The sequence below is a fragment of the Pseudomonas sp. JDS28PS106 genome, from assembly GCF_036706555.1.
Lineage (GTDB): Bacteria > Pseudomonadota > Gammaproteobacteria > Pseudomonadales > Pseudomonadaceae > Aquipseudomonas.
Map to the genome: position 1 here is coordinate 115344 of NZ_JBAJGT010000002.1, position 109984 is coordinate 225327.

Genomic DNA, 109984 nt, shown 5'->3' on the forward strand with positions numbered 1-109984 from the left:
GTTCGACCGATGGCATGGGCATCTGCCACAGCTATACGCCGGACGGGCGCTGTGTGTCGTTGCTGAAAATCCTGCTGACCAATTTTTGCCTGTACGACTGCCAGTATTGTGTCAACCGGCGTTCCAGCGACGTGCCGCGCGCGCGCTTCAGCCCCGAAGAAGTCGTGACCCTGACCCTGGACTTCTACCGCCGCAACTGCGTGAGCGGGCTGTTCCTGAGCTCCGGCATCATTCGCTCGGCCGACTACACCATGGAACAACTGGTTGAAGTGGCCCGGCTGCTGCGCGAAGAGCATGAATTCCGCGGCTACATCCATCTCAAAACCATTCCCGACGCTGACCCCGCCTTGATCGAGAAGGCCGGGCGCTACGCCGACCGCTTGAGCGTCAACATCGAATTGCCCACCGACCATAGCCTGCAGACCCTCGCCCCTGAAAAGGACGTGAAATCGATCAAGCAGGCCATGCGCACCATCTATACCGGCGAGGAGACCGTCCGCAACGAGCCGCGCGCGCCGCGTTTCGCACCCGCCGGACAGAGCACCCAGATGATCGTAGGCGCGGACGCCACCGATGACAGCACCATTTTGCACAGCGCGCAGACCCTCTACAGCAACTTCAAGCTGCGCCGCGTCTACTACTCGGCCTTCAGTCCGATCCCTAACAGCCCCGGCAGCGTTCCCCTGGCCGCACCGCCGCTGATGCGCGAACACCGTCTGTATCAGGCCGATTTCCTGCTGCGCGGCTATGGGTTCACGGCCGGCGAACTGCTCAAGGGTCCGGGCGACCTTGCACTGGACATCGATCCCAAACTGGCGTGGGCGCTGGACAACCGGCAGGTATTTCCGCTGGATCTCAACCGGGCCGACCCGTCGCTGATTGCGCGTATTCCGGGCATCGGTATCCGCACCACCCAGCGATTGGTGGAGCTGCGCCGCCAGCGCCGGATCCGCTACGAGGACCTGACCCGCCTGCGCTGCATTTTGTCCAAGGCCAAGCCGTTCATCATCACCAGCGACTATCGCCCCTCCCAGGCGGAAACCAGCAGCGAGTTTCTGCACCAGCAACTGCGCGATCGTCCGCAGCCCCAGCAGATGGGCCTCTGGGGATGATCTGTCTGGATTGCGACGACCTGTTCGAGACCTGGCGGCAACAGGCGCGCTGGCTGCTCAGTCATGGCGTCGATCCCAGCCGGGTCAGCTGGAAGGCGCCGGATGCCGCCGACCTGTTTTCCAGTGACGAAGCCTTGCCACCCGACAGCGGGCCCTTCCAGGCACGGGTTCCGCTGGAGCTGCTGCAAATGCTCGAAAGCGCGTCTAGCTACCGCGGTGAACAGCGCTGGAGTCTGCTCTATGAAGTGCTGTGGCGTGTCAGTCACGGCGACCGTACGGCCATGCTGGCGGGCGACAGACTGGGCAGTGAGTTGCATCGCCGGATCAAATCCGTCAGCCGCGAAGCGCACCATTTGCACGCCTTTCTGCGCTTCATCGCGTTGCCCGGCGCCGAGGACGACGCGCAGACTTTGCGTCCCGAGTACGTCGCCTGGCATGAGCCGGCCCATGACATTCTCCATTCCGCCAGCCAGCATTTCATCGGCCGCATGGGGCGCCATCGCTGGCTGATCGCTACACCTCAGGATGGCGTCTACTACGACGGCACCCGCTTGATCCACGAACGGCGCTGTCCGCCGGAATGGCAACAGATGGCCCGTCAGGTGGAAGACCCTCACGGTGAACTGTGGCTGACCTACTACAGCCACATCTTCAACCCGGCCCGCCTCAACCCCAAGGTCATGGAAGGTCATCTGCCGTCCCGCTTCTGGAAAAACCTCCCGGAGGGACCGCTCATTCCAGCGCTCATCACCCAGGCGCGGACCGGCAAGCAGCGCGATGGTCAGGCGAGCGACATCGGGGCCAGGCGCGGCAAGAAAGTCGCCGGCCGTCCCAATGTGCCTCCGCGCGCGGGATCTGGCGCAAGTCCGGAAGATTGAACTTGCACCGAGCTGCCGCCCTCTGCTGCACAGTGCGAACGCCGCAGCCGGTCAGCCACCAAGGAGATATCCATGTCCGCCAGCGATTCACTGGAAAGCTTGTGCCAGTTCATGGGCCAGGAGCCTTTCCTGGTACTGACCGGCGCAGGGATCAGCACCGCATCGGGCATTCCCGATTATCGCGACAAGGACGGCGTGCGGCGCGGCAGGCAACCGATGATGTACCAGGAGTTCGCCGCCAACCCGGCCGCCCGACAGCGTTATTGGGCACGCGCCATGCTGGGTTGGCCGCGTATCCGCGCGTCACAGCCCAATGGCGCCCATATGGCGCTGGCCAGATTGCAGGCGCATGGCGCGATCAGCGGTCTGATTACACAAAACGTCGATGCACTGCACAGCAAGGCGGGCAGCCCGGAGGTCATCGAGCTGCACGGCAGTCTGCAGGGCGTGCGCTGTCTGGATTGTCAGCAACGTCTGGATCGCGCCGAGGTCCAGCACACCCTGTTGGCGCAGAACCCGTATCTGGCCGGGGTAGATGCGGTCCAGGCTCCGGACGGAGATACCCTGCTCGACCCGGCGTTCGAGTCGTCTTTCAAGGTCCCGCATTGTCCCTATTGCGCGGGCGAGCGCCTCAAGCCGGACGTGGTGTTCTTCGGCGAAAACGTGGCAGCGCAGACGGCCGCCGACGCCATGAGCGCGGTGGAACGTTCGGCCGGGCTGCTGGTGGTCGGCAGCTCGCTGATGGCCTGGTCCGCGTTTCGCCTGTGCAAGGCAATGGCTGAACGAGATCGTCCGGTGATCGCCATCAACTATGGCAAGACCCGCGCCGACGAGTTGCTGGCGCTGAAGATCGAAGAACCTTGCGAGACATTGCTGCCCGCCCTGGCGGACCGTCTGGCGCCGCAAGGCTAGAACAGCCCCATCTGGCCGCCGATCAGCGTGCTGAAATCGTCGCCCACGAATGGCAGGATCGCATCGGCGAGCGGCTGCAACTGGCGGGTCACGTAGTGATCGTAATCGATGGCGGCACGCCGCACTTCCAGAGGTTCCGGACCGGCAAGCGTCATCACGTAGCTGATCCAGCCGCCGCGCTGGTACTGCCGCGGCCTGCCAAGCTGATCGTTGTACTCGTCCGCCAGTCGTGCCGCCCGGACATGAGGCGGCACATTGCGCTCGTAATCGTCCAGACGCCGCCGCAGACGCTTGCGGTAGACCAACAGATCATCCAGCTCGCCGGCCAGGGTGCGGCGTACGTAATCACGCACATAGTCCTGATAGGGCTGGCGCTTGAAAATGCGAAGATACAATTCCTGCTGGAAAGCCCGGGCCAGAGGCGACCAATCGGTCCTGACCGATTCGAGCCCCTTGTACACTACTTCCTCTGTTCCGTCGGCAGCTGTGACCAGCCCCGCGTAGCGCTTCTTGCTGCCTTCCTCGGCTCCACGCACGGTCGGCATCAGGAAACGCCGGAAATGGGTCTCGTACTGCAATTCAAGCGCGCTGCTCAAACCAAATTCGCGTTCGAGATGTGCTCGCCACCACTGGTTGACCCGAGCCACCAGAGCGCGACCGATCTCGGCGGCCTCCTGCTGGCCGTGGGCCCGACCGAGCCAGACGAAGGTCGAGTCCGTGTCGCCGTAGATGACGGTGTAGCCCTGCTCCTCGATCAGCTCGCGGGTCTTGAGCATGATTTCATGCCCGCGCAGGGTGATGGAGGACGCCAGGCGCGGATCGAAAAACCGGCAGCCGCTGGAACCCAGCACCCCGTAGAACGCATTCATGATGATCTTCAGCGCCTGGGACAAAGGCGCGTTGGCCTCGCGTTTGGCCGCCTCACGGCCCTCCCAGACGCGCTCGACCATGGCCGGCAGACAGTGTCGGCTTCGTGAAAAACGCGCGCCACGAAAACCGGGTACGGACTGCTTGGAGTCCGGCTCCCGAAGACCGACGACCAGCCCGACCGGGTCGATGAGAAAGGTGCGGATGATCGACGGATACAGGCTCTTGTAGTCCAGCACCAGCACCGATTCGTAAAGGCCGGGCTGCGAATCCATGACGAAGCCGCCGGGACTGGCTTCCGGAAGCCGTTCGCCCAGATTCGGGGCGACGAAGCCCTGGCGATGCATCAGCGGAATGTACAGATGACAGAAGGCGGCGACCGAACCGCCGCTGCGGTCCGCCGGCAAACCGGTCACGGTCGCGCGTTCGAGCAGAAAGCTCAGCAATCCGGTCTTGGCGAAGATCCGGGTGACCAGTTCGCAGTCCTTGATGTTGTAGCGGGCCAGCGCCGGCTTATCCTCGGCGAACATGCGGTTGATTTCGTCCATGCGCTGGTACGGCGTATCGATGGCCTTGCCGTCGCCGAGCAGCGTCCGGGACACGTTTTCCAGGCTGAAGGAGGGGAAGCTCCAGGTCGCCGAGCGCAGGGCTTCGACACCATCGATCACCAGCCGCCCGCTCACTTCGGCAAAGAAATGATTGTTGCGGCTGCCATGTTCGCGCCAGCCCATCTCATCGCCGCCGCGTCCCAGACGCAACGGTACCTGCAGGCGTTGCGCGTGTTCATGGAGCACGCGCAAATCGAACTGAATGACGTTCCAGCCGATGATCGCATCCGGGTCATGCTCGGCCAGCCACTGATTGAGCCGTTCCAGCAATTGCGCCCGGGTGTCGCAGTATTCCAGCGTGAAGTCCAGCGGTTCATTGCCGCCGTTGGGCGGTCCGAGCATGTACACCTGGCGCTGGCCGCAGCCTTCGATGGCGATGGAATACAGTTCGCCGCGGGCGGTGGTTTCGATATCCAGAGATGCCAGCCGCAAGGTCGGCCGATAGTCGGAGGCTGGTTTGATCTGCGCATTGCACAGCACGCCGTCGGCGTCAGGCGTGCCGCTGAAGGACACAGGCGCGGTGATAAAGCGCTCCATCAGATAGCGCTCGTGTGGGCGAATGTCCGCCTCGTAGACGTCGATATTGCCCTTGCGCAGCACCTTCTCAAGGCTGAGCAACTGCCGATACTGCCGGCAATAGAGTCCCAGCACCGGTCTGTGGCGAAAGTCGGTCAGGTTCAGCTCGCGCAGCTCGACACCCGGCTCGTCGCGCAGCAACGCCTTGGCACGGTCACCCTGCTCCATCGGGATGAACGCCACCGAGGGCTGCGGCGGCAGACGGATCTGACGCGCACCCCGGTCCGTCGCCAGCCACAGCTCTATCTCGGTACCCTGCGGGGTGTCACGCCAGTGCCGACTGAGAATGAAACCGTGCTCCAGCTCCAACGCCATGACCTCGTTAAATTTGCGCCATTGTACGGTGCATCGCGGCGCCCGGCACGCACCCTCAAGAAGCCGGTCATGACGCCGATATGACGGCAGAGCGTACCGTGTCTTTCAGCCGCGACGTCGCTCGGTCCAGGTCCCGTCCACGGGACTGCCCTCATCTTGAGAGTTCAGATTTCCGGAATGCCCACCATGACGTCGCCGACACCCGAGCCGGGCCATGCGCCGGGTTTCTCCCACATGTTTTTCGCACGGCGAACGATCTTTGCCGTGGTGGCGTTGCTGGTGGTGGTTTCGCTGATCGTGGTGGGCGCGATGCTGTACGTGGCCGCGCAACTCAACCAGCATGAGGCCGCCCATAGCCGGAATATGGTCGAGCAGGTCTGGCAGTCGCGCCAGAAAACCATGATCGCCACCGTGCGGGACAACGCATTCTGGGGCGACGCCTATGCACACCTGCATCTGCGCACCGACAGCGACTGGGCTTACGTACGCGGTAACCTCGGCGCCTCGCTGTTCAGCGATTTCCAGTTCGAAGGGATTTTTGTCGTCGACGGTCAAGGCCGCACGACCTATTCAGTGATCAACGGCGAGCTTGTCGAACGTCCGATCGAGCACTGGCTGGGCGCCCTCCCCTGGTACCTGATAGAACAGGCGCGTCAGGGTGCCGGTGAGGAGAAGGCGTTCAGTCGCATACAGCCCCTGGGCGAACATCCGGTGTTTCTGGCCGCCGCTGCGCTCACGCCCGGCGACAGTCCGGACGTCGATGCCACTCAAGGACCGCCGTCGGTGCTGATTCTGGCCTGGCGCCTGACACCGCTCAAACTGGCCCGGCTGGGCAGCGATTACGACATCGCCGATCTGCGTACGCCACGCGATGCCCGGGACGCCGCGGCGCAGCCGGTACTGGACACGCCCGAACTGACGCTGCGCTGGGACCCCGAGCTTCCAGGGGCAAAACTGATCAAGGGGCTGCTGCCCGTCCTGCTGGCGTTCCTAGCGGCGTTGGCGGTCGCGGCGTTCATCCTGTTCCGCAAGAGCTTTCACAATGCGCGCCTGATGGACGCGCAACTGCAAGTAATCACCGAGGGACAAGCCGCCCTGCTCCACCTTTCCCGGCACGACACCCTGACCGGGCTGGCCAATCGAAGTTATTTGCGGGCATTTCTGCGTGCGCGACTGGAGCGCACGCCGCATCCGGATCGCCCGCTGGTGATGTTCAATCTTGATCTGGACAACTTCAAGAATATCAACGACGTGTTCGGTCACAGCGGCGGCGACGCGGTGCTGCGCGAAGTCGCGGCCCGACTTCTGAAATGCGTGTCGCCACATGATTTGCTCGCCCGCCAAGGCGGCGACGAATTCATTCTGGTCGCGACTCGCCTGACCGGCACCCAGGCGGCCGCACAGCTATGCGAGTGCCTGATCGCGCGCATCGCCGAGCCTTTCAGCCTCGACGGTCAGGACATGTTCATCGGCCTGAGCATCGGCATTGCCGTCTGCCCGGCCGACTCATCCGACGCCGATGACCTGCTGAAATTCTCCGACATGGCGCTCTACGAGGCCAAGAAGGAAGGTCGCAATACCTGGCGCTTCTACGAGCAGGCGATGACCGCGCGGATTCTCGAACGGCGGGCTCTGGAAGAGGACCTGCAGGCCGCGATCGGCACAGAGCAATTCAGCCTGCGCTATCAACCGCGCTACGACATACCCACAGGGCGGATTGCGGGCGCCGAAGCCCTGATCCGCTGGGATCACCCTCAGCGTGGTCTTTGCATGCCGGACAAGTTCATTGCGCTGGCGGAAGAGAACGGCTCGATCCTGGCCTTGAGCGACTGGGTCATGCACCGCGCGTGCAGCGACGCGGCGGACTGGGACGACGCCCTGGTGGTTTCGGTGAACATTTCCGCGGTCGAATTCCGCAGCCCGGGACTGGTCGAGCGCGTGCGCAACGTACTGAACGCGACCGGGCTGCCCAGCCACCGGCTGGAACTGGAAATCACCGAACGGGTGATGATCGACGACGCCGAGGTCGGCCTGAGAGTCATGACCGAGCTTAAAGCCCTGGGCGTCAGGCTGTCGATGGACGACTTCGGCACCGGATACTCGTCGCTCAGCTACCTCAAGACCTTCCCGTTCGATGCGCTCAAGATCGACCGCAGTTTCATCAACGAATTGGACCAGAGCACCCAAAGCCAGTCCATCGTGCAGGCCATCATTCAGCTGGGCCGTTCGCTGGAGCTGAGTATCACCGCCGAAGGGGTCGAGACGGCACAGCAACTGGCCTGTCTTGAACGCTTTCACTGCGATGAAGCCCAGGGCTATTTCCTGAGCAGACCCATGCCGCTCGCCGCATTGCTCGACACACTGGCCGAGCAGAGCGTGCCGGCAAGCGCCGACGTCCCCGCCTGACAGAGGCGAATAACCCGGCTCTGCGCCAGCGGTCGCCTACACTTTCGGGGGTCCCTGCATTGGAGAGAGCCATGACCACCGTTGCCCAACTACTGAAACTAAAAGCCGAGCATCATCAGCAGGTCCATACGATAGGCCCGGAGCAAATGGTGCTCGACGCGCTGCGACTGATGGCGGACAAGAATATTGGCGCCTTGCCAGTGGTTGCCAATGGCGAACTGGTGGGGGTCGTCAGCGAACGGGATTACGCCCGCAAGGTGATCCTCATGGGCCGTTCTTCGGTGGGCACGCCGGTCAGCGCCATCATGAGCAGCAAAGTCGTCACCGTCGATTCGCACCAGAACATCGCCACCTGCATGGCGATCATGACCGACAACCGCTTGCGTCACTTGCCCGTCCTTGAAAACGGCGAACTCCTGGGCCTGCTGTCCATCGGCGACCTGGTGAAGGAGGCGATCGCCGAACAGGCCGGACTGATTCTGCAGCTGGAACAGTACATTCGCGGCGACGTATGAGGGCTCAGTCGTCCAGCGCTTTACCCTGAGCGCCCTTGGCGGCCTTGGGCGCTTTCTCGGCGGGCGCGGGCTGCGGTTCGGGGGCCGGCGCGGGAACGGCGGCTTCCCGTTCGCGCATCGGCATCTGGTCAATGGTCGCGAAAACCTCCTTGGGATCGACGGCACCGGACTTCTCGATCTTCTTCTCGCCGTCCTTGCCGACCAGTATCACCTTGGTCTGCGCGCCCGCTCCAAGCTTGAGTTCACGGATCAGGGCCATGGTCGACTGGGCATCCATCGCCTTGCCGTTACGCTCACCGATAGTGTTGACCACGGTGTACAGCACCATATTGCGCTGGGCGAACGCCTCACGATTGGCCGGCTCTTCCAGCGCTTTCTTCAGGTTGACCAGAGCCGGGTCGACGCTGCTGGGCGCGATGATAATCAATGGACGTGTCCTGCCGCGCTCCTGGGCCAGCGGCGCGTCGCCTTCAGCCGCCGTGGCAGACCCCGTCGCCAAGAGCAAGGCAGCGAACGCCAGCGCGCGGGTGAGCAGTGTCCGGGTGTTCATAGGGGGCTCCTGTTGTCCATGGGTGAACGTACGCACTGAAGACCTGGGCTGTGCAGTGCCGTTCTACCCTATATGTGTCCAGACGTTATAGTCCAGCATCCGTCGCTCTCCCAGCACCCTGACCTGCCTGGGGCCGCTAACGCCAGCCGCTTCCCCACCCCCCGGTCGCCCGCAAGAACGCCTGGTGAAGGTCAGATGCCTGCGCCTGCCGTTCGTGAGGGTCCAGCACCAGCGCGCGGTGCAGCATCGAGCGGCACGCCGCGGGCAGGCTGGCCGGCATGCGCAGGGAGCGATCCAGCCGTTCGGCCCGGGCGCGCAATGCGTCGAGGCGCATGAACGGATGCGAGCCACAGGCCAGTTCGTAGACCACGCACGCGGCTGCGAAGACATCCGTCAGCGGCGTCAGACGACCGCCCTCCATCAGCTCGGGCGCCGCATAAGCCGGCGTCCAGGCATCGAAGTGCTGACGGCGCAGCTCGGGCAGCCCCGTCAGCACACCCGCCAACGGCTGAGCGAGCCCGAAGTCGAACAACCGCAGGCCCTGCTCGGTGAGCATGACGTTACCGGGCTTGATATCCCCGTGAAGAATGCCCCGCTCGTGGATGTAAGCCAGGGCATCGAACAACTGGACAGCGATCTCGCGCAGCTCCCGCCAAGGCAGACCTTCCGGGCGTTCGCGCTTGAGCTGAGCGAGGTCGAGGCCGCGCATGAGCTCCAGCGTGAAGAACGGATAACCTTTATCGGGTTCGACGTCGAAGCGCATGGCCCGCACCACGTTGCGGTGGTGCAAGTGGGCGGTCAGCGCGTACTCGCGGTGCAACAGCACACTGGCGTCGCTGGCCTGTGCCTGCTCGTCGCCCAGCACCTTGATTGCAACGAAAGGGTCCGGATCGCCCAGCTGCCGGCTCAGCAGATCGCAGGCCCGGTAGACCCGGCCGACGCCACCGCTGCCCAGCAGCCGCTCGACACGGTAGCGGCCCAGCACAACTTCGCCCGGGACCATCACAGCTGCGCCGGCAAGCGGAAGCGCCGCAGCGCGGTCAGGTCGAACGGGTTCGGCGACCGCTGGGTCATCAGCAGATAGTTCGCGCGCAAACCACCCACGTCGGCCTTGACCATCAGGACGTCACGCCCATGCAGCGGTTCGGTTTCCATCAGCTCCAGCAGCCGGAAAAACGACCAGACACCGGTGTTTTTCTCGATACCCAGCGGCCGACCCTGCTGGCGGTCCAGCACCAGGGCCGCCCGGCCGCCGTCCGCCGTGGCAGGCCATTTGAACGCACTGGCAACCACCGGTCCGTGGCGATACTCGGCAATCTGGTCCCCCATGCGAAACTCGGCACGGCTCACCGCCGAATCCAGGGTGTAGGGCTCAAGCCTGAAATTCACCTGCGGCTCGTCCCCGGCATTGGCGAAGAAGCTTCTGCGCACTGCTTGCACATGACCCATCTGGTCCAGCCACGCCCGGCTCATGGGCACGCTGTAGCCGTCCACGGAACGCAACCGGTAACGGCCCGGTTCGCCACTCACGAAAGGCTTGAGCCAGGTTTCAAAGAAACGCTCGGCAATCCCCCGAGCCTTGAAGAACTCCCTGAAGTCTTCGAGGGCGACGTCGCTACCGCTGTGGGCGTGGAACGGATAGCGTTTGTCCAGCGCCTGGGTATAGAAGCCGTAGACTTCATCCTGATAACGCTGATTGAGATGCTTGTAGGTCTCGCGCAGCACGAATGCCCAGCTGTCTTCGGCCAGCCTGTTGAACCAGTTCCCCACCGGCTGCGGCAGACGGGCCGCGCCATCGCGCAGAGCGCCGAGTGCATCGCGCTGCCCGTTCATCCGCGCGCGTGCCATCTCGAAAGCCGCCACCTCGGGATGGCCCGAGCGCCCCAGCCCCGCCAGCTGCTGCTGCACGTCGTTGACCGATTGCAGCACCGCGACCAGATCGACCGCTGGGCCGTTGTCCTCATCCAGCAAACGGTGCAATGCCTCAAAGCGGCGCTGCAGGGCTTTTTTTGCGGTGTTCGGCAGCAGCTGGACAGCAGCGTCCTTGGCGCGATCGGTGACTGCCGTGATAGCGCTGGCAGCCGGTTCGTCCGGTGAGGCCGCGGGCGTCGCCGCTTGCACAGGCACGACGAAACGCGTGTTGTCCCGCACCTCGCGCAACAGCTGCAACACAGGCGAATTCGCAGCAGTGAGTTGCCCCATCGAGACGGCAGCCTGCCGGGCGCCTTCGAAAGGCTGCGTCATGACCCGCCCCAATGCTTCGCTCCAGTGGTCGGCATAGTCGCGAAAGTACAGCTGCTCCAGCTCGCCCAGCAACCGGTGCAGCGCCATCGGCCCGAGGTCACCGCTGTCGCCGAGCACCCAGTTGTCTTGCAGAATGTCGGTGATCGCGCTCGCCCCTTGGGCGATGAAATAACGCTCGTACCCATTACGCGTGTAGAAACCGGGGATCGCATGATCGGTGCCGGCCAGCACGGCCCCCTGCCCGCCAATGCGCGAAGCCAGACGGTACTCGGGCATGCCGCGCGCCTGCTCGCGCAGTGCGCGATACACCACGCCGGCCAGTGACTCATTGCGCAGGGCGTCCCGCGCCTGCGCCACCAGCCCTTGGTCGAGCGCGTGTTCGAAGGGTTGTCCCAGCAGTCGTTGGAAATGGCCGTTCAGCTGGGCCTGTGCCGAGCCGTGCCCGGCGTAAAGCTGCGCCCAGTGGCGCGTGACGCGCGCCTGCAGCCAGGCGCGATCACGGTGCTCGCTCGACCCGAGCATCAGATAGGCCCTCAGGTCCGCCAGTAATTCGTCGCGCTCGTCCAGACTCGCGGCCATCGAGCGTTCCAGTTGCCGGGCAAGCCGTGGCAGCAGCTGGCTACGCAGCTCGCCATGATAGGCGGTCAACAGCACGCTGTTGACCGCCTCGCCCTGGTACAGACCGTCGCGCTCGCCGAGCGACACCCGTTGCTCGTCAGGAAACACTTGAGTGGCTTGGTACAGGGTTTCGAGAGCAGGCAACACCGCCAGGAGTTCATCCTGATCAGTAGACGCCGAACGCTGCGCGCTCCACTGCGCCGCCATGCCGCGTAGCGACTCCAGTCGCTCGTGGTTCGCGGCAAAACCGTTAGCCCACAGCGCACCGCAAGCCAGCAGCACGCCTGCCACCGCACCGAACCCGGCGCGCTGCACCCAGCCCAACCGGCGGCGCAGCGGCTCGTCGAGGGTTGCCTGCCCTGCCTCGGCGAAGATCACCCGGCTCAACAGGTTGCGAATGAAGCGTGCCCGGCCGGTATTCAGCACCGGCAGCCGAGCGTTTCCGGCGACCGGCAACACTTCGTCCTGCGCCGGCTCGTCCCCGCGCGCGAATTCGACCTGGGGCGCGCGGGTCAGATAATAGCCGCGCAGCCGGCTTGCGCACTGGTAACGATTGCCGGCGAAAGCCAGCTCCACGAACAGGCACAGGTTATGGGAGATGCGTCCCAGCTGGCGGGGAAAATCCAGGACCAGTCCGCGTCGGGCCGTACCCCGCTCCTGGTGGACGCGTGTCAACGTCTGACCATTGAGGCGCGACAACAAGGCGTCGAAGGTTCGCCTGATCACCCGGACATCGGTTCCGTCTTCTGTCTCGTTGAAGGTAGCGCCAAGCACCTGTTCGGTTTCCTCCCGCGACAAAGGCTCGAAGAATTCATCGAAGCCCGGCACGGCATCGGCGCGGCAAAGGATCAGATACACCGGCACCTCTACACCCAACTGCTCACGGATTTCCCGCAAGCGGTCCCGCATCGTCGCCGCCAGCTGTTCGAGTCGCAGCTCCTGAGTGCCGAACAGCTCCTGGACCGGAAGCGTTACCAGCACGCCATCGAGCGGCCGTGTCCGCCGCCGCGCGCGCAACAGCGCAAGCAGATTCAGCCAGGCGCCGGCATCGGCGCGGCGCTGTGGCTGGGTGAAATAACGGCCGGCGGTGTCCAGCACCACGGCCTGGTCGGCGAAATACCAGTCGCAGCCGCGGGTGCCACGGATGTCACGGGTCAGCCGGCGTTCTTTGCGATTGAGCGGAAAGTCCAGGCCCGAGAAGTCGAGCAGGCTTGTCTTGCCGCTGGCCTGCGGACCGATCAGCAGATACCAGGGCAGCTCGCGACGCGACAGGGAGTTCTGCCCGGTATAGAGCGCCGACTGCGACAACACGCGCTCCGCATCCTGGAACCCGATGCGCAGTTCGTCACGCTCGGCCGCGATAACGGCGTTTTCCAGGTTCCGCTCACGTTCCGGCTCGCCAGCTTCTGTATCGTTCGCACGAGCACCGCCTCGCGCCCCGGTAAGCGCCATCGCCAGCCCCCAGGCCAGCACCAGGACACAGATGACCAGCAGGCGCGAGGTCGCCTCTTGCAGGATACGATGCTCGGCGACCGCCAGCAGCGGCCCGGCGAACCAGATGAGCAGGGCCAGCAATGATAAAGCCAGCAGCGTCCAGACCCAGGTCCGGCGCAGCAGACCCAGGAGTCGTTTCAAGTTTTTTTTCATGATGAATCTCGGTCAGGTACGGCGGTCCGGTTCGGCCACGACGGCCTGCTGGAAAGGTTTCAAAACGAGGTCCCGGTGCTTGCCCAGAACCGACGCGAAGCCGGTGTACATCGCAGCAAGACAAATGGCAGTCACCAACCACAACTGCCAGCGCGGTACGCTGCGCAAGGCGCTGCCCCTGGGCGTCTCGAGCGCCTGCCATTGTGGTGAGAGCTCGCGGGCGACCTCGCCGCGCAGGTGGCGGATCTGCCGGAACAGCCCTTCGCGGATGTCGTCCAGCTCCACCGCGCCGCGAGGAATCGCCCGGTATTTGCCTTCGAACCCCAGGGCGAGGCAGAGATACATCAGTTCAAGCATGTGCAGATGTCGCGCGGGATGAGTTGAAAGCCGCTCCAGCAGTCGGAAGAACTTTTCCCCGCCCACCGTTTCCTTATGGAACCGGCTCAGCAGGCTCATGCGCGACCAGTCGCTCGCACCGCCCCATGGCGTGCCAAGGATGGTCTCATCGAGCACAGTGCAGAGCACATAACGGGCGGCGACCGCCTGCTCGGCGGGTATGCACTGCTGGGCGGCGCGCAATTCGAAGATTTTTACCTGGTCGACCAGAAAGCGGTTCAGCGCCTCGACGTCACCGGCCTCGGCGGCAGCCAGGCGAACCACCTCCGACAACAGGTCGGCGGCGGTCGCGACCAGAGGATTGAGGTGCACGTCGGCGTGTTCCCGCAGGCCGGGCAACGCGCAATGATCAAGCTGCGCGTCGAGGCGTTCCAGGTCTTGCGGATCATCGTGGCCGGTCAGGGAGCCCATTGGCTCTGCCCCGCGGCCTGCGAGGTATGTCGGGTCAAGTGACCATCGGTCTGTCATGCATTCAGCTCCTGATTGCCCAGAACTTCAGTTCCAGCCCCGCGAAATCGCCGGACATGTGCAGGGCGAACCCGCCGGATTTGCGGACATCCGCGGTCTCGGCGGCGTCCATTTCGAGCACGAAGTAGCATTTGTTGGCGTGATAAGGGATCTGACGCGGCGCCACCGGCAACGCCTTGAGGCGCAACCCCGGCAAATGCAGATTGACCAGTTGCCGAATGCCTTCCACCGAGCCGACCTTGAGGTGCGCGGGCAAGCGATGACGCAGCTCGTCGGGTTCGCAGTTCGCCGAGGCGGCCACCACAAAGGAGGCTGATCCCAGCAGCTGCGGGTCGACTTTAGGTGAAACCAGCACACCGTACTGGCGAGGTTCCAGCGCAAGCTCCAGGGCATGCTGCTCAAGAACCATCGAGAGCATCTGTCGCAGGGCCTGCATCAGGGTCCGGAAGCTGGCGGCCTGATCGCTGTGTCGATAACCGCCACTGATCTTCGGACGCTTGTCCTCCGCGCTGTAAGTCGCCAGCTCGCCGAGCATCCCCAGCAGCATCCGGTACAGTTCTTCAGGGTGCACGTCCTTGATGTCCAGATAATGCTGAAGCAAGAGTTCGGTGCGGTTGAGCAACTGCAACATGAGAAAGTCACCCACCTCGGCGCTGCCGCTTGCTCCGCTGGATTTTATTCGCCGGGCAATCGCCTCGCCCCTGTGGCCCAGCATGCCGGTCACTTCCTTGAGACAGGCCATCAGATAGCTGGAACCCCGGGCGGTGATGAACGGAGCGACAAAGTCTGGCGACAGGTTGATTGCTTTGTCGGGACCTGTGGCGAGCACGTGGCAGACCTTGAGTTTCACATAGGACTGTTCACTGGCCGGCTCGCCCTGCAACAGCCGGAACTCCGGTCGGGCGCATTGCAGCTGAGTCGCGGTGCCCTCCCCGGCATTGGAATCGGCGACCATCACCGGGCAAGCGGTATAGCGCGCCAGCACATCGTTCTGCTCCTGGCTGCGTACTTCGACACAGTTGCCCGCCACCAGCGGAAGGGCCAGATAGACCGCGACCTCTGCGCTATTGGCGGGCATGTCCAGAACCAGCGGAGCGCGGCGATCGCGCAGATCGAACAGGGTTCCGTCCGGCAGGATCCCGGCCGCCAGATTGAGCACGATCTGTCCAGACCCCAGAAACTGGGGGTCCAGTTCCAGTTCGGTGAAGCCCCAGTTGAAAGCTCGCGACAGCCGGGTACGCAGCCGCAGCTGCTGATCGTAATAGCGATCGTGGTGCTGGAAGTGCTGGGGCCGTAACAGCATGCCTTCCTGCCAGACGACTTTATGGACGTCCAGGATCATCGCAGCTCTCCGATGGGGTGATTGAGCCGGTGGATACCGTCGTCACTGAAGCTCAGGTCGGCGCGGGTCAGGTCCTGCGCGCGCAGTTCGATCACGTAACGCCAGCGGGTTTCGGGCAGATCACGGTAGGCCGCCAGGACGCCGACGAAGCGTCCGGCGGGCGTGGCATGCAACTTGAGACGTTGCGACTCGCCTGGTCTCAGCTCGAGCTCTTCGGCGGCTATCAGATCCTGGCCCAGGGACTCGCTGCCGCGCCCGTACAGGGTGAAAAAATCCTGAGTCTCGAAACTGACCGGATTTCTCAGCTCCAACAGGCGGACGACGACAGGCGACGGACGCCCGTTGATATCCGGGTTCAACAACTCATTGCCGGTCAGCGTCAGCTCAAGCCGGGTCTGGGCGGAGTAAGGCGAAAGTGCCGAACAGCTGGCAAGCGCAGGTATGGCGGCCAATAACAGCAGACCTGTAAGTCGAGGCATGGTCATCCTTGGAGATCCAGATGCAAAGTGTTTATCAGGCGAAGCTGATCCTGGTAGGCATGGGAGAAATGGCGGGCGAACAGCTCGTCGCTCCAGTCATCGGTACGGCTGAGGGCATGGTGAAATCGCAGATACGCACGCCATCGGCTTCCGGCGGTGTTGATCACCGGCCTGCTGGTGTCTCGCTCGAACTCCCAATTGAGCTGCTGGGGAGAGAAATGCGCCAGAGCCGCCCGGGCCGTTGCCCGCCCGCCAGCCACCAACGCAACCTCATGGGCTTGCAAGTGCCGGAATGTTGCGCGGATACGAGGTTCGGGCTCCAGCGAGGCCGGTTCCGCGGCGAGCAGTTGGCGCAACAGCTCTTGAATATCCGCGAAGGGTTCGAGAACCTGTCCAGCGCCCGCCGCGTCTACGCCGATATCGGCACGCAGGTCCGCACAATGTCTCAGCGCAAGTTGCAGGCCGCCGACGCACTGTCTGAACTGGCTGGCAAGTTTCAGCATTGCAATATCGCGCTCCTCAGGCCTCATTGAATCCAGGCCGATCCCGAGCACCGCCTCCAGTCTTTGCCAGAGCGTTTCAGACGTTTTAGCCGGCTGCTGATACTCGGCATGGTCGGATGCCGGCTCCCGCTCGGATACCAGTCGGGGTATCAGCAGATGATCCCGGTCGGCAGGCGCGCTGTCGGACCGCTGCGGTGTGTCAGCGTGATCGGACAGGCTCGCAAGTTCGTCCATGACGGCATAGGCGCAGTCCGGATTTTCGTCCAGTCGTAGCGGATCCGGATCAACGAGGTCCAACGCTGCGGGTGCGTCGGATCCGAATACATGCGCGATGAGCTCCAGCTCGCCGAACCGGAATTCCTCACCATCCTTTATCTCGACCTCCTGGTCCTTGACCAGCGCCCTGCCGTCCAGTCGTGCGATGCCGTTACGGCTGATATCGGCGAGCAAAAAGCGTCCATCGCAGTAGACGACCCGCGCGTGATGAGCCGAGATGAATCGCAGATCGTCCTCAATGCTCCAGTGGCAGCCCGGATGACGTCCAATGACACCGCCCGATTCGCCGAATGCCGGGCTGCATGGACTGCCTCGGCGCAGGCGCGCCGTCGCCCGCACCTCGAATACCAGTTGCATAGCGCTTCCTCGTCCTGTCACTGGCCACGTCGCGCCGACGCCGGGTCGCCCAGCGCGCGATATTCGTCGTCGCTGAATTTGAACGGGCCGCTGCACGCGATCAGGCACAGCGCCGCGGCTGACAACACACAGACGAGCCGTCTTGTCGGGGTCATGGGTAATTTCCTTGATGTAGTGAAAAACGTGTCCTGATTCATCACCGCCCCTCGGCGAAACGTGGAGCGATATTCAGGTGTGCCATGCGATAGAGCAGTGTGCGTCTCGCCACTCCCAGCTGACGCGCGGCCAGGCTGCGGTTGCCCCCTGCATTGCGCAGGCTCTGCAAGAGCATGTCGCGCTCGAACGCGTCCATCCGCTCACGAAAGCTCGAGCCGCCGGCGTGATCGGTCGCTGTGGCGGACAGACTGAAGTCCTCGGGACTCAAGTGCTCGCCTTCGCACATCAGCACGGCTCGCTCGACCATCCCTTTAAGCTCGCGAACGTTGCCCGGAAAGCTGTAGCGGAGCAGCGCGTTCTCTGTGTCTCTCGTCCACCGTAGCGGGGTTCGGTTCCCGGCCGCGCAGGCCTCGGCGGCGAACTGTCGGGCGAGCGCCATGATGTCCTCGCCACGCTCGCGCAGCGCCGGCAACTCGATGGGAAAATGCGCAAGCCGGTAATAGAGGTCGGCGCGAAACCGGCCTTCGGCAATCATGGCTTGAAGGTCACGGTGCGTGGCGGCGATGATCCTGACGTCGACCTTGCGTGTCACGCTGGCCCCTAGCGGACGCACCTCTCCTTCCTGCAAGACGCGCAGCAGCTTGGCCTGAAGCGACAGCGGCATGTCGCCGATTTCATCGAGCACCAGCGTGCCGCCATCCGCCGCCTCGAACAGACCCGCCCGATCATGATCGGCGCCGGTGAAGGCCCCTTTGCGGTATCCGAACAGCTCACTCTCCAGCAGGCTTTCCGCAAACGCCGCGCAGTTCTGCACCACGAACGGCCCGGACCGACGCGAACCCTGTTGATGGATCGCGCGGGAAACGACTTCCTTGCCCGTTCCGGTCTCGCCGGTCAGCAGCACTGTGTGGTGGGTGTCAAGCACCTTGCCGATCAGTCGCCGGACATGGGCCATGGCTGCGCTTGTACCGACGAGACCCAGATCGCCGCGCTCCCGACCGGCTGTGCGAGCGCTTGGCGAGGATGAGCGCAAAGACGTTGAAACCCGCCTTCGGGACAAGGCGAAAGCCCCAAGTGCCGCCAGCGACGGCGCGAACATGTCGAGCGCTCGACCCCGGCTCGTTGCACACAGCACCAGCCCCGCTACCCGGCCATCAGGATCGACAAGCGGCTGGCAGAGAATCGAACGCCAGGCGTGTGGCCCTGCGGGAAGAAATGTGGTGTCGTATAGCTCGCCATTACCGTCGGTCACACTGACCGTACGGTTGTCGTCCAGGCTCGACCGCAGCAACTGGCAGCGGTCGTAATGTCTGGAGTTCCGCGGCTTGCCGCGCTGAGAACGACCCGGTGCAAGCTGAGCCAGCAGGCACAGCTCGCCTGCGGCCGGGTCTTGCCCGAACAACATCGTCAGCTCGCAGCCGGTCAGCGTCGCCGCTGCCTGCGCCATCCGATGATCCAGGGCCTCGGCGTCCGTGGCGGCACACAGCGAGGCGTAATGCATGCAGAGCTGCTCGGCGTATGCCAAAGGCTCGGGGATCTGACTAAACAACGCAGTCATATCAAGCGAACTCACATATGATCGCGCCAGATGCATCGACCGTGGCGTGTACCCGGCCCGGTTGCTCACCACCGGCCATGGTCGCCAGCAAACGGTCGGCGATGATGGAAACGAGGTGCTGGTCGAGCAACCGGTCGGCCAGCCGGGCGCCGGTGTCGCTTCGTTTGCAGCGTTCGCTCAGGCAGGCAACCAGAGCGTCCGAGTAACTGAACCGCAAGCCGCGTCCTTGCAGCCTATCGGCGAGGCGCTGCAGCTTGAGCTCCAGCAACTCAGACAGGACTTCGTCGCCGATCGGGTAGTACGGCACGACCTGCATGCGCGCCAGCAGCGCGGGCTTGAAATGCGCGCTCAGCACCGGGCGAATGCTCTCTTCCAGACTCTCGGCCGACGGCCTCGCCTGATCCTGACAAAGGCGCTCGATCCGCTCGCTGCCCAAGTTGGAGGTCATCAGAATGAGCGTATTGCGGAAGTCGATCCCCCTCCCCTCGCCGTCATTGGCCATGCCTTTGTCGAAGATCTGATAGAACAGATTCATCACGTCGGGATCGGCCTTTTCGACTTCGTCCAGCAGCACCACCGAATATGGCTTCTGGCGCACTGCTTCGGTCAGCATCCCGCCTTCGCCGTAGCCCACGTAGCCGGGCGGTGCGCCTATGAGTCTGGAAACTGTGTGTTTCTCCTGAAACTCGGACATGTTGATGACGGTCAGGAAACGTTCGCCGCCGTACAGAAGATCGGCCAGCGCCAGGGCCGTTTCGGTTTTGCCGACGCCGCTTGGCCCCACCAGCAGAAATACACCGACCGGCGCATCCGGCTTGTTGAGGCCCGCTGCTACCGCGCGCATGGACCGGTCGAGCGCCTGGATCGCCTGATCCTGCCCGCGCAGACGCTTACGCAGATCAGTGGCGAAAGTCGCGACCGTGGCGCTGTGCTCCCGGGCCAGTTGCGTAACCGGCACGCCGGTCCAGGCGCTGATTACCTCGGCGATCAGCCTGGGGCACACCTCGATGCTCACCAGTCGCTCCGTTTTCTGTGCTTCGGCAAAGGCCCGCTGGGCTTTGGCCAGGTCGTCCGTCGCAATCGCAGCCTCGGATTCAGAAGCGGCGCCGACCCGTTGCCCGCGTAGATCAAGTACTCGCGTGGCGAGCGCGCGCTGGGTATGCCATTGCTGCTCCAGCGCCTGAAGTCGTTCGGTGGCCTGCCCAATCCGGCTCTCAAGGGCTTCAAGCTCAGAGCGCGCCACCGCCAGGCCGGTGGCGGCGTCACGCTCCAGGGCCCGCAGCTGGCGCGTGTCCGCGGCGACCTGTGCACGCTCGGCCTCAACACGCGCCGGCGCGGCATTCAGGTTTATACGTACCCTGGCGCACGCGGTGTCTAGCACATCGACCGCCTTGTCCGGCAACTGCCGGCCGCTCAGATACCGCGCGGACAATTGCGCCGCCGCCACCACCGCATCGTCGCGAACGTACACGCCATGGCTCTTCTCATATACACCCGCAAGGCCGCGCAACAGCGTGATCGCTTCGGAAATCGACGGCTCGTGCAGCCGGACGGGCTGAAAGCGCCGGGCCAGGGCCGGGTCTTTTTCGAAGTACTTGCGATACTCGCTCCAGGTCGTGGCTGCGATGGTTCGCAACTCTCCGCGCGCCAGGGCAGGCTTGAGCAGGTTCGCCGCATCGCTCCCGCCGGGCTGACCGCCCGCGCCGATCAGCGTATGGGCCTCGTCGATGAACAGAATGACCGGACGGGCGCAACCACGCACCTCGTCGATCACCCCTTTCAAACGCCGTTCGAACTCCCCTTTGATACTCGCCCCGGCCTGCAGCAGCCCCATGTCCAGCGAGAGAATGTCGACGTTCTGTAAATCCTCGGGCACCTCGCCGCTGACGATTTTCAGCGCCAGTCCCTCGACCACCGCGCTTTTGCCCACACCTGCCTCGCCGACCACGATCGGGTTGTTCTTGCGACGTCGCGACAGGATATCGATCATCTGCCCAAGGGCATCGTCACGACACAGCACCGGATCTATCCTGCCTTCGCGGGCCTGCCGGGTCAGGTCGTGGGTGAACCGGGCGAGCAGCGACTCGGATACGGACCCGGCGCCGGCCGGCTCAGGCTGCTGCGAACGGGCAAAATCGCGCAGACGCTCGGCGTGGATCCGGCCCAGCAGCGGTTGGTAGGCGGTTCCTGCGTATTTCAGCGGGTGACGGAGCAAGGCCAGAATCAAGGCGGCCTGCTCGATATGGCTCTGGCCAAGCTCCAGGTTGGCAACCAGCAGTGCGTCCTGGAGCCATTGAACCAGTTCTGGCGCGAACACGGGATTGCGCGTCGCGGTCGACTCGACCGGAGGGCGCAGCGTGGCGGCGAAGTCCGCTAATGAAACGCCTGCATCCAGCAGCGCTCTGTGCAGCAGGCCTTGCGGGCATTCCAGCAATGCCAGCAGGAGGTCCTCGACCAGTATCCGACTGCCGCCGCGTTCGATGCAGCGCCGGGCGGTATCTTCCAGCGCTCGGCGCGTAGCGGCTTCGAGCGTACCGATGAGTTGTTGCAGGTCAACATTGATCATGAATGTCCATCCTTGATGAAGGCGCTGTCCAGCGTGATGACGCCGTCTGCGTGCTCGTGTCCCAGCCAGCTGGTCCAGCCCAGACGGCAGGCCGTCAGCGCACCGATGTGGAGAGGCTTGATCTCCTCGCGCAGCAGGTGCAGACGGATGTCGTAGTCGAGATGGTCGCGCTGGACGAAACGCACCAGCGCGTTCAGCGGCCCGTACCCGTCTCCGATGGGCAGAAACCGGTGAAAGCCGTCCCAGTCCAGTTCGCGGATATGAATCCGGAATCTCGCGCCACGATCCCGCACCCGCTCGCCGAGCACGGCGTCGTCGCCCAGCCGATGGTTGGCGAGGCCCAGCCGGTTGCGCTGGTTGCCGCTGATGAGCACGGACCGTTCAAGGCATTGCTCGATGAAAAGATGAGCGTGGTTGAAGTAATACCGCAGCACCGCTTCGATCAACGCCGCGGAATGGGCGCGCAGGCTCAGCAGCCCCAGGTACGGGAGCAGCCGCTTCCAGTTGATGTCTCCCGTCTCGCGTATGTGCTCGGCCCCAAGGCCTATCAAGGCAAACAGCCGTTGCGAGAACGGGTCGGTGGCGCCGCTGGTATAGCGAGCGTGATAACGATACTTGCGCCAGATGGGGCGCAGCAGGCGCAGCAATCGGTGGTTGAACACATCGAGGAAGTCACGGGTGGTGACAGCGCCTGGCTCGTCTCCCAGTGCCTGTTCGCTGTAGAACACCGGTAACGGCGAGGTGGCGCCGACCAGACCCATCACGTTGAGCTCCAGGCACACGGATTGCGCACCCGCGTCGTCGTCCCAGGCCAGGGACTCGATGTCGCTGGAAGCGAAACTCAGACTCGGGTTGGCGCGCAGCTCAAGCAGGTCTTCGAGCTGCTCGTCGTCGAGTTGGGGATGACGCACACGCAGCTGCTCGAGCAATAGTGCGACGGCCTGGTACAACGAGTATTCCCGTATGGACGCTTGCAGATGCTTCATATCAGCGGCTGCTGCCCCACGCGCGGTGTCCAGGAGTAGACACTGCCCTGCGTGCTGGTGACGTGAAGTTCATGAAACGAATTGAGACTTGCGTACAGGGCAAGGAACTCGTTCAGGACCGAGCCGAACAGAAACAGATTGCCCTCCCCGCCGGCATCCTGCGGGTCGACCAACAGGTGGGTTTTTACGCCACGGACCGGCAGGCCTTGAAACAAACGGTCGGTGGGCTGGTGACTGATGCTCCTGAGGCCCTCAAGCAGTTTACGGCTGACCCTTTCCGCTTGTTGGTCGTAATAACGAGGAAGATCGTAAGTCTTCAGGACCACTCTCAACGCATCCAGATTGATCAGCGAGAGATAGTTGAGCGACATATTGCTGATCAATTTCCAGAGGTAATCCCGGTCCATCGGCGGGGGAAAACTTCTTGTAGCTGGAACAATACTCCTGAACTCAACGAAATCCGGGCCACCTTCCGCGAAATGGCAGATTCCGCCAGCGGGAATCTGCAAAGGCAGATTGTTATTGGTGCAGGTCAGTTCGACCGACAGGGTTTCGTGCTTTTCCAGCTCGAACGTATCGAAGCCCAGCCAGGTTTCCAGTCCTTCGTGATCGATGGCGCTACGTTGTCGAACGCTGTACCAGGGGCGTGCCTGATCGATGTCGAAGCTTGGATCATGCTCGAATGACTCGAACGCCACGTAGTCTTGATAACCTAGCGTTCCCGGGCGCCATCCCGTCACCTTGTCGACGCAGTACACACTGCAATGCTCACGGTCGTGTTCGGCGGGCAAGACCAGATATTCATCCTGCTTGCCATCGAGACGGATCGGCACTGCGTCCTGTTTGAACAGATTGACCACAGGCGTACAGTAGAGCTTGAAGTTATCGAGCGTCGGCCGCAGCAGTTGCAGATCGGGACTGGCAAGCACCATGCGCAAGGTGCAGCCCCGCGTCTGACGCAACGTTTCCTCGGGTAGCGCCCCCAGGATGTCCAGCCCCGACAGGTCGACGAACAGGAATTTGTCGGGGAACGCGAAATACTCCTGCAGATACCGATAGCCGCGGAACGTGTTGAGCGGATACGGCATCAGCGCCTCATCTTCGGCAAAGCCGACAGGCTGGACATGTTCGATCGGTATCGCCATGTCGTTCGAAGCCGGCAACGGGAGGCCGGCGGCATCCAGCGGGACCAGCGTGATACTGACCAGCTGGCGCAGGAGCCCCAGGTACAGCGCGCGACTCACGGCACCTTCGCCCGCGAGGTGCAGGCGCAGTGCGCTCAACCGCAACTCGCCGAGGTGCCCTTCGGCTGTCATCCGCAAGTGGAGGTCGAGCGTGACTTCATCATGGCGAGGAGCGAAGTCGAGCGCGCTGATCCCGAGTGGCAGGACCTGGGTGGTATAACAGGTTCGAAAACCGCAGGTCACGCCCGCGACCGGCTGGCTCTTGAGGGGGGTGTTGCGCGGCACCAGGACGCCCGCCCCTGGCTGGGTCGAGGCATCGAACTGCACCATGCTCATCGCCGGAAACGGCCGCAGGTAGTTTGGCCAGAGCATTTGGGTCAATGAATGAGTCAGCTCCGGCAACTCATCGTCGAGCTTCTGGCGCAGGCGTCCAGTCAGGAAGGCGAACCCTTCGAGCAACCGCTCGACATCCGGATCACTCCCTGCCTGCCCAAGAAAAGGCGCGAGCGCGGGATTTCTAGCGGAAAACGCGCGCCCAAGACGGCGCAGCGCGGACAGTTCCGTCTGGTAATAAGAGTTGAATGACACGTCGTGATCCCTGACAAATAAAACTTTATTGCTCGATGAAAGTTATCGATAGTTCAACTGACCCGTAGCCGGATAACAGCCCGCTTGCGCAACATCAATATTCGTGTGGCTGGACTACTAACTGGCCATTGGCTTTCAAGTGCGCATTGAATTCGACGGGGTAGCGTTTACTTCCGTCGAATAAAACCCCTTGTATCCGAAACTTCAGCTTCAGCGAGCTTTCATCTTCAAGCATGTTCACGGTCACGTCGGATAATCTCGGTTCGTACCGCTGCACAAATGTCTCGATGGCCCGGCACGAGTCCACCAGCACATCGTGAAGGCTCCGCCGGCTGTCGTTGAAATCCGGCAACCCGTAGTCGGGCAGCGTCTGCACACTGCCCGCCCGGGTACTCAACATCTTGCTCAGGTGCGCGGCGACCGAGGCCACAAGGCGTTCGTGGGGAGTCCTCCCTGAACGGCATGGCGCAGAGCCTGCGAGACGCTCGAAAAGGCTGCCGTCAGCAAAGGTCGCCACGCCGTCTTATTCCTTGTCCAGTTTGCCGACCAACGACAAGGTGAAATCCGCGCCCATGTATTTGAAGTGCGGACGCACGTTCAGATTCACGCGATACCAGCCTGGTTCGCCTTCAACATCGCTGACGGCGATGGTCGCGGCCCGCAACGGACGCCGACCCCGTACTTCGGCACTCGGATTGTCCTGGTCAGCGATGTACTGACGAATCCATTTATTGAGTTCCAGTTCCAGATCGGTGCGCTCTTTCCAGGAACCCAACTGCTCGCGCTGCAAGACTTTCAGATAATGCGCCAGCCGGTTGACGATCATCATGTACGGCAGCTGGGTACCCAACTTGTAGTTCAACTCGGCAGTCTTGCCTTCGGCGCTGTTGCCGAAGAACTTGGCCTTCTGTACCGAGTTCGCGGAGAAGAAGGCTGCGTTGTCGCTGCCCTTGCGCATGGTCAGCGAAATGAAGCCTTCGTCCGCCAGTTCGTATTCGCGGCGGTCGGATACCAGCACTTCGGTCGGAATCTTGGTCTGGATATCGCCCATGCTCTGAAAGTGATGGAGCGGCAGATCTTCGACGGCCCCGCCGCTCTGCGGCCCGATGATGTTCGGACACCAGCGATACTTGGCAAAACTGTCCGTCAACCGGCTTGCGAAGGCGTAGGCCGTATTGCCCCAGAGGTAGTGCTCGTGGTCGTTGGCGACGTTTTCCCGGTACGCAAAGGTCTTGACCGGATTTTCCAGCGGGTCATAGGGATTGCGCAGCAGGAACCGCGGCACGGTCAGCCCGAGATACCGAGAGTCCTCCTGCTGCCGCAGGCTCTGCCATTTGGCGAATTGCGGTCCTTCAAAGTGATCCCTCAGATCCTTGAGATCTGGCAGCCCCGTGAAACGGTCCAGTCCGAAAAAAGCAGGACCGGCAGCCGCAACGAAGGGCGCGTGAGCCATACAGGCCACGCTGGACACATATTGCAGTGTCTTGACGTCGGGCGCGCTGGGGGAAAAATAATAGTTGGCGATAATCGCGCCGACGGGATTGCCGCCGAACTGACCGTACTCAGCCGTGTAGACGTGCTTGTAGAGGCCTGACTGCATCACTTCCGGCGAATCGTCAAAGTCTTCCAACAGGTCTTCTTTGGACGCACTCAAGACTTCGATCTTGATGTTCTCGCGAAAATCGGTCCGCTCCACCAGAAGCTGTAGCCCGCGCCACGCCGACTCCAGCGCCTGAAATGTCGGATGATGGAGGATTTCATCCATCTGGCGGCTGAGCCTGGCATCGATCTCGGCGATCATGCGATCGGCCAGCGCCTTTTTGACCGGCTCTCCCTCGTTATGAGGCTTGAGCAGCTCGGTGATGAACGCCGCGACGCCACGTTTGGCGATGTCATAAGCCTCATCCCCCGGCATCAGCCGGGTTTCCGCGATGATCTGATCCAGAACGCCGCCTTCAATTACCGCGCCGGTTTGTGTCTGTGCAGCATTATTCATCGTTCTGGCTTCCCGAAACGGTGGCATTCAAAGAATCGGCAGAGTTCAGGCCCAGTTCGCTCAGAACACGATTTCGCGAGTGCTCGTCGCTGAGAACGCTTTCGATAGCTCTGCGAAACGCAGGCGCATTGCCCAGCGGCCCCTTGAGTGCAACCAGCGCATTACGCAGTTCCATCAGCTTGTGCAGCTCCGGTACTTGCTCGATGATGTTCGCCGGATTGAAATCCTTCATCGACCTGACGCCGATACTGACCGGCAGTTCGTCAGCGCTGTCCGTGTCCCTAAGTCGATCCGGAACACTCAAGGTCACGGATATTTCCTGCTTGGCAATTACATCATCGAAGTTGTTCTTGTCGATACTGACTGGCCGGCGATCCTCAAGCTTTCGGTCATCCGTGCGGTGAACGAAATCACCGAGCACCAGCAACTTCAAGGGAAGTTCTATTTCTTGCTGCGCATTTCCGGTGGCAGGTTTGAACGTCACGTTTATACGTTCCTTGGGCGCTACCGAGCCTTCTTTGGCCATTGCCATTCTCCTGAGTTTTTTATGGCCGGGCCGGCCTATGCTAATACCGCTTCAATGTCCAGATGACAGAGCCTGCGGTATATCTGATCCTGGTATTCACGAACGACGGTGCTTTGCGGCATGGACTGGCAACAGCTGTAAAGAAGCCGCAAAACCTGCAAGTTAAGTTCGGGCTCCCAGTGAGCCAGTACGGAGCCTTTCATCTGCTCATCCAGTGCTTCCAGTTGATGCCTGGCAAGTTCGTAGCTTTTTGCCTGAAGGCATAACCGGGCCAGACTGAGCCGCCAATGGAATCTTGCGCGCTCGCTCCTGGCGGTTCGAATACTGTCTGCGAACATCCGTGTGGCAACTTTCAGGCCGCCCACTGACAGTTCGTTCGTTGCTTCGACCAGAGCAACTTCCCACTCCGGCGTGGTACCGCTCTCCCGGACAGTTTCGGGCTGAGGCTCGGCAGGTACGTGAGGCATGACCTGGTTCTCGATCCACGCCCGCGTAGCCGGACCGGCAAAGGCGCGCCCATCCTGAAACCTGAGCCGGACAACTGTCGGAAACCGTTCCAGAAACCGTGCCAGCTGGCTCTCTACTTCCTTCGCCGCCGCATCGGCGTTCAGCCCCAGCAGGCATTCCCAGACCATGTGCTGCCCGTCGAACCAGAACGGCGCCTGGGCAATGCGGCCCTCGAGATCCACAATCAAATCCGCGTACTGGCCCTGCTGAAGGCGCGCCTGATAGCCATCCACTTCGTCGGCGCTCACCCCGCGCAGACCGGTAATGTCATCCGGATTGCAATCCGGCATCTTGTCGATCGCCAGCCAGGCGACGGCGCGATTCAACCGCAGTGCGCGCAGGTCCGAAGCTTTGCTGCGCAGCCACCATGCGCTCAGAAGCCTGGCCGTGTCCTGCAGAGCCTTGAGTGCGCTGCGCGCCTCTTTTTCATTGTCGATGACGGTAACGGGCGTGATCAGTCTCGCTGCCACCTGTTTGACCTGCTGCACCAGCGTTGCCGGCACAGGCTCTACCTTTTGCGCCTGTTCGATCATCGCACTCAGGCGCCGCCGCAACGGCAGCAACAGCGGCGCCTCATCCCTGAGGTTGTCGATCAGGACTTTATCGAGGTTCTCCAGGTAGACCGCCAGCGCCTGGAACAACGGTAGCTGTTCCTTGACGGGCACGTCTTCAGCCAGCGCCTTGTCCAGTCGTGCTATCAACCAGTCCAGTGCGGCGCCGCGAGTCCTCGACTTCAGCGGCCACACACACTCCCAGCGCTCACGACAGAGGTAGTCGATCACTGCGCACCCGGACAGCAGTCCTGCAAAGGATTCCGTGCGGTAAAGCGCCCAGGTCAGCCAGCACACGACACGCAGGTCCTTCGACTGCGATTCGAGGATGACTTCCGCCTCTTCCCTGACTCTTGACCAGTCGACGGGAGCAGCGCCATGCATTGACCGGGCCCTGGCAAGTTCTTCTTCAAGCGCTTCGAACTGACTGGAAAAACGCACTTCCTCACCCGCATAGCTCTGCACCGACACGGGCCGCTTTATGAGTGCAATGTAATGAGCAAGCAGTTTTTCGGAGTGAGCCATGTAAGCGATTCAACTGGAGAAGACACGGACTTGCTGACAGCGGCAAGCACAAGAGAGGGTGTACACTAGTGATTTGATAATTTTTAAACAAGTAACGAAACGTCGAAAAGCGGCTTTTAGGAAATTTCCTACGCATCCAATCAAAACTTAGTAGGACACAGATATAAAATTATAAAAAAATGTTAAGCAACCAACACCCAGAAACGGATTCAACCCCCTCATGTAAATTCAGACAAAAAGGTCGCTCGGCAACTCTGTGACAACACCAGGAGGGCTGCGCAAAAAACTGCCAGCCCGAGCAACAAACTGCGCAGCCCCAGCCCCCTTCTTAGTTGCCAAGCCCAGGGAAAATTTCAAATAACCCGCACAGAGCCCGGACTTTATTGACTAAAGAATAGTTGGCACGGTTCTGGTATGGCAGATCTACATTCACGAGCCTGTCGTGGATTAAAAATTGCACCAGGAGATAAACAATGGCAATGCCCGCTTACATGTCAGTCATTGGCAAGACACAAAAGGAGATCAGCAAGGAGGCATCCAGCGAGGCCTCGCTTGGCCAGAGTTTTCAGCAAGAATATCTCGACCAGATTCAAGTGATCGCCTTTGAACATTCCATCAATGTACCGCGCGACCCGCTCTCGGGTTCGCCTACCGGCAAGCGAGTTCATGAGGCAATGCGCGTGACCAAACGGTTCGACAAGGCCTCCCCGCTGCTGATGCAGGCCCTGGCCAGGACCGAGATTCTTGAAAAAGTCACTCTCGACTGTTATCGGCCGTCCAACGAGGGCGCGCAACTTTACTACCAGATCATTCTTGAGGATGCCACGATCGTGAAAATCCGCGATGTGATGCCCGATTCCCTGGAGGCGGACCGCGGTCATCGCACCCATCTGCAAGAGGTCTCTTTCGCATACAAGAAAATAATCTGGAAGCATGAAATAGCAGGAACCGAAGCCGAAGACGACTGGAGCAAATCCACAGCAAATTGAAGATCGTGCCCACTGGCCACGCAGGCCAGTGGGCATTTTCATTCTCATAAGCACACTCGCATTTTCTGGAGGGCCTGGTGTGTCAGCACCCGCCAATCAAAACCGGTTCGATCTCAGTATCCTTGGGGTGAACCACGACTTTCAGATGCTTTCCTTCACCGGCCAGGAAGCCGTGAACGAACCGTTCCGCTTCGACCTCGAACTGGTCAGCAAACGCGGTATCGACGACCTGGAAGCGCTGCTCCATAGATCCGCATTCCTGCACATTGCAGGCAACGCTCAGGGCATTCACGGCCTCATTGACGCGGTTGCCGAAACCGATCAGCACGTCAATCTGCGCCGCTACTCGATAACCCTGCGCCCGCAGCTGGCGTATCTAGGCCATCGTCGCAATCACCGAATCTTTCAACGCCGCACAGTGCCCCATATCATCGCTGAGGTGCTCAAGGAGCATGGCATCGTCGATGACGAGATGTTTCATCTAGGCGGCGACTATCCGGCGCGTGAGTACTGTGTCCAGTACGGCGAATCGGATCTGCACTTCATCCAGCGTCTATGCGAGGAAGAAGGCCTGCACTTCCACTTCGAGCACAGCCGGGACGCACACCGGATCCTGTTCGGCGACGACCAGACGTCTTTTCCAGAGCTGCCGCCCATTCTTTACAAGCAGGGCAACGGCATGGCAGCGCCAGAACCCGTCGTCAGTCGTTTCGAGGTCCGACTGGAGACGCGCACCACTCGAACGTGTCGTCTGGATTACGATTTCGAGAATCCGCCTCTCGATCTGAGAAAGGCTGCCGGAGACAAGACCTCCATTCTTGAAGATTTTTCCTACCCAGGTCACTACACGGATCCCAAGCGCGGGCAGCAGCTGAGCAAGCTCGCTCTGGAGCGACACCGAACGGATTACCGGCTCGCCCAGGGTCAAAGTAATCGACCGGATCTTGCAAGCGGCCGTTTGATTACCTTGTCCGAGCATCCATCACAACCCTGCAACGGCCGATGGCTGCTGACCGGGATTCGGCATGAAGGGCACCAGCCCCAAGTACTGGAAGAGTTCACCGGCACCGCAGACGCACAGGAAATGAAGAACGGCTATTCGAACCAGTTCTCCGCAGTCCCCGGCGATGCTCCCTTCCGCCCGGCGTTGCGACATCCCAAGCCCCGAATCCTTGGTAGCCAGACCGCCGTCGTGACAGGTCCGAAAGGCGAAGAGATTCACTGCGACGCCTACGGCCGAGTCCGGGTGCGCTTTCACTGGGACCGGGATACGCATGAAACCGGCGCTACCAGCTGCTGGCTGCGGGTAGCGTCAGGCTGGGCGGGTAACGGTTATGGTGCCGTCGCGATACCCAGAGTGGGCATGGAAGTGCTGGTCACCTTTCTCGAAAGCGATCCTGATCAGCCCGTCGTCAGCGGTTGCCTGTACCACGCTGAACAGGTGCCGCCCTACCCTTTGCCCGAGAACAAGACGAGAAGCGTCTTCAAGACCCTCAGCAGTCCAGGCGGTAAGGGTTACAACGAATTGCGCATCGAGGACCGCAAGGGTCACGAGCAGATATTCGTCCATGCCGAGCGCGACTGGGATGAGAACATCGAGAACGATCAGAAGATCCGCGTCGGGCACGAACGTCACGACCGCGTCGAAGCCGGCAGTTTCAGCGAGTTCATGGCCGAGGAGCACAGGGTCACCCACGCCAGCCGCTTGAGCGAGGTTCGCGGGGACGACCATCTGACGGTGGGCCAGACGCAGCACACTCAGTTGGGAGCGTCTTATCTGGTTCGTGCGGGTCAGGAGGTTCATTTTGAGGCCGGTGAACAAGTCGTCATCGATGCGGGCATGGAGATCACGCTCAATGCCGGTGGCAGTTTCATCAAGATAGATCCAGGCGGGATCACGCTTTGCGGGCCGACTGTCAGGCTCAACTCGGGCGGCGCTCCGGGCATCGGAACACCTGCGGCCCCAGAGCTGCCGAGAGCCGTCAGAGACACGGACGGAGATACAGCGGGTGAGCCGCTGGTACCCGCCCAGATGACTGCATTCAAACGCCAACCGCGTTGCGAAGCCTGTGAGCGAGCGGCAGAGAAGTCCAAGCCATGACGACACGTGATTACCTGCTTATCGACGGCCTGTTGCGCCCCGACGCCATCAAACAGCTGTATCAACGTGGCGACGTCCTGCACATCAAGCCGCTGTATCTGGGAACTCGCTGGATGGCGCTGAAAGACTCCGGCCCTATCCTGGCGATGCCCGCTCACGGCTCCCGGCTCATGCAGGACTGGTGGATGTCAGCCGAGCAGCACCTGAGCGCATCAGGGTTGCACAGCAGCGCACCCGCGCAGGACATCGTCGACCATTTCCGGCGCTTCCTGTCGCCCAAGGATCACCTCGGACACTCCTGCCTCTTGCGGTTTGCCGATCCGGTCATCCTTCACTTCTGGTTGTCGAGCTACAGCCCCGAACACCTGGCTCGGATCCTGGGTCCGATCGAGCGCATCCGGGTACGGCGGCCATTGCACAGCTGGTATCCGCCGACCCAGGAACCGTTCTCCGATTTCGACCGTCCTGGCGCGGCGCCCGCCTGGGACGACAGTGCTGCCGTTCTCGGCGAGCCTCAGACCGCTGCGCTGGAGAAAGCTTTCCGCTGGCTGTTCATCGAACGCCTGTATGCATGGCTGCGAGGACTGCAACCGGAATTCCTTGCGGACCAGAGCGCTCCCGAGGTCGAAACATGGCTCCAGCGTGCGTTGGACACCGGCTATCGATGGGGACTTGTCACCGAGTACGCACTGGTAACCTGGGCAGAGATCTGCCAGGCGTGGGGACTGGACTTCGCCGATACAGACACCGGTCCCTACCGGGACTGGCTGACCGCGCATCCCGAGCAAGCGCGCCTGGCCCCCGAGTTGCGCATCGATGCACTGGACGAATATCGCCTGGAAATTACCGGAGAAATGGTCCAGGACTGACGAAAACCAAGACCTCGATCAGTGCTGCGACGAAAACCGCTCACGCCACCCGAGAGTCATGTCAACGAGGAACGGTCCGCTTCAGGCGTCCATTCTGGTCCCGTAGGAGCGGATTTATCCGCGAGAAATGCATCAGATGCATCCAATGCGTCCGTCATCATGCCCTTTCGCGGATAAATCCGCTCCTACAAAACCCGTCTGTGACGACGGGCTTGCCAACGTTGCAGTGGCCGCTATGCCTTGCAAGCCCAACCCCCCTGCGAATAAGGTACTGCCACTTCGGTAAACACCCTCTTCGAACCCGCCCCCAAGGACCCGCAATGATCGATATCCGCCCCATGACCCCCGCCGATTTCGAGCAATTCTGGCCGACGTTCCACTCCGTCGTGGTCGCGCAGCAGACCTATGCGTATGACCCGGCGCTGGACAAGGAGCAGGCTCGGCAGCTCTGGATGGACGCGCCGTTGCATACACTGGTGGCCGAGGAGGATGGGGTCCTGCTGGGCAGTTATTACCTCAAGGCCAACGCATCCGGGCCCGGCAATCATGTGTGCAATTGCGGCTATATGGTGACCGAGGCGGCCCGTGGGCGTGGTGTGGCGCGCTTGATGTGCGAGCACTCGCAGCAGCTGGCGCGCGAGCAAGGCTTCCTCGCCATGCAGTTCAATTCGGTGGTGGCCAGCAATGAAGTGGCGGTGGCGCTGTGGAACAAGCTGGGCTTCGAGACAGTCGGCCGGTTGCCCAAGGCTTATCGCCATGCCGAGCTGGGCCTGGTGGATTGCCTGGTGATGTACAAATGGCTGGGTGAGCCGGCCACGACCACCGAGCCGCGAGTGAAGCTGATCGGTCGCAAGAACATTGAATCGGTGGTGTCGCGCCCGCGTCGCGATTAATGCTGCCAGTGGGGAACGATCGCATCGTCTCCCGGCTCGCTCGTACAACGCTGGTGACAGCCAGAGCGAGCCCGCTCGAAGGTGAGTGACAATTGGCGTGCGTCAGTCCTTGACCTCGCTCAGCGCGAATTTCTGTCCTTTTACGTCTCTGACTTCGGCACCCACGATGTAGGCGATGGTCTGGCCGTCATGGTCGACCAGGCGCTGCGGTGTGCCAAGGCTCAGTGTTCCGATCTCGCCGCTCCAGTCCCGGCGAGGGTCGTGCTCCAGATAGGCGTAGACCTTGCGCTCGCGAATCCGCCAGACCGGGTAGGCCTTGCGGGTCGAGATCACGTCGTAGGTCAGGTTGGGGTTGAAGGTGAAAGCGGCAGTCATGACAATCTCCGTCTCATGGGTGTGGCTGACTGCGCGTTGAAGCCACGTGGCATGAGGCAGGATAGACCAAGCCGCGCAAGTCCTCCGCGTCACGCTCCTTCTTCTTGCAACCAAAAGAAACGGACCTCTAGGGTCCGTTTCTTTCAGCAGTGTCGAAGCCTTACTCGGCCGCGCCGGATGGCGTCTGTCTGTGCAGGAGAACGCGGGTCACGCGACGCTCTTCCACCCCGGCCACCTGAAGGTGCCAGCCTTGCCATTCCAGGCGGTCGCCAGTGACCGGCAGACGGTCGAGCAGGCTCATGACCAGTCCCGCCAATGTCTGGTAATCGTCCGTCGCCCGGGCCTGGAACCCGGTTCGCTCGCGGATCAGATTGAGGTTCAGCGCGCCGGAGACCAGGTAGCCATCCTCATGCTCGACGATGTCGGGACCTTCGACCTCACTGGCGTCCGGCAACTGGCCGGCGATGGACTCCAGAATGTCGGTCATGCTCAACACACCGATGAAATCGCCGAACTCGTTGACCACGAACGCGATATGCGTCGAGGCCTTGCGCATCTGCTCCAGCGCGTTAAGGATCGAGAAATTCTCCAGCAGGTTGACGGCCTTGCGCGAGAGCAGCTGCAGGTCGGGTTCGTTACCGGCGAGCAACTCCTTGAGCAGCTCCTTCTTGTGAACGAAGCCCACCGGCTCGTCGATCCCGCCCTCGCCGATCAATGGCAATCGCGAATAGGACGAGTGCATCAGCCGGGTCCGGATCGTCTGCGGGTCATCGGCGAGGTCGATATAGTCCACCTCGGCGCGTGGCGTCATGACCGTGCGGATCGGCCGCTCGGCCAGCTGCAACACGCCGCTGATCATGACACGCTCGCGACGATCGAAGACCGCTTCGGTGGCTTCCCCTTCACGGGCATCGCCCTCCAGCATATCGATGATTTCCTCGTCGACCTCGCCCTCTTCCAGACGGCGACCGCCAAGCAGACGCATGACGGCATGGGCTGCGCGCTCACGACGCGGGCGCTGTCCATGGGCCGACGTCTTGCGGCGTTTGCGAGCGATCTGATTGAACATCTCGATCAGGATCGAGAAGCCGATCGCCGCGTAGAGATAGCCTTTCGGAATGTGGAAGCCAAGACCTTCGGCCGTCAGGCTGAAGCCGATCATCATCAAGAAGCCCAGGCACAGCATGATCACCGTCGGGTGGCTATTGACGAATTTGGTCAGCGGCTTGCTCGCAACCATCATCAGACCGATCGAGAAGATGACCGCGATCATCATCACCGAGAGCTGCTCTACCATACCGACGGCAGTGATCACCGCGTCCAGCGAGAAGACAGCGTCGAGCACGACGATCTGCGCGACGATCGGCCAGAAAGCGGCGTAGGTCCCGCTGCCGGCGCGCTGGCTGACATGGCCTTCGAGCCGCTCGTGCAGTTCCATGGTGGCCTTGAACAGCAGGAAGATACCGCCGAACAGCATGATCAGGTCACGACCGGAGAAGCTGTGGTCGAAAATCTCGAACAGCGGTTCGGTAAGCGTCACCATCCAGGAAATGCTCGCCAGCAAGCCAAGACGCATGATCAGCGCCAGGGACAGGCCGATGATGCGTGCCTTGTCGCGCTGCTCGGGCGGGAGCTTGTCGGCGAGAATGGCGATGAACACCAGGTTGTCGATGCCCAGCACCAGCTCCAGCACGATAAGAGTCAGCAGGCCAAGCCATGCCGTTGGGTCGGCGATCCATTCCATGGGTTATTCCTTCTCGGACAGAATGCGGGAGACAGCGAACACTGTGTTCAGGCGCGCACGGACAGACAGGGTCAGGTCAGGCTGACGATTGCCGAAGTGCGTGAGCAAACGGGATCTGGCCCGACATTGCGACCGAGGGATGGCGCAAGAAGATCGGGAGGCGCGGCGCAGTGGCACGCAAGGCGAAGGCTGTAAAAGGGTGACGCGGGAAGAGCGACAAGGAGGCTCCTGAAGGGTGTTCATAAAATCCTGAAATTGAATGCGGGATGTGATCCTACAATACGCACGGCCCTTTCCTGCGCAGAAGAAGTATTACAAAGCTTGACGATTGGTGACTTCTTCCGACTGTGCTGGGGGGAGCGTGTCGTTATGTCGCAGCAAATCCACGACCAGTTGTCTGACGACCGCTTGCATCGTATGGAAGCAATCCGCCATATGTTTTAAAATATTTCGAAATCTTCGCAGACCGCAGGTGACATCAGCCGGTCGCGACCAGAACGATAAAAATAAAGAGCCCGTCCCTGACGGGCTTTTTGCGTTTGAAGCTTTTTCACAGCGTCGCCATGCGACGTCAGGGGGGCGCAGTGTGGGTGCCATGCCAGTCGGCATGGGCCATACCGGCTCTTGTCATTGATCCTGAGGCTATTCACCCATGTTGCGGTCGGTTGTTGTACATCTGTTTTACTGGTTTAAACGTTTTTCCCAGGCGCTGCTGGCGCGCAAACCCGCAGAACATCGGTATTCCCGTGATTTCACCCGGGAAGACGAACGCGGTCGCTGGACGTTCGTGTCGATCTTCATCGTATTCACTCTGGGCCTCTATTGCGTTGCGGGTCTGGGCTATTACGCCAAGGTCAATGTCTGGGACGGCTTCACGCCTGAGCAGAAGGAAGCTGTCGCGCAAGCCATGGTCGCCGGCTCGCAGAATCTTCTGTAACGTCCATGTCATTGAAAACGGGGAGGCCTGACCTCCCCGTTTTCGTTTCCGCTTGTGCCATGAGCGTTTTTCTGCGAGAAAGCCGAGCTAGTTGACAGCAGGGCCAACTGACAAAGGACTTCTTATGCACGACTCGACGCAGCCGGAACTTCAAGTGACCGACATCCAGGTGGGTGACGGCAAAGAAGTCGTCAAAGGCGCCTTGATCACCACCCACTACACCGGCACCTTGCAGGACGGCACTGTCTTCGACTCATCGCACCAGCGCGGCAAGCCCTTTCAATGCGTGATCGGCACCGGTCGAGTCATCAAGGGTTGGGATATCGGCTTGATGGGCATGAAGGTCGGCGGCAAGCGCAAGCTGTTCGTGCCCGCGCATCTGGCCTACGGCGATCGCAAGATGGGGGCTCATATCCAGCCGGGCTCCGACCTGTCATTCGAGATCGAGCTGCTGGAAGTGCTGACTCGCGACGATTGAACGTCACTCAGGGTTTGCCCGTCAGCGCTGAAAAGGCCATGCTTTTCCCATGGATGATCCGCCATTCGCCGACAGGAACCTCTAATGCCGCTCAATAAGTCGACCCAAGAGTTGAAAAAGCACCTCAAGGGCACGGCCAGCAATCTGGAAAACACCGCCGACGAGATCCTCAAGCTGGCCGCCCGGGTGACCGAGGTCGATGTGACCGCCATTCTTCAGATGGTCAACCGGCTTTATAGCGACGCGGATCAGTTGAAAGCCTACGCTGACGAAATCAAGGCGCGCAGGATCGTGCGCGCCAAGCCTGTTTGAGGTCACGCCGCCCTGCCGATAGCTTTCACGAAAGCCTGCTCGTTGTGGGCGCCGTCTCAAATAGGTTTACCATGTGCGGCCTTTTTTCTCACCGACCAGCCCCATGAATCCCGAAACGCTCGCGACACTGCACCAGCATCTGCTCGAATCCCTCGATCCTGCGCCGGCCGAAACCCGACGCCTGTTCCACGGTCGAGGCCGGGTGTGGCCGGGACTGGAGCAGATTACGGTGGACTGGATGCAGGGCGTGGTCCTGGTGTCGCTGTTCAAACAGCCGACCGATGATGAGCTGGCCGGCCTGACTGCGCTGCTCTGCGCTTTGCCCCAGACCGATCAATGGCAGCGAAGCGAAGCCCGTACTTTGCTACTGCATCACCGCTACCTGCCGAGTAGCGACATGGAGCTGCTCGCCGGGGACGCCATCGATGAATGGGTCATCACCGAAAACGGGCTGCGCTACAAGGTCGATTTCGGCAAGAAGCAGAACAGCGGGCTGTTCCTGGACATGCGTTACGGCCGCGACTGGGTCCGGGAAAACGCCCGCGGCAAGCGGATTCTCAACCTGTTCGCCTATACCTGCGGTTTTTCGGTCGCGGCCATCGAAGGCGGCGCCGATCATGTGGTGAACCTGGACATGGCGCGGGCGGCGCTCAACCGTGGCCGCGAGAACCACCATCTCAATGGCCATGATCTGAGCCGTGTCAGCTTTCTGGGACATGACCTGTTCAAATCCTGGGCTAAGGTCACGCGCATGGGCCGCTATGACTTGATCATTGTCGATCCGCCTTCTTTTCAGAAAGGCAGCTTCATGCTCGACAAGGACTATCAGCGCGTATTGCGACGTCTGCCCGAGCTGCTGGAAACGGGCGGATCGGTCCTGGCATGTATGAACGATCCGGCCACGGGTCCGGACTTTCTGATTCAGCAGACGGCGGAGCAGGCTCCGTCGCTGCGTTTCGAACGCCGCCTGGACAACCCGCCGGAATTCCCTGATGACAGAGAAGACGGCGGGCTCAAGGCGCTGCTGTTTACCTACCAGGGCGAAGCGCGCGACGGCTGGGCCTGACAAAGTGGCTGCGCTCGGCAATACGGCGTTGAAATCGGTCTCAAAATGCTCATTTACTCCGTGTAAACTCCGCTTTTTCGACCGATTTCGCCTTGTCTTGCCGTCGCTCGCCTATTTTGTAAACACCCTCTGAGGCCTTCAACCCGTTTAGGCCGGATCAGGCCCCGAGCCGCGAGATCACCTCGTTCAACCCGACCGACAGCCCATGCAGATCCTGGCTCGCACCTTGGGTCCGCTTGACGTTGTCCTGGTTGGTGGTGGCAATGGCAGTGATCTCGGTCAGATTGCGCGAGATGTCTTCGGCGACCGACGTCTGCTCCTCGGCGGCCGTAGCGATCTGCCGGTTCATGTCGCGAATGTTCTCCACCGCCAGGGTGATGCGCTGCAGGGTTTCCCCCGCCTGAGTCACCTGCTCGACGCTTTCCTCGCTGCGGGCCTGCCCGCCCTGGATCGCCTGAACGGCGTCGGTCGCGCCGGTCTGCACGGTATTGATGATCTGGTTGATCTCGGCAGTGGATTCGGCCGTGCGCTGGGCCAGGGTACGGACTTCATCGGCCACCACCGCAAAGCCACGGCCGGCCTCGCCCGCGCGCGCCGCTTCGATGGCCGCGTTCAGCGCCAGCAGATTCGTCTGCTCGGCAATGCCACGAATGACCTCCAGCACCTTGCCGATCCGGCCGCTGTCCGCTTCGAGGCGCCCGATCACGTCGGCGGTAGAGGCGATCTCGGTGCGCATCCGGGTGATGGTGGCGATGGTCGACTGCATGACTTTTTCACCGCTTTGCGCGCTGTGATCCGCTTCGTCGGCGGCGCGGGCAGCCTCGGCGGCATGGCGCGCGACTTCCTGAGCGGTGGCAGACATCTCGGTCATGGCGGTCGCGACCTGATCGGTGCGTTCGAATTGCTCGTGGGTGCCTTGCGCCATCAAGGATGCGATGGCCTTGAGCTCGCCGCCTGCGGTGTCCAGATCAGTAGTGCTGCGCTTGAGACGTGCAAAAGTATCGGCGAGGAAATCGCGCAAGGTATTGGCCGCCTCGGCCAAACGACCCAGCTCATCGCGACGGGTGATGTCGACGCGGGCCCCGAACTTGCCCTCGGCCAGTTTCGCAACGTAATCAATCAGCACGGTGATGGGCGCGATGACGTTGCGATTGACCATCCACAGCGTCAGCAGACCGACCACCAGCGCTGAAATCAACATCACCAGAGCGCCGATCACGATGGTCCGGTCCGCCTCGGCACTGATCGCGACCGATTGCGTCGCGCTGGACTTGTGCAGCTGCTCGACCAGCACCGCCATCTGCTCGCTGGCCTGTCGGTCCACACCTTTTACAGCTTCGTCGCCTGCCCCGGCATCGGCGCCGGAGGCGATGAAGGCATCCCGGCCCTTGCGGTAGGCAGAGCCAAGGTCACGGTGTTCCTGCTTGAGCTTTTCGACCTGCGCTTTCAGCGTCGGCTCAAGCCCGCCCAGGCTGCTCAACCGGGTCAAGGCATCCTGCACGTTGCGCTCCTGCGCTTCGAACTGGGCCCAATAGCGGTCGCGGTCAGCCGGAAACTTGCCGCGCAGCAGCACGTTTTTCCATTCCTGCACCTGAACCTTGAATTGCAGGTTGGCCTCGTCGACCAGTTGCGAGGCGAGCACCGGCCCCTGGATCAGGCCACGATAAGCATGGACATTGTTGGAAAGAAAATTGAAGCAGGCCAGTGCGATCAGCAGAATCAGGATCAGGCTGCCGCCCAGCATGGCGAGTATTTGCAAGCGCAAGGATTTGGACATGAGGTATCTCCGGGAATTGGGGCCGCGCGCCGCGCGGATATGAGTGCCACTTCCCTGTCATCACCCCGTTTGGGAGACGTGCATCCGAACTATCGGCCCGGAGAAAAACTTCTTTAATCAACCAGTTATCGACGCCAATGGCAGCAAATTATGACAATTTGATGACGTCGGAGAATTATTTTTCTGGCTTGGGCATATCTACCCCGAACGACCGCAATAGCGCTATTACATTCGTCGCCTAAAATTGTATTTCCCCAGATATTTCAAATTATTGCGGGTTGTCACAGTCACAGCCTCATACCCTTCTGATTTGCGACGATCCAAACCCATGAGCTTCATTACCTGCATGACGGTGTTGGGCGCATTGCTGATGCTGCTGGCACTGACCTCTTCCTATCTGCGCTGGATGCCCGTGACAACCTCGGCGGTCTGCCTGATCTTCGGCTTCGCGATCGGTCCGATGGGGCTTGCGATGATCAATCTGGATTTCCGCCAGGCATCCGGCTGGATGGAGCGTCTGACCGAAGTTGCCGTGCTGTTTTCGCTGTTCAACACCGGTATCAAGCTGCGCCTGCCGTTGCACGGCAAGGCCTGGCATTCGGCCTACTGGCTGGCAGGGCCGGTGATGATCGCGACCATCGCCGGTACTTGCCTGGTCGCGCACTATCTGCTCGGCCTGCCATGGGGACTGGCCCTGCTGCTGGGCGCCATGCTCTCGCCGACCGATCCGGTGCTGGCGGGGCTGGTCCAGGTCACCAACGCACAGGATCAGGACCGGCTGCGGTTCGGACTGTCCGGCGAGGCGGGCCTGAACGACGGCACGGCGTTCCCTTTCGTTTACCTGGCGCTGTTCTATCTGGGGTCTAGCGCCATGGGCGACGGCTGGGTGACCCACTGGGTGGTGGCCAAGCTGTTATGGGCTGTCCCGGCGGGCCTGTTGCTTGGCTACGGGATGGGCCGCGGCGTCGGCCACCTGATGATTTTCCTGCGCATCAAACATGGTGATAGTTCGCTTTCGCCGAACGACTTCCTGGCACTGGCGTTGATCGCGTTGTCCTACGTGACTGCCGACTGGATTCAGGCCTACGGTTTCCTGTCAGTCTTCGCGGCCGGTTTCGGGCTGCGGCAGGCGGAAGCACGCATCACCCGTTCCGAGGTACCTTCCGAACACGTAGCCCAGCCGATCATCGGCCACATGACCGGCGGCCTGGACAAACCCACTGCGACCGAGGCCGAAGATTTGAGCGATTCGCAGCTGGCGGCGGGCATCATGATGGGCGACATGCTGGCATTCGGCAGTCTAGTGGAGCGTTCCATGGAAGTGCTGCTGATTACGCTGGTGGGCGCGTCGCTGGCGCTGTACTGGGATTGGCAGGCAGTCGGTCTGGGCCTTGCCCTGTTCTGTATCATCCGCCCGGTCAGTGTCTGGCTGCTGATCAGCCCGAAACTGCTGGATCGTCGTCAGAAAGGGCTGGTCAGCTGGTTCGGCATTCGCGGCATTGGCAGCCTTTACTATCTGTGTTTCGCGCTGGGGCACGGTTTGCCGGAAGACGCGGGACACGTCATCATCGGCATGACGTTGTCCGTGGTGGCACTCAGCATCCTGTTGCACGGTCTGAGTATCCAGCCGCTGCTGGACCGCTATGAACGTTATACTCCGAGCACCGAGGGCGACCGATAGAGCAAGTCGATCAGCCTATCGCAACAAGCGATTGGACGATGGCGAAAGGACTGCGCAAGCTGCACATACCGCGTATTGAGAAGGTGAAATGTCAGATCACGTCCTGATGGACCGCTTTGCACGCAAGGTGGATTATCTGCGCATGTCGGTGACCGACCGGTGCGATTTCCGCTGCGTGTACTGTATGGCCGAGGAAATGACTTTCCTGCCCCGCCAGCAGATTCTGTCGCTGGAGGAAATTCTGCAAGTGGCCGAGCGTTTCGTCGCGCTGGGAACCCGCAAGATCCGCCTGACCGGCGGCGAGCCGTTGGTGCGCGCCGGCGTGGTCGGGCTGTGCGAGCGCATCGCCGCCCTGCCCGGCCTGCGCGAGCTGTGCATGACGACCAATGGTTCGCAGCTGGACCGCCTGGCCCGCCCGCTGTACGACGCAGGGGTCAGCCGTTTGAACATCAGTCTGGACAGTCTGGACCCGCAACGCTTTCGCGAGCTGACCCGCACTGGCGATCTGGACAAGGTCATTGCCGGTATCGATGCTGCCAATGCCGCGGGTTTCACGCACACCAAGCTCAACTGTGTGGTCATGAAGGGTCGCAACGATCACGAGATAAACGACCTGCTGGCCTTTGCCATCAATCGCGGCCTGGACGTGTCGTTCATCGAAGAGATGCCGCTGGGCGTCATCAGCGAGCACAGCCGCGCCGAGTCCTTCTGTTCCAGCGACGAGGTGCGCGAGCGCATCGCCGAACGCTATACCCTGATGCCTTCCACCGACTCTACCCACGGACCATCGCGCTACTGGCGGCTGGCCGAGGCGCCGGATATCCGGATCGGTTTCATCTCGCCCCACAGCCACAACTTCTGCGGCACCTGTAACCGGGTGCGCCTGACGGTGGAAGGACGTTTGCTGCTGTGCCTGGGCAACGAGCATTCCGCCGACCTGAAGGCCGTGCTGCGCGCCAATCCCGGCCAGCCGGAGAAGCTTGAGAAAGCCATCATCGACGCCATGCAGCTCAAACCCTGGAGCCACAATTTCACCTTGGACGATGACGTGCAGGTGGTGCGCTTCATGAACATGACCGGCGGCTGAGACCGGTTGCCGAGCGCCTAGGTTGCATCACCATCGACGCTCAGCGGAAGGAGAAAAGGCCAGCGGGGTGGTCAAGACCGAAACCGGTCACATCTGCGCCATCACCGCCGACCCTTGCCTGAAAGTTATATCAGCCATTTCAGTTTGTACAAGTTCTGTTCAACTATTTTTTTCATTTCTGATACAGCCTACGCAACCTTGCGCTTGCGCAGCTGCTGCCATTGCACGGCGATGTCGCCTAGTACCGATTCAAGATAAGCAGGATCGGCGGCGGCTTTCTTGCCCACATACCCTTGTCCCCGCCGAAACATTTTCACGCAGGCTCGCAGCTGCGGATGCGTTTCGCGGAATTCGTTTTCCTGAGAACAAGGCGACATGGGGTCCAGATGAACCTCACCGTTGTCGCAAATCCAGAGGATGTGGCAATCGAGGGTGTCTTTGCAGGCTGCAAACAGACGAGCCAGTTCATCGAGGGACGTGTGGCGATTCATGTTCATGGTGATGCTCCTTCGCTCGTAGATTGGGTGCCGTACATTCACCTGCCGCGCCAGTAACAATGATGTCGGGAGCGGCCCCATGGATGAAACAGGGAGTACAGGTAGTAGATTCAAGCGGGCACTACATGGAACGCTGACAAGCGAGGGACTGGCGAAACCGCAGTTCAGGCTGATGGTCGGTATGACCAACCGCAAGCATCATGAGGTCGTATCGCCAACATCCCGCCCTGTCGAGCGATCATGCCGGGTCAGCTTCATCAATCTGCCTTGTGGGCAGCCTGTATCCGTGAACATCTCGACGGCTTGTCGAGCTGATCTTCTGCATCTCCAGTGCTCCCGATGAGGGAGACAGCTGCATGATGCAAAACCGTGATTGGCGCGTCAACCGTTATGTAGTGGTTTTCTGTGATCACTACAGACGAATGGTCAGCGCGCAAAAAAAACGGTGGCAGTGACCGTCAGGTCACGCCACCGCTAAAAAGGGAAACCGAGGAGACGGCGGGTTACTGGGTGAAGGCGGTGTAACTGTTGATCAGGTTGCGGTAGTTCGGGATACGCTGGGACAGCAGGTTGGCCAGGCCTTCCATGTCGTTACGCCAGTCGATCTGCAGTTCGCAGGCCACCGAGAACCAGTTGACCAGTTGCGCACCCGCGGCGCTCATGCGCGCCCAGGCTGCCTGTTGCACAGTTTCGTTGAAAGTGCCCGACGCATCGGTCACTACGAACACGTCGAAGCCTTCGGCCAGCGCGCACAGGGTCGGGAACGCGACGCAGACGTCGGTCACGACACCGGCGATGATCAACTGCTTGCGGCCGGTGGCTTTGACAGCCTTGACGAAATCTTCGTTGTCCCAGGCGTTGATCTGGCCTGGGCGCGGGATGTAAGGCGCGTCCGGGAACATCTCCTTGAGCTCGGGCACCAGCGGACCGTTGGGGCCGCTTTCGAAGCTCGTGGTCAGGATGGTCGGCAGGTCGAAGAACCGAGCAATGTCGGCCAGCGCCAGCACGTTGTTCTTGAACTCGTTGGGGGAAAAGTCCTGGACCAGGGAAATCAGGCCGGTCTGATGATCGACCAGCAGGACCGCGGCTTCGTCTTTGTTCAGGCGCTTGTACGGGGTAGCAGTGCTCATGATTGACTCCTTGGGTGGAATGGGCGCCCTGACCGGTGACCTGTCAGGGGTTTACCGGGATCAGAATGCGAAGCAGGAACAGCCAAAGGCGCCCCAGAAACCCTGGAAATCGCTCACCGGGACGTTCGACAGACGCGCCCGCTCGTGGCTGTGGGAATGCACGGTGCAAGGCCCGCTGCACTGGTGCACCTGAGCCAGCATCGGCGAGGCCGGGCGCCAGTGACCGGCGACCTTGGCAACCGGCGACCAGTCCGGCAGCACCGGTACGGCTGGCGGGGCCAGTTGCTCGAAGTCGCCCGAGCCATACACGACCTTGCCGTCCACGACGGTCATGACCGACTCGATCCACTTGATCGCGTCTTCTTCGACGCTGAAGTAGTCGGCGGACAGGGCCACCACGTCCGCCAGCTGGCCAACCTTGATCTGGCCCTTCTTGCCCTGCTCCGAGGAAAACCACGCACTGCCGTGGGTGAACAGTTCCAGCGCGGTTTCACGGGACAGACCTTCGGGATAGAGTTCCAGACCGCCCACGGTACGCCCGCTGACCATCCAGTACAGCGAGGTCCAGGGGTTATAGCTCGACACGCGAGTCGCGTCGGTGCCGGCGCCGACCGGCACGCCTTCGGCCAGCATGCGCTTGATCGGCGGCGTTATTTCGGCCGCCTTCGCGCCATAGCGGTCTACGAAATATTCGCCTTGGAACGCCATGCGGTCCTGGATCGCGATGCCGCCGCCCAGTGCGCGAACCCGCTCGATGTTTTTCGGGGTGATGGTTTCGCAATGGTCGAAGAACCAGGGCAAACCGTTAAACGGAATGTCGCGATTGACCTTCTCGAAAACGTCCAGCATCCGGCTGATCGACTCGTCGTAGGTCGCATGGAGGCGGAACGGCCAGCGATGTTCCACCAGGTGGCGCACCACCGGTTCCAGATCCTGCTCCATGCCAGGCGCCAGGTCCGGACGTGGTTCCAGGAAGTCTTCGAAGTCAGCCGCCGAGAAGGTCAGCATTTCTCCCGCGCCGTTGTGGCGCAGGAAGTCATCGCCCTGGTGCAACTTGACGGTGCTGGTCCAGTTCTTGAAGTCGGCGAGTTCTTCCTTGGGCTTTTGGGTGAACAGGTTGTAGGAGATGCGCACCGTCAGCTGCTTCTCGCGGTTCAGCTGTTCGATGACGGCGTAGTCGTCCGGATAATTCTGGAAACCGCCACCGGCGTCGATGGCACTGGTGACGCCCAGGCGATTGAGCTCGCGCATGAACTGGCGGGTCGAGTTGACCTGATACTCCAGCGGCAGCTTGGGGCCTTTGGCCAGGGTCGAGTAGAGAATCATGGCGTTGGGCTTGGCGACCAGCATGCCGGTCGGGTTGCCCTGGCTGTCGCGCACGATTTCGCCGCCCGGCGGGTTAGGCGTGTCGCGGGTGTAACCGGCTACCCGCAGCGCGGCGCGGTTGAGCAAGGCACGGTCGTACAAGTGCAGGACGAACACCGGGGTGTCTGGCGCGGCCTGGTTCAGCTCTTCGAGCGTTGGCATGCGCTTTTCGGCGAACTGGAACTCGTTCCAGCCGCCCACCACCCGCACCCACTGCGGCGTTGGCGTACGGTCGGCCTGATCCTTGAGCATACGCAACGCGTCAGCCAGCGACGGCACGCCTTCCCAGCGCAGTTCAAGGTTGTAGTTCAGGCCGCCGCGAATCAGGTGCAGGTGCGAGTCGTTGAGGCCCGGAATCACCGTGCGCTGCTTCATGTCGATGACCTGGGTCGCGCTGCCGCGCAATGGCATGACTTCGGCATCGGTGCCCACGGCCACGAACCGACCGTTGGCGATGGCGACCGCGCTGGCCTTGGGTTTCTCTCGATCGACCGTGTGGAACCGGCCGTTGAACAGAATCAGATCGACATTCATTGCTGCACCTTTGGTGAATGACTGGGAAGCGTTGGCAACACCCGAGAACGGCAAACCGGGCAGGATCGCGGCCGCGGCGCTGAGCAGTGAGCCTTTGGCGATAAAGCGCCGGCGCTGCAGATCGGTTTTCTCGTCTGTCATGGGATCACTCTCCCTGAGTGGTTTTGATCGGGGTTTCTTCGCGTGCCGCGTCGCCGCTCGGCGCGTTCAGCCAGGGCGCGAGCAATCGGGTGGCGGCCGGCATCATCAGGTACACCACCAGCAGCACGATGGTGATGGTCACCAGCGCGGTGCTGGCGACATAGCCCGACAGCCAGGGCACGAGCTTGAAGACGGGGGACCAGAAGATCGGCACGAACAGGGTCAGCGGCAGGATGACCAGAAACGACACGCACGCCTGTTTCCAGCGCGGTGGCGCGCCGCCCTCTCCCGCGCCGTCTTCGGCGACCGGGTTGAACCAGAATTCCTTGTGCGGATTGATCTGGGTCTGGTCGCCGTCGGCGAGCATCGGCTCGGCCTCGCGCACCAGCTCGCGGCGCTCGTCGGAATCCATCCAGTCCTGCATGGCCCGGGCCGAGTGAAAACGCAGTACGGACGTGAACAGTCGCAGGCCGCCGGACGTGCCGCGAATCACGTCCACGCCCAAGTGTCCCGGATAACCGGCGGCCACGCTGACAATGCGTCGCAGCCACTCTTCATAGCGGGTTTCCAGACCGGCTTTGATGCGATGCTTGATGACCAGGGTGATGATTTCGTTGGGCACGACAACGTTGGCCGCGTGGGCATTGGCGTCGAGTGAAAGGGGGTCGGACATGATCGGCGGCTCCGGCAAACACGATCTCGATAACAATGGAGCCGCCCGACCACATGAGGGACTACGACGACGCCTTGAATGTAGCGAGATGTTGCCGCCGATCTGCCGCCAAGAATTGAATCGATGTGCTTTCTTAGCGAACGGTTCTCAGATGCGCCGCTCTGAACCGAGGCTCATGAGCCGACTGTCAGGGGCGCGGACATGTACTCGGCGATCCGTGAACGCAGCCAGCGTTCGGCCGGATCGTTGTCATGCACGCCGCTCCAGACCATCGACAATTCGGCGGGCACTATGGGGAATGGTGGATCCTCGGCGCGCAGCGCGCTGCCCTCCACCAGCGCGCACGCGGCGTAATCGGGCACCGTGGCGATCAGCTCAGTGCCCGCCAGCAAGGCGCGCAAGCCGTTGAACTGTGGCACGGCGAGCATCACCTTGCGGGTCCGGCCGACCTGCGCCAGATCCAGATCGATGTTGCCGCACAAGTCTCCTGAAAACGAAACCATGGCATGCGGCCGTTCACAGTAATCGTCCAGGCTCAGGGTGCCGGGACGAGCGTCGCCACGAATGACCTTGCAACCGATGTCGCGCAGCTTTTTGCGTTTGGCATTGGCCGGCAGATCGACCGTGTAGCTGACGCCGACCGAGATTTCGCCCGAGGCCAGTTGCGCCGGCAGCAGCAGGTAGTTGGCGCGGCGAATGACCACGATGATGCCCGGCGCTTCTTCGCGCGGGCGGCTGAGCAATGGCGGCAACAGCCCGAATTCGGCGTCATCGGAAAGGCCGATGCGAAACACATCGCAACTGGTCGCCGGATCGAAGTCCTTGGCACGGCTAACCGCGCCGGAAATGGTGTCCAGCGCCGGGCGAATCTCCTCAAGGATGACCAGCGCCCGGGCGGTGGGCTCCATGCCGCGCCCGTTGCGCAGCAGCAAGGGGTCGTCAAACAGATCGCGCAGCCTGCCCAGCGCCGCGCTGACGGCGGGCTGACCGATGAAAAGCTTTTCCGCGACGCGGGTCAGATTGCGCTCGAACATCAGCGCTTCGAAGATCACCAGCAGATTGAGATCGACACGGCGCAAGTCGTTACGGTTCATAAAGGCATCCGGCTGGAAAGGTAAGGTGTCTGCAAGACGTGGCTTTACCCAACCTAAGCACAGTTTCCCGCCGTTGCGCTTGAATGGATGTGCTGTATCTCAACAGGCGACGCGCCGACCGGTCGCACAGCCCCCGCTGCAGGGTTTACCCTGACTGAAAGCCTTCACGGAGAAACTGCCATGATCAAGAAAGTCGGCCCGACCCGAATCAACCCGATCCATCGCGCCTCCTGTCACTGCGGCGCGGTCATGCTGGAGCTGAGCCTGCCTGACGGTATCGTCGATCCGCGTCGCTGCGATTGCTCACTCTGCCGGCGCCGGGGTGCGGTGGTTGCGACTGTCGCGGCCGAGGGCGTCAGAGTGGTCCACGGGCAAAGCATGCTCAAGCTGTATCAGTTCAATACGTTGACCGCCAAGCATTGGTTCTGTGGGCACTGCGGGATCTACACCCACCACCAGCGCCGCTCGAACCCTGCGGAATATGGCTACAACGTGGCGTGCCTGGAGGGGGTCAATCCCTTCGATCTCGGAGCGGTTCCGACGTCGGACGGGGTGAACCACCCCGCCGACGCCGCGCCCCCTCGCTGCGACTGATCCGGTCACGCTCAGCGCAGGTTGGTCTTCGCCAGTTCGAGCACCTGATTGCCTCGACCGCTGAGCACGGCGCGCATCATGTACAGGCTGAAACCCTTGGCCTGGGCCAGCTTGATCTTCGGCGGGATGCCCAGCTCCTGCTTGGCGGTGACCACGTCAAGCAGCACCGGGCCGGGATGCTCGAAGGCCTTGCGTAGCGCTGCCGGGAGTTCGTCGGCGCTTTCAACCCGGATGCCCAGAATGCCCGCGCCCAATGCCACGCCCGCATAGTTGGTGTCATGGAAGTCGGTGTCGCGGGGCACATAGCCCGCGGCTTTCATCTCCATGTCGACGAAGCCCAGCGAGCTGTTGTTGAACACCACCATCTTGATCGGCAGGTTCAGCTGGCGAATGCTCAGCAAGTCGCCCAGCAGCATTGACAGCCCACCGTCGCCGCACAGCGCGACCACTTGACGGTCCGGAAACTGCGCCTTGGCGCCCAGTGCCTGGGGCATGGCGTTGGCCATCGAGCCATGGTTGAACGAGCCGAGCAGGCGGCGTTTGCCTTTCATGTGCAGATAGCGCGCGGCCCACAGGGTCGGCGAACCCACGTCGACGGTGAAGATCGCGTCCGGGTCGGCCTGCTCGTCGACCAGCTTCGTCAGGTACTGCGGATGGATCGGCTCGCCCTCGTCGGTGGGCGTCGCCAGTTCGTCCAGCTCTTCCCGGGATTTGGCGTAGTGCTTGAGCGCCTTGTCGAGGAAGCGGCGATCATTGTGAGGTTTGAGGCGCGGCAGGAGCACGTCCAGCGTCTCCTTGATCCCGCCGACCAGACCCAACGCCACGGGCGTGCGCCGACCCAATTGGCTGGGGTCCAGATCGATCTGGATGATTTGCGCTTTGTCCGGATAGAAATTGCGGTAAGGAAAACTGGTGCCCAGCATCACCAGCGTGTCGCACGACATCATCGCGTGATAACCGGAGCTGAAGCCGATCAGCCCGGTCATGCCGACATCGTAGGGATTGTCGTACTCGACGTACTCCTTGCCGCGCAGGGCATGCACGATCGGCGCCCCGAGGATCTCGGCAAGCGCCATGATCTGCGAATGAGCCCCGGCACAACCGGCGCCACACAACAGCGTCACGGCCTTGGACTCGTCGAGCATCTCGACCAGTTTGCGCAGATCCTGCTCGGCAGGGACCACCGACGGCGGATTGACTTCCACCCAGTTGGCGGGCACCTCGGGCGCCGGTTGCAGTGCCACGTCGCCCGGCACCACGATCACCGCGACGCCGCGCTGGCTGATGGCGGCGCGCATCGCCCGCTCCAGTACCCGTGGAAACTGTTCCGGCTGGCTGACCAGCTCGACGAAGTGACTGCATTCCTTGAACAGTTCCTGCGGATGGGTTTCCTGAAAATAATCCAGGCCGACTTCGGCCGAGGGAATGTGCGCAGCGATGGCCAGCACCGGAACGCGGCTGCGATGGCAGTCGTAAAGGCCGTTGATCAAGTGCAGGTTGCCCGGGCCACAGCTGCCGGCGCAGACCGCCAGCTTGCCACTGGCCGCCGCCTGGGCGCCGGCGGCGAACGCGGCGACTTCTTCATGGCGGGTGTGCATCCAGCGGATCGAGTCCGTGCGGCGAAGGCTGTCGGTCAGGCCGTTGAGGCTGTCACCGGCCACGCCCCAGATATGGGAAACACCTGCTGCGGCGAGAGTCTGCGCGAGATGGTCGGCAATGGTCTTGGACATGCGGGGTTCCTTGTGCAAACGGTGGGTACGAACGCTGATAGGTCGACCCGACGCCCGCCCTACAGTTCACACAATCTGCCGTGCCCAGGCCAATCCGTCAGGCATGAGGACTACCCGCCGGAAGTGTCGGTGCCGCGTATTGCGGCTTGAGCTTGCCGTCCTGATCGAGCAGCCAGGCGTCGAGCACCTCGCGAACCACCGGGCCCGCGACGCGACCGCCCGCCTCGCCGTTTTCGATCATCACCGAGACCACGATCTTCGGCCGCTCCGCCGGCGCGAAGCCGACGAACAACGCGTTGTCGCGATGCCGTTCAAGGGTTTTGTCGCGGTTATAGCGCTCGCCTTGCTTGATCGCCACGACCTGCGCCGTGCCGCTCTTGCCGGCGATGTGGTACTGCACGCCCTGGGCCGCCGCGCGGGCGATACCGCGCGGGTCGTGCATGACCATCTGCATGCCCTCGTTGACCTGATCCCATTCACGCGGGTCGCGCAGCACGATATCGGGCATCGGATGCTCGTCCACCGGCGCCGCATTGCCCACCGTCATCGCCAGATGCGGGCGATGCCAGACGCCCTTGCTGGCGATCAGCGAGGTGGCCTGGGCCAGTTGCAATGGCGTGACCTGCATGTAGCCCTGACCGATGCCCAGGATCACCGTCTCCCCCGGAAACCAGGCCTGGCGGCGCGTGGCGCGCTTCCATTCGCGGGACGGCATCAGCCCGGCGGACTCCTCGAACATGTCCAGAGAGACTTTTTGCCCCAGCCCGAACATCGTCATGTAATCGTGCAGTCGGTCGATGCCCAGCTTGTGGGCCAGGGTGTAGAAGTAAGTATCGTTGGAACGCATGATGGCCGCGTCCATGTCGACCCAGCCGTCGCCGCTGTGATTCCAGTTGCGGTATTTGTGATCGAAGTCCGGGAGCTGGAAATAGCCCGGGTCGAATACTTTGGTGCTCGCAGTGACGACGCCGGTATCCAGCCCGGCGATGGCGACCTCGGGCTTGACCGTCGAACCCGGTGCATACAGCCCGCGCAGTACGCGGTTGAAGAGCGGGCGGTCGACCGAATCGCGCAGCGCCGCGTAGGCCTTGAAGCTGATGCCGGTCACGAACAGGTTGGGATCGAAACTGGGTTTGCTGACCATCGCCAGCACTTCGCCGGTCTGCGGATCCAGGGCCACCACCGAGCCGCGACGGTCCCCCAGCGCGGCCTCGGCCGCCTGCTGCAGGTGGGCGTCCAGACTCAGGGTGATGTTCTTGCCCGGCACTGGATCGGTGTGTTTCAGCACTCGCAGCACGCGCCCCTGGGCGTTGGTCTCGACTTCTTCGTACCCGACCTTGCCGTGCAGCTCGGTTTCGTAGAAGCGCTCGATACCGGTCTTGCCGATGGACTGGGTGCCGCGGTACTCGTTGTCGAGCCCGCGCGCTTCCTTTTCGTTGATCCGTCCGACGTAGCCGATCGAATGGGCGAAGTGCGCGCCCAGCGGGTAATGCCGCACGAACTGAGCGGCCACGTCCACGCCTGGCAGGCGATACTGATTGACCGCCAGCAAGGCGATCTGCTCTTCGCTCAGTTCGTACAGCAAGGTGGCCGGTTCGAACGGATGGCGCACCTGCTTGAGTGCCTTGTCGAACAGGATCCGGTCTTCTTCGGGCAACGACAGGATGCTCATCAGCTCATCGATGACCTGATGCCATTCCCCGGCGCGCTCGCGGGTCAGCGTCAGGTTGAAGCTGGGCCGGTTGTCGGCCAGAACCAGGCCGTTGCGGTCATAGATGAGCCCGCGCTCGGGCGGTATCGGCAGCACATGCACCCGGTTGTTTTCGGAAATGGTGGAGTGGTACGCGAACTGGGTCACTTGCAGGAAATACAGGCGGCCGATCAGGCTGGCGCTCAGCAGCGCGATCAGACCCGCGCACGCCAGTACCCGGCGATTGACCAGCCGGGTTTCCTTTTCATGGTCTTTGAGGTGCAGTGGATTGGGCATTTCTACAGCTTCTCGGTGAACGGCGACGGGTAAGCGGCTGACGCGGCGCGCACCATACCAAGAGTTGGCGTCCGACGGGGCGGCAAATGCCCGCGTGCAAATGAAACTTTCGTCAGGTGGGGTCGATGCGCGAAAGGCAATCGGATCGAATGATTTGCCGCCTTCAAGGTCCGATGCTTCATGACAGGCATTGAGCCGGTCGCATTACCCCAGAGACGGAGTCTTCACATGAAAAGCAAATCGTTGATCGCCTGCATGACCCTGTTTGGCTGCTTCTCGGTTGCCACCCTCCCCGCGCATGCCGACGAAAAGCCGGAGCCCAAGGTCGAGGAATCCCAGTACAACCGTCACGAGCTGGAACTGGGATCGCGCGTTCCCGAGCAGTTCCGCCGCAGCGATTCGAGCATCAAGGACTGGAAAGCCAAGGGCCTCAAGGAGCCAGCGAAAGAAAGCGAATGGATTCAAATCAACGACAAGTACGTGCGCTTCCAGAAAGTGAACGGCCAGATCGTCGACATCGTTCCCGTCAACAAGTAATCCAGCGGCGCTGACCCGCCTCGCCGCCACCGCCCCGCTTGCGCCGGTGGTCGCTGCGGGCGAGCGCATGACTATCCTCTCGCTGTAGGGATGCGCTAGTCTCGGCGCTCATTGACCGGGACTCGCGCATGGACAGCAGCCTTCTGAACACTTCCGCCACGCCTTTTTTCTGGCGCGACGACAGGCTGCCGTTCATTGAAGCGCGAGCCGTGGGCGACGGTCGCAAGCTGTGCTATTCGCGCCACTCCCACGATGTGTTTTCCATCGGCGCCATTACCGCCGGTACCAGCACTTACCTGCACGAGAAAACCTCGCAGACCGTGACCGCAGGCACAGTGGTGCTGATGAATCCTGGCGATGTGCATGCCTGCAACCCGATTGCCGATCAGCCCTGGTCCTACCTGATGCTCTATGTCGACAGCCAGTGGCTGGGTGCCCTGCAGGGTGAATCGAACGACCGCGGTTTCCAGCCCTTGGCGGCCATTTCCAGCCGGGACGCCGACTTGTACTCGGGACTGAAGCATCTGTTCGATACGCTCGTCGATCCGGCGCTCGACACCTTGCACAAGCACTGCGCCGCGGTGGGCTTTTTCGCCCTCATGCAGGAGCGTCTGGGCAGCGCGCGGCGCCCGTCCGACGAGCCAGCGCGGCGCGTGGAACTGGCAGCCCGGTACATCGAGGCGAATTTTGCGCGGCCGGTCCGCCTCGAAGACATCTGCAACGCGGCCTGCCTGTCGCCCTCCTACCTGATCCGCGCCTTCGAGCAGCGCTATCACATGACGCCTCATGCGTACCTGCTCAATCAGCGCATCCAGCACGCCCGCAACCAGCTCAAACAGGGTCGTCGCATTGCCGAGGTGGCCCATGACACGGGTTTTGCGGATCAGGCGCACTTCCAGCGTGAGTTCAAGAAACACCTGGCGGCCACCCCCGGTCAGTATCGGGCGTGGTCTCAGCCCAGCAGCAGGTAAAGCGCACAGCCAACCAGCAGCGCGGCCATGATCCGGTTGAAGAGCCTTACGCCTGCTGCATTGCGCAAGTAGTGCCGCAGGAAAGTCCCCGCGTACGCCCAGCAACCGAGCGAGGCATAACAGACCACGAAGTAGATCGCCGAAAACTGCCAGATCAAGCGCGCTTCGCCATTGGCGACGAACACCCCCATGCCGGCGACGGACGCCAGCCACGCCTTGGGGTTGAGCCACTGCATCAGGGCGCCGTAAGCCATCGACGGCCGCGTCGCGGTTTGCCCAACGCTCAACTGCCCATCGTCGGCCGCCAGACGCCAGGCCATGTACAGCAGAAAGGCTACGCCCGCCCAGCGAATCAGCCCGGTCAGAAAAGGCCACTCGCGCAGTGTTTCATGCAGCCCGAAGCCGATCAGAATCAGCAGTAACGTGAAACCCAGCGTCGCGCCCAGGACATGGCGCATGCTGGGCCAGAAACCGAATCGCGCGCCGGCGCTCAGGGCAACGATGTTGACGGGGCCTGGGGTGATGGAAGACGCCAGCGCGAACGCGGCCATGGAAACGAACAGACTCATGGTTACCTCGGAGCGAAATCGAATGACTCGTTCAAGGTAAGGAGCGCCCGCACTGGCGTATTGAAGAAAATTACCCAGCCCGGTTTCGGCTTCGCCTGAGAGCTGACGTAATTGTCTGGAAGAAAGTATTGAAGCAATTGGCCATCACGGCCGATAATCCATTCAATCAAGTGCACAGGAGCACTTCATCACGCCATAAGGAGGGCTACCACGAGACACGTCGATGCACATCGAACCCTTGAAAGACATGCAGGATTACCTCAAGCGCACCGCCGACGATCTGGAGCGCGTGTCACGACAAATGGCCGGGCACTTGCGCTACCTGCAACATTCCTCCCGCACCTCGGACGCCCAGGAAGTCAACGCTCGGATCATGGGACTGCAGGCCAGTGCCGACGACCTTCGCCGCGTCTGCCGCGATCAGTCTCCCACCGCCTGAGACAAGGGCCGCGCAACCTGCTCCAGTGACTTGCGCTCCGCCGCGACGCCCCAGCGGGCCTGCACGATGGCGGCGATCAGCATCAGACCGGCGCCGATCAGATAGCCGATCAGTACGTTGGTACGATCCTGAGTTTCGATCAACTGACCGAACAGAGTCGGCCCGATGATCCCGCCCAACCCCGTGCCGAATGCGTAAAACACCGCAATCGCCAGCGCGCGGATTTCCAACGGGAAGATTTCGGCCACTGTGAGGTAAGCGGAACTGGCCGCGGCGGACGCGAAGAAGAAAATCACCATCCAGGCGATGGCCTGCTGCGTCACGTCCAGCACGCCCTGTTCGAACAGATAACCGCTGATCACCAGCAATACGCCGGAAATCCCGTAGGTCAGGCTGATCATGATGCGTCGGCCAACGACGTCGAACAGCCGTCCCAGCAATAACGGTCCGCAGAAGTTGCCCAGCGCCAGCGGCAGTACATACCAGCCAACCTGCTCGGCAGGCACCTGATAGAAGTCGGTCAGCACCAGCGCATAGGTGAAGAAGATCGCGTTGTAGAAGAACGCCTGGGCTGTCAGCAATGTCAGACCGACCAGCGAACGCTGACGAAACGAGACGAACAGTGTGTGGAAGACTTCCCCGAGCGGGGTATGACCGCGCGCATGCAGGCGCAGGGGTTTCGCGTCGTACGGGGGCAGCACATGTCCCTGACGACGCAAGTCGCCCTCGATACCCTCGACGATGCGCCGGGCCTCTTCGCTGCGACCATGGATCAGCAGCCAGCGCGGGCTTTCCGGTAGCCACAGGCGCATCAGCAGAATGAACAGGCCGAGCACGGCGCCGATCCCGAAGCACAAGCGCCAGCCCAGTTCGCCGCCGACCCATTGCGGGTCCAGCAGCAGGATCGAGCCGCCGGCCCCGAGCGCAGCCCCGAGCCAGAAAGTGCCATTGATGCTCAAATCGACCCAGCCGCGATAACGGGCGGGCGTGAATTCCTGGATTGTGGAGTTGATGGCCGTGTATTCGCCGCCGATGCCCATGCCGGTCAGGAAACGAAACAGCATGAAGCTTGCAACATTGAACGAGAAAGCCGTTGCCGCGGTGGCCCCGACATACAGCAGCAAGGTGATGAAGAACAATTTGCGCCGACCCAGACGGTCGGTCAGCCAGCCAAACAGCAACGCGCCCAATACCGCCCCGGCGATGTACACCGCTCCTGCCAGGCCGATCTGGCTGTTGCTCAGATTCAGCGCCGGGCTGCTTTTCAGCGCACCGGCCACCGAACCGGCCAGGGTCACTTCGAGCCCGTCGAGCAGCCAGGTAATGCCCAGCGCGACTACCAGCAATGTGTGAAAACGCCCCCAGGGCAGCCGGTCCAACCGCGCCGGCAAGTCGGTTTCAAAGACAGCACCTTGCTGGATCGACGTCATGTCCGTTTGTACTCCAAGCTGCGGGGCGTGTGAGCTTGAGAGTCTGTGGCGAGGTGCGGAGTTCACGCCGTTGCGCCGGCGCAGTGCCCGTTGATATCGACACGAAGCGGTGGGAGCCAGCTTGCTGGCGATTCGTTGCATGCCGCAGCAGCAAAATGGACGATACCGGACATCCAGACACACCAGGTTATCGCTCATCGCCAGCAAGCTGGCTCCCACGACCGTGCCAGCGGGCGGCGATCCGTCCTGCTGGCGATTCATTGCGACGCGGCAGCAAAATGGACGGGACATCCAGGCACACCGCGTTATCATTTATCGCCAGCAAGCTGGCTCCTACGGCCGTACGCCCAGCCGCTTCGCCAACCGGTTGAGGTTGGCGCGATCCACGCCCAGCGCCCTCGCCGCTTCACTCCATTTGCCTTGGTGACGGGCCAGGGTTTCGCTGATGAGCGCTCTCTGGAAACCGTCGACCGCCTCCTTCAGGCCCTCGCCCGCCTGAAGCGCCGGCGCCTGACTCTGGACGATGGCAGACGTCGGGGCGGGCGCGCCTTCGTCGAGTCCCAGCGCGGGGGCTTCGATGGTCAGGATTCTGGGCCTCTGCGGATGGGCCGCAAGCGCCTTGAGGACTGCCCGACTGATCAGGTGTTCCAGCTCCCGGACATTGCCGGGCCAGTCGTGGCGGGTCAGCAGCCGTTGCGCCTCGCTGTTCAGGCGCAGGCTGCGAAGGCCCATGCGCAGGCGATTCTCTTCCAGAAAATAGCCGGCGAGCAGCAGCACGTCGCGACCGCGTTCGCGCAAGGGCGGGACCTGCAAGGGGTAAACGCTGAGGCGATGATACAGGTCGGCGCGAAACCGGCCGGCGCGGACTTCTTCGGCCAGGTCGCGGTTGGTGGCGGCGATGATGCGTACGTCGACCCGATGTTCCTGGTCCGAACCCACTCTTTGCAACTGCCCGCTCTGCAGCACCCGCAGCAGTTTCGATTGCACCGGCAATGGCAGCTCGCCGACCTCGTCGAGAAACAGCGTGCCGCCGTCCGCCAGTTCAAACTTGCCGCTGCGGCTGGCGACCGCGCCGGAGAATGCGCCTTTGACGTGACCGAACAGCTCGCTCTCGACCAGGGTCTCCGGCAGCGCGGCGCAGTTGAGGCTGATCAGCGGCTTGTGAGCCCGAGGCGAATGCAGGTGGATCGACTCGGCCACCAGCTCCTTGCCGACGCCGGTCTCGCCGGTCACCAGTACGGTCAAGGGGCTGTTGCCCACCAGCTCGATCTCCTGCAACAGACGCTTGTGCACCGGACTCTGGCCAATCAGCTCGCGAGGCGCCCGCTCCCCCGCGGCGCGCTTGTAGACTTCAGCCAGTTGGCGCTGGTCTTCGAAGCCCAGCGCCAGTTGCTTCATGCGCTCGCTGGCCATTACCGTCGCCACGGCCAGACTGGCAAAGGCTTGCAGATTGTCCAGATCCACGCTGTCGAAGCGTGCCGGGTCGAGGGCATCCAGCGTGATCAACCCCCAGGGTCGTTCCTGGAACATCAGCACGCAGCCCAGGCAGTCGTGGACCTCCAGTTGACCATGGCCTTCGACCAGCCCGTCGTAGGGATCCGGCAACTCGCAATCGGCGGCAAAGCGCACCGGTGCACTGTTGTCCAAAAGGATCCTGAAGCGTGGGTGTTCCTGAACCCGAAACCGGCGGCCCAGGGTATCGGGACTCAAGCCGCTGACTGCCAGCGGTACCAGAACCTCGTCCTCCAGCTTGAGTAACGCCGCCGCATCGCACGGCAGCAAATGCCGCAGCGAATCCAGCAAGCGGCGATAACGCTCATCGTCCGGAAGATCACGGGACAGATCGGCTACCAGTGGCACCAGTTCCAGCAATAACGGATTGGGCATCGAGACTCCGCGGCAGGGCATTGAAGTGGCGTCATTATGACTCCAACCCGTGGCGTGCTCATTAGATTTCCTTGATCGATGGGCGATGCCGCGCAGTGACGCTGGCGTCGGAGGACTGACGCCGGCCACGATCCCGTTAGGATTTATTCAAGAGGCGGATGTCCGTTTTCGTTCCATAGTGTGTTCGTTCAGCACAACGCTTACAGGAACGTTCCATGAACCCGGACACCGGACGTCGATCACCCACCCTGATTCCTCTGCTGCTGGTGACTGCCGGCATCCTGCTGAGCCTTATCGCTTCCAGCGGGCCGATCCAGTGGGGGGACAACGGCACGCTGCTTGCCGATGCCGCCGACGGGCGCTTTTTCAGCGAATCCCTGGGGCCGCTGGACCATCCGCTCTATCACACGCTCGCCACGCTGATACAGACACTGTCGGGATCGCGCACCTTGAGCCTGCTCAACTCCATGCTGCTGGTGCCCCTGGCCTGGCTGGTCGCGCGACTGGCCGCAAGCGTCGGCGCCACACCGCGTCAGGCGATACTGGCAGCTGCAGCCACCATCCTGTCCCACGCGGTGTTCTGGGTCTCGACCAAGGCCGAGATCTATATGGTGCACACGCTGCTGGTGCTCGGCGCATACTGGCTGTACTGCGCGCAAGGCACGCGCCTGAGCACAAGCCGCCTGATGTTTTCGATCGGCGTGATGACCGGGCTTGCGGCTGCCGTCGACCCCCTGACTTTCGTCGTGCTGCTGCCCCTGTACGTGCGACTGGCCATCGAACACCGAGGCCGCTTATGGTTAAGCCTGCCCGGCTTCCTGCTGGGGATGGCCCCCGCGCTCCCCGCCGTCATCAATGACCTGCTGGGCGGATTCACGCCCCTGCAGATTCTGCAACGTTACATCGCCGGGAACTCCACGGCTCTGACCGGCACCGACTGGGCCGGCAGCCTGTTTCGCTTCGATGTGCTCTGGCACGAGAAGAATGCGGTCTGCGTCATGGCGCTGTCGCTGATCGGGCCGCAATTGCTGGGGTTGCTCTGGCCCAGGGGCGGCATGCGTCGGCTGTTGTGGAGCGCGGCGATGCTCAACCTGGTGTTCGCGGTGTCGTACAACGTCTTCGACCGCTTCACCCTGTTCCTGCCGGGCGTCGCGCTGCTGAGCATTCTCGGGGTGCTGCAACTGCGCAAGTACCTGCCGCGCAAGCGCCTGGGCAACAGCCTGTTCAATCTTTCCGTGGTCAGCGGCCCGGTGGCGATCGTGACGGTGTACTCGCTGTATGTGACGGGCGTGCTGCACCTGCCGACGCACAAGGAGTCATTGCCGTTTCGCGAGGATATCCGTTACGTCGTGGTGCCCTATCTGCCGGATCGCTCGGCGCAGCGCTTCGTTCATGCTTATCAGTGGGGCGTGCCGGAAGGGTCGGTGATCGTCGCGGATGCCGCGCCCATGGGAGCATTGCGCGCGGGCCAGGCAATCGGGCTGCTGCGCGGTAACACGCTGGTGATGTGCGGCGACAGCACCGATCTGCGTGCCTGGCTGGGCAACCCCGGCGTCTATCTGGCCCGCCTGAGCTTCTGCGGGATGATTGCCGACAGCTTCTCTCTGGAGAACCTGCCGGTGGGGTATGCCCTGCACACTAAATGAGGATCAGACGGTCGATCAGGGCTGCCAGATCCCCTCGCCTCCATCGAGCTTGCGATTGAGAAAGGTTGCCGCGCTGATCAACGCCAAGTGGCTCAAGGCCTGAGGCGTATTGCCTAAATGGCAGCCGTAGGCATCGAATTCCTCGGCGTAGAGTCCCAAGGGGTTGGCGTAACGCAACAGTTGCTCGAACTCCAGCTGCGCCTTCTCGACCCGCCCGGCCCTGGCCAGGCACTCGACGTACCAGAACGAACAGGCGACAAATGCGCCCTCGTCGCCCTCAAGGCCATCATCGTGCGTGTCGTCATTGCGATAGCGATACACCATGCCGTCGCGCACCAGCGAATGCTCGATGGCTTCGAGGGTCGCCAGCCACTTGGGATCGCTGGCACCGACGAATCGTACCAGCGGCATCAGCAGCATGGCCGCATCCAGACTGCGGCTGCCTTTGTACTGCACGAAATGCCCGAGCTCGGCGTTCCAGAAGTTTTCCCAGATATCGTCGTGGATGGCCTGGCGGACACCGTCCCAGCGCTCGAAGGGCGCCGGCAAGGAGCGCTTGGCCGCCAGCCGCAGGGCCCGGTCCAGTGCGACCCAACACATGAGTCGCGAGTGGAGAAAATGCTGGTCTTCGCCACGCTTTTCCCAGATGCCGACATCTCGGTCGCCCCAGTGCTGGCAGACGAAGTCGACCTGACGAACCACGTGCGCCCAGCCATCGTGGGAGATCGCCTCGCCATACTTGTTGGCGAGATACACCGCGTCCATCAGCTCGCCATAGATATCCAGTTGAATCTGGTCCCAGGCGCCGTTGCCGATGCGCACTGGCTGCGCCCCGCCGTGCCCGGCCAGATGGTCCAGACTGGTTTCCGGCAGTTCATGTCTGCCGGCAAGCGAATAGAGAATGCCCAGTTTCTCGCAGCCGCCGGCGCAGTCGTCCAGCCGGCGTCTGACCCAGCGCATGTAGGCGTTCGCCTCACTGGTGTAACCCAGGCGCATGAAGGCATACACGGTGAAGGACGCGTCACGGATCCAGGTGTAGCGGTAATCCCAGTTGCGTTCGCCACCCCGCGTCTCCGGCAGTCCGAAGGTTGCCGCGGCGACGATGCCGCCGTGCTTGCGTGAGGTCAGCAGTTTGAGCGCCAGCGCCGAGCGGGTGACGGTCTCGCGCCAGCGGCCGCGGTATTGGGACTGCCGGCTCCACTGGCGCCAGAACTTCAGGGTGTCGTCGAAATAGTGCGAGCAGCGCCCCGCGACCACGTGCGGATCATCGACGCCGCCAAGAATGAACTCCACCGTTTCACCCGGGTGGATATCGAAATCGGCGCAGGCGGTGTGCTCCTCGATGCGCAACGGCGTGGTCGCGGCCAGACGCATGCCCGGCTCGTCCGGTGCCTGGAAGCAGACGGATTGCTGCTCCGGATACGCGGTCGTCTCGGCACGGCTGTAATCCATGCGCACCCTGCAGCGCATGCGGAGGCGCGCACTGCCGCCGTGCACTTGCACACGTCTTACCAGGCGCGGCAGATCGTCGGCGCTTTCTCCGATGGGCATCAGATCAGTGACTTCGACAATGGCTTGTTTGTCGATCCAGCGGGTCTGCAGCACGTTGGTATCGGGCAGGTAGATCTGCAGGCGACGGGCACGGGGCAGATCCGGCGCGAGCTGAAAGGTGCCGGCCTCGTTGCTGTCCAGCAGCGCGCTGAAGATCGACGGGCTATCGAAGTCGGGCCAGCAACAGAAGTCGATGCTGCCCGTGTCGGCGACCAGGGCGGCGCTGCGCATGTCGCCAATGATGCCGTGGTTTTCGATGGGGTTCTGGGCTTCTTCGAGCAGTTCAGCCATTGCCGCGAAACTCTGGATAAAGGCTCATGCCGCCATCGATGAACAAGGTGCTGCCGTGCACGTAGTCCGACGCGTCCGATGCCAGCCAGACCACGGCGTTGGCGACGTCCTGGGGATCGCCGACGCGACCGTAGGGAATCAGTTCGAGCAGCTTTTTTTCCGCGTCGCCATTCCTGGCGTCCGCGTTGATCGGCGTGCTGATCGCGCCGGGTGCGATGCTGTTGACCCGGATCTTCAATTCCCCGACTTCCTGAGCGATGCTGCGCATCAGCAGATCCACACCGCCCTTGGACGCCGCGTAGTTGGCGTGACCCGCCCAGGGAATCAGCTGGTGCACCGAACTCATGTGAATGATCTTGCCCATGGCCCGGGAAACGTCCGGGCGCATGCCCTGCGCGATGAATTGGCGCAGCGCGGCGCGGGCACACAGGAACTGGCCGGTCAGGTTGACGTTGATGACCGTGTTCCAGTCATCGAGCGTCATGTCGACAATAGGCGCATCCTTCTGCAGACCCGAGTTGGCCAGCAGGATGTCCAGCGCTCCGAACGCTTCAAGGGTCTGTGCAAACAGCAGCTCGACTTCGTCCTCATTCGAGACATCGGCGCCGATGGCCACGGCCCGCCCGCCCTTTGCACGGATCTGCTCGACCAGCGCTTCGGCGGGTTCGGCCTTGGAGTGATAGTTGACGACCACCGCCGCGCCAGCCTCGGCCAGCGCCCGGGCAGCGCTTTCGCCCAGCCCGGAACTGGCGCCGGTGACCAGCGCGACTTGTTGCTTGAGTGAGATTTGCATCGGAATTCAGCCTCGCAGTAAGCACCCTAGATGCTGACTGACGAGGCCGAAGGGAAGTTCAAAGCAGCTGTGGCTCAGGGCGCCGGGTTGGGCTGCGCCGCGTGGATCGCCTCGATACCGGCGATGACCTCGTCCGACAACACCAGGTCGATGCTCGCCAGGTTGGTTTCAAGCTGTTTGAGGTTGGTCGCGCCGATGATGTTGCTGGTCACGAACGGACGGCTGGTCACATAGGCCAGTGCCATTTGCGAAGGGTCCAGCCCGTGCTGACGCGCCAGCGCGACGTACTGACTGGTAGCGTGAATGGCTTGCGGGTTGTTGTAACGCTGGAAACGGTCGAACAGCGTCAGGCGCGCGTCGGCCGGACGCGCACCGTTCTCGTACTTGCCGCTGAGCATGCCGAATGCCAGGGGCGAATAAGCCAGCAGACCGATCTGCTCGCGAATCGCCATTTCCGCCAGGCCGACTTCGAAACTGCGGTTGAGCAGGCTGTAGGGGTTCTGGATCGACACGGCGCGAGCAAGACCCCGGCTCTCTGCCAGATGCAGGAAGCGATGGGTGCCCCACGGCGTCTCGTTGGACAGGCCGAAATGACGAATCTTGCCGGCCTTGACCAGATCATCCAGCACTTCCACGGTTTCTTCGATGTCGGTCGAGACATCGCTCGGATCGTGCTGATAGCCCAAAGACCCGAAGAAATTGGTTTTGCGGTCCGGCCAGTGCAGTTGATACAGGTCCAGATAGTCGGTGTTCAAGCGCTTGAGGCTGCCTTCGAGGGCGGCGGTGATGTTCTTGCGGTCAAGGCGCGGGTTGCCGTCGCGGATGTGTTCCATCCGGCCCGGGCCTGCCACCTTGCTGGCGAGGATCCAGTCGGCACGGTCGCCATGGGCCTTGAAATACTCGCCGATGATACTTTCGGTCTTGGTGTAGGTCTCGCCGCGCGGCGGCACCGGATACATTTCGGCGGTGTCGAGGAAGTTGACGCCTGCCTGCTTGGCCATGCGGATCTGTTCGAACGCTTCTTGCTGCGTGTTCTGCTCGCCCCAGGTCATGGTGCCCAGCGAAATAGCGCTGACGGAAATGTCAGTCCTGCCCAATGAACGAAATTGCATTCGGTGGCTCCGTTGTCCGTTTTTCGAATGAAGCGGCCCGATGCGGGTGCGTCGGGCCCGGCAAAGACGACCATTGAAACGCCGTGCAGCCGGCCCGCGCAAGGGTTTTGTCGCCCCGCGCGGAAGTCTTCATCTAGCGATAACCCTGCGCTTGCAGATCGAACAGCGCTGCATAACGGCCGCCGGCGGCCACCAGGCTTTCGTGGTCGCCTCGCTCCAGCACCCGGCCATGTTCGAGCACCACAATGTGCTCGGCATTGCGCACGCTGGAAAAGCGATGGGAAATCAGCAGCGTCATGCGGCCTTTGGCATACTCGCGGAAATGCTCGAACACCGCGGCCTCGGCACCTGCGTCCAGCGCGGCGGTGGGTTCGTCGAGAATCAGGATGTCGGCATGCCGACGCATGTAGGCCCGCGACAGCGCGATCTTCTGCCACTGTCCGCCGGACAACTCCTGACCTCCCGCGAACCAGCGGCCCAGCTGGGTCGAATAGCCTTGGTCGAGTTGCTCGATGAACTGCGCCGCCATCCCTTGGACCGCAGCCTCACGCCAGCGATGCTGATCATGGAAAGCGTCGATATCGCCTACGCCCAGGTTCTCACCGACCAGAAACTGGTAGCGAATGAAGTCCTGAAAGATCACCCCGATGCGCCTGCGCAACGCATCCTCGTCCCAGTCCTGCAGATCGCTGCCGTCAAGCAGGATGCGGCCGCGGTCGGGCCGGTAAAGGCGCGTCAGCAGCTTGATCAGGGTGGTCTTGCCCGAGCCGTTCTCCCCCACCAGGGCGACACTGCGCCCCGGCGCCAGATGCAGGTCGATGTCTTCCAGCGCCGGTCGGCTGCGCCCGGGGTAGGTAAAGCTGACCTGCTCGAAACGCAAGCCGTCACCCGGCTTGACGCCGTGCTGGAGATGGCCGGTCTGCGCCACCACCGGCTGGCCAAGATATTCGTAGAGGTCGGCGAGGTACAGCCCGTCTTCGTAGAGTCCGCTGATTGCGCTCAGGCTACTGCTCACCGCCGCCTGCCCCTGCTTGAACAGCACCAGATACATGGTCATCTGGCCCAGGCTGATCCGCCCGTGCACCGCATCGACCACCACCCAGGCGTAGGCCAGGTAGAAGGCCGCTGTGCCCAACAGCCCCAGCAGAAAACCCCACCCGTCGCGACGCAGGGTCAGACGCCGGTCTTCGGCGTACAAGCGCTCGAAGGTGTCCTGATAGCGTTTGAGCAACAGCGGCGCGAAGCCGAACAGTTTGACCTCCTTGATGTAACCCTCGTGGGAAAGCAGGGTTTCGATGTAGTTCTGCTGGCGGGTCTCGGGCGCGCGCCGGGTGAACAGCCGAAACGCATCGCCAGAAAAATGCGCCTCGGCGAAGAACACCGGCAGCGCGCCGAGCACCAGAATGACCAGGGCCCAGGGCGAGAAATGCACCAGCAGCACGGCGAAACTGACCAGCGAGATCAGGTTCTGCAACAGGCCCAGGGACTTGGTCACCAGGGCAAGCGGTCGGGTCGAGGCTTCGCGGCGAACCCGCACCAGCTTGTCGTAGAACTCCGAGTCCTCGAACTGCATCAGGGACAGGGTCTGGGCCTTTTCCAGAATCAGTCGGTTCACGGTCTGACCCAACTGCACGCGAAGCAGCGCCTGCTGCACGGACAGCGAGCGCTGCGCGCCGGCCAGCAGGGCCAGGACGCCAGCTTCGAGCAGCACAAAACGCAATACCGGCCACAGCGCCGCTTCACCGCTTACCGCTTGCAATTGCATGGCGGCCACCACGGCATCGACGATGCGTTGTCCTATCCAGGCGGCCAACGCCGGCAGCAGACCGGCCACCAGCGTGGCGAGCACCAGACCAATGGACAGGCCGCGGGACGTGCGCCAGACCAGCGCCATTGCCCGCAGCGCCTGCTGGATGAAAGATCTGAAACGGGTGTTTACCGACATAGGTCCTCGAACTCTGGATGGCAACCTGACTCAACAACTAGGCGCGTGATCGCGCGACGTTCCCGACTCACTTTCAAAAACTGACCCGGAGGCCCCTGATGCACGATTCCTGGAACCTGCAACGCTTCGTCGAGGCGCAGAGCCCGATGTATGCCCAGGCGCTGGCCGAGCTGCGCGCCGGCCGCAAACGCAGCCACTGGATGTGGTTCGTGTTTCCGCAGATCAAGGGGCTGGGTCGCAGCGACATGGCGCAGCGCTACGCCATCAGCGGACTGCAGGAAGCCCAGGCTTACCTGCAACATCCGCTGCTGGGTTCGCGCCTGGAAGAATGCGCGAACGCCATCATCCCGTGGACCGACCGCACGGCGCAGCAGATTTTCGGTTCGCCCGACGATATGAAGCTGCATTCGAGCATGACGCTGTTCGCCATGGCGGCGCCGGAACGCAAGATCTTTCGCGAAGTGCTGGACAGCTTCTTCGACGGGCAACCCGACCCCGGCACCCTCGACAAACTGCAAGCCGCGCCGCAACGCCATTAGCGAGAGGCGGAACGCTGCACACAGCGTTCCCGACGGCCATCGACCCGCTCGGCGAACCAGGCGGTGGTCAGGTTGCGGGTAATTTTCGGGCTCTTGAGCTTGATGCCAGGAAGGATTGCCCGGGGCAAGGCCTTGCCTTCAGCCTGCTCGGCCAGGGCGAAGACGCGCTCGTACAAACGGGTGTCTTCGAACGCCAGCGTGTCGCCCTGTTTGAGCTGGCTATAGATAGCCGAGTTTTTCATGTCCAGTCGTTTGCCCAGCGTGCGGATCGCCCGCTCGGTCGCGCTGGGCGAGGTCGAGTCATAGAGAATCAGGTCGCCATCCAGCGCCAGCTCGATGCCGGTCGCGCGACTCACAGCGTTCTGAAACGCTGCGTTACGGCTGGCGTACCAGCCGGCGTTGAAGTCGGCGAAACGGTACAGCGGACGGTCGTAGTTGACCGGGTAACCCAGCAAATGTGCGATACCGAAATACATGCCGCCGCGGCGGGTGAATACCTCGCGTCGAATCGATCCATCCGGCGTGTACGGGTAACCGGCCGCCTGCTTTTCCGCGAAGGCGATGCTCACCTGCATCGGGCCACCGGTGTGCACCGGGTTGAAGTTGCCGAACAGGGTCTGTCCCAATGGGACCATGCCTATGAAATCATCGAAGATGGCCGACAGGTCCTCTTCAGTGCGGGCCGCGTTCAAGCGCGCGGCGTAGGTCTTGCCATCCGGCGAGCGGATGCGCAGTGCTGCGTTGATCAGCGCGCCGGGAATCCGCAGGCGCGCGGCGCGACGATCGATCTCGCCACGGGCGATCTTCGCCATGTTCGGCACGGCGGGGTCGACCTGATAGGTCGACTCCTGCTCGGTCACCGCCAGCACCGAGCAAATGTTCTCGGTGGTCAGCGGGATTTTCTGCGCGGCGAACGCAGCGTGGATGTCAGTGGCCCAACCTGTGCGGTCCGGTGTCTTCGCGGGTATCAGTCGAGCAATCTTCGCCCGCCCCTGCTCGGGGGTCAGTTCAGGCTCCCGGACCCGCTGGCTGCCGCATCCCGCCAGTGCCAACAGGCCCAGTCCTACAACAAGCGTTCTGATCAACGAATTCAAGCCCGGCTCCCTGCTTTACATGATTGCATCGGCAGCCATACCGACAAGGCAAACCGAGTGACGTTCCGGCGCACCTGAAGCGACAGGCATAAAAAAGGGGCCGTACCTGCCTGAAGGTACGGCCCCAAAGCCTGAAGCTCTACACGTGCAATCGGTCAGCGGGCAGTGATGACCGAAAGTCGGGTGATGCCCGCGCGTTCGATCGAGGCCATGGCGCGAGCAACCTCGCCATAGTTCACGCCATCGTCGGCCTGCAACTGGACACGCACCTGCGCATCCTTTTCCTTGGCCGACTTGAGGCTGGTTTCCAGCAGATCCGGCTGGATCTGGTCCTTGTTGATGAACACTTTGCCGTCGCCGTCGATGCTCACCACCAGCGGGTCATTCTGCTCGACGGGCGCCACGGCCTCGGTCTTGGGCAAATTGATCGGGATCGAGTTGGTCAGCAGCGGCGCGGTCACGATGAACACCACCAGCAACACCAGCATCACATCGACCAACGGCGTCACGTTGATTTCGCTGAGCACTTCATCGCTGTCCTGAGTCGAGAACGCCATATCAGGAGGCCTCCTTGACTTTGTGCCCGGAAGCCGGGGCCCCCGCTTTGCCCAGCACCGGATGCAACAGCACGCGGAAAGCATTCTTTTGCGCCAGGCTGTAGAAATCGTGGGCGAAGTCGTCGAGGTCAGCGGCAGTCAGCTTGAGGCGACGCAGGAAATAGTTGTACACCAGCACCGCAGGCACCGCGACGGCAATGCCGACTCCGGTGGCCACCAAGGCTGCGCCAATCGGGCCGGCCACGGTTTCCAGGCTTGCCGAACCCGCAGCGCTGATGCCCTTGAGCGCCGACATGATGCCCCACACGGTCCCGAACAGTCCGATGAAGGGCGACGTGCTGCCGATACTGGCGAGCACCGCCAGCCCCGTCTCCAGCGAGCGGCGCTCACGCACGATCTGCTGGCGCAACGAGCGTTCCAGCCGGTCCTGATGATTGATGGCATGACTGAGGTCGGCAGCCTGGGTATTGTCTCCAACCTGTATCGCCGCATAACCGGCCTGCGCGACGCGGGCCGCCGCGCCTGGCTGGGTCGAGGCCAGTTCAGCCGCGGAGTCCAGACTGGAGGCCGCCCAGAAGTGCTTGTGGAATTTTCGGTCCTGATTCTTCAGTCGCCCGAACTGCACGCCCTTGAGAAGCGCGAGCCCCCAGGTGGCGACGGAAAACAGGATCAACAGCCAGATGACGGCGTGTTCGACGGATTCGAATGGGGATGCCAGTAAGTTCATGGTGCAGGTTCTCGTGCTGATACATCAGTTCGTGTGTCGCGACGCTCCTTTTGTCAGGTGGCTCGCATGGCGTGGCGAAGGCTTGCTTGGGCTTCAGTTGAGTTTGAAATCGATGGGTACGCTGACCCAGCCGTCCTGGGCGATGTCGCCCTGCCTGGCGGGAACGAAGCTCCAGCGCTTGACCGCTGCGAGCGCCGCGTCGTCGAGCTGGGTACGGCCACTGCTTTTCTGGATCTGGATGTTGCCAGGCTTGCCGCTGGCCAGGACATGGACCCTGAGCAGCACCGTGCCCTGCCAATTACGACGCATGGCCAGCGCCGGGTATTCGGGCGGCGGATTGCGCAGGTAACCGGCGCTCGCGGATGCCGGAGTCACCGGCTGGGGCGCGGGTGGCGCGGGCGCGGCAACCGGTTGCGGCGCGGGTGGCTGCTCGATGGGTTTGGCGACCGGTCTGGGCGCAGGCTTGGGCGCCTGTTTGATGACCGGTCTGGGTTTCGGAACCGGCTTGGGCGCGGGTCTGGTGGCCAGTTCGTCCTCGACCGGTGGCGGCGGCTCGACCACGGGCGGCGGCGCAGGCTCAGGCGGTGGAGGCTCAATGACCGGCGGCGCGGGCTGAGAAAATTCGATGGTCATCGGAGGGATTTCCGGCGGCACCACGGGCAGCGGCGGTGTCGGGTTCTGGCTGAGCCAGTAGATGGCAGCGCCGTGCAGGACCAGAGCGAAGGCTCCGAAGAGCGCTTTCTCCCGCTGGCTGAGTACGCCCTTTGGGGTGCTCTGCAGACGCGAATGCGCCAGGGGAGTCCGGTACGGACGGCCGAGGTCGACCAACTCGCCGCCCGATGCGGGCTCCCATGGCAACGGCTGTGCTCCGGCGGCGGTCTGGACATTGCCCATTGATACACTCCTGCATTTTTCAAAAATGAAAATCCAGGTTCTGTCGGTATCAGTCACCTATTCCAAGCACGTGGCTCGGAGGTGATCATGGATGAAAGGGGCTTGTTCCGGAAAAGAATATTTGGTTCGCGGGTTATTCGGTAATCGAATATACCCATCAGCGGAACCGGTCCCGCGGGCAAGCGCGCGGGACCGGCCAGGACGGCGTTTCAGGCGCCGGCAGACCGCGTCGTCCAGTTGCGTACCGGCAACGAGGCTGCGTACGCCATGGCTTCCTGCCGGGTGTTGAACGATGCGAGACGATCGCTCGGCGTACAGACCGTCCATGGCCCTCGGTTGACGCAGACCAGTTGATACCCGTTGAACTGGACTTTGGACAGGATAGGCGTGCTCATATCGACCTCCGCTTGCACAGATCATGTCGTGACCGCCCGCCTACCATACACCCGCCCGAGGGAGCTGTGCTGCCCGCTCGGCGCTCGATCCGTCAGTGCCCGGCGTGCGCGCCATGCGCGCTGTGAGCGTCCGTGGTCAAGGCGCGGGCCGGCGCCATCACTTCGATGTTTTCGGTCGTCCCGCTGGCGTCTTCCACGGTCAGCGTCAGCGGCACCTGATCGCCCTCCTTCACCTGAGCATTCAGGCCCATGAGCATCACGTGATAACCCTCGGTGTCGAAGACCACTGTCTTGCCCGCGGGCAGTTCGACGGCGTCGACCTTCTGCATGTTCATGACATCGTCCTTCATGTTCGACTGGTGGATCTGCACCATCTTCGCGACAGGCGACGCGACGCCCACCAGGCGCGCATCGGTGCTCGACGTCAGGTGCATGAACGCACCGGTCGCAGGCTGTCCGGGTACGGTGGCGCGCACCCAGGCATCCTGCACCTGAGTCTGGGCCTGGACTTGCAGGCTCAGACCCAGCAGCGCGGCCAGCAACGAGGATTTCACAGCAGTGGCGATACGAATGTTCATCAGCAGACTTCCATGAGAGTGAGCAGATCTTCCGCGCATTGCTGGGCGGACAGACGATGCGACAGGCCCAGGCGCAGCACGCCCCGGGTGTCGTAGACATAGCTGGTTGAGGTATGGGAGATGGTGTAGGTGTCGCCCAGCGGCACCTTTTCGAAGAACACCCCGAACTCCTTGGCCGTCTCGGCGGTTTCCTCGAGCGTGCCGGACAGCGCCACGAAGGTCGGATCGAAGGCTTTCACGTAGGCATCGATCACCTTGGGTGTGTCGCGTTCAGGGTCCAGCGTGATGAACACGACCTGGAACGAATCTCCGTCCGCGCCCATCAGTTTCTTGATTTGCGCGGCGCGGGCCAGCGCCGTCGGGCACACGGCCGGGCACTGGGTGAAGCCGAAGAAGATCATCGGCATGAAGCCCCGGAAACTCGACAGGGTTTTCACGTTGCCCTGGGGATCCTTGAGCTTGAAGTTGCGGCCGACAATCTCGTTGCTCATGTCCTTGCCATATTTGAAATCCAGGGCATTGGAGTTGCCGCACCCGGCCAGGGCGCCAAGGCTGAGCAGCGACAGGCCCGCGAGTACGTCGCGGCGGGTCAGATGTTGTGTCATGCGTTACGGTCCTATGGAGGAACAGGCACGGCACGCCGAACGTTTGGCTATGCGGTCCTGCAGGCAGGCAAGGCACCGAATCGAAACGGTCCTTGCGGGCACGATGGGCTCGGGTCCTGCTCAGGGTGCCTGCGGTGCCAGCCCGGGAAATCCATGTCTGGCGGCAATCGGCGCGGGCGCCGCGGGAAGGCGTCTGGCGCTGTCACGAACCCGACGCCGCCAGGTCAGAGCGGCGATGAGGGCCAGCGCGCCGATCACCTTTCCGGCGAACAGACAGTCGAACATTGCCAGTGGCATCAGCGAAGCGTGACCGGCCTCACTCGCGGTTTCGGCCGGCCCGTGCAGCGCTTCGTCGCCGCAGATATCCATGTCGTCCATCGGAATCGGAGACAGCCGCTCACCGGCCAGCATCTGCCCGTGTCCGACGCTGCACAGCAGGCCGTTGAGCAGTACGAAGACGAGGAGTATCCAGGCCATGGGATGGCGGCGGGCACGAACGGAATTCATGGTCGCGAATTTACCACCATGGGCCACCGAGGAATACCGCCGCAACAGGCGCGCGCGGGCGGCGATCGCCAAAGTCGCGCAGTGCCGGGGCTCGTCGTGCTTGCGACAAATGGCCGCACCCGATGCTGGCAGGCGTCGAGCGTGATGGTTATGCTGCGCTCATGAACGGTATTCTTCATGATTTCCCCGTCGCCCCGACCCGCTCGCCCTGCCCACCGGGCCTGTGCAATTGTGAGCGAGAACGGCTGGAAGCGCCTGAAGCCGACCGGCGCATCCTGATGCTGACCCGTGAGGAAGAACAGCGTCTGCTCGAACGCCTGGAACGTATCGAAAGCTTGGCGGATCTGGAGCACATGCAGCGCAAGCTGCTCGAGCAACTGGGCGTTCGGGTGGAGGTCGCTCCGGGCCCCAACGAGGTACGGACCATGCGCGGCATCAGTATCGTCGTTCATGCCCAGAGAGGGTTGTGCCGCAAGACCCGGTCATCCATACCCGCCGCGATCCGTCGTGGACTCGAAGCCCGCCCGGACATCGCCTGGGCGCTCCTCAACGCCAACGACCTGCTGCGTGATGCCTGATCGGCACAGCGCGAATCCGTAGGAGCGGATTTATCCGCGAAGCGTCAGGCCAGGCAACCCATCTCAGGCGGGATCCAAGGCCCTTCGCGGATGAATCCGCTCCCACAACGTTTGCAAGGCCATGACCAATTGCAGAGATCTAACGCGGATTGGGCTGGTCATCCATCTCGGCGTTGTCGACGTCGACGTCCGGCATTTCTTCCAGCACCGGTGCTTCGTCGTTCGTGTCCAATGGTACCTCACCGTCGTTATCTGGGAGTTCGTCGACGCCTGCCTGATCGCTGGGGTTGAGGTTGGTCCGCCCGGGACTCAGGGGTTCGTTGGACGCCGGTAATGGCTCGTCGTTATCTCGCCCCGATTGCAGTTGCGTGTCTTTGTTCATCGCAGTCTCCTTATCCGGCGTTGCACTCTGTGTGTACTGCAATAGATTGCGCCGGATGCCTGATCGTTCGGAATATTTGCCCAATGGCATTTGCCAGCATGCTCTAGATGAGTTTTCTTACATTCTTGATCCGCGTTGTACTACAACCGAAGTGCATGTAATAATTTCGTTACAAATGGAACTCACATGGCGCTTTTATGTCAGCCGGCCGAAATATTGTCCGACACTTCCCCTCCACCTTCCGCCATCTGAATGCGAAGCTCTACTTGGTCGAGCCTCCGGCGAGCGCAGCCGCTCATGCATTCAAGGGATTGATCGAGTCCCGCATACATCGTCGCAACCGGAAGATGGACAGAGTGAGCGCCCCGCTGCGCGGACTTGAAACTGAAGTCTTCGCCAAATCACAGCCCCTGGACAACTTGCGCCCAAAGATCCGTGTCACGCTGTGGCGTGCCAAGCGCGATGGCATGTTCGACTGGCCGCTCGAAGAGGTCATCAATACGGTCGAAGCTCAACAGCGCGGAGCGCCTGTGGCGCGCCTGACCGGTTTTGGCTACAGCAAATCTCGAATTGGCGTGACCGAAGAGTTTTTTATCTTCACTGAATTACTGACCTCCCACAGCAACGGGATGGACTGGATTCAGGAAGAAGCTAACGATATCGAAGCCTTTATTCGAATCGCGTTCCAGTTGCTTAAGCAATTGCACGACAAGCACCTGACGCATATGGATTACTGGGCCAATAACGTCATGGTCAGCCGTTCGTCTACAGAGCCGCACAAGGCGATTGATCTGGAGAACTGTTTTCTGTCGAGTTCCAGCGATTACCTCAGTGAGGTGCTGGGTTTTCAATTCGGTTTCTTCTACCGCAGGGACATTTATCGCTTCATTACCGAAGCGCGTTACGACCAGCTAGTGAATGAAGAACTCGCACGGCATTACAGCGGTGTCGACCGGGTACGATTCGACAGCGTCTACCCGCTTGCGAAACACGAAGTCATCAGCCGACGGGCACGCCGTGAGGTATTTCTCAAGGGCACAGTCGTTACCGGCTGACGCCTGCGCCGCATTGACTCAGTTCAGGCGCGTTGCCTGCGCCAGAGAGTCATAGGCCCTTTCGCAAGCTTGTCCGGCTATTCGGCTTGCATCAGCCGTTCTCGCCAGCTCTCCCGCTCTTTCGTCAGCGCGGCGGCGCAGCTCGGCGAGCACACGGGTGAGGTCGCCGATTGCCGCGCCTCCCTTGGCAACTCGGGTATCGCAGGCGCGTCGACCGGCAAGCAGCCTGTCGACCTGCCGCTGCAGGCCGTCAGCAGTAGAGGCAGCCAGAGCAGCGTCATCCAGCGCCGCCTTGATTCGGTCCTGAGCATCATCTTGCACCTCGTTGATTTGTCGCTGTCGGCGCTGCTCCTGAGTGCGAGCCGCGTCCAGCGCCGCTCGGGCGGCCTGTTCGACCCGCACTACGTACAGCGCGTGTTCGGTTTTCGCTTGCGCAAGCGCCAGGCTCTGATAAACCAGCGAGACGCTCAGCGCGACGATCAGGCACAGCGCGGCCCAAAGGCGAGCGGGCATGGCTCCCAGTGCCGCGATCATGCCAACCTCCCGCCTGCCGCCAGGTAAAACGCGAGCAGCTTGTCCGCCTTGTGAGGATTCTGCCCGTAATCGTTGCCGGGAAAACTCGCCCAGATGTTCGAGCATTTGCCGATCGCCTCGATGATTCTTCCAGCCTGGATGTCCTCCAGCGCGCGACGCTCGCGTATCTGTTGCAACGCCACACGGTCCTGATTCTGCGGCGTGTAACCGCCTTCCAGCCCCAGGCGGGCCCGATACGCATCCCAGTAGCGCTCCAGCAACTGATAACGACCGGCCGCGGTGCTGGTCACCTTTTTGCCATTGATGGGAAACGTCAGTCGCAGACGCGGGTGATCCAGGTAGCCGTGAAACAGTCCGCCGCCGTACAACACGTTGTAGCCGTCGTCGCTGCCGGCGACGGTGCGGGTTCCTTCCGAGTCGGCAATCATGTCCAGGAAAGCCAGGACATTGCTGCCGCCGGCACTCTGTTCGGTAATGACAGGCATCTACATTTCCTCCAGACGAAAAAAAGCCCGCGCGAGGCGGGCTGGGGTAAACGGTGGTGCGGGCCGATCAGTGCATCAGGTCGGCCCGGTTGCGAGGCAGCATCCGGGCCATGTTGCCCCGGGCGTACATCACGAAGAACAACACACACAGCATCACCAGGGTAAGCGGCGGTTGCACCACGGCGGAAAACTGGCTGAAGTTCACCGCGACCCGGTAGGCCTCCGCGGCGTTCGCGCCGGCAAAGGTCGCGGCTATGACCCCCACGGTCTTGCGGTGCCTGGCGTTGCTGCTCTTGTAGCCGGCGACCACGATGAATATCAGCAAGTGGCAGACCCCACGGGTACTCAGCAGCACGTCGGGGATAATGCCATCGAGCCATTCGGCGGCTGCATGGATCCAGAGACTGAGATCATTCATCGCGCTTCCCTCGTTTCAGAAATTCCGGCAGAAAACCTCTTGCCAGGTTGACGAACCAGTCCACCCAGTCAGGGCGCGGACCTCCATCGGCCCAGCGTTTGAGCGAGCCGAATATCCATGAGGCGAGCGCCGAGGCGACGCAGGCGAGGAACGAGGCGGCTCCGCTGTAATTCAAGAGATTGAGCATCATGATCCCGAACATGTAGCCAATGATGCAGGAGCCCAGCGCGTAGAAAATGCGCGTGCTCCACGGCAACGCGGCGGATGCGCCCAGAAAGAAGCAGCAGCCGCCGATCGCGGCCAGTGCCATGCTGTGATCGAACGAAAACAGATAGGTCGCGAGAGCGACATCGCTTGCGTTCGCTCCGGCGCCGGCCAGGACGCCCGGTATGGTTTCAGCGCTCATACGCACCCCATGCATTGCTGACGATGATCCTTTGAAAACGCAAAAGCCCCGAACGGGTCGGGGCTTTCGGGTTCGTGACGGGCACAAAAAACCCCGCAGCATGGCGGGGTCGAGGAAGCGATTTGCGGCAGGCGAATCGCTGGATATGGCGAAAGACTGCCGCAGCGCCGACAAAACGTCAAGCCGCTGCGTTCATGCTGGCCAGCACGAGGGCCACAGGTGCCAGCGCCTCGCGATCCAGCCTGTCGCAAACTGAGAAACAGGACTCGACGAAACGCCCCCAGTCCCGCGCCCACTGGTCGCCGACCAGCGCGACGCCGCAGGTATCGAGTACCCATCGGCGCATGGCGCAGGCACTGGGCAAAGGATCATCCCCGGCGCCCTGTCCTCCCTGGTTCATGCGCCGATAACGCAGGACGACGGCGCGGGCCACGTAGCGAGCCTTGTCGAACTTGCGCGCGGTCATCTTCGGCAGCCTGTGACACGCCAGTCGCCAGACGATCTCTTCGGCAATTTCCCGCTCATCGCTGCCGGCCAGCGGGTTGTACAGGTGATCACCGAACGCACGCAGATGTTCAGGCAGCGCGCCGACGGCGTGCTGGACACGGGCCGCCAATGCCTGGTGAACGCTGCGCCCGCAGCTCGAGCGACGGTCCGTTTCCTGAACGCCACGACCGAGGCGCGCCATTTGCTCCAGCCGCGCGCCGGAACCGTCCCAGCGACTGTAGAACGCGTCGTGCCAGGCCAGCCTGGCCGAATTGAGATTGATCATGATGCCCTCTCCTTCCTTGTGGCTACGCCTCAAGCGGCCTTTACGCGGCTCTGGCGCAACAGCGCCAGCGCCCGGTTGCCGACCTCCGGCGTTCGCTGCCCGACGCTGCGCGAAGGCAGGCCAGCGGGTATGTCGCGCAGCGGCAGGCCGTCGATCAGCCTGCGCACGGTGATCTGGTAGTTACGCTCGAACAGCTGACGGCTCGCCTCGCCCGGCAGCGTGAGCAGAGCGTGAAAGCCGCACTGCACCGCTGCGTGGTAAACCGCCTGATGGGACCAACTGGCGGCGCGCGCTTTGCCTGGATGGGCATTGGCAATCGCCTGCGCGTAAGCCTGCTCGACTGGAGGGAGGCCCAGCCGCTCGGGAGCAGGACGGGACATCGCAATGAACTGGCCGACGCTGGGCGCAAAGGCCGTCGCGAGCGTTCGACATTGCTCGATGCCGTGCCGGACCTGGCCGATCCGGTCGATGCCCTGGCTCATGAAAGCCTTGACCCAGCTGCGTTTGGCGGCCTGAAGCGTGTCGTCGTCGGGCCATGCTTGGCGCCATGCGGGAAAGATCGCCTGCAGCTCCCGAAACAGCAGATTTACCACTTTGACGGTGTCCGGGTCGATGCGCGACGGTCCGTCCTCCCGATGTGCCGACGCCTCGATGACAGGAATAAGTTCGCTGGCGGATTTCATCACAGTGCTCCTAGATCGACGGCCCACGACGTGTCGTCGAAGTTCGGCCCTGTACCGGATCGGCGGGCCGGAAAGGCGCGGACGTTGCTGGCGGTGGCCCGGTCCCGCTTGACCCACTTGACCAGCAGGCACACCCAGGCGGTCTCGCTCTCGCGGCGTCCGGTCGCCGAGTAGTGACACACGAATGCCGCAGTCGCCTGACGAGTGAAATGCTCGACCGCGATGCCCATTCGCGCGGCGTAGGCCCGCAGCAGTGCCGGGTCTGGCACCCAGTCCAGGGTCATCGCCGCATCGGCACGAGCCGGATCAGGCGTGTTGTGTTCTCCTGTCCATTCCCCTTCCCCTCCGGTGCCGGTCACCTGCATCGGGCTCGACGATGATTCGCCGAGCGGTCGGCGAGCCGTCGACGAGTGCTCGCCGACTTCGCCGCCGGGTGCGGGGTACTTGTAATTGCGTTTCTCGATTTTCTGGTGGCGCCAGCCACGTATATGCAGGTAATGCCGCTCTTCGACACAGTAGTGTTCAGTGAGACCGGCGGCGTTCAGTTCCTCAAGCAGCTCGCCCACTTCCTCGGCGGTGGTCGGATCGCCGGGAAAGACCAGCGCCTTGATGGTCCTCGGCGCCAGCGGATGATTGCCGCCGTCGTCGCAGAAATTCCACAGACCGATGAATAACAAGCGGGCGAGCGGCCGGCAGGACATGACCTGTTCGCTCGACCAGAACTCTGGCTTGATGGTACGTATGCGGGCCATCAGGCGTTCCTCCCCGCGCGGTTCAGCGAATCGGAATCAAGCGCCGTGAAGCAACCGTCCCAGCCTTTTTTCATGGGCAGCTTGCCAGCGCGGTACAGCTCGTAGAGACGTTGCGCCCCCTTGGGCAGCAATACCGGCGTATGGGCAACGAAGGGTTCCTTGCCCTGCGGTGCGATATGCGATCGCTGCTCCGCCATGTACCTGTCACGCGCGTAGGACGCCACACGCCAGCGCACCCCGGAGGTACTCTCGTTGTACAGCCAGCGACGGCGCTTGAGAAAGTGCCCGAGCTGCATGAGGTTGACGCCGTTGAGCCCTTTGCAGAACTGTGCGGCGGTCATGCCCGCGTGGAACAGACTCGCAGGTTGTGCGGGCTGTTCAGGCAGGCTGTCGATCCGGACCGTCAGGACCCAACTGTCCTGTCCGCCCGCCAGAGCGCTGCATATCGACTCGACCAGGGATGCCGGCCAGACGATGTCCGACGGCGAAGGATCGACCGGTGTCTGTCCGGTCGCCTGTACGGGGATGATTCTCGCGTGCATAATCGGCCTCACTGTGGTGGAACGACCCAGTTGAAAGAGCCGGGATTGCGCCCCGGCTTTTTTGTGCCTCAAGCTTTGTGTTTACCTCCTCATTTTCTGCTCTGCCGTTGCTCAGGCCGCCGACTGTTTATCGAACGCAGGCGGCGGAAAGGCATCGTTCAGCTCGCAGCGAGCGCCCAGCAGATTGAGCGCCGCTACTATCTGGCGTGCCTGCTGCAGCCCCGGCTTGCGCAAGCCAGACTCGTAGTTGGCCAACCTGGGCTGGCTCCAGCCCAGCGCCCGGCGCAAGTCCGCCTGGCTGATACCTGCGTGTTTCCGGATCGCGCGAACCTGATTCATGGGAAATCTCCTCAATGGACAGTCTCACCATAATCACGTTTCGTGATTTGTGCAAACACAATAAGTGAAAGCCGGTTATTTCGTTTCGTGATTGAATCCGGCCATGAATGAATCCATTGGCAGGCGCATCAAGCGCTTGAGAACCCAGGCAAAGATGTCCCAGGCCCAGCTGGCCGAGGCTTGCGGCTGGAAGTCCCAGTCGCGCATCGGCAACTACGAGGCGGACTCCAGAGAGCCCTCACTGGCCGATATCGGCGTGATCGCCAAAGCATTGGGAGTAGAAGAGTCGGAGCTGTTGCTCGAACAGCCAGCTTCGAACGTCGAGGCCTCCTCTGCCGATCTGGTGCGACAAATGCTCGCCCGACATGGACGGGGCCTGTCTGTCGAAGCACGGCAACGCATCGTTGCCGCCGCGGTCGAGACGGACATCGGGCGACCTGTTTCAGGCCCGGTACTGGCGCCGGACGACGAAATCCACATTCCGCAGTACGACATTCGGGGCGCGATGGGTCACGGCCAGGTCCCCGCGGACTACAACGAAGCCATCCGCAACCTGATCGTGCGTGAAGAAATCCTGCGAGAGAAAGGCGTCAGCTATACCTCGGCCGCCGCACTGGCCGTGATAACCGGCTGGGGCCAGAGCATGGAAGGCACCATCAACGACAAAGACCCGGTAATCGTCGACCGAGGCGTCAATGAGTTCGTCGGCGACGGCATCTACGTGGTTACCTGGCATGGGCTGCTGTACATCAAACGTCTGCAGGTCCAGGACGCCGAGCATTTCTGGCTGATCTCGGACAATCCCAAGCACAAGGATCTGGTCGCGAGGGTCGAGGACGTGACCATTCATGCCAAGGTGCTGCTGATCTGGAACGTGCGCAAGGCCTGAGGCGACGTTTGAAGGGAAGCCCGCCTGTCGGCGGGCCTTTTTTCGTCATCAGAACGGCGGCGGCGCGCACGCCATTTCAATCTCGTTTTCCATCACCACCTGATCGTGATCGCCAGGACCGTCCCACCTGAGCGTCACGCTATCGTCGTCGTTGAACTGCAGGTCCAGCTCGTCGATGGCCACCAGAACTTCCATCACCTGCTCCCAGTCACTCTCCAGATCCGAGTCCAACCGGTGGATTCTGACCCAACGCTGCGTCTGCGCCACCGGATGGTTGATCATCGCTGATACGCGCAAAGCAAGACGTTCCGTTCCGCTCAGCACCTGGCGCGACTGCGCCGCCGAATTTTGCTGCATGACCATAGTGACTCCCTGATAGCTGTACATCCATACAGTGAATATCCAGCATAGCCAATCAGGTAGGAAAAGATAACCGTTCGCGTAGGACAATCTATTGAAACACGATACGTGTTGACACTGCCAAACACATAGTGTGATTTTATAAGCGCCGGCGTCGTGAATCCTGTGCAGGCCACACGTCCGGTTGGCCTGGCAATCCTGCCAAGCCATGATTTTTATCGTCGAGGAGCCATACCATGACCGTAAACATCAGCAATTTCAAAATCGCCACCCCGGTGGCAACATCCGCCACTAACCCCGTTGCGCTGGAACTCAATGGCGCTCAGGCGCTGGCGCAGTTTCCCAGCGTGCTGACCGAACTGAGTGATGGATCGGTACAGTTTTCAGCGCCGACCAAAGGGGCGTCGAGTAAAAGCACGCGCCGCACTCGCTGCGAGTGGAAAGAAAATGCCTATTGGTCGATCGCCAGCGCGCCGCTGCACGTGAATCACCAGAAAATGACCCTGAGCAAAGTCAATTCCGCGCAGAAAGTGGTGATCTCCCAGGTACATGTGAAGAACGATGACAGCCCCGCTATCAAGGTCTTCTGGCAGAAGGGCAAGATCACCATGGGGTTTCGTCAGAGTTTCAACCAGCCGGACCCGGTCAACTCTACCGTGCTGGCTAACGTTCCGCTCAATACCCCGTTCGAAGTCACGATCAAGGTGACCTCTGCGGGTGTTGCCACCGTGACAGCGGTCTGCAACGGGGCTTCCGGCACCTCCGGGCCGCTGCAGATGGACTCCTCGTGGTTTTCCCAGATCCTAGGGTTCCACGGCGGGATCTATAACCAGATCGATTACAGCGACAGTACCCCTGCTTCGGACGGCTCGATCTGCGTCATCAGCGACCTGGCGGTCAGTCACGGCTGACTGCCCGGCCCCGTACGGGCGTGCAAGCACCGTACGGGGCTGTCTGGCTGGCGCCGCGTATTCGCCGCAGCGCGCCAGTCGATATTTCGAATCCCTCGCAAAGGCGGGCAATCATGGATGCGCCATTCAAGCGTGCACAGTTCGAATACGATCATCGACAGCCGACGGACGATGAAGACACACGCGGACTCAGATGGATCGAAGATGGGGTGGAGCAATTACTGATCGGCGGCGATGTGCTCTTCAAACGCAGGCTGCACGCCGTTCAGGGCGTGACCTTCGAACAGTTCGCCATTGCGGTGGACGAGTTTGCATCGGAGCGGCTGAGTGGTTGTGGTACCAGTCCTTCAGTGCTCGGCCGCTTGATAGTGGCCGCGCGCCGGAAGGCGGCGTCGGAGGCCGCGAGCGCCGCCGCGGAAATGCTGGGCATGCCGGATGCTGATGAGGCCCTGCGTCAGATCGCGGCGCGGCTGCTCGAACCGCAGGTCAGGGAAGGCCTGATCGCCAAGGATGAAGACGACGAATTGTAACCGGGAACCGCCCATGAGGTACGCGCAGTCCTGGCGGGCTAGGCGGCATTGCGCTCGATCAGATCATCGACATAGCGACACACCTGACGAGCCAGGCTCCGCGCCGCTTCCTCTTCATCACGGAAGGTCCCACGGTCGCAGAACACCAGGCATCGATGTGCCCCGTACTCCTGGAATAGCTTGAGTTCGCTCATCACGCCCAGAGGCACGTGCAATAGCCGCACCTCGACCCGGTAGCTACGGTATGTCGCGGATATCACTGGAGAGTTGCGGAACATGGACAGGACCTGACTCTACGAAATCGACCCGTCAACATTTAGACCGTCTTGGATAAAAACTCCAATAGCCTTTAGCTATCCAAATCTGAATTCCCTATCAAGCGACGGCGTCAGAGGTCGAGTCAGCTGCGTTCAATCCCAGGCGCGAAGCCCTTCTACCGCGAGAATGAACTGCCCTCTGTCAGTAAGCCCGACGCCACCAGCCAGCGTTCCAAGATGCTGGCCATGCATGGAGTAGATCGCATTACGCACAATCTTGAAGGTCAGAGTCCCGCCTAGCCGGACCTGGCCTTGCGCATCGATATGCCCTAACTCCACGCCATTGCTGCCGTAGACCCGGCTGCCTTCGTATGTAACTTGCGACATGACCTCTCCTTCCATGGGATTCCCAAAATCGGCGACAGAGCCTGTCAATTGATCAGGTTCGATGAAGAAGACGGGGATTCGCCAAAATAGTTCAGGCTTTGTGAAAGGAGTCCTATGAAAGGTGGCGATCCTAATCTCGCGCCCTCATAACCAGCCCCGCACCCTTAACCGGCGAAGCCTGGCGGCACTTGGGAACCTGGCGCTGCTAAGCTGAACGGCAAAAGAGGAAAAGTCCATGCCGAATTCAGACCTGTTGCCTCCCCTGCTTTCCAAACTGTACGAAAACCAGATCGCCATTGAATCCGCCATTCTCGAACTCTCGAACTGGGTCGAGCAGCAGGGCTCAGCGGAAATCGCCGATACGGTACGGGGTGCACTCGACGTGATCGATCAGAACGAAGAATTCGTCAGAATGACCCTGGCGCTGATTCAGACGCCGGGTTGAGTCGAACGCTCGCCGTTGCGAGAGATGACAGCCTGCTCGCCGCCCGTAGCGCGGCATAAGCCGTCCGGCTCTCCGGCTACGAGGTCTGCGGTCCCTGGACCGGATACGAAATGGATCGAATTGTCAGGCAGCACAGCCCGCACGTGATACAGCTCGACGCAACTGACCTGATGACCTTGAGTGACCGCACTGACCCGTATCGGTCCTACCGTCTCGCCCGCCCTGATCGGACGTGCAGCCTGGAGTTCGAGGTGGGCGGTTTTAATCAGCCGGCCGTCCTCGTCACGAGGCACCAGATGAATGCTCAGATCGCTGAGGGCCATGTCATGCGGGTTTTCGACGGTCAACCAGACGCTGACGATCCCATCGACATTGTTCATCTCGATGTTGACGCCGCTGATGGCGACTGGCGCGGGAGTCGCGGTATCGCCCGGAGGATCAACGCAAGCGCCGAGCGATAACGCGGTAGCAATGAGTCCAGCGATTTTCAGCATGTTCAGTGACCCGCAGTCAGCAACCTTCGAGTCGTCCATGAAGCGGTTTTGGATCCAAAATACTCTCTATGACCACTACATCGTCAGCCTGTCGCTTTACTTGAGCCCGCTTGTCCGGCACTCAAGCCCGCGCGTTACGACTTCGCCAGATCCCCATCGTGAGCAGAACCACGCCAGGCACCAGTAGCCCTGCCGCCGTCCAGGCGAACGCCTCCTGCCCCGATGCGCCCACCGCCGCGAAAGCACAGCCTGTGGCCAACAGCGGGATTCCCGCAACATAGAATGGATGTCTGGCAATCTTGCCCATGATGATTCTCCTTATTGATTGCTCCATGAACCATAAGGGATAGCCGGCAGACTGTCGATGCCGTCCTGGGTTTTGCCGGCACAAGCTGTCATGCCCACCTTTGAGTGCGGTCATAATGCCAATCGAATGAATGAAGGATTTGTCGCTGTGAAATTGTTGCCTTATTTACTCTTCGCCGCCCTGCTCGCCCTGATGTTCTACGCACGCAAGCGAGGCAGGGACAAGCTGGATGCAGAATTCCGCACTGCCCTCGGCGCGTTGAACATCGAGCACTACGAGCTTCTGGTAGACAAGGTCACTACGCCGAGCACGGACAGAAGCGCAGAGGTCTATCGGATCGTGCGTGACAGCCAGGATCACTACTTCCTGTACACCAAGCTCGGCAGCTCCCCCGGACTTGTACAGCCTTTGAGCAAAGAGCGCGCGTTACTGGCCGTTCAGGTCAACGGTTGATGAGCTCGTGAACGGAGCACTTTCAGAGATCGTGACTCAGCGACACGCAATTGCCGCTCAACCAATGCAGATCCCGTAGACACCCTAGCCTGGCGTTGACTTCCTGATCGAACAGACGATGCAGCGCGTCAGCATCCGCCCGAGTCATGCAGGCAGTGGACAGGGATTCCCGAATGAAATCGTCGCACTCCACCGCGAGAAGGAGCACCGCATTGATCGAATTCGAATCATGCAACCGCCTGACAAAGGTCTCAGGCCCTTCTACAGCCTGGGGATGGGTGCTCACGCGAAACCGGTACATGTCCATATCTGCTACCTGAGTAGGTGACCCCGGCAAGGCAGCGACGACCTGTGCCAGGGGAGCTCTCGCGTGCTCTAACATACAGAGCGACTGGAGACCCGCAGGGTTCAAACTTTTGAGCACCGAACTGTCCGGCCATACCAGACGGATCTCGACTAGGCGGTCAAAAGCGCCACGTCCAGCCGAGCCACCCGGACAACTGGCACAGCGCCTTTATAGACAGGCGGCTGTTGCGCCCTTAGATTTTGTGTCTCCACTCGGATACACTTTGCACACATGACCTATCTGATCCAACAGACCAAAACCTTTGCCCAGTGGCATGCTGCCGTCCGGGATCTACGAGCGAAAATCGCAATCGCCCGGCGAATCGAACGGGCCTCCGCAGGTAACCTGGGCGACGTCAAATCTGTTGGTGATGGCGTATCCGAGATGCGCGTCGACGTGGGCGCAGGCTACCGTGTCTACTACACAACCCGTGACCAGGTGCTGATCATCCTGTTGGTAGGCGGCGACAAATCCACTCAGCCTGCCGATATCAAGCGGGCCAGGAAAATGGCCAAGGAGGTTTGACCATGAGCGAGACCCTGATGCCGTTCGATATGGCGGCGATGCTCGACAGCGACGAAGCGATCAATGAATACGTTGCCCAAGTATGGGCCGAGGGCGATGCTGACGAACTGATCCGTGCTGTCGGTTATGTCGCCAAAGCACGCGGCATGGCGCAAATTGCAAAGGACTCCGGCCTGGGCCCGGCTAGCCTGTACAAGGCTCTGGCGCCAGGCGCCAAGCCGCGCTTTGAAACGATGATCAAGGTGATGAACGCGATCGGCATCAAAATGCAGCCGACGGTCTTTCCTCACCACTAAATCAGGTTTTGCGCGGGTTTTGCGCAAGACTTGAACGAAAAAGGGGATCAGCACCGTAAGTGACTGATCCCCTTATCAAAATATGGTCGGGACGGAGTGATTCGAACACTCGACCCCTAGCACCCCATGCTAGTGCGCTACCGGACTGCGCTACGCCCCGACTAGGCGTGTAACTCGCTTCGCAACTTGCAAAAGCGATGAGGAATATACCCTAAGCTTTTGAAATATGGAAGTATCTGGTGAAAATCAAGTGCGGAGCACGACCAGAACATCTTCCAGTTCGGCAATCATCTGCCGAATCATCTGCTTGTACTGCTGGGCATCATCCTTGGGTTCTCCACTGGAGAGCCGCAGGCGGGCTCCACCGATGGTGAAACCCTGGTCATAAAGCAAGCCGCGGATCTGTCGGATCATCAGCACATCCTGGCGCTGATAATACCGTCGGTTCCCGCGGCGCTTGACGGGGTTGAGCTGAGGAAATTCCTGTTCCCAATAACGTAGAACGTGCGGTTTTACCGCGCAGAGCTCGCTGACTTCACCAATGGTGAAGTAGCGTTTGCCGGGAATCGGCGGCAGCTCGTCGTTATGACTTGGTTCCAGCATAGGCTTCAACTCGGGCTTTCAATTTCTGCCCTGGACGAAATGTGACCACACGGCGAGCGGTGATAGGGATTTCTTCACCGGTCTTGGGATTTCTCCCGGGCCGTTGGCGTTTATCCCGCAGGTCAAAATTGCCGAATCCGGACAATTTGACCTGCTCGTTATCTTCCAGAGCGTGCCTGATTTCCTCAAAGAACAGCTCGACCAATTCCTTGGCTTCACGCTTGTTCAGGCCCAGCTCTTCGTACAGACGTTCGGCCATTTCAGCTTTCGTCAGAGCCCCCATACGCTACTTCCTTAATGTGGCGTTCAACCTCTCCTCAAGTGAGGTGAGGATAGCAAGTGTGGTTGCGTTTACCTCATCGTCATTAAGAGTGCGCGATGGATGCTGCCAGGTCAAGCCGACTGCAAGGCTTTTTCTATGCGGATCAATGCCTTTACCCTGATAGACGTCAAACAGCCTGAGGTCTGTCAGCCATTCTCCGGCATTTTCGCGGATTACGTCGAGAACGGCGCTGGCCGCGACATCCCGATCGGCCAGCAATGCCAGGTCGCGACGCACTTCCGGGAAGCGCGACAGCTCGTGGAATTTCGGCAGACGGCCGGTGGCGACTTCGGCAAGAACCAGTTCGAAAACGTAGACCGGACGGTCCAGACCCAAGGTCTTGGACAGCTCCGGATGAAGCGCGCCCAGGAAACCGACTTCCCGACCGTCGCGCTCGATACGTGCTGTCTGGCCAGGATGCAGCGCCGAATGCTGAGCCGGCTTGAAGGTGAAATCGTTCAGTGCGCCGGCATATCCCAGCACGGCTTCGACATCGGCCTTCACATCGAAGAAATCCACAGCGTCACGCCCTTGCGCCCAGCCTTCCGGCAGACGGCTGCCGCACACTACGCCGGCGAGCATCGGTTCCTGCTTGAGTTCGCCAAGCTGACCGACGAAACGCAGGCCGCTTTCGAACATCCGGACACGATCCTGCTGCCGATTGAGGTTGTGCTGCAGCGCCTTGACCAGTCCCGGCCACAACGACGAACGCATGGCCGCCATGTCGTTGGAAATCGGATTCGCCAGCGTCAGCGGCTGGACACCCGGGTTGAACAGCTCGAACCATTTCGGATCGATAAAGCTGTAGGTGATCGCTTCCTGGTAGCCGCGAGCAACCAGCAGACGGCGCAGCTCCGGCAGCTCGCCTTTCGCTTCGGCCCGAGCAGTGGGCGCCAGACGGGCTTGCGGGTAGCGAACCGGCAGGCGGTTGTAGCCGTACAGGCGGGCCAGCTCTTCGATCAGATCGACTTCCAGACTGATATCGAAGCGGTGACTCGGCACCTCCACGCGCCACTGACCTTCACCATCGGCACTGACGGCCAGGCCAAGAGCCCTGAGCAGGCGCTCGATCTCGGCGTTTTCGATCACCAGGCCCAGCATCTGCTCGACGCGGCCGGCGCGCAGGGTTACCGGTGCAACGGACGGCAGGTGCTGCTCGCTGGCGGCTTCGATCACCGGGCCGGCTTCACCGCCAGTAATCTCCAGCAGCAATGCGGTGGCGCGTTCCATGGCTTCACGAGCCAGCTGCCAGTCCACGCCTCGCTCGTAGCGGTGCGATGCGTCGGTGTGCAGGCCATAGGAGCGCGCCTTGCCCGCTACCGAGATGGTGTCGAAGAACGCACTTTCCAGGAAGATATCCCTGGTAGCTGCGGTCACACCGCTATGCTCGCCACCCATGATGCCGGCAATCGCCAGGGCGCGCTGGTGGTCGGCGATGACCAGGGTGTCCGGTCGCAGGGTGACTTCCTGGCCATCCAGCAGGACGAGCTTCTCGCCCTCTTCGGCCATGCGTACGCGAATCCCGCCGTTGATTTCGGCAAGATCGAAAGCGTGCAGCGGCTGGCCGAGCTCGATCATTACATAGTTGGTGATGTCGACCGCGGCATCGATGCTGCGAATGTCGGAACGCCGCAGGCGCTCGACCATCCAGAGAGGAGTCGGGCGCGACAGATCGACGTTACGGATGACACGACCCAGATAGCGGGGGCAGGCCGCCGGCGCCAGAACTTCCACCGGGCGGACTTCGTCATGCACGGCGGCCACCGGGGCGATCTGTGGACGGCTGACGTCAACACCGTAAAGCGCGCCGACTTCCCGCGCCAGACCTGCCAGCGACAGACAGTCGCCGCGGTTCGGGGTCAGGTCAACTTCGATGCTGGCATCGTCGAGCTCCAGATAAGCGCGAATGTCCTGACCTACAGGCGCGTCGGCCGGCAGCTCCATCAGGCCATCGTTACCCTCGCCCGCCTGCAACTCGGCAGCCGAGCACAGCATGCCGTTGGACTCCACGCCCCGCAGTTTGGCTTTCTTGATCTTGAAGTCGCCGGGCAGCTGCGCGCCGATCATCGCGAACGGGATCTTCAGACCCGGGCGCACGTTCGGCGCTCCGCACACGACCTGGAAAGTCTCGCTGCCATTGCTGACCTGACACACCCGCAGTTTGTCGGCGTCAGGGTGCTGTTCGGTGCTCAGCACTTCGCCAACCACTACGCCCGAGAACTCGCCGGCCGCCGGGGTCACGCTGTCGACCTCCAGACCCGCCATGGAAAGACGAGCTACCAGCTCGTCACGGGAAACCTGCGGGCTTACCCAGCCGCGCAGCCATTGTTCACTGAATTTCATCCTGCTCTCCTGATAAATACGTTACGGGCGTGCGACCTAGCGAAATTGCGCGAGGAACCGCAAGTCGTTGTCGAAGAACAGGCGCAAATCATTGACGCCGTAACGCAGCATGGCGAGGCGCTCTACGCCCATGCCGAATGCAAAACCCTGGAATTCTTCGGGATCGATCCCGGACATGCGCAGCACATTGGGATGCACCATGCCGCAACCCATCACTTCCAGCCAGCCGGTCTGTTTGCAGACGCGGCAGCCCTTGCCGCTGCACATCACGCATTCCATGTCGACTTCGGCCGACGGCTCGGTGAACGGGAAGAACGAAGGACGGAAGCGTACCGCCAGCTCTTTCTCGAAGAACACGCGCAGAAATTCTTCGATGGTGCCCTTGAGGTCCGCGAAATTGATGTCGCGATCGACCAGCAGGCCCTCGATCTGGTGAAACATCGGCGAGTGAGTGATATCCGAGTCGCAGCGATAGACGCGGCCCGGGCAGACGATGCGAATCGGCGGCTGCCGGGACTCCATGGTCCGTACCTGCACGGGCGAGGTATGGGTGCGCAGGAGCATGTTCGCGTTGAAATAGAAGGTGTCATGCATCGCACGGGCCGGGTGATGGCCTGGGATGTTGAGCGCTTCGAAGTTGTGGTAATCGTCTTCCACCTCGGGACCTTCGGCAATGCCGTACCCGATGTGCGTGAAGAATTGTTCGATACGTTCCAGAGTCCGGGTGATCGGATGCAGACCACCTGTGGTCTGGCCACGGCCCGGCAGGGTCACGTCAATGCACTCGGCAGCGAGTCTGGCGGTCAGTTCCGCTTCCTCGAACGACGCCTTGCGAGCATTGAGAACCTCTGTGACACGTTCCTTGGCGACGTTGATCAGCGCGCCGACCTGGGGGCGCTCTTCAGCGGGAAGATTGCCCAGGGTCTTCATCACCTGAGTCAGCTCGCCCTTCTTGCCAAGGTATTGAACCCGGATTTGCTCCAGGGCATTGATATCTTCTGCGCGTTGCACAGCCTCAAGAGCTTGAGAGACCAGCGCGTCCAGGTTTTCCATGTACAGACTCCAGATACGAAATAGGGGAAGAGCTGAAGGCTCTTCCCCTATTTATGACGTTCAACACCGACCCCGGAAAACCGGGGCCAGTGATTGTCGGGGACTTAGGCCAGAGTGGCTTTAGCTTTCTCGACAATCGCAGCAAACGCCGCTTTTTCGTTCACTGCCAGATCGGCCAGAACCTTGCGGTCGATTTCGATCGACGCTTTTTTCAGGCCAGCGATCAGACGGCTGTAGGACAGACCGTTGGTACGCGCACCAGCGTTGATACGAGCGATCCACAGAGCGCGGAACTGACGCTTCTTCTGACGACGGTCACGGTAGGCGTACTGGCCTGCCTTGATTACCGCTTGCTTGGCAACGCGGAACACGCGCGAACGTGCACCATAGTAGCCTTTAGCAAGTTTCAGAATTTTTTTGTGACGCTTACGGGCAATGACGCCACGCTTAACACGAGCCATGAGTTATTCCTCTAGATCTTGATCAAAATTAACGAAGGCGCAGCATGCGCTCGACTTTAGCCACGTCAGATGCGTGCAGCAGGCTGCTACCGCGCAGTTGACGCTTACGCTTTGTCGACATTTTGGTCAGGATGTGGCTCTTGAAAGCGTGCTTGTGCTTGATGCCGTTGGCGGTTTTCAGAAACCGCTTCGCTGCACCACTTTTAGTCTTCATCTTTGGCATGTTCGGATACTCCGCATTCAGTTGATAAACATAACCGCAAGGCCTGCCGTGCCCTGGTGGTTACTTCTTCTTTTTCGGGGCGATGACCATGATCAGCTGGCGTCCTTCCATCTTAGGATGCTGCTCAACGGAACCGTATTCGGCGAGGTCGGCTTCGACCCGCTTCAACAGCTCCATGCCCAGCTCCTGGTGGGCCATCTCACGACCGCGGAATCTCAACGACACCTTGGCCCTGTCCCCGTCACTCAGGAAACGTACCAGGTTGCGTAGTTTTACCTGGTAATCCCCTTCCTCCGTCCCTGGACGAAACTTGATTTCTTTAACCTGGATCTGCTTCTGGTTCTTCTTCGCCGCAGCAATCTGCTTCTTCTTTTCGAAGATCGACTTGCCGTAGTCCATGACTCGGCAAACCGGAGGTACCGCGTCGGCAGAAATTTCTACCAGATCCAGCTTCGCCTCTTCGGCGATACGAAGCGCTTCATCAATCGAGACGATGCCAATCTGCTCGCCGTCAGCGCCAATTAACCGAACCTCGCGGGCCGAGATATTCTCATTGATCGGGGCCTTGGGTGCAGCTCGTTTATCTTGTCTCATTTCACGCTTAATAATAATTACTCCGAATCTTGGCGACCACGCCGGGAAACCGCTTGTGCGAGGAATTCAGCGAATTGAGCGACCGGCATCGATCCGAGGTCGGCGCCTTCGCGAGTACGCACAGCGACAGTTTGCGTTTCAACTTCCCGATCTCCGATGACGAGGAGATAGGGAACCTTGAGCAAGGTATGCTCGCGGATTTTAAAGCCGATCTTTTCATTTCTCAAGTCGGACTTGGCACGAAATCCGCTTTGAGCCAGAGTTTTTTCCACGTCAAGGGCGAAATCGGCCTGCTTGTCGGTGATATTCATGATCACCGCCTGGGTCGGCGCCAGCCAGGCCGGGAACGCACCTTCGTAGTGCTCGATCAGGATGCCGATGAAACGCTCGAACGAACCGAGGATCGCGCGGTGCAGCATCACCGGGTGCTTGCGGCCGTTGTCTTCGGAAACGTATTCGGCGCTCAGGCGAATCGGCAGGTTGAAGTCCAGCTGCAGCGTACCGCACTGCCAGACCCGGCCCAGGCAATCCTTGAGCGAGAATTCGATCTTCGGACCGTAGAAAGCGCCCTCGCCCGGCTGCAGGTCGTATGGCAGGCCGGCGCTGTCCAGCGCGGAAGCGAGCGCGGCTTCGGCACGATCCCAGAGTTCGTCGGAACCGACACGCTTCTCGGGGCGGGTAGACAGCTTGAGCTCGATGTCCTTGAAACCGAAATCGGCGTAGACGTCCAGGGTCAGCTTGATGAAGGCCGCGGACTCGGACTGCATCTGGTCTTCGGTACAGAAGATGTGCGCATCGTCCTGAGTGAAGCCGCGCACACGCATGATGCCGTGCAGCGCGCCGGACGGCTCGTTGCGGTGGCAGGCACCGAATTCAGCCAGACGCAGCGGCAACTCGCGGTAGCTTTTAAGCCCCTGGTTGAACACCTGCACATGGCATGGGCAGTTCATCGGCTTGATCGCGTAGTCGCGGCTCTCCGACTCGGTGGTGAACATGTTGTCGGCGTAGTTGGCCCAGTGTCCGGACTTTTCCCACAGAGAGCGATCGACCACTTGCGGGGTCTTGATCTCCAGATAGCCGTTCTCGCGCTGCACCTTGCGCATGTACTGCTCGAGAGCCTGGTAAAGCGTCCAGCCCTGCGGATGCCAGAACACCATGCCCGGCGCTTCTTCCTGGGTATGGAACAGGCCCAGACGCTTGCCGATCTTGCGATGATCGCGCTTCTCGGCTTCTTCGATGCGCTGGATATAAGCCGCCAGCTGCTTCTTGTCGGCCCAGGCGGTGCCGTATACGCGCTGCAACTGCTCGTTCTTGGCATCGCCACGCCAGTACGCGCCGGAAAGCTTGGTGAGTTTGAAAGACTTGAGGAAGCGAGTGTTCGGCACGTGCGGGCCACGGCACATGTCGACGTACTCTTCGTGGTAGTACAGGCCCATCGCCTGCTCGTCCGGCATGTCTTCGACCAGCCGCAACTTGTAGTCTTCCTGGCGCGCGGTGAACACTTCGATCACCTCGGCACGCGGGGTCACCTTCTTGATGACGTCGTAGTCTTTTTCGATCAACTGCTGCATGCGCTGCTCGATCGCCGCCATGTCGTCCGGGGTGAACGGGCGCTCGTAGGCGATATCGTAATAGAAGCCGTCGTCGATCACAGGACCGATCACCATCTTGGCGGTCGGATACAACTGCTTGACGGCGTGCCCGACCAGGTGAGCGCAGGAGTGACGGATGATTTCCAGTCCTTCCTGGTCCTTGGGGGTGATGATCTGCAGGCTGGCATCGTGCTCGATCAGATCGCTGGCGTCGACGAGCTTGCCGTCTACCTTGCCGGCCACGGTGGCCTTGGCCAGACCGGCGCCGATGGAAAGCGCGACGTCGGCTACGGAAACCGCGTGATCGAATGAACGTTGACTGCCGTCGGGAAGAGTGATGGTTGGCATGGCGCCTCCTCTCCTAGTGGTGACCCCTACCAAAGGTCACATGGGTTGGGATGAGCCAGTACGTGATCCGGTGGTATGCCTGCCTCACAGTGGCAGGAGCCGTCAGGCCAACCTTGAACCGAACCAGATGACTGGATGAATACGAAAATGCCCCGCCGGTCCGGACACAGGTGCCAGCGCGGTGCGATAACGATACGGGACGCGCATCCTAGCACAGCTCACGGCTGCGAATGGCATACCTGGGTCAAACAGAGCGAAATAGATAACGACAGATACCTCGTCTGAACTGGAATGGCCCAGCGACGTCAGAACTAACCGAGACCTGTAAGATTTTTCAACCCAGGAGAACATCATGAAGCCTTCAAGCCTGTCTGCCCTGCTCGCCTGCGCTGCGATCCTTGCCCCGTTCGGTGCCCAGGCCGCCATGGACAGCTCGACGCGCACAACCTTTACCCAGGAATGCATCAGCGCCGCCAAGCAGCAGAACCTTGACGACAAAGTAGCCAAAGCCCACTGCGAATGTGGTGCCAAGCAGGTCGACACGCATTTCACGGAGAAGGAAACCGCTTCCCTGAATGACTCCAGCGCCGCTCCCAGCAGCGAACTGACCGCCAAGATGCAGAAACTGGTCGCCGAAAACTGCGTACAACCTAAAAAATAAAATATTCACAATATGACGACACGGCACTAGATGTCTTTTCGCCACTAGTGAATCCATTGACGGAATTCCCTTTAAACCGGGGCTTTCAGCTCACTTCCCAATACTTTCGAGCAAGCGTGAACAGCAGGGCGCGTTTTGAAAACGGCGCCCTTCCGCCATTTATTTCGCTCAAATGAGCAAACTTCCCGTTTGCATGCCTTTTTTTTTGCGTATTTGGACTATGATAGCCCCGTGTGCCCAGTTGGCCTGAGCAGCACGCTATTGAAAATTATGTTCTTGGAGATACACCATGTCTAATCGCCAGACCGGCACCGTAAAATGGTTCAACGATGAAAAAGGCTTCGGCTTCATCACTCCACAGGGTGGCGGTGACGACCTGTTCGTACACTTCAAAGCAATCCAGAGCGACGGTTTCAAGAGCCTGAAAGAAGGTCAGACCGTTTCGTTCGTTGCTGCTAAAGGCCAGAAAGGCATGCAGGCAGAAGAAGTCACCGTGGTCTAAGCCACCTGACTCGAAAAAAAACCCGTCATTGACGGGTTTTTTTATGACTCAAAGAAGCCTGGCCATCACCCGCAGTTGACCCGCACCACCTTGCCGGTAGCGTCGGTATTGACGTTGACCCGCTCGGAGCGATACTCCAGCGTCACCATGTCGTCAGGCCCCAGGATTCGGGCGTCCTGCGCACCGGTACGGGTACGTACCTGGTTGAGCAGGTCCATCGACGCCTGCTTGCCGACCGCGAACTGTCCACCCTCGGCGTCGCAACGACCATCGCCAACGCTGGTTGCGGTCGCCGCCGGCGCTTTCGATTCTGCGTCGGAGCCCGATGGGGTGCTGCAGCCCGCCAGCAGCGACGCCACGACGGCAAAACCAAGTGTTGCAAACTTCCAGGGCATACAGCCTCCTCTATCGATAAACATGATCAGCCTTTGTGCGACCGCGCTCGGGCGCGTTGGTTGCACCAGGGATGTACTCAGGTCGCGCGAGGATGGCTGATCGGGCGCGCCAGTGTGCCCGACCCTCATACGGAGAGGGCCTGCAAATCGTGACAAAAGATGTGACCGGAGCCCGCGTTGTGGGCTCCGGCGGATACAGCCAGAACCGGCGGATGACGACGCCCTATTTGAGGCGTGCCAGCCGCGCGGTCAGCAAGTCGAAGAAGCCCTGAGCGTCGCCGTCCGCTATCCAGCACACATTCCGTGGCTGGTCCAGCGTGCCGTACCAGTCGGCCACGGTTTGACCGAAACCAAGCCCTTCGCGGCTGTCGATCGCGACATTGATCTGCCGCCCGGAAAACAGTTCCGGCTTGAGCAGCCATGCCATGACGCTGGCATCGTGAACGGGACCGCCGGGCAAACCGTAATGCTCCATATCCAGCTTTACGTACTCGTTGAGAATATCGCCGACCAGCCCGCCCGCGCGGTTGCCGAGCGATGCAATCTGCTTGAGCCGCGCTTCGCTGGTGAGGATCTTATGGGTGACATCAAGGGGTATGTAGGTCAGCTTGACGCCACTGGCCAGCACGATCTGCGCGGCATGCGGGTCTGCGTACAGGTTGAACTCGGCCACCGGGGTAATATTGCCGCCATTGAAGTGCGCGCCGCCCATCACCACGACTTCCTTGATGCCCTGGGTGATTTCGGACGCCTGGGTCAGCGCCAGCGCCAGATTGGTCTGCGGACCGAGCATTGCGATGGTGATGCTGTGGGGCTTGGCTTCGCTGAGGGTGCGGATCAGGTAATCCACCGCATTGCCCTGCTCCAGGCCCTTGGCCGGCTCATGAACCGGCACCCCCGGCAGCCCTTCCTGACCGTGCACATTTTCGGCATAGATCGGCGTACGTACCAGCGGCCGGGGAGCGCCGGCGTACACAGGAACGTCTTCGCGCCCGGCCCACTCGCGAGCCAACCGGGCATTGCGCGAAGTCTTGTCCAGCCGCACATTGCCGGCCACCGTCGTGATCGCCATGACGTTCAGCTCTTCAGGCGAGGCCAGCGCCAGCAGCAACGCGACCACGTCGTCCGCGCCCGGATCGGTGTCGATGATCAGGTCGCGCTTCTCGGCTGCCTGTGCGGCTCCGCTGGTCAACATGGCCAAGAGCAGTGCTCCCTCGATGAGGTGTCTGGAAAGTCCTTTGAACATTGTGCAACTCCTTGTCTATGAAGATTCCGGTGGCGTGAATCTAGAACACCACGCCGGCGACCAGCGCCACATTGCTGTACGGCTGGCATTCCCCGGTGCGCACGATGGCCCTGGCCGTCCGGCTCAGAGCCTTGAGGTCTTCATGGCTGACCCAGCGCTGCTGGCCGAGCTGGTCGTCCAGGTTCAGCCCTTCGATGACCTGCAACGCAGGTGGCCGGGCGCCGACCATTTCATTGGCGAGCACATGGCTCTCGACGTGCATTTCGGTCAGGACCACATCGAGCACACTGACGAAATCCGGCACGCCCCGGGTAACCGCCAGATCGATCAGCTGGACGCCGGGCGGCACCGGCATCCCGGCGTCGATGATCATGACGATATCACCATGCCCCAGCGAAGCGATGAGTCGGGACAGTTCGATGTTGAGCAAAGGCGTCTTTTTCATGCTGAAGCGAAATCCTGTACTTCGGAAAATGTCGGTATGGAGGGCTGGGCACCGGCGCGGGTGACCGAAAGTGCCGCGGCCAGTTGAGCGAAACGAATGGCATCCGCCTCGGTGCGCCCTGTCGCCAGCGCGGCCGCGAGACCGCCGACGAAGGTATCGCCGGCAGCCGTGCTGTCCAGCGCTTCGACCACAGGCGCGGGCCAATGCTCGCAACCTTCAGGACCGGCATGCACAACCCCGCGCTCGCCCAGGGTGAGGATGACATTGCGTGCGCCGCAGGCGCGCAATACGCAGGCGACCTGTCTGGCCGCATCTGCAGAATCCACGGTCAGTCCGGTCAATGCCTGGGCTTCACTTTCGTTCGGGATCAGATAGTCGATCAGTGGATACCAGTCCTCGGGCAGCGGTCCGGTCGCCGGAGCGGGGTTGAGAATGACCGTCTTGCCCAGCTGGCGAGCTCTGGCGAGCGTATGCCGGACGGTCGGCAAGGGTACTTCCAGCTGGCAAATCACGATCCGGGCCGAGCGCAGTAATGCGTCATGGCGCTCCAGCACCTGCGGCGTCAATTCGCCGTTGGCGCCGGCCACGATGAGGATTGAGTTCTGGCCGCGGTCATCGACCACTATCGAGGCCACGCCGGTCGAAACATGATCCAGCGCGGTCAGCGCCTGGCAATCGATGGCCTCCACCAGCAAGGCCTCGCGCAAACGGTCGCCATAGGCATCGCCGCCCACGCACCCGACCATCGCCGCCGAGGCGCCCAGTCTGGCGCAGGCAACGGCCTGATTGGCGCCCTTGCCACCGGGAACCGTGGCGAATGTATGCCCGGCGAGTGTTTCACCCGGACGCGGCATGCGCTGCGCGCGGATGACCAGATCCATGTTGAGGCTGCCGACTACCACTATGTCTGCTTGCATTTCATCTACTCGTCGTTGAGGCCGGCGGGATCGGAATCGGGGTTGGAGTCGGAACCTGGCACAGCCGTGGATTCGCGCACGACCACGCTGGGCATGACCAATTGCCGGTGCACGTCGTGAGCATCGGGCGCGGCGATCCGGCGCAGCAGCATCTGCGCCGCCGTTTCACCGAGCTGGCGTATCGACTGCCCGACGGTCGTCAGCGCGGGGTACACGTAACGACTCATCTGAATATCATCGAATCCGACGACCGAAAGATCCTTGGGAACGGCAATACCGCGCTCCGCGGCGGCGCGGAGCACGGCGATGGCGATCACGTCATTACCGGCGAATATTGCCGTTGGCCGATCATGGTGCAGCAGACTGACGGCGGCCCGATAGCCCGCCGGACTGGTGAACTCGCTAGTGACCATCCAGCCTGGGGAGAGGCTGACGCCCGCCTGCTGCATGGCCCGCCGATAACCGGCCAGGCGCATCTCGGCGACCGGCGTGTCAGCCGGTCCGCCGATGCAGGCAATCCGGCGATGCCCCAGATCCAGCAGATGACGTGTCGCGAGCCAGGCGCCCTGTTCATGGTCAATGCGCACGGTGTCGGCGCTTATGCCGTCCAGCTCGCGGTCGACGACCACCAGCGGCGTGCGCACCTCGGCAAGCCCGCCAGCGACACTGACGTCGCCGTCCACCGAGGATACGATCAGACCGTCGACGCGTTTCTCCAGCAGCACCCGCAAATAGTTGCGCTGCTTGTCCGGGTTGTCGTCGGAGTTGCACAGGATCACGCAGAAGCCGTTGCGTTCGCAGTGATCCTCGATCCCCCGCGCCAGTTCGGCGAAATACGGGTTGATCCCGTTGGGGATCAGCAGCCCGATGGTGCGGGTACTCTTGGCTTTCAACGAGCGGGCGACGGCGCTGGGCACGTATTCCAGCTGCGCGATGGCCGCCTCGACCTTGAGCCGGACCGGCTCGCTGACCGGACGGGTCTTGTTCACCACGTGGGACACCGTGGTGTAGGAAATCCCTGCAAGTGCCGCTACATCTTTGATGGTTGCCATATCAGCCCTGTCGACGCGCGCGGTGGCTGCGATAAGTATCGAGGACGACTGCTACCACGATCACGGCACCGGTAATGATCCGCTTGGTCGGCTCGCTGGCGCCGATCTGCGCAAGTCCTGCAGCCAGCGTGGAAATGATCAGCACACCAAAAAAGGTGCTGATGATCGATCCCCGGCCACCCATCAGGCTCGTGCCACCGATCACCACGGCGGCGATGACCTGCAACTCAAGCCCTGCTCCGGCATTGGGGTCGGCAGCCTCCAGCCTGGATATCTGGAACAGTGCCGCGACACCCGCCAGCATCCCCATCAGCGAAAAGACCAGGATCTTGTAAGGCCTGGGGTTGATCCCGGCCAGCCGCACCGCCTCTTCGTTGGTGCCGATGCCAATCAGATAGCGGCCGAAGACCGTGCGGGTCAGCACGGCCTGGGCGACGAAGATGATCAGCAAGGCGATGATGAACGAGGGCGATATACCGAACGCCAGCGGATTGGAGAGCCAGGCGAAGGCATCACCGATGTAGGCCGTGCGCGAGCCGGTCATCTGGTACGCCACACCGCGGGCCATTTCGAGCACGCCGAGCGACACGATGAAAGACGGAATTCGCCACGCGACCGTGATGGAGCCGGTCAGGGTGCCGGCCAGCGTCGCACAGCCGATGCCAAGCAGTGCCGCCGGAAACACGCTCCAGCCCCAGCCGAGAATCGCCACGCTGACCGCCGACGCCGCGAGGGCGAGTACGGATCCGACCGAGAGGTCGATACCGCCGATGATCAGCACCAGCGTCATGCCCGTGGCCAATACCATCAGGTCGGGAATCTGGTTCGCGAGGGTACTGAACGTCTGATAGGACAGGAAATGGTCGCTGAGGATGGAAAACAGCACGATCATGGCCAGCAGCGCACCTGCCAGCCCCAGGTAGGTGCCCAGTCCGAAATAATTGCCGGTGCCACGGACCGACGTCTTCAGCGTCGGGGAATCGGTAGTATTCATGTGTCGTTCCTGAGCGCCGCTTCTTCGAGCAACGCGTCACGTTTCTGATAGCCCGCGAAGGCGGCGGCAAGCAAACGGTCCTGGGACCAGTCGTCGCGCTCGAACGTCTCGATCAGACGCCCGGCGGACAGCACGCCGATGCGGTCGCAAATCAACATCAGTTCCCGCAGGTCGCTGGACACCACGACCAGCGCGCGACCTTGACGGGTCAGCTCGGCCAGCAAGGCATAAATGTCGAACTTGGCGCCCACGTCGATCCCTCGAGTGGGCTCGTCGAACAGCATCACCGGGCAGTCTCGCTCCAGCCACCGGCCGATGACGACCTTCTGCTGGTTGCCCCCGGATAACTCCGATACCAGTTGCGCCGGTCCCGAGCTGCGAATCCGCATGGCGTCGATCTGCCGCTGCGCCAGACTCAGTTCTTCACTTGGGCGGACCACCCCGGCGCTGGAAATCGCGCCCATGTTGCCCAGCGCAATATTGGCGCTGATGGACTGGCTCATCAGCAGACCTTCGCTCTTGCGATCTTCGGTAATCAGCGCGATACCGTGCTCAACGGCGTCGGCAGGGGAACGAAGCGGAACCGGACGCAAGGGTCGGCCCGCCTCCACAGTACCGCTGTCCGCGCGATCCGCGCCGTAGATCAGGCGCAGCAGTTCGGTGCGCCCTGCTCCGATCAGCCCGGAGATGCCGAATATCTCGCCGCTGCGCACGCTGAACGAGACGTCCTGGACCTTGCCGGTGCGCCCCAGATTCCGGACAGCCAGGGCCACCTCGCCGATGCGTCGCTCGCCCATGTCGATATGCTCGCCCAGCTCGCGCCCGACCATCAGATTTACCAGTTGCTCGCTGTCATAACGCGAGATCGGCTCCACGCAGACCAGTTTGCCGTCGCGTAATACGGCGATGCGCTGGGAAATCCTGGCAAGCTCCTCCAGACGATGAGAGATGTAGATGATCGACACTCCCTCGGCGCGCAGACGCTCGATCTGCTCGAACAGCATTTCGACTTCCCGGGAGGTCAGCATCGCCGTGGGCTCGTCGAGAATCAGCACGCGGCAGTCACCGATCAGGTTGCGGGCAATCTCGACCATCTGCTGATGGCCGATGCCCAGCTCGCCGACCAGAGTGTCTGGATCGATTGCGTCGAGCCCGACCTGGGACATGGCCTTGACCGCGTTTTCACGCAGCCGTCTTCGATCAATCCAGCCAGCGCGGCGCGGCAGGTTGTCCAGAAACAGGTTTTCGGCAACGGTCAACGTGGGCAGCAGGTTGAGTTCCTGCATCACCATGCGCACGCCGAGCTTTTCGGCCTCACTTCGGCTAGCGGGCGCATAGCGCTGTCCGTTGAACTGCATGTCGCCGGTGGTTGGCGTGACCAGACCGCCGATGATTTTCGACAGGGTGCTTTTCCCCGCGCCGTTCTCGCCGGTCAGTGCCAGCACTTCACCCGGCAGCAGATGCAGGTCGATCTCACCCAGCACAGGCTGAGCGTACGTCTTGCCGATACCGGCGATCGACAAGACGGGCGTCTGTTGGGACGCTGACATAGGTTCGCTCCCGACGCCCGTCCTTGTGAACGGGCGCCACGGTCAATGGATCAAGGCTGGGTAACGAGCTCGACCGGCGTTTCGATAACGCCCTTGTCGTTGGTCTCGACCGGCTCGCCCTTGAGCTTCTTCAACGCCGCCTCGATCCCGAACACGGCCTGCCGCGCCGCGAACTGATCGGCCGTTGCGAGTACCCGGCCGTCCTTGAGCATCGGCTTGATCGCATTGATGTTGTCGTAGCCCACCACTTTGACCTTGCCCGCCTTGCCGGCCGCGCGCACCGCCGACACCGCCCCCAGCGCCATGCTGTCATTGCCCGCCAACAGGGCTTTGAGCTCGGGATATTCATTGAGCATCGCGGACGCGACCGCATTGCCTTTGTCGATTTCCCAGTTCCCCGACTGCACCGAGACCACTTTCATCTGCGCGGCATCCATGGCGTCCTTGAAACCGGCGGTGCGCTGCTGCGCATTGGTGGTGGTCGGCACCCCCTCGATGATCCCGACCTGCGCGCCAGGCTCAAGCTGTTTCGCGAGCCAGGCGCCTACCAGAGCCGCGCCCTTGCGGTTGTCAGGACCGACGAAGGGCACTTCGAGGCTCTTGCTCTTCAGCACCTGCGGGTCGAGCTGGTTGTCGATGTTCACGATCTGGATGCCGGCATCCGCCGCTTTTTTGAGCACAGGCACCAGGGCCTTGGAATCGGCCGGAGCGATGACCAGCGCGTCGACTCTCGAAACGATCATCTGCTCGACGATGCGGATCTGGCTGGATGTATCGGATTCATCCTTGATGCCGTTGGAAATGAGTTCGAAGTCGTTGGCGTGCTCTTTCTGATAGGCCTTGGCGCCATCTTCCATGGTCAGGAAGAACTCGTTGGCGAGGGACTTCATCACCAGCGCAACCTTGGGTTTGTCAGGTGTCTGAGCGTGAGCGGACAGGGGCAGGAAGGTCGTCGCGCTGAGCAGGGCAACCGCCAGCAGGCGACCAGCGAAGGGCAGCTTCATGGGTTCATCTCCGATCTTGTGATTATTATTCGGGCGAACGGCGCACAGACAAAACAGCTCGGCACGCAAACGTTTGCGGACCTCGACTATGGAAAAAGTCGAACCGATTGTCAATCGGCTTGCAACGAATCGCACCCGCCCCTCCTCGGGCCAACACGAATTCTTTCCCGCTAAGCGACTGATCCTACTCGGTTCTTGCGAAATATCTGACAGTCCAATACTGTATGCCCGTACAGCCACAATCAGGACTTCCTTCGTGTCGAGACAATCCGCAGCGACGCCCGCCGCTCCCAACGCCTACGAGCGCATGGGCATCCGGATACAGAAAATTATCAACTCTCCGACCGCGCAAAAGGCGAAAGCCGCGTTGCTTTTCAAGTTGCCCGACGAGTCCGAAGACGACTGGGCGCAGTTGCTCGAAGAAATCGGCGAAAACGACAACGTGACCCTGGCCTGGCGGGACGACGGTGGCGTCCAGCTGTTCTGGACCGTACCGAAGGAAGATTGAACGCATGATTGTCAGATTCGCCCCCGCCCTGCTCGCATCCCTGGTTGCATGCGCGCCCCTCGCTGTCCATGCCGATGCACCAAGGACTTTCAGCGAAGCCAAGAAAGTCGCCTGGGGGCTGTATGCCCCGCAGTCCACCGAGTTCTATTGCGGCTGCAAGTACGCGGGGAACAAGGTCGACATCGCCGGCTGTGGCTACGTGCCACGCAAGAATGCGACCCGGGCCAAACGCATCGAGTGGGAACACATCGTTCCGGCCTGGCAGATCGGCCATCAACGTCAGTGCTGGCAATCAGGCGGACGCAAGAACTGCACGAAGAACGATCCTGTGTACCAGCGCGCTGAAGCCGATCTGCATAACCTGGTGCCCAGCATCGGAGAAGTGAACGGCGATCGCAGCAACTACAGTTTCGGTTGGGTACCGGAGCGCAGGGGCCAGTACGGTTCATGTCTGACCCAGGTGGATTTCAAGGCAAGAAAGGTCATGCCGCGGCCTTCTATCAGGGGCATGATCGCGAGGACATATTTCTACATGAGCAAGCATTACAACCTGCGGCTGTCGCGCCAGGACCAGCAGTTGTACCAGGCCTGGAACAAGACTTATCCGCCCCAGCAATGGGAGCTGCAGCGCAACCAGCGTGTGGGTTGCGTCATGGGCCATGGCAATGAATTCGTTGGACCGATCGACTTGAAATCCTGCACCTGACGGCCTTGCCCACCGTTTGAGTGAGAGACGGCGGCCACACTTCACGCAAATGAGTGTGGCCTAATGCCACTTGTCGGACGACCGTTCACAACCGCCCGGAACCCTGTAATTTCTCTTCTGTGACTAGAGACAGCAGTCCGATCGAGGCCGCTCGTAGTACGCATGCCTGTATCGATCTTGAAATGAAGTAGCAGTCCCCGGAGCGCGTCAAGCGCTCAAGCTGCACGACCCGTACGTACTCATTTTCAGACAGGTGCATCCCCGCGCCTCACAGGCAGCTCATGAATACCCAAACGGAATTCGAGATTCATTACCAGTTCGAAGGCGAGCCGCGTCACTTTCTCCATGAGGCTGCGCAGCTTTGCCAGATCGACGCCCTGCACTTCGCAACCCTGCACGCCGGTGTAGGCACGTTCAGCGGCAACATTTCCGGTGGGCCAGTCAAACTGGCGACCTTGCAGGCGCAGGGATTCGGCGTGACCCAGGTGCGTTGGAAAAAACACGCCGCACTCCCCTGAAACGCCCAGGCCGAGCAAGCGCGCTAGACCGGCGCCTGCTCTGCCGCTCAGATCGCGGGATAGTTACCGGTCCCGTCCGGCCAGGGCGTCAGCAGCTCGAACCCGCTCTGGGTCACGGCGACCATGTGCTCCCATTGCGCGGACAGTGACAGGTCTCGCGTCAACACGGTCCACCCATCAGGCAAGGCTTTGGTGCCCGCCTTGCCCGCATTGATCATGGGCTCGATGGTGAACACCATGCCTGGTTTGAGGCGCAGCCCCTTGCCCGGCACTCCATAATGAAGCACCTGAGGATCTTCATGGTATTGACGGCCGATGCCATGACCGCAGTACTCGCGTACCACGCTGAAGCCTTCCCTATGCGCGACCGTCTGAATCGCATGGCCAATATCCCCAAGCGTGGCACCGGGACGAACCGCGTGTATGCCTGCTCGCATCGCTTCATAAGTGGTTTCCACAAGACGCCTGGCCAGCGGGCTGACCTCACCCACCAGATACATGCGGCTGGTGTCGCCGTACCAGCCATCCTTGATGACCGCGACGTCGATGTTGACGATGTCGCCGTCCTTGAGAATATCGGACGCCGAAGGAATCCCGTGACAGACCACGGCGTTGGGAGAAATACAGGTGGTCTTGGTGAAGCCGTGATAACCGACGTTCGCCGGAATGACTTTCAATTCTTCGACGATGTAACGGTTGCAGATGTCATCCAGCTCGCCGGTGCTGACGCCCGCTTTCACATAGGGTGCGATCATCGCCAGCACGTCGGCGGCCAGACGTCCGGCAACGCGAAGCTGGACCAGATCCTGTTCCGTTTTCAAGGAGATCGATGAACTCACGATGCCTCCCGCGCCAGCGAAGGCAGGTTGGCCGCCTGAAGAGCCGACAGCGAACCATCGATTTCCTGGGCGCGGATCAGCATCTGGCAGATCTCGCTGTAATCGAGCGTCGGATGCAGCTCGGCAATCATGCCGACACGCATCCAGTGTTCAGCCTGCGCGTTGATCGAGCGACCCAGCGCCAGGCTGGCCGAGCGCACATTGGCATGCATGTGTTCGGAAATTTTCACCAGTCCCATGGTTCACCTCGCAATGGAATATACGAAGCATATATGTTTCGTATATTCATAGGCAACCATGAAGGTGCTTTTGGACCATGCGGATCTAGTTGGCGCTCTCAGCCTGGATCTCAGGGTCGAGCACCTGGGTGATCCCGGCGTCGTAGACGTTGAACTGGCGCAACGCCGCGGCCAAGGCCAGGAAATCCTCGCGTTGCATCTCGTTGATCAACGGAGCGGTGAACTGATTTCCAGCCGGAGTTGTGACGGAACTGAGGGACATGACTTACCTCTTTTTTGCGGATACTGTTTATGCATACAGTATTCGCAAATACGGACCGTGGCAACCCTCCTTTGACTAAAGGCATGTCGACGCCTGCCATCCGCCCGCTTTCGCCTGTTTACCCAGACGGGAGAAAAAAGCGGAAATTAACGATCCGCTTCTATATGGGGTGGTATTAATCGGTTTTTGTCAGACCGGGCCTCAGCCAGCGATGTGAGCCGCGCCCAGTCGCTTTCAAGCACAGGGATGCCACGTGCTGCGGCCCTCGCCCGCTCGTGATAACGCCGGTCGCCGGGCAGTCGTTCCTGACCCGCATCATGAAGCTGGCGCACCAGTGCTTCGCTGCGCTCGGCGAACGGCTGGCCATGACCGGTGTCAGGGTCGATGACGATGATCAATTGCCCCGTCCAGGGCGTCTGTGCGCCGGGATGTTTGGACCAGTCGAACCCAAACGAGAAGTTACCTCCCGTGATTCCGGCGGCGAGCAGCTCGACCATCATCGACAGGGCCGAACCTTTGTGTCCGCCAAACGGCAACAAGGCACCGCCCTCCAGAATCGCCCGCGGTTCGACGGTAGGCAGGCCGTGTCGGTCGACACCCATGCCCGCCGGCAGCTGCCGCCCTTCGCGGGCCGCAATCTGCACATCGCCGTGGGCGATGGCGCTGGTCGCAAGGTCGAACACGATCGGCTCTCCGCCCGCGCGGGGCGCCGCGAACGCAATGGGGTTGGTGCCGAACACCGGTTTTTGCGCACCGTCGGGCACCACGCAGGTCATAGAGTTGACCATGCTCAATGCCACCAGGCCTTCCTGCGCGAAAGGCTCGACATCCGGCCAGAGTGCGCCGAAATGATGGGAGCTACGGATGGCAAGCACTGCGATCCCCGCCTCGCGCGCCTTGTCGACAAGCAGCGTGCGCGCCGCCGCCAGCGCCGGCTGCGCGAAGCCATTGGCAGCGTCAACGCGGACGAATGCCGCGGCCGAGTCTTCCACCACGGGCACCGCTCGACCGTCGACCCAGCCGCTGGCAAGCGACGACAGATAACCCGCCATGCGGAAAACCCCATGACTGTGGGAGCCGTCCCGCTCGGCGCTGGCGCAGTTTTCCGCCAGCACCCGCGCAACCTCGGGCGAAGTCCCGTGGGCCAGAAAGACATCACGCAGCAGGTCAGCCAGTTGTCTCCAGGGGACGTACCGAACAGCGGAATCATCGCAAGCAGTCATTTCAAGCTCCGGGGTTGTGGACGAGGACAGGCGTCGGCGTCACCAATGAGAGACGATCACATTCACGATTTAATAGAGCCAGCCTTGATACTCAATAGCCATACGTTGTTCTCCCTGCGGAAGATGAAGGGGTAGAATGCGCCATCAGTCAAGCATGGAGCGTACATGAGCAGCCCCTCACTCAGCGAAGCAGAATTCGATGCGATCACCGATGCGGCCGCGCACTGGTGCATGCGTCTGCATGCTGAGGATTGCACGGATGCCGAACGCCGGGTATTCGCCCAATGGTTCCAGGCCGATCCCCGGCACGCGGACGAGTACCGGGCGATGTCCGAAATCTGGGATGTTTCGGCTCACGTGCCGGCGGTGAACCCGCCTCCCGCTCCTGCCCCGGTGTCGACCCCTGCTGCCGGTCCGGCCGCGGCTGCTCCACGGCAAGCACGCAGACGCTCACGACATCCCGCCGCTGCGGCCGCGATGGTCGCCGCGCTGGCATTGCCGGCCGTTGGCTACGTCGGCTGGCATCAAGGCCTGATTCCCGACGGCTACGAAAGCTACGAAGCGCAGGACGCAACACGTCTGGTGACCATGTCCGATGGCAGCCGGGTAGAGCTCAACCTGGGCACTCGCCTGACCTATCTCAATTATCGCGATCGGCGCAGCGTCACCCTGAGCCGCGGCGAAGCCTTCTTCGAAGTCAGCCATGACCGCAGCCATCCGTTCGTGGTGGATGCCGGCCGCGGCAGCGTCAGGGTCACCGGCACTCGCTTCAACGTCTGGCTCTATGAGGATCAGGTTCGCGTCACCCTGCTGGACGGGTCGGTACGGGTGCGCAGCGACCGTGACCAGCCGTCCTCGGACCTGCCGCTGGAGCCCGGCATGCAGGCACGTTTCCAGCCCGGCGACTCGCAGCCCGACGTGCGTCGCACCGATCGCCATGACACCAGTCTGGCCTGGCGTACCGGCAAAGTGATCTTCGACGACTTGCCGCTCAGCGAAGCCTTGCCGATGATCAACCGCTATCTGCCCGAGCCGGTTCTGCTGGCCGACAAGGCCACCGGCCAACTTCGACTGGGCGGAAGCTACAACACCCGCGACATGTCGACACTGCTCGGCATCCTGCCGAAAGTCTTGCCCGTTCAAGTCAGCCGCAACCAACAAGGCAATCCGGTCCTGAGCAAGCGGGCGACGCCTGCATCCAGAGGCTGATCGCCGCCACACATCCTGCAACACCCTGGCGAACGAGCTTGCAGCCCCTCGATACGGGCTTATGCAGCCGACAGGGTCCTGGCTTCACCCCGGAGCAAGGCGTATTTTCGACGAAGCGTTGAGGATTCCGGCTGCTCGTTCGTCTAAGTAAACGAGTTTCCGTTCAATGCCTGAAAAGGAGTTTGCGCATGTTCAACCGACAAGGTGTCACGACACGGACGCTGCTGAGGCAGACGGCAATCGCCGCGCAGGCAGAGTCGCCCGCCGCGCAAAGCGAACGCCCGGCCAACGAGCATATCCGGTCGTTGCTTAAGAGCTTTGGATTGCGCAGCAGTCTGGTCAGGCTCAAGGTGCTGGACGCCCTGCTAGCGGCCAGCCACGAAGGCAAGGCCCTGGGAGTCCGCGGCGTGCACAGCCAATTGCTGCGCCTGGACGTCCCTCTGTCGTTTCTGAGTGTCAGGGAAGTGCTCAAGCGATTGTGCGATGAAGGCGTGATCAATCTTGAACCCGACAAGACCTACAGTCTCGACGCCCGGGCCGCCGCATGGCTAAACGACCCGGAAAACGCTCCGGGCCGGTGAAATCGGCGACCGGATTCAGCGTTTTACCTTGCGGCGCAGTATGCCGTTGAGGACCACCACCAGCACGGCGACCGCGATGGCGATGTACTGGAACGTCTGCTCGGTGATCATGCCCCGATTCTGCAGATGGGACAGGCCGAGCATGATTGCCAGCACGCCCAGGGCGATCAGAATCGAATACATCAAACGTTGCTTGTTGGTCATGACGGGTTCCTGGTGTCTTCGTTTTTACGCATCGGCGTCGCGCGGATGCGCGCCTATCTTACGCTGATGCAGCCAAGCCTGCCTTCCCCTTCCTGTCCTCCCCTCCCCCGATCCGCTGGCGATCCTTGAATGAGTCATCACTTTCAATGATGACGGACATCGGCCGATGAACGTTGTGGCCTGGATTTCCCGTGGTTTAATGCCCACGTGTTTCAAAACGTTTCTTGCCAAATGTTCGACCAAGGAGTTCACCATGCCCCATGAAGGCAGCCTGTTACAGGCCGCAGTCGTGTTTCTGTTCGCGGCGGTGCTTGCCGTTCCGCTTGCCAAGCGCCTGCAACTGGGCGCCGTGATCGGTTACCTGATCGCCGGCGTCATCATCGGCCCTTCGGTGCTGGGACTGATCGGCGACACCGAAAGCGTTGCCCACATTTCCGAACTCGGCGTGGTGCTGTTGCTGTTCATCATCGGCCTGGAGTTATCGCCTAAACGTTTATGGGTCATGCGCAAGTCCGTGTTCGGCGTGGGCATGGCGCAAGTGCTGCTGACCGGCATGGTGATCGGCGCGGTGGCGCTGCTGGCGTTCGACCAAACCCTCAATACCGCCGTCATCCTCGGCCTTGGCCTGGCACTGTCGTCCACGGCATTCGGGCTGCAGAGCCTGGCCGAACGCAAGGAGCTGAACGCCCCGCACGGACGCCTTGCCTTCGCGATTCTGCTATTTCAGGACATTGCGGCGATTCCGCTGATCGCCCTGGTGCCATTCCTGTCGGGCGCCGACCAGGCGGTCGATTCACAGGACAGCCTGACGCATGGTCTGCGCGTGCTCGGCAGCATCGCCATCGTGGTGGTGGGCGGTCGGTATCTGCTGCGGCCGGTATTTCGCATCGTGGCCAAAACCCGCATCCAGGAGGTATCGACCGCGACCGCGCTGCTGGTGGTGATAGGTACCGCATGGCTAATGGAGCTGGTCGGCGTGTCCATGGCCCTTGGCGCCTTCCTGGCCGGTTTGCTGCTGGCGGATTCGGAATATCGCCACGAGCTGGAAGCGCAGATCGAGCCCTTCAAGGGACTGCTGCTGGGGCTGTTCTTCATCAGTGTCGGCATGGGCGCCAATATCGGTCTACTGTTCAGCGCACCCTTGATGGTGCTTGGCCTGACGATCCTGCTGATCGGCATCAAACTGCCGCTGCTGTTCTTCGTCGGCCGAATGGCCGGCGGCCTCGGCAAGCAGAGCGCCTTGCGCCTGGGCCTGGTACTGGCGGCAGGCGGTGAGTTCGCCTTCGTGGTGTTCAAGATCGGCAGCGATCAGGGACTCTTCGAACCGGCGCTGTATGACCTGCTGATCCTGACCATCACTTTGTCGATGGCGCTTACGCCGCTGCTGTTCATCGTTCTGGCACGCTGGCTGACTCCCAAGCCCAAAACCAGGGAGGTTCCGGAAGAGTACCGAGACATCCAGACCGATGAGCCACGCGTGGTCATCGCCGGAATGGGACGCATGGGCCAGATCGTGGCGCGGATCCTGCGCGCTCAGAAAATCCCCTTCATCGCTCTGGACACCGCGGTGGAATCCATCGAGTTCTCCCGCAGCTTTGGCAACGTTCCGGTGTTCTACGGCGACCCGCTGCGCCCCGAGATTCTGCGTGCGGCGAAGGTCCATGAAGCAGAGTTCTTCATCATCGCCACCGATGATCCGGACACCAACATCAAGACTGCGGAACTGGTGCGCAAGCTGTATCCGAACATGAAGATCATCGCCCGGGCGCGTAACCGCCAGCACGTTCACCGGTTGATGGACGTGGGTGCGCACGCGGTACGGGAAACCTTCTATTCGAGTCTGGAAATGAGTCGTCAGACCCTGCTGGGCCTGGGCTTGAGTCAGGCGCAGGCGGATGCGCGCATCGCCCGCTTCAAACGCCACGACGAACAGGTGCTATTGGCCCAGCACGAGGTCTATGACGACGAAGCCAAAGTGTTGCAGACCGCCCGTGAAGCACGGGCGGAGCTGGCGCATCTGTTCGAAACCGACCGGCTGGATGAAGAAGCTGCGCGGACCTGAGGCTATCTGCGCGCATCGCGAAACGCCCTTTTCGTAGGAGCGGATTTATCCGCGAAGGACCATGAAGGCCGACGTATTGGCTGCGTCTGATACATTTTTCGCGGATGAATCCGCTCCTACAAGCCATCCGTCATGCGGGGTTCACGCTTACCAGCCACCACCCAGCGAACGGTACAGGCCCACCAAGGCCTGGGCCTGGGTAGTGGAACTCTGCACCCACTGCTCCTGAGTCGCCAGCAACGTACGCTGGACGGTGAGGACATTGACGAAATCGACCACGCCTTCAACGTACTGGCGCTTGACCGCATCGAGCGCCACCTGGTTGTGCTGGACCGCTTCTTCGAGTTTGCGCTGCTGCAACTGACTGGCGTTATACAGGCTCATGCTGTCGTCGATTTCCTGCCAGGCTCGCAGCACGGTCTGCTGATAGGCCAGCGCCGCTTCCTGTTCCTGCGCTTCGCGCAAATGCACCATGCCACGAAGCCGACCGCCTTCGAAGATGGGGACGCTCAGCTGTGGCCCGATGCCGAACTGACGAGAACCCCAACTGCCGAAATCCGACAACTGCAAAGCCTGGAAGCCGACATTGCCGGACAGCATGATCCGCGGGTAGAAATCGCCTTCGGCCACACCGACGCTGGCCGTCGCCGCATGAAGCTTCGCTTCGGCGCGGCGGATGTCCGGCCGGCGTTCGGCCAGTTCCGACGGCAGCCCGACCGGGACCGTGGCCGGCACGGCAGCCAGCGGACGGGGTTTTTCCAGTTCGGCCTGCAAGGCGCGCGGGGTTTGTGCCAACAGCAGGCCAAGCGCGTTGATCAGCTGCGCCTGCCGCTGTTCGAGTATCGGCAG

General features: G+C 61.6%; 118 protein-coding genes and 1 tRNA gene (2 of these 119 only partly in view). 38 read left to right on the top strand and 81 right to left on the bottom strand.

The genetic code is table 11. The annotated features are described in order from the left end of the window. The 3 genes from TRP66_RS03680 to TRP66_RS03690 all read left to right on the top strand — a co-directional run. A protein-coding gene (locus TRP66_RS03680; protein ID WP_333399993.1) for a putative DNA modification/repair radical SAM protein crosses the window boundary here: on the top strand, positions 1-1112 show its 3' portion. The gene continues 109 nt to the left of window position 1, outside the view; 1112 of the gene's 1221 nt are visible here — the last part of the coding sequence; its start codon lies off the left edge, out of view; it ends in the stop codon at positions 1110-1112. Then, complete coding sequence (locus TRP66_RS03685) at positions 1109-1990, top strand: TIGR03915 family putative DNA repair protein (RefSeq protein WP_333399994.1); 882 nt, start codon at positions 1109-1111, stop codon at positions 1988-1990. Before TRP66_RS03680 ends, TRP66_RS03685 begins: the two co-directional genes overlap by 4 nt. 72 nt (positions 1991-2062) lie before the next feature. Next, entirely contained in the window at positions 2063-2902 is an 840-nt protein-coding gene (locus tag TRP66_RS03690; protein ID WP_333399995.1) for an NAD-dependent protein deacetylase, read from the top strand. Here TRP66_RS03690 and TRP66_RS03695 read toward each other — a convergent pair. Then, positions 2899-5262: a DNA polymerase II gene (locus tag TRP66_RS03695; RefSeq protein WP_333400326.1), complete on the bottom strand. Its 2364-nt coding sequence runs from the start codon at positions 5260-5262 to the stop codon at positions 2899-2901. The two genes, TRP66_RS03690 and TRP66_RS03695, sit on opposite strands and share 4 nt — an antisense overlap. A gap of 192 nt (positions 5263-5454) precedes the next feature. Here TRP66_RS03695 and TRP66_RS03700 point away from each other — a divergent pair, with 192 nt between their 5' ends. Together TRP66_RS03700 and TRP66_RS03705 are read left to right on the top strand one after the other, a co-directional pair. After that, positions 5455-7674, top strand: coding sequence for a putative bifunctional diguanylate cyclase/phosphodiesterase (locus TRP66_RS03700; RefSeq protein ID WP_333399996.1), 2220 nt, complete (start codon positions 5455-5457; stop codon positions 7672-7674). 71 nt (positions 7675-7745) lie between these two features. Beyond that, the gene (locus TRP66_RS03705; RefSeq protein ID WP_333399997.1) at positions 7746-8189 is read left to right on the top strand and encodes a CBS domain-containing protein; all 444 of its coding nucleotides are present in this window, start codon (positions 7746-7748) and stop codon (positions 8187-8189) included. A 4-nt stretch (positions 8190-8193) separates the two neighbouring features. Here the strand turns inward: TRP66_RS03705 and TRP66_RS03710 are convergent, their stop codons facing one another. The 16 genes from TRP66_RS03710 to tssA form a co-directional block, all read right to left on the bottom strand. Beyond that, positions 8194-8739 (bottom strand): DUF4174 domain-containing protein, encoded by a 546-nt coding sequence (locus TRP66_RS03710; protein ID WP_442965161.1) that lies wholly within the window; start codon positions 8737-8739, stop codon positions 8194-8196. Positions 8740-8875: 136 nt separating this feature from the next. Further along, positions 8876-9742: a serine/threonine-protein kinase gene (locus tag TRP66_RS03715; protein WP_333399998.1), complete on the bottom strand. Its 867-nt coding sequence runs from the start codon at positions 9740-9742 to the stop codon at positions 8876-8878. Next, positions 9742-13248 (bottom strand): type VI secretion system membrane subunit TssM, encoded by a 3507-nt coding sequence (gene tssM / locus TRP66_RS03720; protein ID WP_333399999.1) that lies wholly within the window; start codon positions 13246-13248, stop codon positions 9742-9744. The genes TRP66_RS03715 and tssM overlap by 1 nt, the downstream gene beginning before the upstream one ends. A gap of 12 nt (positions 13249-13260) precedes the next feature. Beyond that, the gene (icmH, locus tag TRP66_RS03725; RefSeq protein ID WP_333400000.1) at positions 13261-14055 is read right to left on the bottom strand and encodes a type IVB secretion system protein IcmH/DotU; all 795 of its coding nucleotides are present in this window, start codon (positions 14053-14055) and stop codon (positions 13261-13263) included. A 61-nt stretch (positions 14056-14116) separates the two neighbouring features. Then, positions 14117-15448 (bottom strand): type VI secretion system baseplate subunit TssK, encoded by a 1332-nt coding sequence (gene tssK / locus TRP66_RS03730; protein ID WP_333400328.1) that lies wholly within the window; start codon positions 15446-15448, stop codon positions 14117-14119. A gap of 2 nt (positions 15449-15450) precedes the next feature. Continuing rightward, entirely contained in the window at positions 15451-15933 is a 483-nt protein-coding gene (tssJ, locus tag TRP66_RS03735; RefSeq protein ID WP_333400001.1) for a type VI secretion system lipoprotein TssJ, read from the bottom strand. 2 nt (positions 15934-15935) lie between these two features. Beyond that, positions 15936-17069: a type VI secretion system-associated FHA domain protein gene (locus TRP66_RS03740; protein WP_333400002.1), complete on the bottom strand. Its 1134-nt coding sequence runs from the start codon at positions 17067-17069 to the stop codon at positions 15936-15938. Positions 17070-17086: 17 nt separating this feature from the next. Further along, positions 17087-17224 (bottom strand): type VI secretion protein, encoded by a 138-nt coding sequence (locus tag TRP66_RS03745; RefSeq protein ID WP_333400003.1) that lies wholly within the window; start codon positions 17222-17224, stop codon positions 17087-17089. 41 nt (positions 17225-17265) lie between these two features. Beyond that, positions 17266-18774 (bottom strand): sigma-54 interaction domain-containing protein, encoded by a 1509-nt coding sequence (locus TRP66_RS03750; RefSeq protein WP_442965168.1) that lies wholly within the window; start codon positions 18772-18774, stop codon positions 17266-17268. Between the two features lie 10 nt (positions 18775-18784). Further along, positions 18785-21349: a type VI secretion system ATPase TssH gene (gene tssH, locus TRP66_RS03755; RefSeq protein ID WP_333400005.1), complete on the bottom strand. Its 2565-nt coding sequence runs from the start codon at positions 21347-21349 to the stop codon at positions 18785-18787. Further along, on the bottom strand, positions 21346-22368 hold the full coding sequence (gene tssG, locus TRP66_RS03760; protein ID WP_333400329.1) for a type VI secretion system baseplate subunit TssG: 1023 nt from the start codon (positions 22366-22368) through the stop codon (positions 21346-21348). Before tssG ends, tssH begins: the two co-directional genes overlap by 4 nt. Next, positions 22332-24107 (bottom strand): type VI secretion system baseplate subunit TssF, encoded by a 1776-nt coding sequence (gene tssF, locus TRP66_RS03765; RefSeq protein WP_333400006.1) that lies wholly within the window; start codon positions 24105-24107, stop codon positions 22332-22334. Before tssF ends, tssG begins: the two co-directional genes overlap by 37 nt. A gap of 94 nt (positions 24108-24201) precedes the next feature. After that, a complete protein-coding gene (gene tssE, locus TRP66_RS03770; RefSeq protein ID WP_333400007.1) occupies positions 24202-24624 on the bottom strand; it encodes a type VI secretion system baseplate subunit TssE in 423 nt (140 codons plus the stop codon). Positions 24625-24630: 6 nt separating this feature from the next. After that, positions 24631-26130 (bottom strand): type VI secretion system contractile sheath large subunit, encoded by a 1500-nt coding sequence (gene tssC / locus TRP66_RS03775; RefSeq protein ID WP_442965162.1) that lies wholly within the window; start codon positions 26128-26130, stop codon positions 24631-24633. Next, a complete protein-coding gene (tssB, locus tag TRP66_RS03780; protein WP_333400009.1) occupies positions 26096-26629 on the bottom strand; it encodes a type VI secretion system contractile sheath small subunit in 534 nt (177 codons plus the stop codon). The genes tssC and tssB overlap by 35 nt, the downstream gene beginning before the upstream one ends. A gap of 35 nt (positions 26630-26664) precedes the next feature. Continuing rightward, entirely contained in the window at positions 26665-28212 is a 1548-nt protein-coding gene (gene tssA / locus TRP66_RS03785; RefSeq protein WP_333400010.1) for a type VI secretion system protein TssA, read from the bottom strand. 473 nt (positions 28213-28685) lie between these two features. Between tssA and TRP66_RS03790 the strand changes: the two genes are divergently transcribed. The 4 genes from TRP66_RS03790 to TRP66_RS03805 all read left to right on the top strand — a co-directional run bounded on the left by TRP66_RS03790 (position 28686) and on the right by TRP66_RS03805 (position 33064). Continuing rightward, positions 28686-29201, top strand: a complete 516-nt coding sequence (locus TRP66_RS03790; RefSeq protein ID WP_333400011.1) for an Hcp family type VI secretion system effector — start codon at positions 28686-28688, stop codon at positions 29199-29201. 79 nt (positions 29202-29280) lie between these two features. Then, positions 29281-31302 (top strand): type VI secretion system Vgr family protein, encoded by a 2022-nt coding sequence (gene tssI / locus TRP66_RS03795; RefSeq protein ID WP_333400012.1) that lies wholly within the window; start codon positions 29281-29283, stop codon positions 31300-31302. After that, complete coding sequence (locus TRP66_RS03800) at positions 31299-32171, top strand: DUF4123 domain-containing protein (protein ID WP_333400013.1); 873 nt, start codon at positions 31299-31301, stop codon at positions 32169-32171. Before tssI ends, TRP66_RS03800 begins: the two co-directional genes overlap by 4 nt. Positions 32172-32491: 320 nt before the next feature. Further along, complete coding sequence (locus tag TRP66_RS03805) at positions 32492-33064, top strand: GNAT family N-acetyltransferase (RefSeq protein ID WP_333400014.1); 573 nt, start codon at positions 32492-32494, stop codon at positions 33062-33064. A gap of 102 nt (positions 33065-33166) precedes the next feature. On the opposite strand, the gene TRP66_RS03810 is transcribed toward TRP66_RS03805, so the two are convergent. Beyond that, positions 33167-33439, bottom strand: coding sequence for a hypothetical protein (locus TRP66_RS03810; protein WP_333400015.1), 273 nt, complete (start codon positions 33437-33439; stop codon positions 33167-33169). A 160-nt stretch (positions 33440-33599) separates the two neighbouring features. Then, the gene (locus TRP66_RS03815) at positions 33600-35183 is read right to left on the bottom strand and encodes a TerC family protein (RefSeq protein WP_333400016.1); all 1584 of its coding nucleotides are present in this window, start codon (positions 35181-35183) and stop codon (positions 33600-33602) included. Positions 35184-35835: 652 nt separating this feature from the next. On the opposite strand from TRP66_RS03815, the gene TRP66_RS03820 reads away from it, so the two are divergent. The 4 genes from TRP66_RS03820 (at position 35836) to TRP66_RS03835 (ending at position 37976) form a co-directional block, all read left to right on the top strand. Next, a complete protein-coding gene (locus TRP66_RS03820; protein WP_333400017.1) occupies positions 35836-36120 on the top strand; it encodes a hypothetical protein in 285 nt (94 codons plus the stop codon). 124 nt (positions 36121-36244) lie between these two features. After that, complete coding sequence (locus tag TRP66_RS03825; protein ID WP_333400018.1) at positions 36245-36598, top strand: FKBP-type peptidyl-prolyl cis-trans isomerase; 354 nt, start codon at positions 36245-36247, stop codon at positions 36596-36598. 84 nt (positions 36599-36682) lie between these two features. Continuing rightward, positions 36683-36910: a hypothetical protein gene (locus TRP66_RS03830; protein ID WP_333400019.1), complete on the top strand. Its 228-nt coding sequence runs from the start codon at positions 36683-36685 to the stop codon at positions 36908-36910. Positions 36911-37013: 103 nt separating this feature from the next. After that, positions 37014-37976 (top strand): class I SAM-dependent methyltransferase, encoded by a 963-nt coding sequence (locus TRP66_RS03835; protein ID WP_333400020.1) that lies wholly within the window; start codon positions 37014-37016, stop codon positions 37974-37976. Positions 37977-38133: 157 nt separating this feature from the next. Here the strand turns inward: TRP66_RS03835 and TRP66_RS03840 are convergent, their stop codons facing one another. Then, complete coding sequence (locus TRP66_RS03840) at positions 38134-39753, bottom strand: methyl-accepting chemotaxis protein (RefSeq protein WP_333400021.1); 1620 nt, start codon at positions 39751-39753, stop codon at positions 38134-38136. Positions 39754-40081: 328 nt separating this feature from the next. On the opposite strand from TRP66_RS03840, the gene TRP66_RS03845 reads away from it, so the two are divergent. Together TRP66_RS03845 and moaA are read left to right on the top strand one after the other, a co-directional pair. Then, positions 40082-41434: a cation:proton antiporter gene (locus TRP66_RS03845; RefSeq protein ID WP_333400022.1), complete on the top strand. Its 1353-nt coding sequence runs from the start codon at positions 40082-40084 to the stop codon at positions 41432-41434. Positions 41435-41522: 88 nt separating this feature from the next. After that, a complete protein-coding gene (moaA, locus tag TRP66_RS03850) occupies positions 41523-42521 on the top strand; it encodes a GTP 3',8-cyclase MoaA (protein WP_333400023.1) in 999 nt (332 codons plus the stop codon). Between the two features lie 188 nt (positions 42522-42709). Here moaA and TRP66_RS03855 read toward each other — a convergent pair whose 3' ends face one another. From TRP66_RS03855 to TRP66_RS03875, 5 genes are all read right to left on the bottom strand, one after another. Next, positions 42710-43018 (bottom strand): hypothetical protein, encoded by a 309-nt coding sequence (locus TRP66_RS03855; RefSeq protein ID WP_333400024.1) that lies wholly within the window; start codon positions 43016-43018, stop codon positions 42710-42712. 503 nt (positions 43019-43521) lie between these two features. Beyond that, positions 43522-44148, bottom strand: coding sequence for an isochorismate family cysteine hydrolase YcaC (gene ycaC, locus TRP66_RS03860; RefSeq protein WP_333400025.1), 627 nt, complete (start codon positions 44146-44148; stop codon positions 43522-43524). 60 nt (positions 44149-44208) lie between these two features. Continuing rightward, on the bottom strand, positions 44209-46047 hold the full coding sequence (locus TRP66_RS03865) for an amidohydrolase (protein WP_333400330.1): 1839 nt from the start codon (positions 46045-46047) through the stop codon (positions 44209-44211). Positions 46048-46192: 145 nt separating this feature from the next. After that, on the bottom strand, positions 46193-46861 hold the full coding sequence (locus TRP66_RS03870; RefSeq protein WP_333400026.1) for an antibiotic biosynthesis monooxygenase: 669 nt from the start codon (positions 46859-46861) through the stop codon (positions 46193-46195). Between the two features lie 173 nt (positions 46862-47034). Further along, on the bottom strand, positions 47035-47955 hold the full coding sequence (locus TRP66_RS03875; RefSeq protein WP_333400027.1) for a LysR substrate-binding domain-containing protein: 921 nt from the start codon (positions 47953-47955) through the stop codon (positions 47035-47037). 180 nt (positions 47956-48135) lie between these two features. On the opposite strand from TRP66_RS03875, the gene TRP66_RS03880 reads away from it, so the two are divergent. Further along, entirely contained in the window at positions 48136-48549 is a 414-nt protein-coding gene (locus tag TRP66_RS03880) for a GFA family protein (protein WP_333400028.1), read from the top strand. A gap of 11 nt (positions 48550-48560) precedes the next feature. Here the strand turns inward: TRP66_RS03880 and poxB are convergent, their stop codons facing one another. Further along, complete coding sequence (gene poxB, locus TRP66_RS03885) at positions 48561-50279, bottom strand: ubiquinone-dependent pyruvate dehydrogenase (RefSeq protein WP_333400029.1); 1719 nt, start codon at positions 50277-50279, stop codon at positions 48561-48563. A gap of 97 nt (positions 50280-50376) precedes the next feature. Then, entirely contained in the window at positions 50377-52266 is a 1890-nt protein-coding gene (gene mrdA / locus TRP66_RS03890; protein ID WP_333400030.1) for a penicillin-binding protein 2, read from the bottom strand. Between the two features lie 228 nt (positions 52267-52494). Between mrdA and TRP66_RS03895 the strand changes: the two genes are divergently transcribed. Continuing rightward, the gene (locus TRP66_RS03895) at positions 52495-52803 is read left to right on the top strand and encodes an RcnB family protein (protein ID WP_333400031.1); all 309 of its coding nucleotides are present in this window, start codon (positions 52495-52497) and stop codon (positions 52801-52803) included. A 128-nt stretch (positions 52804-52931) separates the two neighbouring features. Next, complete coding sequence (locus tag TRP66_RS03900; protein ID WP_333400032.1) at positions 52932-53774, top strand: AraC family transcriptional regulator; 843 nt, start codon at positions 52932-52934, stop codon at positions 53772-53774. Here TRP66_RS03900 and TRP66_RS03905 read toward each other — a convergent pair. Next, entirely contained in the window at positions 53756-54343 is a 588-nt protein-coding gene (locus tag TRP66_RS03905; protein WP_333400033.1) for a LysE family translocator, read from the bottom strand. The genes TRP66_RS03900 and TRP66_RS03905 overlap by 19 nt on opposite strands. Before the next feature lie 223 nt (positions 54344-54566). On the opposite strand from TRP66_RS03905, the gene TRP66_RS03910 reads away from it, so the two are divergent. Next, complete coding sequence (locus TRP66_RS03910) at positions 54567-54782, top strand: hypothetical protein (protein ID WP_333400034.1); 216 nt, start codon at positions 54567-54569, stop codon at positions 54780-54782. On the opposite strand, the gene TRP66_RS03915 is transcribed toward TRP66_RS03910, so the two are convergent. Next, complete coding sequence (locus TRP66_RS03915) at positions 54764-56212, bottom strand: MFS transporter (protein WP_333400035.1); 1449 nt, start codon at positions 56210-56212, stop codon at positions 54764-54766. The two genes, TRP66_RS03910 and TRP66_RS03915, sit on opposite strands and share 19 nt — an antisense overlap. 333 nt (positions 56213-56545) lie before the next feature. Beyond that, on the bottom strand, positions 56546-58099 hold the full coding sequence (norR, locus tag TRP66_RS03920; RefSeq protein ID WP_333400036.1) for a nitric oxide reductase transcriptional regulator NorR: 1554 nt from the start codon (positions 58097-58099) through the stop codon (positions 56546-56548). Positions 58100-58314: 215 nt separating this feature from the next. Between norR and TRP66_RS03925 the strand changes: the two genes are divergently transcribed. Next, the gene (locus TRP66_RS03925) at positions 58315-59745 is read left to right on the top strand and encodes a DUF2723 domain-containing protein (RefSeq protein WP_333400037.1); all 1431 of its coding nucleotides are present in this window, start codon (positions 58315-58317) and stop codon (positions 59743-59745) included. Between the two features lie 15 nt (positions 59746-59760). Here TRP66_RS03925 and TRP66_RS03930 read toward each other — a convergent pair whose 3' ends face one another. The 4 genes from TRP66_RS03930 to TRP66_RS03945 all read right to left on the bottom strand — a co-directional run bounded on the left by TRP66_RS03930 (position 59761) and on the right by TRP66_RS03945 (position 65437). Further along, complete coding sequence (locus tag TRP66_RS03930; protein ID WP_333400038.1) at positions 59761-61587, bottom strand: glycoside hydrolase family 15 protein; 1827 nt, start codon at positions 61585-61587, stop codon at positions 59761-59763. Beyond that, on the bottom strand, positions 61580-62380 hold the full coding sequence (locus tag TRP66_RS03935) for an SDR family oxidoreductase (RefSeq protein WP_333400039.1): 801 nt from the start codon (positions 62378-62380) through the stop codon (positions 61580-61582). The genes TRP66_RS03930 and TRP66_RS03935 overlap by 8 nt, the downstream gene beginning before the upstream one ends. A gap of 74 nt (positions 62381-62454) precedes the next feature. After that, positions 62455-63492, bottom strand: coding sequence for an NADP(H)-dependent aldo-keto reductase (locus TRP66_RS03940; RefSeq protein WP_333400040.1), 1038 nt, complete (start codon positions 63490-63492; stop codon positions 62455-62457). A gap of 133 nt (positions 63493-63625) precedes the next feature. Further along, positions 63626-65437, bottom strand: coding sequence for an ABC transporter ATP-binding protein (locus tag TRP66_RS03945; RefSeq protein ID WP_333400041.1), 1812 nt, complete (start codon positions 65435-65437; stop codon positions 63626-63628). A gap of 98 nt (positions 65438-65535) precedes the next feature. Here TRP66_RS03945 and TRP66_RS03950 point away from each other — a divergent pair, with 98 nt between their 5' ends. Then, the gene (locus TRP66_RS03950) at positions 65536-65976 is read left to right on the top strand and encodes a DUF1810 domain-containing protein (RefSeq protein WP_333400042.1); all 441 of its coding nucleotides are present in this window, start codon (positions 65536-65538) and stop codon (positions 65974-65976) included. On the opposite strand, the gene TRP66_RS03955 is transcribed toward TRP66_RS03950, so the two are convergent. The 8 genes from TRP66_RS03955 to TRP66_RS03990 all read right to left on the bottom strand — a co-directional run bounded on the left by TRP66_RS03955 (position 65973) and on the right by TRP66_RS03990 (position 71333). Beyond that, positions 65973-67061, bottom strand: coding sequence for a DUF1615 domain-containing protein (locus TRP66_RS03955; RefSeq protein ID WP_442965169.1), 1089 nt, complete (start codon positions 67059-67061; stop codon positions 65973-65975). The genes TRP66_RS03950 and TRP66_RS03955 overlap by 4 nt on opposite strands. Before the next feature lie 164 nt (positions 67062-67225). Further along, positions 67226-67627, bottom strand: a complete 402-nt coding sequence (locus TRP66_RS03960) for an ExbD/TolR family protein (protein ID WP_333400044.1) — start codon at positions 67625-67627, stop codon at positions 67226-67228. A gap of 1 nt (position 67628) precedes the next feature. Then, the gene (locus tag TRP66_RS03965; protein WP_333400045.1) at positions 67629-68354 is read right to left on the bottom strand and encodes a MotA/TolQ/ExbB proton channel family protein; all 726 of its coding nucleotides are present in this window, start codon (positions 68352-68354) and stop codon (positions 67629-67631) included. A gap of 93 nt (positions 68355-68447) precedes the next feature. Beyond that, positions 68448-69248 (bottom strand): energy transducer TonB, encoded by an 801-nt coding sequence (locus tag TRP66_RS03970; RefSeq protein ID WP_333400046.1) that lies wholly within the window; start codon positions 69246-69248, stop codon positions 68448-68450. Positions 69249-69457: 209 nt separating this feature from the next. Further along, entirely contained in the window at positions 69458-69643 is a 186-nt protein-coding gene (locus TRP66_RS03975; RefSeq protein WP_333400047.1) for a DUF2188 domain-containing protein, read from the bottom strand. 92 nt (positions 69644-69735) lie between these two features. Continuing rightward, on the bottom strand, positions 69736-70221 hold the full coding sequence (locus TRP66_RS03980; RefSeq protein ID WP_333400048.1) for a copper chaperone PCu(A)C: 486 nt from the start codon (positions 70219-70221) through the stop codon (positions 69736-69738). After that, on the bottom strand, positions 70221-70826 hold the full coding sequence (locus tag TRP66_RS03985; RefSeq protein ID WP_333400049.1) for an SCO family protein: 606 nt from the start codon (positions 70824-70826) through the stop codon (positions 70221-70223). Before TRP66_RS03985 ends, TRP66_RS03980 begins: the two co-directional genes overlap by 1 nt. Positions 70827-70946: 120 nt before the next feature. Continuing rightward, positions 70947-71333, bottom strand: a complete 387-nt coding sequence (locus tag TRP66_RS03990) for a hypothetical protein (protein ID WP_333400050.1) — start codon at positions 71331-71333, stop codon at positions 70947-70949. A 161-nt stretch (positions 71334-71494) separates the two neighbouring features. Between TRP66_RS03990 and TRP66_RS03995 the strand changes: the two genes are divergently transcribed. Then, positions 71495-71911: a hypothetical protein gene (locus TRP66_RS03995; RefSeq protein ID WP_333400051.1), complete on the top strand. Its 417-nt coding sequence runs from the start codon at positions 71495-71497 to the stop codon at positions 71909-71911. A gap of 139 nt (positions 71912-72050) precedes the next feature. Here the strand turns inward: TRP66_RS03995 and TRP66_RS04000 are convergent, their stop codons facing one another. Further along, positions 72051-72293 carry a hypothetical protein gene (locus TRP66_RS04000; RefSeq protein WP_333400052.1) on the bottom strand — a complete coding sequence of 81 codons (243 nt, stop codon included), beginning with the start codon at positions 72291-72293 and terminating at the stop codon, positions 72051-72053. Between the two features lie 347 nt (positions 72294-72640). On the opposite strand from TRP66_RS04000, the gene TRP66_RS04005 reads away from it, so the two are divergent. Beyond that, positions 72641-73348 carry a hypothetical protein gene (locus TRP66_RS04005; protein WP_333400331.1) on the top strand — a complete coding sequence of 236 codons (708 nt, stop codon included), beginning with the start codon at positions 72641-72643 and terminating at the stop codon, positions 73346-73348. Between the two features lie 18 nt (positions 73349-73366). Here TRP66_RS04005 and TRP66_RS04010 read toward each other — a convergent pair whose 3' ends face one another. The 9 genes from TRP66_RS04010 to TRP66_RS04050 all read right to left on the bottom strand — a co-directional run bounded on the left by TRP66_RS04010 (position 73367) and on the right by TRP66_RS04050 (position 78279). Then, entirely contained in the window at positions 73367-73882 is a 516-nt protein-coding gene (locus TRP66_RS04010) for a DUF2514 family protein (RefSeq protein WP_333400053.1), read from the bottom strand. Continuing rightward, positions 73879-74367: a glycoside hydrolase family 24 protein gene (locus TRP66_RS04015; protein WP_333400054.1), complete on the bottom strand. Its 489-nt coding sequence runs from the start codon at positions 74365-74367 to the stop codon at positions 73879-73881. Before TRP66_RS04015 ends, TRP66_RS04010 begins: the two co-directional genes overlap by 4 nt. Before the next feature lie 67 nt (positions 74368-74434). After that, the gene (locus TRP66_RS04020; RefSeq protein WP_333400055.1) at positions 74435-74785 is read right to left on the bottom strand and encodes a phage holin family protein; all 351 of its coding nucleotides are present in this window, start codon (positions 74783-74785) and stop codon (positions 74435-74437) included. Further along, positions 74778-75191: a putative holin gene (locus tag TRP66_RS04025; RefSeq protein WP_333400056.1), complete on the bottom strand. Its 414-nt coding sequence runs from the start codon at positions 75189-75191 to the stop codon at positions 74778-74780. The genes TRP66_RS04020 and TRP66_RS04025 overlap by 8 nt, the downstream gene beginning before the upstream one ends. A gap of 178 nt (positions 75192-75369) precedes the next feature. After that, entirely contained in the window at positions 75370-75963 is a 594-nt protein-coding gene (locus tag TRP66_RS04030) for a hypothetical protein (RefSeq protein ID WP_333400057.1), read from the bottom strand. 29 nt (positions 75964-75992) lie between these two features. Next, positions 75993-76646, bottom strand: a complete 654-nt coding sequence (locus TRP66_RS04035) for a replication protein P (protein ID WP_333400058.1) — start codon at positions 76644-76646, stop codon at positions 75993-75995. Continuing rightward, positions 76646-77398 carry a DnaT-like ssDNA-binding domain-containing protein gene (locus TRP66_RS04040; protein ID WP_333400059.1) on the bottom strand — a complete coding sequence of 251 codons (753 nt, stop codon included), beginning with the start codon at positions 77396-77398 and terminating at the stop codon, positions 76646-76648. The genes TRP66_RS04035 and TRP66_RS04040 overlap by 1 nt, the downstream gene beginning before the upstream one ends. Continuing rightward, positions 77398-77940 (bottom strand): hypothetical protein, encoded by a 543-nt coding sequence (locus TRP66_RS04045; RefSeq protein WP_333400060.1) that lies wholly within the window; start codon positions 77938-77940, stop codon positions 77398-77400. The genes TRP66_RS04040 and TRP66_RS04045 overlap by 1 nt, the downstream gene beginning before the upstream one ends. 111 nt (positions 77941-78051) lie before the next feature. Beyond that, a complete protein-coding gene (locus TRP66_RS04050; protein WP_333400061.1) occupies positions 78052-78279 on the bottom strand; it encodes a helix-turn-helix transcriptional regulator in 228 nt (75 codons plus the stop codon). A gap of 103 nt (positions 78280-78382) precedes the next feature. On the opposite strand from TRP66_RS04050, the gene TRP66_RS04055 reads away from it, so the two are divergent. Next, positions 78383-79168, top strand: a complete 786-nt coding sequence (locus TRP66_RS04055; protein WP_333400062.1) for an XRE family transcriptional regulator — start codon at positions 78383-78385, stop codon at positions 79166-79168. 48 nt (positions 79169-79216) lie between these two features. Here TRP66_RS04055 and TRP66_RS04060 read toward each other — a convergent pair whose 3' ends face one another. Continuing rightward, on the bottom strand, positions 79217-79531 hold the full coding sequence (locus TRP66_RS04060) for a DUF1654 domain-containing protein (RefSeq protein ID WP_333400063.1): 315 nt from the start codon (positions 79529-79531) through the stop codon (positions 79217-79219). A 233-nt stretch (positions 79532-79764) separates the two neighbouring features. Between TRP66_RS04060 and TRP66_RS04065 the strand changes: the two genes are divergently transcribed. Both TRP66_RS04065 and TRP66_RS04070 read left to right on the top strand, forming a co-directional pair. Continuing rightward, entirely contained in the window at positions 79765-80439 is a 675-nt protein-coding gene (locus TRP66_RS04065) for a polysaccharide lyase family 7 protein (RefSeq protein ID WP_333400064.1), read from the top strand. A gap of 113 nt (positions 80440-80552) precedes the next feature. Further along, positions 80553-80969, top strand: a complete 417-nt coding sequence (locus TRP66_RS04070; RefSeq protein ID WP_333400065.1) for a hypothetical protein — start codon at positions 80553-80555, stop codon at positions 80967-80969. 38 nt (positions 80970-81007) lie between these two features. On the opposite strand, the gene TRP66_RS04075 is transcribed toward TRP66_RS04070, so the two are convergent. Together TRP66_RS04075 and TRP66_RS04080 are read right to left on the bottom strand one after the other, a co-directional pair. Further along, positions 81008-81247, bottom strand: a complete 240-nt coding sequence (locus TRP66_RS04075; protein WP_333400066.1) for a hypothetical protein — start codon at positions 81245-81247, stop codon at positions 81008-81010. 132 nt (positions 81248-81379) lie between these two features. Further along, positions 81380-81613, bottom strand: coding sequence for a hypothetical protein (locus TRP66_RS04080; RefSeq protein WP_333400067.1), 234 nt, complete (start codon positions 81611-81613; stop codon positions 81380-81382). Positions 81614-81848: 235 nt separating this feature from the next. Between TRP66_RS04080 and TRP66_RS04085 the strand changes: the two genes are divergently transcribed. Next, positions 81849-82058 carry a hypothetical protein gene (locus TRP66_RS04085; RefSeq protein ID WP_333400068.1) on the top strand — a complete coding sequence of 70 codons (210 nt, stop codon included), beginning with the start codon at positions 81849-81851 and terminating at the stop codon, positions 82056-82058. Here the strand turns inward: TRP66_RS04085 and TRP66_RS04090 are convergent. Together TRP66_RS04090 and TRP66_RS04095 are read right to left on the bottom strand one after the other, a co-directional pair. Beyond that, a complete protein-coding gene (locus tag TRP66_RS04090; protein WP_333400069.1) occupies positions 82043-82552 on the bottom strand; it encodes a hypothetical protein in 510 nt (169 codons plus the stop codon). The genes TRP66_RS04085 and TRP66_RS04090 overlap by 16 nt on opposite strands. Positions 82553-82673: 121 nt before the next feature. After that, on the bottom strand, positions 82674-82859 hold the full coding sequence (locus TRP66_RS04095; RefSeq protein WP_333400070.1) for a hypothetical protein: 186 nt from the start codon (positions 82857-82859) through the stop codon (positions 82674-82676). A gap of 57 nt (positions 82860-82916) precedes the next feature. Between TRP66_RS04095 and TRP66_RS04100 the strand changes: the two genes are divergently transcribed. Then, positions 82917-83312, top strand: coding sequence for a hypothetical protein (locus tag TRP66_RS04100; RefSeq protein WP_333400071.1), 396 nt, complete (start codon positions 82917-82919; stop codon positions 83310-83312). 22 nt (positions 83313-83334) lie between these two features. On the opposite strand, the gene TRP66_RS04105 is transcribed toward TRP66_RS04100, so the two are convergent. Continuing rightward, positions 83335-83619, bottom strand: coding sequence for a hypothetical protein (locus tag TRP66_RS04105; RefSeq protein ID WP_333400072.1), 285 nt, complete (start codon positions 83617-83619; stop codon positions 83335-83337). 270 nt (positions 83620-83889) lie between these two features. On the opposite strand from TRP66_RS04105, the gene TRP66_RS04110 reads away from it, so the two are divergent. Further along, positions 83890-84183 (top strand): type II toxin-antitoxin system RelE/ParE family toxin, encoded by a 294-nt coding sequence (locus TRP66_RS04110; RefSeq protein ID WP_333400073.1) that lies wholly within the window; start codon positions 83890-83892, stop codon positions 84181-84183. 2 nt (positions 84184-84185) lie between these two features. Next, the gene (locus TRP66_RS04115; protein WP_333400074.1) at positions 84186-84479 is read left to right on the top strand and encodes an addiction module antidote protein; all 294 of its coding nucleotides are present in this window, start codon (positions 84186-84188) and stop codon (positions 84477-84479) included. A gap of 83 nt (positions 84480-84562) precedes the next feature. Here the strand turns inward: TRP66_RS04115 and TRP66_RS04120 are convergent. The 9 genes from TRP66_RS04120 to thrS all read right to left on the bottom strand — a co-directional run bounded on the left by TRP66_RS04120 (position 84563) and on the right by thrS (position 92018). After that, positions 84563-84639, bottom strand: a tRNA-Pro gene (locus TRP66_RS04120). Positions 84640-84725: 86 nt separating this feature from the next. Next, positions 84726-85082 (bottom strand): MerR family transcriptional regulator, encoded by a 357-nt coding sequence (locus TRP66_RS04125; protein ID WP_333400075.1) that lies wholly within the window; start codon positions 85080-85082, stop codon positions 84726-84728. Continuing rightward, positions 85063-85365, bottom strand: a complete 303-nt coding sequence (gene ihfA, locus TRP66_RS04130) for an integration host factor subunit alpha (protein ID WP_002553164.1) — start codon at positions 85363-85365, stop codon at positions 85063-85065. The genes TRP66_RS04125 and ihfA overlap by 20 nt, the downstream gene beginning before the upstream one ends. Before the next feature lie 3 nt (positions 85366-85368). After that, the gene (gene pheT / locus TRP66_RS04135; RefSeq protein WP_333400090.1) at positions 85369-87747 is read right to left on the bottom strand and encodes a phenylalanine--tRNA ligase subunit beta; all 2379 of its coding nucleotides are present in this window, start codon (positions 87745-87747) and stop codon (positions 85369-85371) included. Between the two features lie 36 nt (positions 87748-87783). Then, complete coding sequence (gene pheS, locus TRP66_RS04140) at positions 87784-88800, bottom strand: phenylalanine--tRNA ligase subunit alpha (protein WP_333400091.1); 1017 nt, start codon at positions 88798-88800, stop codon at positions 87784-87786. Between the two features lie 104 nt (positions 88801-88904). Beyond that, positions 88905-89261 carry a 50S ribosomal protein L20 gene (gene rplT, locus TRP66_RS04145; RefSeq protein ID WP_016963673.1) on the bottom strand — a complete coding sequence of 119 codons (357 nt, stop codon included), beginning with the start codon at positions 89259-89261 and terminating at the stop codon, positions 88905-88907. Positions 89262-89289: 28 nt separating this feature from the next. Beyond that, positions 89290-89484, bottom strand: a complete 195-nt coding sequence (rpmI, locus tag TRP66_RS04150) for a 50S ribosomal protein L35 (RefSeq protein WP_027620572.1) — start codon at positions 89482-89484, stop codon at positions 89290-89292. A gap of 60 nt (positions 89485-89544) precedes the next feature. Further along, positions 89545-90096, bottom strand: coding sequence for a translation initiation factor IF-3 (gene infC, locus TRP66_RS04155; protein WP_333400332.1), 552 nt, complete (start codon positions 90094-90096; stop codon positions 89545-89547). Next, positions 90096-92018 (bottom strand): threonine--tRNA ligase, encoded by a 1923-nt coding sequence (gene thrS, locus TRP66_RS04160; RefSeq protein ID WP_333400092.1) that lies wholly within the window; start codon positions 92016-92018, stop codon positions 90096-90098. The genes infC and thrS overlap by 1 nt, the downstream gene beginning before the upstream one ends. 352 nt (positions 92019-92370) lie before the next feature. Between thrS and TRP66_RS04165 the strand changes: the two genes are divergently transcribed. Both TRP66_RS04165 and TRP66_RS04170 read left to right on the top strand, forming a co-directional pair. Further along, positions 92371-92679, top strand: coding sequence for a hypothetical protein (locus TRP66_RS04165; protein WP_333400093.1), 309 nt, complete (start codon positions 92371-92373; stop codon positions 92677-92679). Positions 92680-92968: 289 nt separating this feature from the next. Continuing rightward, positions 92969-93181 (top strand): cold-shock protein, encoded by a 213-nt coding sequence (locus tag TRP66_RS04170; protein WP_024685433.1) that lies wholly within the window; start codon positions 92969-92971, stop codon positions 93179-93181. 65 nt (positions 93182-93246) lie between these two features. On the opposite strand, the gene TRP66_RS04175 is transcribed toward TRP66_RS04170, so the two are convergent. From TRP66_RS04175 to TRP66_RS04210, 8 genes are all read right to left on the bottom strand, one after another. Continuing rightward, positions 93247-93576, bottom strand: coding sequence for an I78 family peptidase inhibitor (locus TRP66_RS04175; protein WP_333400094.1), 330 nt, complete (start codon positions 93574-93576; stop codon positions 93247-93249). A gap of 223 nt (positions 93577-93799) precedes the next feature. Beyond that, the gene (locus TRP66_RS04180; protein ID WP_333400095.1) at positions 93800-94822 is read right to left on the bottom strand and encodes a nucleoside hydrolase; all 1023 of its coding nucleotides are present in this window, start codon (positions 94820-94822) and stop codon (positions 93800-93802) included. Positions 94823-94862: 40 nt separating this feature from the next. After that, entirely contained in the window at positions 94863-95267 is a 405-nt protein-coding gene (gene rbsD, locus TRP66_RS04185) for a D-ribose pyranase (protein ID WP_333400096.1), read from the bottom strand. Beyond that, complete coding sequence (rbsK, locus tag TRP66_RS04190; protein WP_333400097.1) at positions 95264-96184, bottom strand: ribokinase; 921 nt, start codon at positions 96182-96184, stop codon at positions 95264-95266. The genes rbsD and rbsK overlap by 4 nt, the downstream gene beginning before the upstream one ends. A 5-nt stretch (positions 96185-96189) precedes the next feature. Beyond that, a complete protein-coding gene (locus TRP66_RS04195; RefSeq protein WP_333400098.1) occupies positions 96190-97236 on the bottom strand; it encodes a LacI family DNA-binding transcriptional regulator in 1047 nt (348 codons plus the stop codon). A gap of 1 nt (position 97237) precedes the next feature. Further along, positions 97238-98230, bottom strand: a complete 993-nt coding sequence (locus tag TRP66_RS04200; RefSeq protein ID WP_333400099.1) for an ABC transporter permease — start codon at positions 98228-98230, stop codon at positions 97238-97240. Further along, entirely contained in the window at positions 98227-99780 is a 1554-nt protein-coding gene (locus TRP66_RS04205) for a sugar ABC transporter ATP-binding protein (RefSeq protein ID WP_333400100.1), read from the bottom strand. Before TRP66_RS04205 ends, TRP66_RS04200 begins: the two co-directional genes overlap by 4 nt. 50 nt (positions 99781-99830) lie before the next feature. Next, positions 99831-100784, bottom strand: coding sequence for a sugar ABC transporter substrate-binding protein (locus TRP66_RS04210; RefSeq protein ID WP_333400101.1), 954 nt, complete (start codon positions 100782-100784; stop codon positions 99831-99833). A gap of 307 nt (positions 100785-101091) precedes the next feature. Here TRP66_RS04210 and TRP66_RS04215 point away from each other — a divergent pair, with 307 nt between their 5' ends. The 3 genes from TRP66_RS04215 (at position 101092) to TRP66_RS04225 (ending at position 102516) form a co-directional block, all read left to right on the top strand. Beyond that, the gene (locus tag TRP66_RS04215; protein ID WP_442965170.1) at positions 101092-101292 is read left to right on the top strand and encodes a DUF1654 domain-containing protein; all 201 of its coding nucleotides are present in this window, start codon (positions 101092-101094) and stop codon (positions 101290-101292) included. 4 nt (positions 101293-101296) lie between these two features. Next, positions 101297-101998 carry an endonuclease I family protein gene (locus TRP66_RS04220; protein WP_333400103.1) on the top strand — a complete coding sequence of 234 codons (702 nt, stop codon included), beginning with the start codon at positions 101297-101299 and terminating at the stop codon, positions 101996-101998. Positions 101999-102279: 281 nt separating this feature from the next. Continuing rightward, positions 102280-102516: a DUF6555 family protein gene (locus TRP66_RS04225; protein WP_333400104.1), complete on the top strand. Its 237-nt coding sequence runs from the start codon at positions 102280-102282 to the stop codon at positions 102514-102516. 47 nt (positions 102517-102563) lie between these two features. Here TRP66_RS04225 and map read toward each other — a convergent pair whose 3' ends face one another. From map to TRP66_RS04245, 4 genes are all read right to left on the bottom strand, one after another. Next, the gene (gene map / locus TRP66_RS04230; RefSeq protein ID WP_333400105.1) at positions 102564-103355 is read right to left on the bottom strand and encodes a type I methionyl aminopeptidase; all 792 of its coding nucleotides are present in this window, start codon (positions 103353-103355) and stop codon (positions 102564-102566) included. Beyond that, complete coding sequence (locus TRP66_RS04235; RefSeq protein ID WP_333400106.1) at positions 103352-103594, bottom strand: ParD-like family protein; 243 nt, start codon at positions 103592-103594, stop codon at positions 103352-103354. The genes map and TRP66_RS04235 overlap by 4 nt, the downstream gene beginning before the upstream one ends. An 85-nt stretch (positions 103595-103679) precedes the next feature. Next, on the bottom strand, positions 103680-103856 hold the full coding sequence (locus TRP66_RS04240) for a hypothetical protein (protein WP_333400107.1): 177 nt from the start codon (positions 103854-103856) through the stop codon (positions 103680-103682). Between the two features lie 146 nt (positions 103857-104002). Continuing rightward, the gene (locus TRP66_RS04245; protein ID WP_333400108.1) at positions 104003-105079 is read right to left on the bottom strand and encodes an Ldh family oxidoreductase; all 1077 of its coding nucleotides are present in this window, start codon (positions 105077-105079) and stop codon (positions 104003-104005) included. Between the two features lie 165 nt (positions 105080-105244). On the opposite strand from TRP66_RS04245, the gene TRP66_RS04250 reads away from it, so the two are divergent. Both TRP66_RS04250 and TRP66_RS04255 read left to right on the top strand, forming a co-directional pair. Continuing rightward, the gene (locus TRP66_RS04250) at positions 105245-106288 is read left to right on the top strand and encodes a FecR family protein (protein ID WP_333400109.1); all 1044 of its coding nucleotides are present in this window, start codon (positions 105245-105247) and stop codon (positions 106286-106288) included. A gap of 188 nt (positions 106289-106476) precedes the next feature. Then, positions 106477-106869: a Fe2+/Zn2+ uptake regulation protein gene (locus TRP66_RS04255; protein WP_333400110.1), complete on the top strand. Its 393-nt coding sequence runs from the start codon at positions 106477-106479 to the stop codon at positions 106867-106869. Between the two features lie 15 nt (positions 106870-106884). Here TRP66_RS04255 and TRP66_RS04260 read toward each other — a convergent pair whose 3' ends face one another. Next, positions 106885-107073, bottom strand: coding sequence for a hypothetical protein (locus tag TRP66_RS04260; RefSeq protein WP_333400111.1), 189 nt, complete (start codon positions 107071-107073; stop codon positions 106885-106887). 253 nt (positions 107074-107326) lie between these two features. On the opposite strand from TRP66_RS04260, the gene TRP66_RS04265 reads away from it, so the two are divergent. Beyond that, the gene (locus TRP66_RS04265; RefSeq protein WP_333400112.1) at positions 107327-109135 is read left to right on the top strand and encodes a monovalent cation:proton antiporter-2 (CPA2) family protein; all 1809 of its coding nucleotides are present in this window, start codon (positions 107327-107329) and stop codon (positions 109133-109135) included. 147 nt (positions 109136-109282) lie between these two features. On the opposite strand, the gene TRP66_RS04270 is transcribed toward TRP66_RS04265, so the two are convergent. Further along, on the bottom strand, positions 109283-109984 hold the end of the coding sequence (locus TRP66_RS04270; RefSeq protein WP_333400113.1) for an efflux transporter outer membrane subunit. 720 nt of this gene lie beyond the right edge of the window; the window shows 702 of its 1422 coding nt (coding positions 721-1422); its start codon lies beyond the right edge, outside the window; its stop codon occupies positions 109283-109285.

Excerpts from the sequence above, each read along its gene's own strand:
- TRP66_RS04200 (WP_333400099.1), bottom strand. The coding sequence starts at position 98,230 with ATGAATACTACCGATTCCCCGACGCTGAAGACGTCGGTCCGTGGCACC.
- TRP66_RS04180 (WP_333400095.1), bottom strand. The coding sequence starts at position 94,822 with ATGTTCAAAGGACTTTCCAGACACCTCATCGAGGGAGCACTGCTCTTG.
- TRP66_RS04010 (WP_333400053.1), bottom strand. The coding sequence starts at position 73,882 with ATGATCGCGGCACTGGGAGCCATGCCCGCTCGCCTTTGGGCCGCGCTG.
- TRP66_RS03845 (WP_333400022.1), top strand. The coding sequence starts at position 40,082 with ATGAGCTTCATTACCTGCATGACGGTGTTGGGCGCATTGCTGATGCTG.
- TRP66_RS03930 (WP_333400038.1), bottom strand. The coding sequence starts at position 61,587 with ATGGCTGAACTGCTCGAAGAAGCCCAGAACCCCATCGAAAACCACGGC.
- TRP66_RS03900 (WP_333400032.1), top strand. The coding sequence starts at position 52,932 with ATGGACAGCAGCCTTCTGAACACTTCCGCCACGCCTTTTTTCTGGCGC.
- TRP66_RS03825 (WP_333400018.1), top strand. The coding sequence starts at position 36,245 with ATGCACGACTCGACGCAGCCGGAACTTCAAGTGACCGACATCCAGGTG.
- TRP66_RS03805 (WP_333400014.1), top strand. The coding sequence starts at position 32,492 with ATGATCGATATCCGCCCCATGACCCCCGCCGATTTCGAGCAATTCTGG.
- TRP66_RS03910 (WP_333400034.1), top strand. The coding sequence starts at position 54,567 with ATGCACATCGAACCCTTGAAAGACATGCAGGATTACCTCAAGCGCACC.
- TRP66_RS03830 (WP_333400019.1), top strand. The coding sequence starts at position 36,683 with ATGCCGCTCAATAAGTCGACCCAAGAGTTGAAAAAGCACCTCAAGGGC.
- TRP66_RS04165 (WP_333400093.1), top strand. The coding sequence starts at position 92,371 with ATGAAGCCTTCAAGCCTGTCTGCCCTGCTCGCCTGCGCTGCGATCCTT.
- tssJ (WP_333400001.1), bottom strand. The coding sequence starts at position 15,933 with ATGCCTCGACTTACAGGTCTGCTGTTATTGGCCGCCATACCTGCGCTT.
- TRP66_RS03865 (WP_333400330.1), bottom strand. The coding sequence starts at position 46,047 with ATGAATGTCGATCTGATTCTGTTCAACGGCCGGTTCCACACGGTCGAT.
- TRP66_RS04255 (WP_333400110.1), top strand. The coding sequence starts at position 106,477 with ATGTTCAACCGACAAGGTGTCACGACACGGACGCTGCTGAGGCAGACG.
- TRP66_RS03820 (WP_333400017.1), top strand. The coding sequence starts at position 35,836 with ATGTTGCGGTCGGTTGTTGTACATCTGTTTTACTGGTTTAAACGTTTT.
- TRP66_RS03870 (WP_333400026.1), bottom strand. The coding sequence starts at position 46,861 with ATGTCCGACCCCCTTTCACTCGACGCCAATGCCCACGCGGCCAACGTT.
- TRP66_RS03945 (WP_333400041.1), bottom strand. The coding sequence starts at position 65,437 with ATGTCGGTAAACACCCGTTTCAGATCTTTCATCCAGCAGGCGCTGCGG.
- TRP66_RS04020 (WP_333400055.1), bottom strand. The coding sequence starts at position 74,785 with ATGAATGATCTCAGTCTCTGGATCCATGCAGCCGCCGAATGGCTCGAT.
- ycaC (WP_333400025.1), bottom strand. The coding sequence starts at position 44,148 with ATGAGCACTGCTACCCCGTACAAGCGCCTGAACAAAGACGAAGCCGCG.
- TRP66_RS04025 (WP_333400056.1), bottom strand. The coding sequence starts at position 75,191 with ATGAGCGCTGAAACCATACCGGGCGTCCTGGCCGGCGCCGGAGCGAAC.
- tssC (WP_442965162.1), bottom strand. The coding sequence starts at position 26,130 with ATGCCACCGTTTCGGGAAGCCAGAACGATGAATAATGCTGCACAGACA.
- TRP66_RS04030 (WP_333400057.1), bottom strand. The coding sequence starts at position 75,963 with ATGATCAATCTCAATTCGGCCAGGCTGGCCTGGCACGACGCGTTCTAC.
- TRP66_RS04195 (WP_333400098.1), bottom strand. The coding sequence starts at position 97,236 with ATGGCAACCATCAAAGATGTAGCGGCACTTGCAGGGATTTCCTACACC.
- TRP66_RS03715 (WP_333399998.1), bottom strand. The coding sequence starts at position 9,742 with ATGGTCCCGGGCGAAGTTGTGCTGGGCCGCTACCGTGTCGAGCGGCTG.
- TRP66_RS04125 (WP_333400075.1), bottom strand. The coding sequence starts at position 85,082 with ATGCTGGAACCAAGTCATAACGACGAGCTGCCGCCGATTCCCGGCAAA.
- TRP66_RS03935 (WP_333400039.1), bottom strand. The coding sequence starts at position 62,380 with ATGCAAATCTCACTCAAGCAACAAGTCGCGCTGGTCACCGGCGCCAGT.
- TRP66_RS04040 (WP_333400059.1), bottom strand. The coding sequence starts at position 77,398 with ATGGCCCGCATACGTACCATCAAGCCAGAGTTCTGGTCGAGCGAACAG.
- TRP66_RS04105 (WP_333400072.1), bottom strand. The coding sequence starts at position 83,619 with ATGGACATGTACCGGTTTCGCGTGAGCACCCATCCCCAGGCTGTAGAA.
- TRP66_RS03980 (WP_333400048.1), bottom strand. The coding sequence starts at position 70,221 with ATGAACATTCGTATCGCCACTGCTGTGAAATCCTCGTTGCTGGCCGCG.
- TRP66_RS03710 (WP_442965161.1), bottom strand. The coding sequence starts at position 8,739 with ATGAACACCCGGACACTGCTCACCCGCGCGCTGGCGTTCGCTGCCTTG.
- TRP66_RS04060 (WP_333400063.1), bottom strand. The coding sequence starts at position 79,531 with ATGGTCATGCAGCAAAATTCGGCGGCGCAGTCGCGCCAGGTGCTGAGC.
- TRP66_RS04250 (WP_333400109.1), top strand. The coding sequence starts at position 105,245 with ATGAGCAGCCCCTCACTCAGCGAAGCAGAATTCGATGCGATCACCGAT.
- TRP66_RS03800 (WP_333400013.1), top strand. The coding sequence starts at position 31,299 with ATGACGACACGTGATTACCTGCTTATCGACGGCCTGTTGCGCCCCGAC.
- TRP66_RS04245 (WP_333400108.1), bottom strand. The coding sequence starts at position 105,079 with ATGACTGCTTGCGATGATTCCGCTGTTCGGTACGTCCCCTGGAGACAA.
- TRP66_RS04050 (WP_333400061.1), bottom strand. The coding sequence starts at position 78,279 with ATGAATCAGGTTCGCGCGATCCGGAAACACGCAGGTATCAGCCAGGCG.
- TRP66_RS03975 (WP_333400047.1), bottom strand. The coding sequence starts at position 69,643 with ATGAGCACGCCTATCCTGTCCAAAGTCCAGTTCAACGGGTATCAACTG.
- TRP66_RS04215 (WP_442965170.1), top strand. The coding sequence starts at position 101,092 with ATGGGCATCCGGATACAGAAAATTATCAACTCTCCGACCGCGCAAAAG.
- TRP66_RS04110 (WP_333400073.1), top strand. The coding sequence starts at position 83,890 with ATGACCTATCTGATCCAACAGACCAAAACCTTTGCCCAGTGGCATGCT.
- TRP66_RS04035 (WP_333400058.1), bottom strand. The coding sequence starts at position 76,646 with ATGAAATCCGCCAGCGAACTTATTCCTGTCATCGAGGCGTCGGCACAT.
- TRP66_RS04115 (WP_333400074.1), top strand. The coding sequence starts at position 84,186 with ATGAGCGAGACCCTGATGCCGTTCGATATGGCGGCGATGCTCGACAGC.
- TRP66_RS03875 (WP_333400027.1), bottom strand. The coding sequence starts at position 47,955 with ATGAACCGTAACGACTTGCGCCGTGTCGATCTCAATCTGCTGGTGATC.
- TRP66_RS03950 (WP_333400042.1), top strand. The coding sequence starts at position 65,536 with ATGCACGATTCCTGGAACCTGCAACGCTTCGTCGAGGCGCAGAGCCCG.
- thrS (WP_333400092.1), bottom strand. The coding sequence starts at position 92,018 with ATGCCAACCATCACTCTTCCCGACGGCAGTCAACGTTCATTCGATCAC.
- TRP66_RS04225 (WP_333400104.1), top strand. The coding sequence starts at position 102,280 with ATGAATACCCAAACGGAATTCGAGATTCATTACCAGTTCGAAGGCGAG.
- TRP66_RS04220 (WP_333400103.1), top strand. The coding sequence starts at position 101,297 with ATGATTGTCAGATTCGCCCCCGCCCTGCTCGCATCCCTGGTTGCATGC.
- TRP66_RS04100 (WP_333400071.1), top strand. The coding sequence starts at position 82,917 with ATGCCGTCCTGGGTTTTGCCGGCACAAGCTGTCATGCCCACCTTTGAG.
- TRP66_RS04065 (WP_333400064.1), top strand. The coding sequence starts at position 79,765 with ATGACCGTAAACATCAGCAATTTCAAAATCGCCACCCCGGTGGCAACA.
- TRP66_RS03705 (WP_333399997.1), top strand. The coding sequence starts at position 7,746 with ATGACCACCGTTGCCCAACTACTGAAACTAAAAGCCGAGCATCATCAG.
- pheT (WP_333400090.1), bottom strand. The coding sequence starts at position 87,747 with ATGAAATTCAGTGAACAATGGCTGCGCGGCTGGGTAAGCCCGCAGGTT.
- TRP66_RS03940 (WP_333400040.1), bottom strand. The coding sequence starts at position 63,492 with ATGCAATTTCGTTCATTGGGCAGGACTGACATTTCCGTCAGCGCTATT.
- TRP66_RS04070 (WP_333400065.1), top strand. The coding sequence starts at position 80,553 with ATGGATGCGCCATTCAAGCGTGCACAGTTCGAATACGATCATCGACAG.
- TRP66_RS04055 (WP_333400062.1), top strand. The coding sequence starts at position 78,383 with ATGAATGAATCCATTGGCAGGCGCATCAAGCGCTTGAGAACCCAGGCA.
- TRP66_RS04175 (WP_333400094.1), bottom strand. The coding sequence starts at position 93,576 with ATGCCCTGGAAGTTTGCAACACTTGGTTTTGCCGTCGTGGCGTCGCTG.
- TRP66_RS03880 (WP_333400028.1), top strand. The coding sequence starts at position 48,136 with ATGATCAAGAAAGTCGGCCCGACCCGAATCAACCCGATCCATCGCGCC.
- TRP66_RS04045 (WP_333400060.1), bottom strand. The coding sequence starts at position 77,940 with ATGCACGCGAGAATCATCCCCGTACAGGCGACCGGACAGACACCGGTC.
- tssA (WP_333400010.1), bottom strand. The coding sequence starts at position 28,212 with ATGGCTCACTCCGAAAAACTGCTTGCTCATTACATTGCACTCATAAAG.
- pheS (WP_333400091.1), bottom strand. The coding sequence starts at position 88,800 with ATGGAAAACCTGGACGCGCTGGTCTCTCAAGCTCTTGAGGCTGTGCAA.
- TRP66_RS03965 (WP_333400045.1), bottom strand. The coding sequence starts at position 68,354 with ATGAACTTACTGGCATCCCCATTCGAATCCGTCGAACACGCCGTCATC.
- ihfA (WP_002553164.1), bottom strand. The coding sequence starts at position 85,365 with ATGGGGGCTCTGACGAAAGCTGAAATGGCCGAACGTCTGTACGAAGAG.
- TRP66_RS04000 (WP_333400052.1), bottom strand. The coding sequence starts at position 72,293 with ATGAACAAAGACACGCAACTGCAATCGGGGCGAGATAACGACGAGCCA.
- TRP66_RS03740 (WP_333400002.1), bottom strand. The coding sequence starts at position 17,069 with ATGCAACTGGTATTCGAGGTGCGGGCGACGGCGCGCCTGCGCCGAGGC.
- icmH (WP_333400000.1), bottom strand. The coding sequence starts at position 14,055 with ATGGGCTCCCTGACCGGCCACGATGATCCGCAAGACCTGGAACGCCTC.
- TRP66_RS04235 (WP_333400106.1), bottom strand. The coding sequence starts at position 103,594 with ATGGGACTGGTGAAAATTTCCGAACACATGCATGCCAATGTGCGCTCG.
- TRP66_RS03925 (WP_333400037.1), top strand. The coding sequence starts at position 58,315 with ATGAACCCGGACACCGGACGTCGATCACCCACCCTGATTCCTCTGCTG.
- TRP66_RS03905 (WP_333400033.1), bottom strand. The coding sequence starts at position 54,343 with ATGAGTCTGTTCGTTTCCATGGCCGCGTTCGCGCTGGCGTCTTCCATC.
- TRP66_RS04005 (WP_333400331.1), top strand. The coding sequence starts at position 72,641 with ATGGACAGAGTGAGCGCCCCGCTGCGCGGACTTGAAACTGAAGTCTTC.
- TRP66_RS03915 (WP_333400035.1), bottom strand. The coding sequence starts at position 56,212 with ATGACGTCGATCCAGCAAGGTGCTGTCTTTGAAACCGACTTGCCGGCG.
- TRP66_RS04260 (WP_333400111.1), bottom strand. The coding sequence starts at position 107,073 with ATGACCAACAAGCAACGTTTGATGTATTCGATTCTGATCGCCCTGGGC.
- TRP66_RS03960 (WP_333400044.1), bottom strand. The coding sequence starts at position 67,627 with ATGGCGTTCTCGACTCAGGACAGCGATGAAGTGCTCAGCGAAATCAAC.
- poxB (WP_333400029.1), bottom strand. The coding sequence starts at position 50,279 with ATGTCCAAGACCATTGCCGACCATCTCGCGCAGACTCTCGCCGCAGCA.
- TRP66_RS03685 (WP_333399994.1), top strand. The coding sequence starts at position 1,109 with ATGATCTGTCTGGATTGCGACGACCTGTTCGAGACCTGGCGGCAACAG.
- TRP66_RS04075 (WP_333400066.1), bottom strand. The coding sequence starts at position 81,247 with ATGTTCCGCAACTCTCCAGTGATATCCGCGACATACCGTAGCTACCGG.
- tssB (WP_333400009.1), bottom strand. The coding sequence starts at position 26,629 with ATGGCCAAAGAAGGCTCGGTAGCGCCCAAGGAACGTATAAACGTGACG.
- TRP66_RS03840 (WP_333400021.1), bottom strand. The coding sequence starts at position 39,753 with ATGTCCAAATCCTTGCGCTTGCAAATACTCGCCATGCTGGGCGGCAGC.
- rbsD (WP_333400096.1), bottom strand. The coding sequence starts at position 95,267 with ATGAAAAAGACGCCTTTGCTCAACATCGAACTGTCCCGACTCATCGCT.
- mrdA (WP_333400030.1), bottom strand. The coding sequence starts at position 52,266 with ATGCCCAATCCACTGCACCTCAAAGACCATGAAAAGGAAACCCGGCTG.
- TRP66_RS03835 (WP_333400020.1), top strand. The coding sequence starts at position 37,014 with ATGAATCCCGAAACGCTCGCGACACTGCACCAGCATCTGCTCGAATCC.
- TRP66_RS03815 (WP_333400016.1), bottom strand. The coding sequence starts at position 35,183 with ATGGAATGGATCGCCGACCCAACGGCATGGCTTGGCCTGCTGACTCTT.
- rplT (WP_016963673.1), bottom strand. The coding sequence starts at position 89,261 with ATGGCTCGTGTTAAGCGTGGCGTCATTGCCCGTAAGCGTCACAAAAAA.
- TRP66_RS03970 (WP_333400046.1), bottom strand. The coding sequence starts at position 69,248 with ATGGGCAATGTCCAGACCGCCGCCGGAGCACAGCCGTTGCCATGGGAG.
- TRP66_RS04095 (WP_333400070.1), bottom strand. The coding sequence starts at position 82,859 with ATGGGCAAGATTGCCAGACATCCATTCTATGTTGCGGGAATCCCGCTG.
- TRP66_RS04205 (WP_333400100.1), bottom strand. The coding sequence starts at position 99,780 with ATGTCAGCGTCCCAACAGACGCCCGTCTTGTCGATCGCCGGTATCGGC.
- TRP66_RS03810 (WP_333400015.1), bottom strand. The coding sequence starts at position 33,439 with ATGACTGCCGCTTTCACCTTCAACCCCAACCTGACCTACGACGTGATC.
- tssH (WP_333400005.1), bottom strand. The coding sequence starts at position 21,349 with ATGATCAATGTTGACCTGCAACAACTCATCGGTACGCTCGAAGCCGCT.
- TRP66_RS03855 (WP_333400024.1), bottom strand. The coding sequence starts at position 43,018 with ATGAACATGAATCGCCACACGTCCCTCGATGAACTGGCTCGTCTGTTT.
- rpmI (WP_027620572.1), bottom strand. The coding sequence starts at position 89,484 with ATGCCAAAGATGAAGACTAAAAGTGGTGCAGCGAAGCGGTTTCTGAAA.
- TRP66_RS03790 (WP_333400011.1), top strand. The coding sequence starts at position 28,686 with ATGGCAATGCCCGCTTACATGTCAGTCATTGGCAAGACACAAAAGGAG.
- TRP66_RS03995 (WP_333400051.1), top strand. The coding sequence starts at position 71,495 with ATGAACGGTATTCTTCATGATTTCCCCGTCGCCCCGACCCGCTCGCCC.
- TRP66_RS03745 (WP_333400003.1), bottom strand. The coding sequence starts at position 17,224 with ATGACCCCGACAAGACGGCTCGTCTGTGTGTTGTCAGCCGCGGCGCTG.
- TRP66_RS04210 (WP_333400101.1), bottom strand. The coding sequence starts at position 100,784 with ATGAAGCTGCCCTTCGCTGGTCGCCTGCTGGCGGTTGCCCTGCTCAGC.
- TRP66_RS03990 (WP_333400050.1), bottom strand. The coding sequence starts at position 71,333 with ATGAATTCCGTTCGTGCCCGCCGCCATCCCATGGCCTGGATACTCCTC.
- rbsK (WP_333400097.1), bottom strand. The coding sequence starts at position 96,184 with ATGCAAGCAGACATAGTGGTAGTCGGCAGCCTCAACATGGATCTGGTC.
- tssM (WP_333399999.1), bottom strand. The coding sequence starts at position 13,248 with ATGAAAAAAAACTTGAAACGACTCCTGGGTCTGCTGCGCCGGACCTGG.
- TRP66_RS04170 (WP_024685433.1), top strand. The coding sequence starts at position 92,969 with ATGTCTAATCGCCAGACCGGCACCGTAAAATGGTTCAACGATGAAAAA.
- TRP66_RS04240 (WP_333400107.1), bottom strand. The coding sequence starts at position 103,856 with ATGTCCCTCAGTTCCGTCACAACTCCGGCTGGAAATCAGTTCACCGCT.
- moaA (WP_333400023.1), top strand. The coding sequence starts at position 41,523 with ATGTCAGATCACGTCCTGATGGACCGCTTTGCACGCAAGGTGGATTAT.
- TRP66_RS04090 (WP_333400069.1), bottom strand. The coding sequence starts at position 82,552 with ATGCTGAAAATCGCTGGACTCATTGCTACCGCGTTATCGCTCGGCGCT.
- TRP66_RS03700 (WP_333399996.1), top strand. The coding sequence starts at position 5,455 with ATGACGTCGCCGACACCCGAGCCGGGCCATGCGCCGGGTTTCTCCCAC.
- TRP66_RS04085 (WP_333400068.1), top strand. The coding sequence starts at position 81,849 with ATGCCGAATTCAGACCTGTTGCCTCCCCTGCTTTCCAAACTGTACGAA.
- TRP66_RS04265 (WP_333400112.1), top strand. The coding sequence starts at position 107,327 with ATGCCCCATGAAGGCAGCCTGTTACAGGCCGCAGTCGTGTTTCTGTTC.
- TRP66_RS03895 (WP_333400031.1), top strand. The coding sequence starts at position 52,495 with ATGAAAAGCAAATCGTTGATCGCCTGCATGACCCTGTTTGGCTGCTTC.
- TRP66_RS03690 (WP_333399995.1), top strand. The coding sequence starts at position 2,063 with ATGTCCGCCAGCGATTCACTGGAAAGCTTGTGCCAGTTCATGGGCCAG.
- TRP66_RS03985 (WP_333400049.1), bottom strand. The coding sequence starts at position 70,826 with ATGACACAACATCTGACCCGCCGCGACGTACTCGCGGGCCTGTCGCTG.
- TRP66_RS04015 (WP_333400054.1), bottom strand. The coding sequence starts at position 74,367 with ATGCCTGTCATTACCGAACAGAGTGCCGGCGGCAGCAATGTCCTGGCT.
- TRP66_RS04080 (WP_333400067.1), bottom strand. The coding sequence starts at position 81,613 with ATGTCGCAAGTTACATACGAAGGCAGCCGGGTCTACGGCAGCAATGGC.
- norR (WP_333400036.1), bottom strand. The coding sequence starts at position 58,099 with ATGCCCAATCCGTTATTGCTGGAACTGGTGCCACTGGTAGCCGATCTG.